Origin of the sequence: Sorangium sp. So ce176 (assembly GCF_051519835.1) — a bacterium.
GTDB lineage: Bacteria > Myxococcota_A > Polyangia > Polyangiales > Polyangiaceae > Sorangium > Sorangium cellulosum_G.
On record NZ_CP150371.1, the window covers coordinates 8,168,698 to 8,284,040 of the forward strand.

Genomic DNA, 115,343 nt, shown 5'->3' on the forward strand with positions numbered 1-115,343 from the left:
CCCGGAAAGATCGCTGGCGGGCGCGGCAAGGCCGCCGCTGCGTCCGGCAAGGCACCTGCCGCGCCGGTCAAGGCGACGGCCGCACCCCGCAAGGCACCGGCCGGATCGACCAGGGCGCCCACCGGGTCCCGGAAAGGCGGCAGCTCAGGCCCTGCCAAGGGGCGCGCTCCCGCCGAACAGGGCCGCTTCGACCGGGTGGAGGACAGAGACGATCTCCCGGCGGAGCTCGCCGAGGAGGCGCGCGCGGCGGCCGAGGAGGCCGCGGCCGACGCACCGCCGCCGATCCCGTCGGCCGGGATCGTGGCGCTGGTCGGGCGGCCCAACACAGGCAAGAGCACGCTGTTCAACCGGCTCGTCGGCAGGCGCGTCGCGATCGTCCACGACGAGCCCGGGGTGACGCGCGACCGCCACTACGGCGACGTCACGTCGCGGGGGCGGCGGTTCACGCTGGTCGACACCGGCGGGTTCGACCCCGAGAGCGACGATCCCATGCGCCAGGGGATCAAGCGGCAGATCGACCTCGCCATCGCCGAGGCCGACGTCATCGTGTGCGTGCTCGACGCCGTGACGCCGGTCACGCCCTCCGAGCACGCCGAGCTCGGCCTCCTGCGCCGCGCCGGCAAGCCCGTGATCTACGTCGCGAACAAGGCGGACTCGCCGCGCGCGGAGGCCGAGGCGGCGGAGCTGTACCGCCTCGGCATGGAGCGGCTCATCCTGATCAGCGCGCTCCACGGCCGCGGCATCTCCGATCTGGAGATGGCCATCGAGGCCGCGCTGCCCGCCGAGCCCGCGGCGACCGAGGTGTCGGCCGAGGGCGCGCTCCGTATCGCCATCGTCGGGCGGCCGAACGCCGGGAAATCGTCGCTCGTGAACCGCATCTCGGGCGAGGAGCGGATGCTTGTCGACGCGCAGCCGGGCACGACGCGCGATCCCATCGACACCCTGGTCGATCGCGACGGCAAGCGGCTCTTGCTCATCGACACCGCCGGCATCCGCCGCAAGGCGAAGGTGACCAAGGAGGACAGCGCCGTCGAGGCGGTCAGCGTGATGCACGCGATCCGCGCCATGGAGCGGGCCGACGTCGTGCTTCTGCTCTGCGACGCGGCCGAGGGCGTGGCCGAGCAGGACGCGAAGATCCTCGGGCTGGCGGTCGACCGGGGGTGCGGCATCGTGATCGGCCTCAACAAGCTCGATCTCCTCGACCGGAAGGCGCTCGCGAAGGCGGAGGCGGACGCCCGCGACAAGCTCGCGTTCGTGTCGTGGGCGCCGATCGTGCAGGTGAGCGCGCGCAGCGGGCGCGGCGTGGCGAAGCTCCTCGAGACAGTGGGCCAGGTGGCCGCCGCGTACCGGAAGCGCGTGCCCACCGGAGAGCTCAACCGCTTCTTCGAGCAGATCCTCCTCACCCACCCGCCGCCCACGCACGGCGGGCGCGCGCCCCGCCTGTTCTTCGTCACGCAGGCCGAGACCTCGCCGCCCCTGTTCGTCGTCGTCGCGAGCGATCCCGAGAAGCTCCACTTCAGCTACCGGCGCTACGTGGCGAACCAGCTCCGGCAGGCGTTCGGGCTCGAGGGCGTGCCGGTCCGGGTGAAGTACAAGGAGCGCCGCCGCCGCAGCTAGCCCGGCGCGCGGCCGCGCAGCGCGTCGGCCGCGCGCTCTACCCCGCCGCGCCGGGCAGCGGCGCCAGCACGTCGGCGATCCTCGCCAGGCCGGCCACGTCGTAGATGTCGTACGGGAAGGCCGGGACGTCGACGCGGACGCTGCCGCCGCTCTGCTCGTCCTCGAGCGCCGCCTCGAGGGCGATCAGGTTGAGCTGATCGAGCTTGCCCATGCGGCTCTCGTCCTGGGCGGCCTGGAGCAGGCGCGGCGCGGCGTCGGGGCCGAGCGCGAGGCCGCTCCCGCCGAGCGCGGCGGCGATCTCGGCGGCGGCGGGGAGCGCGCCGTACTCGGGGTGAACGCGGTTCACGACGAACGCGTCGCGGCGCATCGCCTGCTCGCGCAGGCGATCGGCGAAGTACAGCACCTCGCGCACGCAGAGCGGATCGGGCGTCGTGACGAGCACGTACGCCACGTCGGGGCCGCGGAGCGCCGAGGCCACCGCGTCCGCCCGCTGCTTCCAGCCGCCGAAGACGGCGTTCATCTCGCTGATGAACGCCGCGATCTGCTCGAGGAAGCCGCTGCCGGTCAGCTTGCCGATGCCCCGCAGCACCGCGGCTGTCGAGCGCGCCAGCAGGTTGAGCGACAGCCTGCCGGAGCTCTGGAAGGCCTGCACGAACCAGCGCGTCGCCGCGCTGTCGATGGCGCCGACGAGCCGCTCCGGCGCGTCGAGGAAATCGAGCGCGTTCGCCGTGGGCGGCGTGTCGAGCAGGACGAGGTCGTAGCTCGGGTCGTTCCTCACGGCGTAGAGCTTCTCCATCGCCATGTACTCCTGCGTGCCCGCGAGCGACGTGGAGATGTACTTGTAGAGGACGTTGCCCAGGATCCGGTCGCGCTGCTCGGGCGACGGGGCGAGCGACGCGACGAGGCCGTCGAAGGTCGACTTCGTGTCGAGCATCATGACGGTCATCGAGCCGGGCACGTCGACGCCGGCCCTGGTGAACCGGGCGGGCTCGATCGTCTGGGCCTCCGTCTTCATCTCCTCGAGCCCGAGGCTCTGGGAGAGGCGGCGCGCCGGGTCGATCGTCAGGCAGAGGACGCGCTTGCCGCGGCGGGCCGCGGCGAGGCCGAGCGCGGCGGTCGTGGTCGTCTTGCCGACGCCGCCGCAGCCGACGCAGAGGATCACCCTGCGGGAGGCGAGCAGCGGGGCGAGGCCGGTGTCGTCGGCCCGGAGGGACGCTGGGACGGCGGGTGCGTGATGTCGAGGGGGTGCGAGCGGGCCGGGCATGGCGCGCGACCTGAGGTCGCGGCCCCTTGTAGCACGAACCGGGGAGGCGCGAGCGCCCGGGCTGCGCCGCGGCGAGCGCTCAGGCGCGAGCGCTCACGCGGCGCGGAGGATGCGCAGGCAGCCCGCGGCGGCGCGGGCGATGGAGGCGCCGCGCTCCGCCGTGCCACCGCGGCCGCAGAGCAGCACCTCACCGCCCGCCACGGAGAGGCTCTGGACCTCGACCTCCGCGGTGAGCGCGGCGATGCGCGAGCCGACGGCCGCGTTCTGCACAGCGTCCGGGTTCGCGAGGAGCGGCGCATAGGCGGCGAGCTCCTCGCACGCCGGCCAGGCGCCCGCCCCCGCGACGAGGCAGCCGCTGTCGTCCACCAGGACCACGACGTCGAGGTTCGCCTCGGAGCGCGTCGTCGAGAGCTGGTAGTGCAGCGCGGTGATCGGATCGTCGCTGCGGCGGCGCCGCCTTTCGGAGGCGGGAGCCCCCTCCTCCCCCGTCGCGGCGGACGCCCCCCTCTCGGCCGCGCCCTCGGCCGAGAGCGCGCCCGGGTCGACAGCGCGCCGATCGTGGCCCTCCGGCCCGTCGCCGCGCTGGCCGCCCGCGCAGTCATCCGACCCGCGCCGAGGCGCAAGCTGCTGGTTCGATAACGACAACGACACGAACACCTCCTCGGCGCAAATCATGGTCGTAGCGCACGGGGGCGGCCAACTTTGCTAAGTTCGGTCGCGATGCGCGGCTTCATCGATCTCCACTGCCACTGGGTCGCCGGCATCGACGACGGCGCCCGCACCGTCGAGGAGAGCCTCGCCCTGCTCACCGCGCTCCGCGGCGCCGGGTTCGACACCGTCGTGGCCACGCCGCACATGCGCCCCGGCATGTTCGACAACACCCGGCAGAGCCTCCTCGCCGCCTACGACGCGACCTGCGCCGCCCTCGCCGGGGCGCCCGGCCTGCCCGCGCTCGACCTCTCCTCCGAGCATTTCTTCGACGATATCGTCTTTCAGCGCCTCCTCGACGGCGGCGCCCTCCCCTACCCCGGCGGCCGCGCGGTCCTCGTCGAGTTCCCGACCCGGAGCTTCCCCGTCCGGGTCGCGGACCGGATCTTCGACCTCAGCCGCCGCAGGCTCCGCCCCGTCATCGCCCACCCCGAGCGCTACGAGCCGGTCTTCGACGACAGCGCCCCGCTGGATCCGCTGCTCGACGCGGGCGCCGTGCTCCTCCTCGACGTCGCGGCGCTCACCGGCAAGTACGGGCGCACCCCCCGCCGGGTCGCAGAGCGGCTCCTCGAGGAGGGGTACTACTACGCCGCGTGCAGCGACGCCCACGCGGCCAGGGACGTCCCCGAGGTGCGCGACGGCATCAAGGCCCTCTTCGCCAGGGTCGGCGACGAGGAAGCGACGTTCCTGCTGACCGACGGCCCGCGCGCGATCCTCGAAGGACGCGTCGAGCCCTGACACCGCGCGGGGGCCGCTCCCTTGACGGGACGGCGCGCCCGGCTATAAGTGAACGCGTCGTTCACTATTCGCCATGGCGCAAGTCCTCAAAGACGATGTGCAGGAAAGCATCGCCGCTGCCGCGCTGACCGTGTTCGCGCGGAAGGGGTACGAGAGCGCCACAATGGCCGAGATCGCCCGGGTGGCCGGCGTCTCCACGGGCAACATCTACCGGTACTATGCGAACAAGGACGCGCTCTTCTACGCTGTCGTGGACGACGGCTTCGTCCGCGCCTTCGCGCTCCTCCTCCGCCGCCGGGTGAAGGCGCTCGACGGCGTGGACGACGTCCGGACGCTCCCGCCGACGGCCACGTACCACCTCGCGTCCGAGGAGCTCCTCCGCTTCTGCATCGAGAACAGGCTGCGCGTCGTGATCCTCCTTGGGCGCGCCGGGGGCTCCAGGTACGAGCGGTTCGCCGAGGAGACCGTGGGGCGCCTCGCCGAGCTGGCGATCGAGCACTTCCGCGCCCTGGACCCGTGCCTCCAGGTGACCGAGGCGACGCGGTTCAACCTGGACCAGATCTACCGGAGCCTCGTCGGCACGATGGTCAGCACCCTCGCGCGCTTCGACGACGGCGCCGCCATCCGCGAGGCGGTCGACGGCTACGCGAAGTACCACCTCGCGGGGCTCAAGAGCTTCTTCGGATGAGCTTCTCTTCGTCTCAAAAGTGAACGCATCGTTCATTCATCGCGAGCGCGCCCCCGCCGCGGCGGGGGCGCACGGAGGCCACCATGCTGGAAAGCAGGCTTGATCTGCCGGTCGAAGCGCGCGCCGTCCTCGAGGAAGAGGAGGCGCTCCTCGAGCGCGTGCGCGGCGCGCTGGACAGGGCGCGGCGCGGCCATCGCGGCGCGGCGCGCCCGGCCGCGCCGCGCGAGCTCAGGTCGATCGCGGCGCTCCGGGAGCTCCGCGACGAGGCGGCGGCGGCGTCCGCCGACGATCTGCCGGCGGTGCTCCTCGAGATGAGCGTGCGACAGCGCCTCATCGAGCAGGAGACCCGGGAAGTGCTGCCCGACCCGCTCTGCCCGTACCTCGCCCACCTCCGGGTCGACGAGGGCAAGGGGGCGAAGGACTACCTGCTCGGCCACGCGACGTTCCTGGATCCGTCGGCCGACGTGCGGATCCTCGACTGGCGCGTCGCGCCGGTGGCGCAGATCTTCTACCGGTACCGCGAGGGCGACGAGTACGAGGAGACCTTCCCGGGGCGCGTCGCCGAGGGCGTGGTGAAGGCGCGCCGCATCGTCGTCGTGGAGCGCGGCGCGCTCACCCGGATCGTCGGCGACGGCCTGGTCCTGACGCAGCGGGGCGACGGGCGGTGGGCGCTGGAGGAGCGCGCGTCGCTCGCCATGCAGCCGGGCGGCGCGGGGACGGCCGCGCGCCCCGGGAGCCTGGGCGTCGGCGCCGGCGCCCTGGACAGGGCGAGGACAGCGGACGTCACCGCCCTGCTCGACCCCGATCAGTACGCCGCTGTGTGCGCGCCCGCGCAGCAGCCGCTGCTCGTGCTCGGCAGCGCCGGGAGCGGCAAGACGACCGTGGCGCTGCACCGCCTCGCCAGGATCGCGGCGCTCGACCCGGCGCGGTGCCCGCTCTCGGCCATGAGCGTCGTCGTCCCCGAGGAGGGGCTCGCGCGGCTGTCGCGCCGCCTGCTCGCGCCGCTCGGCGCGGGCGAGGCCCAGGTGAAGACGCTCGACGCCTGGTCGGCCGCGACCGCGCGCGAGGTCTTCGGCCGGCCCATCGCCCTGTGCGCCGACCCGCCGGCGCTCGTCTCGAGCCTCAAGCGCCACCCGGCGCTCTACAGGGCCCTGTCGCGCGGCCGCTTCGCGAAGCTCGCCCCGGCGAGCACGACGCTCCCGCGGCTGCGCCGCCGCCTCGCCGACGTCTTCACGGATCGAGGGTTCCTCGAGGGCGTCGTCGCCGCCTCGGGCGGGGACCTGCCGCGGAGCGCCGTCGAGGAGACCGTCCGCCACACCGTGCTGCAGCTCGCCGAGCCGCTCGAGAAGGAGCTCGCCTCGATCATCGTGCCGGAGATGAAGCGGGCGCTCGACGGCCGCCCCATCGCGGAGGGGACGCCGGACGAGCTCGCCGGGACGGTCGACGTCGACGACCTGCCGATCCTGCTGTTCCTGCGCGCCGCGCGCCGCGGCCTCGACGGGGCGGGGTGGTCGCACCTCGTGCTCGACGAGGCCGAGGACATCTCGCTGTTCGAGCTGTTCGTGCTGGGCAAGCTCCTCGGCGAGGCGCGCAGCGTGACGCTCGCCGGCGACGAGGCGCAGCAGACCTCGTCGAGCTTCGCCGGGTGGGACGCGGCGCTCTCGACGCTCGGCGTGGGCGACGCGGCGACCTGCCGCCTCGCTGTGTCGTACAGGTGCCCGCGGCCGGTGGCGGAGCTCGCGCAGCGGCTCCTCGGCAAGCTCGCGCCCGAGGCGCCCGCGCGCGCGGCGCGGGACGGCGCGCCGGTCGGCCTCTTTCGCTTCCCGGGCGAGGCGCAGGCGCACCTGTTCCTCGCCGGCGCGCTCCGCGACCTCGCCTGCCGGGAGCCCCGCGCCTCGGTGGCCGTCATCGCGCGGGACGCCGAGGCCGCGAGGCAGCTCCACGCGCTCGTCGCGGACCTGCCGGAGGCGAGGCTCGTGCTCGAGGGGGAGTTCTCGTTCGAGCCGGGCATCGACGTCACCGACGTGGACAGCGCGAAGGGGCTCGAGTTCGACTACGTCGTCGTCCCCGACGCGACAGCGGCGGCGTACCCGATGACCGACGAGGCCCGCCGGCGGCTCCACGTCGCGGTGACGCGGGCGTCGCACCAGCTCTGGCTCATCGCCGGCGCGGCGTGGTCTCCGCTCCTGGCGGACGCGGCGGAGCGCTGACGACCTTCGCGGCGCCCGTCGCGCGCGGCCCGGCCGGGGCCGTGATCGCGGGCCGCGGGAGAGGGCTATCCCCCACCGCCGTGGTCCCGGCGAGCGCACAGCCGAGGACGGCGGCCGCGACGGCCCACGCCGCCTGCACCCAGCGCCGCGGCGCTGGCGGGAGCTCCGCCTCCACGGCCGAGTCGCCCCCCGGGTCGAGCGACTCGAGCGCGGCGCGGAGCTGCTGCGTCCGGAGGTGGGACGCGTCCCCGAGGAGCTGGCCGATCCAGCCCGCGACAAGCGCGTCGTTGCCCGGGTGCGCCGCGCCCGGGACCGCCTCCTCGAGCGCGCGCATGAGCTGCGCGGCCGTCGCCGTGCGCGCCGTGGGCGACTTGGCGAGCGCCTCGGAGACGAGCCGATCGAGCGCAGGCGGGATCGGCTCGGGCGGCGGCGGCGCGCTCAGCCGCTCCGCGAACCCGCGCCGGGACGGGGCGGCGCGCGACGACAGCGGCGCGGCGGGCCGCTCGCTCGCGATGTGGGTCATCGTGCTCTCGCTGTCGTCGGCCCGGAAAGGATGGGCGCCCGACAGCAGCTCGTAGAGCAGCACCCCCACCCCGAAGAGATCGGACCGCCGGTCGCACGGCTGCCCGCGGATGTGCTCAGGCGCCATGTACGGCGCGCTGCTCCTGAACAGGAGCGCGCCGGCCTCGCCGCCCGCGGCGCTGCGCGGCGCCCGGGGAACGCGCTCGGACAGGCGCTCTTCCTCGAACCTGGCGATGCCGAACTCGACCAGCCGGACGAGCCCCTCGGACGTGATGAGGACGTTGTCCGGCGACACGTCGTAGTGAAGGAGCTCGCGCGGGTTGCCGAGCTCGTCCCGCAGCTCGTGCGCGGCGTCGAGCGCCGCGCAGATCTGGTAGGCGAGCCGCGCCGCGGCGAGCACCGGCGCCGGGCGCCCGCGCGCGGCACGCAGCACCGACGAGAGCGGCTCGCCGCTCACCCACTCCATGACGTAGAAGAGCGTGCCTTCCTTCTCGCCCACGTCGACGACGGGCACCACGTTCGGGTGCCTGATGCGCGCCGCCAACGCGGCCTCGTCGAGGAACATCCGCACGGCGTCCGGGTCGGGCGACAGCTCGGGACGAAGCGCCTTGATGGCAAAGAGCTTCTGAAACCCGTGCTCCCGCCTGAGCCGCGCCGCCCAGACCTCCCCCATCTCGCCTGCGGCCACCCGCAGGACGAGCTCGTACCGACCCAGGGAAAACCCTGGGAAAAGACGCCCCCCTCCCCCCACCTGAGAGGTGTGGCCCACAGGTGAAGAGCTCGCCAGTGTTCCCGCCGGAGGACGATCACGATTGTTGTCTGGATTGTGAGACTCCCCAGCAGCCGGGAAACAACGGCTCCGCCCGCGACGTCATCAATGATCATCCGTCCTTGGCCCGCGCGCGTTCCGCGTGCATCCTGGGCCACGCGATCCAGAACGCGCGGCCGTGACCACGTGAACCCCAGAACCCACGCTCCAGGACGCACGGCCCAGGACGCCGTCGAGAAGACCGGCGCCGGCCGTGCTCGGCGAGGTCCCCGCGCACGCCGCGCGGACGTTGTCGGTCCTATCCGGGGTGCCGGGGTCTTGCTTCCTGAACAACTGGACAGTAAAGGTCTGGCGGAAACTGTCGCCCCGCACGACGGGATTCGCCTCCACGATCCCCGTCGGCCTCCCCTCCCCTTCGGCCCCCTCCCCCGAGGTACGCATGAGTGACGAGAAGAACACCAAGCAGAAGTCCGCCGCCCTGGAGCTCGCGATCGCCAGCGTCGAGAAGGAGTACGGCAAGGGCGCGATCATGCGCCTCAAGGACGGGCAGTCGCTGCACGACGAGGTCGCGGCCGTGCCGACCGGCTCGCTCGGCCTCGACATCGCCCTCGGCATCGGCGGCTACCCGCGCGGCCGCATCGTCGAGGTCTACGGGCCGGAGTCGAGCGGCAAGACGACCCTCACCCTCCACGCCATCGCGGCCGTCCAGCGGGCGGGCGGGACGGCGGCGTTCATCGACGCCGAGCACGCCCTCGACGTGAACTACGCGAAGAAGCTCGGCGTGAAGACCGAGGAGCTGCTGATCTCCCAGCCCGACTACGGCGAGCAGGCGCTCGAGATCGCCGACATGCTGGTCCGCTCGAACGCCGTCGACATCATCGTCGTCGACTCCGTGGCCGCGCTCGTCCCCAAGGCCGAGATCGAGGGCGACATGGGCGACAGCCACGTCGGCCTCCAGGCCCGTCTGATGAGCCAGGCGCTCCGCAAGCTGACCGGGACGACCTCGCGCTCGCAGTGCCTGCTGATGTTCATCAACCAGATCCGGATGAAGATCGGCGTCATGTTCGGCAGCCCCGAGACGACGAGCGGCGGCAACGCCCTCAAGTTCTACGCCTCCGTCCGGCTCGACATCCGCCGCATCGGCGCCATCAAGGAGGCCGCCGCGGGCGGCAAGGAGCCGGCGGTGGTCGGCAACCGGACCCGCGTCAAGGTCGTGAAGAACAAGATGGCTCCCCCCTTCCGCGAGGTGGAGTTCGACATCCTCTACGGCCATGGCATCAGCCACAGCGGCGACGTCATCGACCTCGCGACCGAGGCCAGCATCATCGAGAAGAGCGGGTCGTGGTTCTCGTTCCAGGGCGAGCGCATCGGCCAGGGCCGCGAGAACGCGCGCACCTACCTGGAGCAGCACCCGGCGGTGCTCGAGAAGATCGAGCAGATGGTCCTCGCGAAGCACGGCGTCTCGCGCGCCGGCAACGGCGCCGCGGCGAACGGCGCCGCGAACGCCGGCCCGAAGGGCGGGGCGGCCGAGGCCCCTGCGCCGGCGAAGGGGCGCGGCGAGCCGGCCCCGTCCGGTCAGGACGCCCGGCGCACCCCGGGCAAGACGAACTGACGCCGGCCGACGCACCGCCATGCACCTCTACGTCATGCGGCACGGCCCGGCGGAGGATCGGGCGCCGACCGGGCGCGATGCCGACCGGAGGCTCACCCCGGAGGGCCGCGAGCGCGTCCAGCGGGTCGCGAACGAGCTCCGCCGCGTCCGGGGGGGCGCCCCGCTCGCGCGGGTGCTCGCGAGCCCCCTCGCGCGCGCCCGCGAGACCGCCGAGATCGCGGCGCCGATCTGCGGCGCGCCGGAGGTCGAGCTCCAGGACGAGCTCGCGCTCGACGCCGGCCTGCCGCTGGCGCTCGTCGCCGCGCTCGCCCGAGGCGGCGCCGACGCGCTCCTTGTCGGGCACCAGCCGAACGTGGAGCACCTCGTCCGTACGCTCATCGATCCGCCCGGCCGGGGCGCGACAGGCCTGCTCCTCTCCAGCTTCACCACCGCCCTGATCGTCGCCCTCGAGCCCGAGCCGACATCGCAATCTCAGGGTCGATGGCGCGTGGAGCGGATCTTCGACCCCCGCGCGCTCGCCTAGCGAGGCGGGCGCGTGGCGGGGCGGGCGCGCCGTGGCATGAAGCAGCGGGCTCGCGTCCCAGGCGGAAGGTGGCTCGACCGGAGCCGTCCCCCGCAGCGGATCGCTGTGGCCGGGGCAAGTGCATGAATTTGCGGCGGAAATGCAGATCGCGAGCCGGCGACGGCCGAGACGTCCGCCGTACCCCTCCAGCGGTACCGATCCCCCGCTCACGGTTTCACAAAACCGAATGATTCCGATGATTTCGGTCGCTCGCTTGACAAGGATCCCACCCGAGAATACGCCCAAATAAGGAGGATTGAGATGGCGGGACAGATGGCCTTCCCCTTCGCTCAACCCCCTCCAGGCCGTCTGTCGCGCAGCGGTGGGAAGGGCGCAGCGTCCTCTTCCCTGTGGCCGCGCGTCTCCCGGGCCGTCGTGCGGGTGCCCGATCCGCGGCACCACCCGATCGACATCGACCTGCCCTCGGGTCAGCCGCAGATCTTCGTGCACGAGGGGGCGCGCCAGGCGCTCATCCGTCGCCTGGAGCTGGCCCAGAAGCGGCCTGTCCTTCTCTCGGTCACCGACAACTTCCGGCAGATGATCTCCTCGTCGCTGCGGGAGGGCATCCTGCAGGCGCGCGTCCATCACATGTTCCTGGATGCGCCCGCTGTCGTTCAGGATGCGCTCGTCCGGTACGTGGTGAACCAGGACCGGGCCGCGTCGCTCCTCGTCGGCCAGTACATCGACGAGAACGGCCATCGCATCCGGGCGAGCCGGCCGGTGAGCACGCCGCTCAGCACGCAGGGGCGGACGCACGACCTGCTGAGCCTGTTCCAGAAGGTCAACCACGGGTACTTCGGCGGCGCCGTCGACTCGCTGATCACCTGGGGCAAGCGGACCAGGGCGAAGAAGCCGCGGCGCACCATCAAGCTCGGGAGCTACTCCGCGATCGAGCGGCTGATCCGCATCCACCCGGTGCTCGACCGACCCTGGGTCCCCCGCTACTTCATCTCCTACGTCATCTACCACGAGATGCTCCACCACGTGATGCCGGCGAGCCACGGCAACGGGCGCCGGATGCTCCATCCGCCCCAGTTCCTCGCCCGCGAGCGGCTGTTCCGCGATTACGAGCGCGCCCTCGACTGGGAAAAGGACCACGTGGGCAGGCTCCTCCGCACCTGACGCGCCGCCGCACGGCGGAGCCGCGCCATCCGGCGGGCGCCGAGCGACGAACCATTGCGCGGCGTACCGGCTGGCTCTAAACCGGCGGACCCCCGTCGGGCCGGGTGAGCCGGCGCCGCACGGGCGAACCACCCCGTAACCTCGAAAGTGTGGAAGGCCAGCGTGCAGGAGATCCTCACCCAGGAAGCGAGCCCGAAGCGGGCCATGGAGGCGCTCGAGTGGGCCGCGGAGCGAGCAGAGAGGGCTGACGCGGCGCAGCCCGAGACGTCCGCCGAGCCACGCACCTCGCCACGGGTGATCTCCGGGCGCCCCGCCGACTTCAAGGCGGCGGCGGCGATCTACCTGCCGGATGTCCGCAAGATGCTCGACCGGATCATGATGAGCAAAGACGCCGAGGCGGGGCTCGACGCGCTGCTCGAGTCGGGCGCGCTCGCGGCGATGCTGCCCGAGGTCGAGGCGATGGTCGGGTTCGGCGATGGGGAGTGGCGCCACAAGGACGTCTGGAAGCACACGAAGCAGGTGGTGCGTCAGGCGGTCCCGAGGCTCGAGGTCCGGTGGGCGGCGCTGCTCCACGACATCGGCAAGACGAGGACGCGATCGATCTCGCCGACGGGCGAGGTCCACTTCTTCGGTCACGCGGAGGTCGGCGCGCGCATGTTCGACAAGATCGACCGGCGTCTGCCGCTCTTCACGAAGGAGGAGTCGCTGAAGGCGAGCATCCGCTTTCTGATCCTGCACCACCTCCGGGCGAGCCAGTACGAGCCGTCGTGGACCGACAGCGCTGTGCGCCGCTTCGCGAAGGAGATGGGCGGCTGCCTGAACGACGTGCTCGACCTGTCGCGGGCGGACATCACGACGAAGCGGCCCGAGAAGAAGCGGAAGGGGCTCAAGCAGATCAGCGATCTGGCCGAGCGGGTGCTGCAGGTTCAGGCCCAGGACGCGGTGGTGCCGCCGCTGCCGAGCGGGATCGGGGACGCCATCATGCAGTCGTTCGGGCTGCCGCCGTCGCGGAAGGTCGGCGAGATCAAGCGGGCGCTCGAGCAGGCTGTCGAGTCCGGGGAGGTGCCTTCCCACCAGGAGTCGGACGTCTACATCGCCTTCCTCCGGGAGAACGCGGAGCGCTTCGGGATCTGAGGGCGAACGCGGCGGCGGCGAGGGGCCCGCTCCGCAGCGGGCGCCCGCCGCTCAGCGGAGCGGAGCGTCGCAGGTGGCGCAGCGAGGGGGGACGCCGTCCTTGTGGTACAGCTCGCCGCAGCGGCCGCAGAGACGGGCGTCGGCCTCGAAGGCGATGAGCTTGTCGGTCACCTTGCAACGAAGGCCGGCCACCTGGGGAAGCTCGAGAGAGCGCACCTCGCCGGCGGCGTCGTCGGGCGGCGGCAATGCGCCTTCCTTGATCTCGGTCGCATGCGCGGGGACGCGCGACCTCGCCTCGGCCAGGGCGCGAGAGGCCGCCGGGAGGTGCGTCCGGAGCGGGATGGCGATCGCGGTGCCGCTGCCCTGGACCGTGAGCGCAGCCTCGGTGAGCAGCAGGCGGGTGACGTCGTTCCAGCCGATGCGCTCGACCTCGCCAGGCCCGTTCTCGATCGCCACGCCGGCATCGCCGACGCGGATGGGCTTCATCGACCAGTGGCCGAAGAGCGCCGACGCCGCGCCGAGGAGCGCCGCGAGGACGAGCAGGTACGGGGCATACGGGTGCGCGCCCGCCTCCTCACCACGGAACCACTGGCCGTAAACGCCCGCGCCCGCGAGGAGCGCCGCGACGGACATGCCCAGCCAGGTGAGGGCGTGCGCGACCGATGCCTTCGGCTCGAAACGTCGCTCGCTCCGCGGATCGGTCCGCTGCCGCAGGAAGGCGTCGCCGCCCTGCCCCGTGGACCCCGAGCCCCTGCGCTTGCGCTTCACCGGTCTGTCGGCTGCCATCGCCGGCTTCCTATCGGAGGAGACGCCAGGACGCAAAGGGCTCGGCGCGAGCAGGGCCGCACGGCCCAGCGCTCGGCGCGAGCAGCCAGCCTGGACGCACTGCTCGACCGCGCCCCCGGGGCGGAGCTGTATGCTGGACGGCGATGGCCTCGACGTTCGACGCGGCGACCTACGTCCTGCCAGCGCTCGGCATCGGGCTCGCAGCCTTCGTGCTCCTGGGGCCAGGCTCTCAGCGCATGACCACCGGCGTGAGGGTGTGGGGGGCGCCCGTCGCCGGAAGCGAGGCGCTGGCGCTCCGCATCGAAGGGGTGCGCCGGCTCTACGGGGCCGAGGACCCGGCGGCGATCCCGGAGATCGAGGTGAGCGCCGCGTCCGCAGGGGCGCCGCTCGAGCGATGGACCGGCCCGATCGACAAGGACGGCATCGGCGAGGCGCTGCTCCCGGCGCCGGGCGGGCTGGCGGAGCCGGTGGTGGTGCGGATCGCGCGGGGCGGCGAGGTGCTCCTGGAGGAGCAGGTGCCGCTCGCGCCGCCGCGCCCGGCGGAGATGAGCGCGCTGCCGGGCGCGGCGCATGCGAGCGCGCTGCCGGGCGCGGCGCGCGGGGAGCTCCGCCTCCGGGTCACGGCCGCGCGGGGAGCCATGGCCGCGCCGTTCCCGGAGCCGGTGCGCGTCGCGGTCGAGGGCGAGGACGGCGCGCCGATCGCGGGGGCGCGCGTCGAGGCGAGCGCCGTCGGGGCGGACCTCGAGGGGCAAGGGAACGGGCCGATCCTGGTCGTGGCCGACGCGCGCGGCGCCGCGGAGCTCTCGCTCAAGCCGCTGTCGCACGCCGTCGAGCTCACGTTGCGGGCGACGCGGCCGGGCGGGCCGCCGGGCGCGGGCGGCTCGTGGGAAGGGAGGCTGCCGGTGATCCCCGGCGCGATATGGCTCGATCCGGGCGGGCTCGCGGGCGAGCCGCCGGCGCTCCGGCTGGTCTCGCCGGCGCCGAGGCCGCGGGCGTACGTGTCGATCGGCGGCGCGCGCGGCCGCCTCCTCGGGGCGGTCGTGCCGCTCGCGCCGGACGGCGCGGGCTTCTTCGCGGGGACGCTGGCGCTCCCGGACGGACAGGCGCGCCCCGCGGCGGACTGGGCGGTGGTCGCGAGCGACCCGTACGAGCAGGGCGCGGGCACCGTGGCCTGGCCGCTCTCCGCGGCGACAGGCCCGGCCTCGCCGCGGCGCGTGACGCTGCTCGCGGACGGATTGCCGGCGGCCGAGGCGCGCGAGCGGGCCCGCGCTTCATGGGCGCGGCGCGCGGGGCTCGCGGTGCTCGGCGCGACAGCGGCGGCGGAGATGCTGCTGCTCGCGCTGCGATCCCGGACCGCGCGGCGCCGGCTGGAGGCGCACCTCGCCGCGGCGTCCGGAGGTGCAGGCGAGGACGGAGCCTCCGGGGCGCCGCTGTCCAGGGAAGATCGCGGTCGGCTGCTCGCCGCGGCGCGGGCGGAGCCGCTCCTTTCGGTGCTCGCGCTCGCGGCGCTCGTGGGGCTGTCGTTCGCGACGGTCGCGGCGCTCGCGACGTTCCGATGACGCGGGGCGCGCGAGCGGCGCCGCATGGATTTCATCCGCGGCGCGCCCCGAGCCGCTAGACTGGACAGACCCAACGGGACGGGGCGGGAGGACGACGAGCAGGGCATGTCCGAGCAGCAGCGGTACCGGGTCATCAAGCGCCTCGCCTCCGGCGGTATGGCGGAGGTCTTCGTCGCGGAGAGCGCGGGGATCGAGGGGTTCAAGAAGCAGGTCGCGATCAAGCGCGTCTTGCCGCAGCTCAGCAAGAAGGAGCAGTTCATCGCGATGTTCCTCGACGAGGCGCGCCTCTCGGCGCACCTCTCGCACTCGAACGTCGTGTCGGTGTTCGACATCGGGGTCGGCGACGGCACCTACTTCATCGTCATGGAGTACGTGGACGGCGCCGACCTGCGGGCCCTCCTCGAGCACCAGAAGAAGGTCGGCCGCCCGATGAGCGTCGAGGTCGCCGCGTTCATGGCCGCCAAGATGTGCCAGGGCCTCGCCTACGCGCACGATCTCGCGACCGCGGACGGCAAGCCGCTCCAGATCGTCCACCGCGACATCACCCCGGCGAACGTGCTCATCACCCGCTACGGCGAGGTGAAGATCGTGGATTTCGGGCTCGCGAAGGCGTCGAGCCAGCTCGCCGAGAGCGACGCGGGCATCATCAAGGGCAAGTTCGGCTACCTGGCGCCGGAGACGGTGCTCGAGCAGGGAGTCGACCAGCGCGTCGACATCTTCGCGCTCGGGATCATCCTCTGGGAGATGCTCGCCGGGCGCCGGCTCTTCCTCGGCGACTCGGACTACATCACGGTGCGGCTCGTGCGCGACGCGGTGATCCCGTCGCTCCAGCAGCTCAACAGCGAGGTGCCGCGCGACCTGGAGCAGATCATCCGCCGCTCGCTCGCCCGCGACCCGGCCGCCCGCTACCGCGCCGCGCGCGACCTCGGGCGCGACCTCACCCGCTTCCTCTACCGCTACGGCCGCCCGGTGAGCGAGGACGACGTCGCCGCGCTCGTGGAGCGCGCCAAGGGCGGGCCGGCCCGGGCGGTCGACGGGACGCAGAAGATCGCCGAGCTCATCGACATGATGCTCCTCGAGTTCAAGTCGCTCACGAAGGAGCCGACAGCGGGCGGCAGCGGGCTCAGCCTGCTTCCCACCCTGGACGGGGCCACGGGCCTGATGCACGGAGAGGAGCGCGAGGGCTCCTCGCCGCCGCGCAGCGAGGGGCCGCTCGGGGGGCTGGCCGATGAGCTGGAAGGGCCGGATTCGATGCACCAGGACGAGTCGTCCTCGTCGGTCGCGGCCTGGTTCCGGGGGCTCATCCCGCGCTGATCCTGCGCGGAGAGCGGCGCGAAGACAGCGCCGCTCGGCCGTCCCATCACCTGTCACCGGCCGGGAGGAGCCATCCTCCGGCCCACAGAAGAGGCAAAGAGAAGATGAGCATCGATATTGGAAAGCCGTTCCCGCGCTTCGCCCTGCCGAACCAGGACGGCAAGACCGTGAAGCTCGAGGACTTCGCGGGCAAATGGCTCGTCGTCTACTTCTATCCGAAGGACGACACGCCGGGGTGCACCATCCAGGGCAAGTCGTTCACCGCCTCCAAGGAGGACTTCGACAAGGCCAACATCGCCGTTGTCGGCGTCAGCGAGGACGACGTCGCGTCGCACAAGAGCTTCTGCGACAAGTTCTCGTTCACCATCGATCTGCTCGCCGACACGAACCACGAGCTGCTCAAGGCCGCGGGCGTCGGGCAGAGCGAGTGGAAAGGCACCATGTACTGGGACCGGACGACGTTCGTCATCGATCCGCAGGGCGTCCTGCGAAAGACGTACCTGAAGGTGAAGCCCGACGGGCACGAGCAGGCGCTCCTCAAGGACATCGCCGAGCTCGAGGCCCAGGCGTGAGCTGAAGACCGCCAGGGAAGCATGAGGGGATAGCCGGGATGGCCGGCGGGATGGGCCTGCACAAAGCCTGCTCTCGCTGGATTTGCCGGAGTTGCGCCCCTATCCTGCCGTCTTTGTGGTTGCACGCCCTCCCTTCGCGCCGGGTCGATTCCTCCCGCTCACGGCGCTCGCGGCGCTCTCCCTGGCAGCGCTCACGACCGCCGCCGCCATGGGGGCCTGCGACGGCGCGGGGGGCGGCGGGGCCGGCGGCGCGGGCGTGGGCGGCGCGGGCGGGTGCCCGGTGGGGCCGCGAGAGGCGATGTTCACGATCACCGTGCGCGCGCCGGGCGGCCCTGTTCCGCCGGACACAACGGTTCGCGTCGCCTGGAGCGCGGGAGAAGAGCCGGCCTTCGTCCTCGATGACCCGACCACCTGGAAGACGCTCGAGGAGGCCAACCTGGTGTGCGCCGTCGATCGCGCAAAGCCCCCTCCCGAGGCGCTCGAGACGCTCGTCTGCGAGCTGTGGACGGCGGGGGTGGCGCGGGTCGAGATCTCGGGGACTGGCTACGAGGATCTCGAGCAGACGCTCACGCCGGTCATGAGCGAGGCGTGCGAGGGCTTCATTCCGCAGAAGGTCGATATCGAGCTCGTCCCGGCGGTGGACGGGGGGGTCGAGGAATAAACAGACGGAGATCGTTCGATCGGGGTTGTCGGCCAGAACGCCCGGGGCGATCCGGCGACGCCTGCGCATCGCCGAGCGTCGGTCACCGGGGACGAGGCGTTCGTCGCCAAGCCAGGGCCTGCTCCGCCTGTCCAAGGCGACATGCGCTGTCGTTTGCTCTCCCCCCTGCTCCTGCTCCCATTCTTCCCCGCCTGCGGCCCGGCCCCCGAGGCGAAGACCCCGGCCTCCGGCGGGCAGACGTTCCCCGAGGCCGTCGCGATGATGTGCGATGTCGACAGGCTGGCCGGCCTCGATGCAGAGGCCGACCCGATCAGCGTCGGACAGGGGCGATCGGCGTGGCTCGCGGAGCACGTGGAGAGCCCCGACGGGATCGAGCTGCGCACGATGCTCAGCGTGAAAGGGGCCGCGGAGCAGGGCGGCATGCTGCGCGACGAGGCCAGGAAGGTGGGCCTTTCGAGGTGCGCGCTCGCGGACGCGCTCGAGAGGGACGGGACCGGCGGGCTATCGCCCTAGCCTGGTGCGCGCTGTACGGCGGTGATATGCGATTCCTCACCACACGAGGAAGCGAACGACCATGATGATCCTTCACGGCTCCGCCGGCTCTCCGTTCGTCTCGCGCGTCTGCATGCAGGCTCATGCCAAGGGCTTGAAGTTCGAGCTCAGCCGCGCGGCGCTCGGCACTCCCGAGTTCCAGCGGATGAACCCGCTCGGAAAGATCCCGGTGCTGGAGCACGACGGCTTCGTCCTGCCGGAGAGCCTCGTCATCTGCGAGTACCTCGAGGACGCCTTCCCCACACCATCGCTGCTCGGCGCCACGCCCGAGGCCCGCGCCCGGGTGCGCCTCGTCGTTCGCACCGTGGATCTCTACTGCGGCGGCGTCATGTCGCTGCTGCGGGCGACCAACGACCCGAGCTTCAAGATCGACGCCGCGGCGGAGCGCGCCGGCCTCGACAAGGGCCTCGACGCGCTCGAGGTCTTCCTGGCCGGGGACGGATTCGCCGCCTCGGAGGCGCTCTCGCTGGCAGACTGTGCGCTGGTTCCGTGGCTGTTCTACGCCACGATGCTGACAAAGCAGGGTGACGACGCGCTGACCCGCCGGCCCAAGCTCGCGCGCTACGTGGACTTCATCGAGGGTCAGGAGCTGACGCGCAGGATCTGGGGCGAGATGGATGAGGCGTACCGCGCCTTCAGGGCCAGGTGGAAGGCAGGGCAGGTCGCGGCGAACAACGGGTGAGGTGGCAAGGCCTGCGCCGGTAGCGAACGCGGCGGCCATCCGAGCCGTGCAGATCTCGCCGCGGCGCAAGGCCGCCGTCGCGCGGGCCCGGCCGTCGACGGCCGGGGGCCGCGCCCTTATCCTCTGCGTCCGCTACATACGCTGTCCTCCGCATCTGCATCACCCCTGCCGTACCACGGAGAGCCATCACGCCATGCCGACCGACGAGACCAGCAGCTCCCTCGATGAGCTCTTTCGCGCGCTCGACGCGAGCCCCCGCTCCGCCGGCGTCTTCTATCCCAGGCAGGTGAAGACGCCCCCGCCCGCCGGCGCGACGGACCACGATATTCCCGTCGCCCCCGGCGTGACGCTCGGCGCGCGCTGGCACCTGGCCGACCCGCGGAGCCCGACCGTGCTCGCCTTCCATGGCAATGGCGAGACCGTCCCCGATTACGACGACATCGCCGGGGCGTGGCAGCAGCTCGGCCTGAATTTCTTCATCGTCGATTACCGCGGCTACGGCTGGAGCGGCGGGCGGCCGACGCTGCGCTCGCTCCACGACGACCCCGCGCGCGTCGCCGCCTTCTTCGAGCGGGAGCTCGTCGAGAAGAGCCGAGAGGCCGGGCTCGACAGGCCGCCGAAGCCGCTGCTCTTCGGCCGCTCGCTCGGCAGCTCGCCCGCGTCGCGCATCGCCAGGGACCGCGGCGACGCGTACCGCGCGCTGCTCCTCGAGAGCGGCTTCAGCGACGTGCGCCACCTCCTCGCCCTCTTCCAGATCGACCTCGGCGAGCTGCGCGACGAGGCGCACCGCCGCCTCTCGAACTCGGAGCTCCTGAGCCACGTCGAGATCCCGGTCCTCTCCCTGCACGGCGCGCACGACAGCCTGCTCCCGCCGTTCCACGCCCGCGAGAACCACGCGGCCGTCCCGCACGAGAACAAGGAGCTGCGCCTGATCGACGGCGCCGGCCACAACGATATCCTCTCGTTCGCGCCGGCCTACTTCGGGGCGATACGCGACTTCCTGCAGAAGCACTGAGCCCGCGGCGCGCGCCGCCCCACAGCGCCTTCACCCCGAGCTCGACGATCTCGGCCGTCACCGCGGCGCCCCGCGCGACCGACAGGGGTCGATCGGGTCACACCTCGACCAGGAGGAACGACCTCCCGGTCAGCTTCCTGAGCAGCGGCATCGCCACGTTGTAGACCGGGGTCCCCTTCGGCGTCCGCCCCTCGAGCGCCCCGTGGTGCGCGTGGCCGTGGAAGACGACGTCCGCGCCGTACAGGTCGATCGGCGCGACCAGCCGGCTCGTCCCAAGAAAGGGCCTGATCTCCACGTTCTCTCCGACCGTCGTGTCGAGCACCGGCGTGTAATGCATGATCACGATCCGCTTGTCGGTGTCGAGCTGGGACAGCGCCGCTTCGAGCTTCAGCGCCTCGGTCACGGCCTCCTGGACGAACGCCTTGAGCGGCCCCTCGCCGAACGCCTGCAGCGTCGCGTTCCCGAAGCCGCCCATGAAGCCCTTCACGCCGGCCACCCCGATGTCGTCGCGCAGGATCAGGTGATCCCCGTCGAGCACCTCGACGCCCACGTCGCCGAGGAGCCTCGCGATCTCCGCGCTCGCCCCGCGATCGAGGTCGTGGTTGCCGAGCACGGCCGCGCACGGCACCGACAGCCCGGAGAGCGCGTCGGCCAGCACCTTCGCCTCCTCGGGGTGGCCGCGATCGGTGAGATCGCCGCAGAGCACGAGCACCTCCGCCTCCGCGTTCACCGCCCGCACGAGCTCGCGCATCCTGCCGCCGTGCTCCGGCCGGCAATGCAGGTCCGAGGCCGCCGCGACGCGGCGCTTGCCGCGGTCCCCGTTCTCCGCCGCGCCGGCGCTCATGACCCCGGCTTGCGAAGCCGCGACGCCTCGACCTCCACGGCCGGGCGCTCCGGGCCGCCAGGCTCCGCCTTGCCGAGGCGCTGCCGCGCCCCGAGCCGCCGGCCCTTCCGGCACAGCGGCGCCCGCGCCGCCCCGGGCGCGGGCGCCGGGGGCGCCGCCACGAGGCCGAGCTTCTCGTAATCGTGGAGGTACTGCCGGCGGCTGATCAGGTTCCCCCGGCAGACCCGGAGCGGCGCGTCGCCCGCCCGCGACTGCGCCAGCGTGCGCCGGCAGAGCTCCTCGATGAGCCACCCGGGCACCCGGCTCCGCGCGCCCGGATAGACGAAGCGGTACAGCGTGAGGTGCGCGAGCAGCACCTCCCAGTGCGGGCCGAAGCGCGCGAGGAGCCGCTCCCAGTCCATCTCGTCGCCGCACGCGTAGATGAGGTGGTTCACGTCCGCCCCGTCGTACCGCTCCCGCTCGTCCACGAACGCCTTCGTGAAGATGATCTCCTCGACAGGCGCGATCAGGCAGCGGTGCCCGAGGATCGTGGCCGGACGCGCGTGCTCGAACCAGCCGCCGTCCACCACCGCCAGGCCGTTGCTCGACGAGAAGATGAGGTCGATGAAGCGCTCGCCCGCGTGCGCCTTGCCGATCCACCGCGGATCGAGCAGCTCCGTCTCGAACCCGGCCCGCTCGAGCGCCATGAACGCCGCCGGCACGTCCCGCTCCTCCAGCATCACGTCGAGATCCTTCGTGTCCCGGAAGATGCCGGTGTACGCAAAGAAGGCATACGCGCCCGCCACCATGAACGGCACACCGGCGCACAGCAGCGACTCCAGCGCCCTTACCCGCACCTCCAGCTCGCCCGCACAGGAGAGCAGGCCGGCGGCATCATCGACCGGAGGCGACAGCGCCGCGCGCTCGCCCGCGCGGGACGCCCAGGCTGAAGCTGCGCGCTCCGCGTCGCTCGCGGCAGGGGATCCGCTGCGGACCATCCCCCTCTGCGTAATGAACAGGACGTGCGATGGCGACCCCCCTCCGCCCTCACGCGCCCGCCAGCCGCGCGCGGGCGGGCGGACGATAAACGACGAAGGCGGGAAGATGCGCCGGCCCGCCGTCGCTGACCATTGCAAGGAGAGGCGGGTCTGGACCAAGCTCGCCTGCCGGGATCGCTCGGCGCGCTCTGCGCAGGCAGGCGACGGGGCGCGGCCCCCGGCGCTCGAAGAGGAGGCACATCCGTGAACACCGCGATCGCGACGATCAACCCGGCGACAGGAGAGACGCTCGAGAGGTTCGAGCCGCTCTCGTCGGCGGCGCTGGAGCAGAAGGTGGCGCGCGCGCACGCCGCGTTCCGCAGCTTCCGACGGACCGAGGTCGCCGAGCGGGCCCAGAGGCTCCGCCGCGCCGCCGAGATCCTGGAGGCCGAGAAGGAGCAGCTCGGGCGGCTGATGACGATCGAGATGGGCAAGACCATCGGATCCGCCGTCGCGGAGGCCCAGAAGTGCGCGACCGTGTGCCGCTACTACGCCGACAACGCCGAGCGCCTGCTCGCCCCGGAGGAGGTCGCGACCGACGCCGACAAGAGCTACGTGGCGTTCCAGCCGATCGGCCCGGTGCTCGCGATCATGCCGTGGAACTTCCCGTTCTGGCAGGTCTTCCGCTTCGCCGCGCCCGCGCTCATCGCCGGCAACGTCGGCCTCCTCAAGCACGCCTCGAACGTCCCCCGCTGCGCGCTCGCGATCGAGGACATCCTCCGCCGCGCCGGCTTCCCGGAGGGGGTCTTCCAGGCGCTGCTCGTCGGGACCGAGGCGGTGCCGCGCCTCCTCGCCGACCCGCGCGTCGCGGCCGCGACGCTCACCGGCAGCGAGAACGCGGGGCGCAGCGTCGGCGCGCACGCGGGCAAGCACCTGAAGAAGGTTGTGCTCGAGCTCGGCGGCAGCGATCCGTTCGTCGTCCTGCCGAGCGCCGACCTCAACGCGGCGGTCGGGACCGCGATCAAGGCGCGCATCATCAACAACGGCCAGTCGTGCATCGCGGCGAAGCGCTTCATCGTCCACGAGTCGATCGTGCCGGAGTTCGAGCAGCGCTTCGTCGCCGCCATGCGGCGCCTCCGGGTCGGCGACCCGATGGACCCGTCCGTCGACGTCGGGCCGCTCGCCACGCCGCAGATCGCCGCGGAGCTCGAGGAGCAGGTGCGCGCGTCGGTGGCCGCGGGCGCGCTCCTCTTGACCGGGGGCAAGCGGCTGAAGGGGCCGGGCAACTACTTCCCGCCGACCGTGCTCACCGACGTGCGGAGCCCCTCCCCCGCCGCAGACGACGAGCTGTTCGGTCCGGTCGCCGCCGTCCTCCGCGTCGCCGACATCGACGAGGCCATCGCCATGGCGAACTCCACCCGCTTCGGGCTCGGGGCGAGCGTCTGGACCCGCGACCCCGCCGAGCGCGAGCGGCTCATCGACGAGATCGAGGCCGGCCAGGTGTTCGTCAACGGCATGGTCGTTTCCGATCCGCGGCTGCCGTTCGGCGGGGTCAAGATGTCCGGCCACGGCCGCGAGCTCTCGTCGTACGGCCTGCGCGAGTTCGTGAACATCAAGACCGTCTGGATCGCCAAGGACGAGCGGCCGAGAGGCCTTCCGGCGACCGAGTGAACCGAGTCACCCGAGCGACCGAGGTGCGCCGCGACGCCAGGGGTAACCCGGAGTGATCCGGCGTGATCCCGAGTCACCCTGAGTCACGTCGAGTCACCCTGAGTCATCCGGCGTGATCGCGCGTGACCGCTCACAGCCCGACCGGATTGAAAGCGCCCGAACCGGAACGGCGCATCGTGACGCGCAGCCGGTTGCGTCCTCGTGCACGGCGACCTACCGTCTTTCATTGTGTCGGACGATCCGGCCGTGGCCGCGCTGCTGAGCGAATACCCTCCCGAAGCGCAGCAGCTCACTTTGCGCGTGCGCAAGCTGCTCCTCCGCATCATCCCCGACGTGCACGAGCAGGTGTATCCGAACTGGCGGATCATCAGCTTCCGCATGGGCGATGAGCACAAACACCAGATCTGCTGGCTCGCCCCGCAGCGCCTCGGCGTGAACCTCGGGTTCGAGCAGGGCGCCGAGCTGCCCGATCCGAACGGCCTGCTCACCGGCGGCGCCAAGCAGGCAAGGAACGTCCACATCCGCTCCGCCAGGGACGTGGACGTCCCGAAGATCGCCTCGCTCGTCGCGGCCGCGATCGAGCTCCACCGGGGCCGCTGATCGGAGCACGGAGCGCCGCGGGCGCGAGGCCAACCGGGGCCGCCGCCCGGGGTCAGCCGCGCCGGTAGACGACGCGCCCGCCCATCTTGCCGAGCGCGTACGAGAACCCGAGCTCCAGCGTGGCGCGGGTGACGATGCCGTCGAGCTCGAGCCCCTGCTCGACCATGAGCCGCGCCGCCTCCGGCGCGATCCCGACGAGCACCACCTCGGACCCGAGCATCCCGGCGGCGCGCGCCGCCTGCGCGAGGTGGGTCGCCGCGCTCGCGTCGACGACCGCCATGCCGGTGACGTCGATGAGCACGACGCGGGCCTGGTGGTCGGTGATCTCCCGCAGCATCCCCTCGAGGAAGCGGCCGGACCGCTGCGCGTCCAGCGCGCCGACGATCGGCATGACCAGGACGCCCGGCGCGATCGGCACCACCGGGCCCGACATCCGGGCGATCGTGTCGAGCAGCGCCTCCTGGCGGCGGCTCAGCGACTCCAGCTCCCTCGTCCGCTCCTTGATCCGCGAGAGCAGCCGCGCGTTCTCGAGCACGACGGCCGCCACGGCGGCCACGCGCTCGATCAGCGCGAGGTCGGTCGGCGAGCACGCGTCGGGCTGCGGGCTGCAGAGCACGAGGACCCCGAGGACCGCGTCCCGCGACAGCAGCGGCACGCCGACCATCGTGCGCGCGCCGCTCCAGCGGGCCTCGGCGACGTCGCTGAAGCGCTGGTACTCGCTCGACGCGGTGTCGATGACGAGCGAGCAGCACGCGCTCATCACCCGGCCCACGAGGGAGTCGTCCGTGACCGGGGCGCGCTCGTCGTTGACGAGGCTCTCGCGCTCGGCCATCCCGATCACCAGGAACTCGAGCGCCCTGGCGCCCGTCGCCGCGCCCAGCTTGCGGTTCGCGATCCGGCGGGCGGAGCTGATGGCCAGGTGATCCGAGAGGGCGATCGAGGAGGGCGTCCGCTCGACGGTCACGAGGTCGACCCCCGTGTCGATGGAGCGCGACGCGGGCAGGTCCGCGAGCGCCGCCGCGACGCCGCGCGCGGCCATGTCCTGGAGCGCCTGCACGCAGCGGTACCCCATGTCGTACTCGCGCTGCACGACAGCGGCGTGGATCACGCCCTCCTGGAGCATCGCGACCGTGGCGGTGATGAGATCGAAGGCGATGAGCTTGATGTCCCCGGCCCGCCCGAGCGCCATCGACGCCATGCCGAAGCCCGGGCCGTTCTCGCTGCACACCCCGAAGGCGCCGGCGAGGTAGGGCTTCGACCGCACCACCTCCAGGGCGAGCTCGGTCGCGCGATCCGGGTCGAACAGGTTCTCCGAGAGCGAGTCCACGCGGACCGAGGAGCCGGCGATCGCCTCGCGGAAGCCCTCGATGCGGCCGCGGGCGTTGGCCACGGCGGCGGAGGCCGCCTGGACGGCGACCTCGCCCCCCTGCGGCAGGAGCCGCAGCATCGCCTCGCCCGCGATCCGCCCGGCGGCCCGGTTGTCGGTCCCGATGTAGAGCGAGCAGGCGCTGCCCTCGACGGGCGGCGAGTCGATGGCGACGACCGGGATGCCCGCCTCCGCCGCGCGGCGGATGGACGGCTCCAGCGCCACCGGGTCGATGGGCGCGATCGCGATCCCGCTGACCCGCCGGCGGATCCCCTCCTCGAGGAGCGCCTCCTGGGCCGCGGGCCCGGACGACATGCCGCTCCTGAACTCCACCGCGACCCGGAGGTCGCGCCCCGCCGCCAGCGCGCCGTCGCGCACGTTGTTCCAGTACGCCGTCAGGGGCCGGCGCGGCGCCCTGTAGAGGCGGATCGTCCGCCGGTCGTGCTGGCCTGGCGCGCCGTCGAGCCCGCCCCCGTCCGCGCGGCGCTCGCCCGCCTCGTCCTCCAGGATCGCGAGGTCGATGGAGCTCCAGCGCGGGCCCGTCTGCACGCTCCTGATCCCGTCCGCGAGCGTCTCGATGAGCTCCAGGAGATCGACCGACTCGGCGACAGCGCTCAGCACCTCCTCGAGCAGGCACAGCTCCTGCGCTACCTGGGCCTTCTCCTCGAACAGGCCGCGCCGCTCGAGCGCGGCGCCCGCGCTCTCCACGACGGACTCGAGCAGCGCGCGGTAGGGGCCCGAGAGCGGCGTCGCGCCCGGCTGCTCGAGCGCGAGGTAGGCGCCCGGCGCGCCGAACACCGGCACCGGCACGATCAGCACGTGCGCGCCCTCGGGCGGCCAGCCGGGCCGCTCCGCGACCTCGGGCAGGTGCGCCCGGTACCACGCGGCCGCGGGGACGAGGCACGGGCCGCGGGCCGCCTCGGGCGCCGCGGCCGGGCCGAACGGCGCCGACGCGCCGAGCAGCCCGCCGTCCGAGGGCATGTGCAGCCGGCCCGGGAGGACGCCGTCGAGCCCCACCGCCGCCCTGTACGCGAGCCGCCGGCCGGCGCGCACGAGCAGGCTTCCGCGCTGCGCGCCGGGGAGGCTGGATATGGCGCGCTGCACGAGGTGGCGGAGCGTCGAGAAGACATCCAGTCCGGTGTTCATGCGGATCCGTTCAGCCGGTCACTCGTTGCGCAGAGCACAAGGATCGCGCGCCCTAGCAGGCGTGACCCGGCTCGTGCTTGTCAAGCGGAGACGATGAGACCACCGTAACGCGACGAGGAGCTCGCACCCGCATGAAGCTCGCCTCTCTCCGCGGCCCCGGCCGCGACGGCACGCTCATCGTCGTCCGCCGGGACGGGCTCGCTTACGCGCCCGCAGGCGCGGACCTCCCCACGCTGCAGACCGCGCTCGACGACTGGGACCGCGCCGAGCCGGCGCTCCGCCGCATCGCCGACGCGATCGAGCGCGGCGACGCGGCTGTCTCGCCGCTCGTCGTGGAGGAGCTCGCCGCGCCGCTGCCGCGCGCGTACGAGTGGATCGACGGCTCCGCGTACATCCATCACATCGTGCTCGTGCGCAGGGCGCGCGGCGCGGAGCCGCCCGAGACGCTCACGACCGATCCGCTGGTGTACCAGGGCGGCTCCGGCGTCCTGCTCGGGCCGACCGACGACATCGTCCTGCGCGACGAGGCCTGGGGCCTCGACTTCGAGGCCGAGGTCTGCGCCGTCCTCGGCGACACCCCGCAGGGCACGCGCCGCGACGAGGCCCACCGGCACGTCCGCCTGTTCCTGCTGGCCAACGACGTGACGCTGCGCAATCTCGTTCCCGCGGAGCTCGCGAAGGGGTTCGGGTTCTTCTGCTCGAAGCCGGCCACGGCGTTCTCGCCGTTCGCGATCACGCCGGACGAGCTCGGCGACGCGCTCCGCGACGGGCGCGTCCACCTGCGGCTCCGCTCGACCTACAACGGCGCGCTCATCGGCGATCCCGAGGCCGGCCCGGAGATGCATTTCTCGTTCTTCGACCTCATCGCGCACATCGCGAGGACCCGCAGCTTCACGGCCGGCACGATCCTCGGCAGCGGCACCGTGTCGAACCAGGACCCGGCGCGCGGGGTGTCTTGCCTCGCCGAGAAGCGCATGCTCGAGATCCTCTCGGACGGGGCGGCCAGGACGCCGTTCATGAAGCCAGGAGACACGATCATGATCGAGATGATGAGTCGCTCGGGAGAGAGCCTGTTCGGTCGCATCGCGCAGCGGGTGGTGGCCGGATGAGCGCCGCGATCCAGGGGATCACGCTCTACGGCTACTGGCGCAGCTCGTGCAGCTGGCGCGTGCGCATCGCCCTCGCCCACAAGGGGATCGAGCACGCGTACCGGCCGGTGAACCTGGTGCGGGACGGCGGCGAGCAGCTCCGCGACGACTACCGGGCCAGGAACCCGATGGCGCAGGTGCCCCTGCTCGAGCTCGAGCAGGGCGGCGCCGTCCGGCGCGTGTCGCAGTCGGTGGCCATCATCGAGCTGCTCGAGGAGCTGTTCCCGTCGCCGGCGCTCCTGCCGGCGGATCCGTACCTGCGCGCGAGGGCGCGGCAGCTCGCGGAGATGATCAACTCCGGCACCCAGCCGATGCAGAACACCGCCACGCTGAAGTACGTGCAGAACGAGCTCGGCGGCGACCAGCGGGCCTTTGCCCGGCGCTTCATCGGGTCGGGCCTCGCCGCGTTCCAGGCCGCGGCGGGCGAGCACGCCGGGCGGTTCTGCGTCGGCGACGAGGTCACGGTGGCGGACGTGTTCCTCGTGCCCCAGCTTTACAATGCGCGGCGCTACGAGGTCGACCTCGCGCCGCTCTCGACGCTCACGCGGATCGAGGCGGCGTGCATGGCGCTGCCCGCCTTCCAGGCCGCCCACGCCGACCGCCAGGCCGACGCGGTGCCGGACGGCGCATAGCGCGACACAGCGCGGACCCCTCGCGACGGAGGACCCGGATGACCAAGGTGGAGTCGATAGGCATCAAGCGGGTGGAGGCGCTGCACTACTACGTGCGCGACCTGGAGCGGAGCCGCAGGTTCTACACGGAGAAGCTCGACTTCCAGGAGGTCGCCGCGAGCTCGCCCGAGCTCAACGCGGCCGCGGCGCAGCGGTCGGTCGTCTTCCAGGCCGGCGAGTGCGCCATCGTCTGCTCGCAGCCGACGGGCGAGGGCGGGCGGGCGTGGCGCTACCTGCGCAAGCACCCCGACGGGGTGGGCACGATCGTCTTCGAGGTCGAGGACATCGACCGCGCCTTCCGGCTGCTCGACGGCCGCGGGGGCACGCCGATCGACGAGATCCACCGGGTGACGGACGAGGGCGGCGGCACCTTCGCCTCGTTCTCGATCACCACGCCGTTCGGGGACACCACCTTCCGCTTCGTCGAGCGGCGCGGCTACCCTGCGCTGTTCCCCGGCTGCGTGGCCCACGGCGCGCCCCGCGGCGGCCAGAACCGCTTCGGGATCGCCCGGTTCGATCACATCACCTCGAACTTCCAGACCATGGCGCCCGCCCTGCTCTGGATGGAGCACGTGCTCGGGCTCGAGCCGTTCTGGAAGATCGCGTTCCACACGAACGACGTCGCCAGGGACGCCGACCACGGCTCGGGCCTGCGCTCCGCCGTGATGTGGGACCCGGGCTCGGGCGTGAAGTTCGCCAACAACGAGCCGTACAGGCCGCACTTCAAGAGCTCGCAGATCAACGTCTTCAACGAGGAGCACCGCGGCGACGGGGTGCAGCACGTGGCGCTCGCCGCCGACGACATCCTCACGGCCGTGCGCGGCATGCGCGCGCGGGGCGTGGAGTTCATGCCGACCCCGCCCGCCTACTACGACATGCTGCCCGAGCGCGTGCGGCAGCTCGGCATCGAGCAGATCGACGAGGACGTCGCGACGCTGCGGGAGCTCGAGGTGCTCGTCGACGGCGACGGCGCGCGGTCGTACCTGCTCCAGATCTTCCTCAAGGAGTCGGCCGGCACGCACCGCGATCCCGACGCCGGGCCGTTCTTCTTCGAGCTCATCCAGCGCAAGGGCGACCGCGGCTTCGGCGCCGGCAACTTCCGGGCGCTGTTCGAGAGCATCGAGCGGCAGCAGAGGGCCGAGGGCCACGGCTGATGCTCGACCGCGTCGTCGCGGGGACCGTCCCCCGCAAGCACCACATCGCCCTGCGGGGCGAGGCGGGGGACCTCCGCTACGAGGAGTGCCTGACGCGCGAGGGCTTCGACGGCCCCTACACGATCGCCTACCACGAGCGCCGGCCGCACGAGCACCGGCTCGCGCCGGCCGCGCACGGCTTCGCGCTGCCTGTCGCCGCGCCAGAGCGCCCGCTCGCGAAGCGGCACTACCGGTCGCAGGACCTGCCGCGGCGCGGCGGGCCCGCTGTCGACTGCCGCGTGCCGCTGCTCTTCAACGACGACGTGGTGATCGGGGTCGCCCAGCCCGACGCCGCCGATCCGGTGTACTTCGCGAACGCGGACGCCGACGAGCTGCTCTTCATCTTTCAGGGCGGCGGCGTCCTGCGCACCATGCTCGGCGATCTCCGCTTCGAGCAGGACGACTACGTCGTCATCCCCAAGGGGCTCTTCCACCGCTTCATCCCCGACGCGGCGCCCCAGCGCTGGCTCTCGATCGAGGCCGCGGACGTCCACCTCCCGCGGAAATGGCGCAACGAGGTCGGTCAGCTCCGGATGGACGCGCCGTACTCTCACCGCGACTTCCGGCGGCCCACGTTCGTCGGCCCGCTCGACGAGGGCATCCGCGCGCTGGTCGTGAAGCGCGGCGGCGCCTTCCACGGCTTCGCCTGCGAGCGCTCGCCGCTCGACGTCGTCGGCTGGGACGGGACTGTGTACCCGTTCGCGTTCCCGATCCTGAGCTTCCAGGCGCGCGTCGGGCTCGTGCACCTGCCGCCGGACTGGCACGGCACGTTCGCCGCGCGCGGCGCCCTCATCTGCAGCTTCGTGCCGCGCCCCGTCGACTTCCACCCGGAGGCGATCCCCTGCCCCTACCCCCACGCGTCCGTCGACTGCGACGAGCTGCTGTTCTACTGCCGCGGCAACTTCACATCACGCCGCGGCGTCGGCCCCGGCAGCGTCTCGCACCACCCGGCCGGCGTCCCGCACGGGCCGCACCCCGGCGCGTACGAGGCGAGCCTCGGCAGCCGCGAGACGAGCGAGCTCGCTGTCATGCTCGACACGATCCGCCCGCTCACGGCCACCCCGGCCGCGCTCGCTGTCGAGGACCCGGCCTACCAGGACAGCTTCATCGCGGGCGCCTGATCGCGCGAGGGCGAGCGCTCAGGGCATCTGGAAGAAGCAGAGGTTCGTGCACTCGCCGAAGCGCGCGTTCTCCTCGATATCGAACCCGTTCAGCCCCGCGCAGGACGTCGCGGCGATGCAGCGCGCGTTGCACGCAATCTGTCCGATGCACGACGCGGGGTCGGTCCCGAGGGGCGCGCCCTGTCCGCACTCCGTGAGACGATCGTTGGCCAGATCGCATGCGGTGCGGAAGACGGAGATCCCGCACTCGCCGAGGCGCGCCTCCTGGTCCTCGCAGCCGTCGAAGGTGAACACGTCGTCCTTGCACTCGATCTCTTCCTCGAGGCAGACGAGGAGCTCGTCCAAGGCGCCGACGCAGCTCGCCTCCACCGCGGCCTTCCGCGAGACCTCCGCCTCGTCGAGGCACTCGAGGTACCTCGCCTCGCTGCAGCCGGTGCAGTCGCAGACGGCGTCGCAGGCGCGCTCGTCCGTCGAGGGGCAGCCGGCGACCACGAGCGCGCCGCCGGCCAGGGCCGCGGAGAGGAGCGCCTGCAGGGGGCGCGACGGGCGGGGCATGGCGGCGCGCACGCGGGCCTGCTCCCTCACTTCGGCATCTTGCCGAGCCGCTCGAGCAGCGCGCGCACGAGCAGCGGCCACGCGACGGTGGCGTCCGCGTACACCTCGGCGAAGCGGCCGCCCTCGCCCGGCGCGGTGAACTTCCCCCAGCTCACGCCCTCGGAGTAGGTGCAGCCGGACAGGCCGCCCCAGTGCACGGGCTCGGGGCAGATACGGACGCCGTACTGGAACCGCGGGTGCTCGACCTCGATGTCGAGGCGGTCGCCGACGATGTCGTAGAACGGCGCGACCTGCTGGGCCCAGTTGCGCGGCACGCCGCCGCCGATGGTGAAGATGCCGAGCCGCTTCTTCGTGCGGACCAGGCGGGCGTAGCTCAGGAGGTCGATGAAGGGGTTGTACGGCGGCGGCACGGCCTCGCGCCACACGTCGAAGCCCGGCTTGTCGCCGTGCTGCGCCTTCACCTTGCGCAGCATCCACGTCGCGACGTCGAGGCCCATCTCGCTGTCGGTGAAGGCGGGCACGTAGACGGGCACGTTGCGGAGGTACGCGCTCCGGAGCACGCCGGGCGAGTCGCCCATGTCGGCCAGCGCCTTGCCGAGCTGGCGGCAGATGATCTCGCTCGACCAGGGCGACCCGGGGTCCAGCTTGTCGAGCTCCTTGCGGACGAAGACCTCGATGGCGTTGAGGTTCTTCTCCATCTCGAGCGTGTCGTAGACGCGGTTGTACCCCTTGTCGAAGTACGTCTCGTCGGAGATGGTCGGGTTCGCCTTGTAGTGGGTCAGGCCGACCGCCTCGCTCAGCCCGTGCGCCATGAGCGCCCCGGTGCTGATGATGCAGTCGATCATGCCCGCCTCGATCATCCGGACGATGACGACGCCCATCTTGGCGACGGTCATCGCGCCCGAGAAGGTCGCCACGACAAGGCAGTCCTCGTCGCGCACCATCGCCTCGAGCACGTCGGACGCCTCGCCGAGCGCGCGGCCGCTGAACGCTGTCTTGCTCATCGCGCGGAGCAGGTCGTCGAACGACCCGATCTTCAGCGGATCGAGCGCCTCGAGCGGGACGAGCTTGTCTTCAACCCCGTCGCCGAGATGGCGGTGCGAGGAGCGCGGATGCTTCGGAGAGGACATGGCGCGCGAACATATAGCCGCGGGGAGGGTAGGGCGTCGAGCCCGAAGCTCCTCGCGGCGCGCGCGAGCTCAGGGGCGGACAGGCAGGGAGCACGCGAGGCGGCGCGCTGCCGGAGGCGTCGTTGGTCGCGCGGTTCCTCCGGGTCTCCCGGCGCCTTCGCCGATCCCAAGCTCGCCGCCTTCGGCGCGCTGGGCCGCGAGATCGGCGCGCACGAACGCGGGCAGGCCCGCGCCCGGCCGGGCCTCGCCGCGGCGATCGGGATCGATCAGCGCGGCGATCTTCGCGACGCAGGCGTGACCGCCTGACACGCGGACGTCGTAGACGGCCGCGCTCGCGGGCGCGCCGTGGCCGTCTACGGTCGCGAAGGCGCTCGCGCGATCCAGCAGGAAGCGCGCGCCGCCCGGGCGCGCAGCGCACGCCGGCAGGCGGGTGAGCTCGGTGCGGACATTCGGGGCGATCTCCCAGCCGTCGAGCGGCAGGAGCGGCGGGGCCTTCGCGAGCGCGCCCGGCGGCGGCCCCTGCACCGGCGCCTCGCGCGCGCCCCTCTCCGCCGTGGTCTGCGCGGGCGCTCGCGGCGCGGCCCTCTCCGCGGGCGGTATCGGCACCGTGCGGGCGAGCGCCAGGTCGCGAAAGCTGAGCAGCAGCGGGACGCCGGCGCTCGTCGGCTGCCCGAGCGCGCGCGCGCCGCGGCCCGCGAGCGCGGCGATCGGCCGCGGCGCCTCGCCGGAGGACCACACGACGAGCCACGCGTCGCGGATCCACGCGACGGGCCCGTCCGGCGCCTCGCTGAAGGCGATCTCCGCCTCGGGCATCAGCTCCTGCGGCACCTCGGCGATCTCGGCGCCGCGGCCACGGCTCGCCCGGACCAGCAGGTCGCGGCCCGCGGCGCGCACCGCGAAGACGACCCTGTCGCCGGACGCCGCGAAGCGCGCGAGGGTCGCGTCGCGGCCGACGCCCTCGGGCGCGGGGCCCGTCCACGCGCGCACCCTGCCCTGGAGCTCCGTCGGGTCGAGCCAGCGCAGCGTCCACGTCGCCCGCCGCGCCGCGGCGCGCGCGGCAGGGGCGCCGCGCTGCCCGGCGCCCCCGGCGGCGCCGTCGGGCGCGCGCACCTCGAGCGTGGCGACCGTGGAGAGCAGGCCCCAGCGGCGGTCGCTCGCCGACGAGACGTGCCCCTGCCCCGGCGGTCCAGGCCGCGCGTCCCCCGCGAGCAGCGCGAGCGCCGCCTGCGCGCTGCCCGGCGGCGGCACCCCCGGCGGGCCCGGAGGCCCCGGCTGCGTCGAGCAGGCGAGCGCGCGCTCCGGGAGCGCGGGCGCCGGCGGCGGGCGGTGCGGCAGGAGCGGCGCGGCCCCGGGCGCCGGCCCGGCGGGGGGCGCGCTCCCGTTCGAGAGCAGCGCCGGCCCCCAGCCGACGCGGAGGTGGGCGTCGATCTTCAGGCCGACGTCGTTGACGGCCAGCACCCCGGGCTCGGCGAGCAGGTCGCCGAGCTCCGCGATCGCGCGCGCGGCGCTGGCCGGGACCTCGACCGGCGCCCACGAGCGGCCGGCGTCGGCCGACGCGAGCACCTTCCCCTCCCCGACGGCGACGCCGTGGCCGGCGTGGATCAGGGCGTGCGCGGCGCCGGCCAGGCGGGTCCGCGAGGCTTGCCCGCCGGGGGGCGCGACGACGGCGGTGAGCTCGCCGGCCTCGTCGGCCACCACGAACGACAGGGCGCCGTCCTGCCCCTCCTCGATGGCGCTGACAACGTGGACGTCGCCGCCCCCGTCGCGCAGCCAGCCGAGCGGGATCAGGGGCTGCTCCCTGCCGCGGGCGTCGATCACCGCGACGTGGGCGCCGGGCGCGGCGGTGGCGCCCGCGCCGCGCGGCGGCGGCGCGGGCGCCTCGCGGGGCGCGGGCGCCTCGCGGGCGACGTCGCTGTCCCAGAGGCCGCGCACGATCGCGAGCCGGCCGTCGGCGAGCGGGCCGGCGCCTCGCCAGTGGATGTCGGTGCCCGGGCGGACCGTGAGCCACTTCCCGCCCGGCTGGCGCACGCACGCGCTGCCCTCCTCGTCCGCGCCGCACGGCGCGAGCAGCATGGCGCCGCCGCTCGGCGACACGCGGAGCTCGGCCTCGCCGCTCCGCAGCACGACGGGCGGCCCGCCGCCCAGGCGGCCGCCGGCGAGCGGGACCTGGAGCACGCCGAAGGGGTCGTGGACGTCGCGCCGCGCGGGCGCCTCGTCGCCGAGCGCGCAGGCCACCCACGCCGACCGCCCGGCGCGCCCGGCGCCGCAGGCGTTCACCCAGGCGCCGCGGCCGAAGGGGGCGAGCTCCAGCAGCGCGCCGGAGGCGAGGTCCACCCGGGCGAGGAGGCCGTGGCTCGCCGCCACAGCGAACCCCGCCCCGCGGGCGCCGCTCGCGATCGCCGCCTCGAGCGGGTGCCGCCCGGTCGCCTGGATCCAGCGGAGCAGCGGCGCGCGGGGGTCGACCGAGCGGCCGTCGAGCGCAGGGGGCGCGGGCGGCGCGGGCGCGAGCCGCGCCTCGGCGACGTGGATCAGCGCCTCGCGCTGCTCGGCCGGCAGGGCCGACCCCCGCGCGAGCGCGACCAGATCGTCGCCGCGCAGGCGCAGGCCGTCGAAGCGGAGCAGGTCCGCGGGGTCGCCCGCCTGCCCGTCGCCGCCCGGCGCCGGCGCGACGGGGCGCCACGACGCGCCGCCGTCGGCCGTGACCGCGAGCCCCGCCGCCTCGAAGAGCCCGGCCCCCTGCTGGAGGTCCCGGAACGCAACAGCGCGGAGCGGCAGCGCGGGCAGGCCCGGCAGCGCGCGCGGCTGCCCCGTCTCGACATCGAGGAAGGTCGGGAGGTCGGAGGCGGCGTCCCACACCGCGACGACGCCGGGCCCGCCGCCGATGCGCAGCAGCTCGGTCTCGGACCGGGCGAGGCGCACCGGCGCGCCGAGCGGATCGTCGAAGCGGTAGACGCCGTGGACCCCGCGCCCCACGAGCCGCGCGCCGGCGGCGGACGGCACGAGCGTGAGCTCGACCAGCGGCTCGGGGCACGCCGCTGTCTCCGGGCGCGCGGCGCCGTCGCTCCCCACGAGGAAGCGCCTGCCGCCGAGCAGCGCGACAGTGCCGCCGGCGACCCGGGGGCCGATGGCGGTCGCGCCGCTCGCGTCGACCCAGCGGGCGCGCAGCGGCTCGGCCGACGCTGGCGGGGGCGCCGCTGCGGGCGCGCCGCTCTCCACCGCCGCGGGCCGGGGCGGCGCCCCCCCGCACCGGACGAGCGCGAGCGCCGCGAGGAGCACGGCGGCCCCCTCCGCCCGGCGCGGCGGCGCTGCGAGGCGGGGAGCGCCCGCCGCTCTGAGCTGCGTCATCGCCGCGGAGACTAGCCTGGATCCGGGCCTGGGGCGGCGACCGGGCCGCTCGCGGCGCCGATCCCTGCCCGGGCTCCGGACGCCAGCCGAACCAGGGTGTCCACGGACACCGCGGGTCGAGGGTGAGGCTCAGTGGACTGTCAGCGCGGCCGGGGCCGGCGGGTCGTCGCTCTCCGGTTCGGCGGCCCGGCGGCGGGCGAGGATCGTCATGAGCCCCTTGGCCCCGAGCACAGCATAGTTGGACACGCAGTTGTTGAAGATCGCGTGGACTCGCTCTGCCTGTCGGGCGAGCCGCTCGACGGTCTCCGCCCAGGGATCGAGCTCCGCGGGATCGTAAACGTACCTGAACTTCTCGCTCACGCCGACGGACGCATCCCAGGTCTCCGCGCGCCGGCCGTGGAAGCGCACAACGACGAGGCGCGGATCGGCGACGAGGGCCGTGGGAGGCATGCTGTTCGCCTTGCCCTGCGGCTCGTCGACGACGACGTAAAAGGCGCCGAGGTCTCGCAGGAAGTCCACGACGCGCTCGATCCGGTCGGGCTCGCCCCACGACGCGTGCCGGAGCTCGACCGCGAGCGGAACCCCGTCGAGGCGCGCGCGGCAATCCTCGATGATCCTCACGTTGCCGCGCGTCGCCGTGAACCACGGGGGGAACTGGAAGAGCGCATACCCGAGCTTGCGCGCCTCCTGCAGCGGCGAGAGCGCCTGCCTGAAGCGCTCCCAGAGGACGTCCCTGGCCTCGGCCGGCAGGTCGCCCGGGTAGAGGCGCGGCTTGTCGAGGAGCGCTCCCGGCAAGGCGCGCTGGAGGTCCGCGGGGAGGCGGGCGGGCTCCACCGGGTGCTGCGTGAGCGGCGCGAACGCCTTCATGTTGAACACGAAGTCGGGCGGTGTCCGCCTGACCCACTGCTCGACCATCGCCGGACCGGGCAGCGCGTAATAGCTCGAGTTGACCTCGACGACGGGGAACTGGGACGCATAGAACCGGAGCCGCTGCTCCGGGCTCGACGTGCCCTTCGGATAGAACCGCTGGCTCTTCACCAGGGTGGGGTCGGTCCACCCGGCGGTCCCGGCGAGGACGCGGCCCTGGCGGGCGGGCACGGGCGCGCAGGCAGCGAGCGCGGCGGCGCGCGCGAGCCGCTCCTCGTGCTGGTGCGGCGTCTCCTCTGACGGCGACAGCGGCGGGTCGCACAGGGCTGCTTCGCGCATATCGCGAACAACCTAAGGCCGTTTGCCGACGAAGGAAGCGCCCCACGGAGATGCGATGAGCGAGGATCGACATTTCTTCTCCCGGGCCCGCTCCGACCCCACGCTCGCTCGCCGCGATCACCACATTACGTTCAACACCCAGCAATTCTCATCCGACAGGCGTTCACGCCGGGTGTCGCGCATGTCGGTGTCCGCTGTGGCTCGCAGGCGCGCCGCGACGACGCGCCCGGCAGGCGACCCCTCCGGAGAGGGTCCCCACCGCCCCGCCCGACCGGACCGACCCGTCCGTCTCCCGGCCGCCGCCGACGACGCGAGGAGGCGGCGGCCGGCTCAGGTCGCCGCGCCTGTGCGCTCGTTCGCGGCGCCCCGCGCCGGCCGGCGCCTCCTCTGTTCGCTTCGATCCCCTTCGGCCGGGACTTCGCCTATGCTGCCTTGCTGACCGGAGCGGAGGGCGCCCGCGCCCTACCTCGCCGAGGTTCGCGGGTGAGGTGCTCCTCGCGGCGCGCAGCACGTCGAAAGGCCAAGTCGATGCACAAGAAGATTCTCTTGGAAAAGGTCACGGCGGCGAAGAAGGAGATCACCGATGCGGAGAGCAACCTCGAGCAGGCGCTCGGGGCGATACAGGTCGCGCCGCGCGCGGACAAGATGGCGGTCAGCGAGGTCGTCCAGGAGGCGTTCACGAAGCTGAGGGCCGCGAGGACGAACCTCACCGAGCTGGAGGGGCTCGTCCTCGCCGACGACGAGTGAGCGCGCCGGGACGGAGAAGAATCGCGGCGGCGCCGTTCTCCGGACCACGCGCTCGGAGCGGGCGGAACGGCACGGAGCGCAATCGATCGGAATGGCGTGAAATGGCTCAGCCTGCCTCGCGCGCTCCCGCGTTCCGCATTCACGTCGAGGTCCTCCGCACAGGGTCGCTCGCGCGCGCCGGCCAGCGCGGCGCGCCGCCGTGATTGGCTGTCCCGCGCGACGCCGGATCCGACGCAGGCGCTCTTCCGTTACACCAGCTCGTCGTCGATCGACGCCATCCTGGCGAGCCCAGATTGTGCATGCGCGGCCCCGTCACCTGCGCTATACTGATCAAGGGCAGGGGCTTGGTGCATTCCTGCGAGCGAGAGGTGGTCGATGTACTCAGCGAATCGTCGCAGGAATATCGAGCGGGAGGAGCGCATGCTCCTCCGCGGCAAGCGAGAGCAGGCGGCTGGCAAGCTCCTTCAGAAGGTCCCGGAGCTGGCGAGCTTGAACCTGGAGATCCGCGAGACCCGGTCCAATGGGCTCGCCAACGACACGCAATACATCCGCCGAGTCGTCGTCGAGCACGCGCACGCGCTGTTCGAGATGCCCTGCTCGTACTCCTCCTGCGACAACGGCGGCTACGACGTGACGCGGGAGATCCTGAACGCACTCCAGTCGGGCGCGGCGCGGTTCGAGGGTGAATGCGCCTGTCGCGGGAGCTGCGGTGGCGAGTTCTGCTCCAGGGTCCTCCGCTACGTCGCCACGGCCACGTACCGGGCCGGCGCCGACGCGTAGGACGGACAGGTCATCGCCCGAGGCGCGCCTCGGGCGATGAGGCGCTGTCGGGCGGACGTCACGAACGGCCGAGCTCATCCAGCCATCAGGCCAGCTCCTCCAGCCATCTGGCCAGCCCATCTAACCGCCAGGCCAGCCCATCTAACCGCCAGGCCGTCGAGCGCACCGGGAACGAGCGGGGATCCCGCATCACTCCGGGCGAGGTCGACCGGGCGGGCCACAGCAGATCGTGAGAAGGCGTCGTGGGAAGCAGCCTGGCCGCGGGGCCGGGCCTGAGGAGGCGCGCTCTCGTGCCGCCCGGCGGCTCAGCGCGCCGGGCGAGACGGCCGGATCACGGCGTCTCGGGCTCGAGGTGCCTGCGCCACTCGTTCCGGGCGCTTGCGTACGCGGTTCGGGCCGCGAGCTCCCGTTCAACGCCGGTGATGGCGGCCATCTTGCGATGGAGCATCTCGGTGGGGAGCGTGATCTCGACCTGAGTTCGCGCTTCACGCAGCGTTCCGGGCCATCCGCCGGCGGCGGGGCGGCCTTCGCGATGGAGGTCTTGCCGCCACCGCTTGGCCCATGCCTGGCCCAGCGTGGTCGCGCTCTGCTCGATGAACTGTTGCCGCGCGGTGGTCTGCGCCGAGCTGTCCTGATCGCTCGCTGGCTCGGACGGGGCGCTCCTGGCCCCATGGCTCGGCGCTACGGTCTTCACTCGACGACCGGAGGCTGAGGCCCGGGGATGATCCCTGCGATGTCCGGATCCTCTCCCGGTGAAGCGCTGTCGCCGGGGCCCTTTTCCCTGCGGCGCGCGACGCGATTCGCGTCCTTCTCGCGCTGCTTTTCCTGCCGTGCGCGTTCCTTCTGCCGCTTCAATGCTCCCTGCTTCTGCATGCGGAACCAGGCCTTTCGGCGCCCACTGGCGCGTTCATCAGCGCCCTGCGGCGCGTTCTGAAAGCGCAAACGCGGCGGTGCACGAGCACCGCCGCGCCGCGCTGGTGATCAGTACCGGTCGCGACCGCCGCCACCGCGGCCACCGCGGCCACCGCCGCCGCCGCCGTAACCACCGCCGCCGCCGCCGCCGTAACCACCGCCGCCGCCACCGCCGAAGCCGCCGCCACCACCACCGCCGCCGAAGCCGCGCGCCGGGCGCTCCTGCGCCTCGTTGACCTTGAGCGCGCGGCCGTCGAGGACGGCGCCGTTCAGCTGCGAGATGGCGCTGGTCGCGGCCTGGGCAGAGCCCATGGTCACGAACGCGAAGCCGCGGGGCTGCCCCGTCTCGCGGTCGGTCGGCATCGCGACCTCACGGACCTCGCCGGCTGCGGCGAACGCGGACTCGAGGGTCTCGCGGGTGGTGCTGAACGAAAGATTTCCGACGTAGAGACGATTTCCCATGCGATCCTGCTCTTTTTTTACGGCCTTCTGTTGCGCCATGAGGCGCTCTCGGTCTGCCATCCGACGAAGCCGTAACGGATCGAACGGAGACGTGCCGCGCGGAACCTCCGCGCAGTCACACGGTGCGTCGTCCAGTCGTCCGAGCGAGCTGCAGTCTCCCTCGTGCAGATGAGGGAAGAGGGAAAGCGTCGTGTCGAGGGCCAGGGACGTTCGTGAGGGAGAGCATCCTAGCCCGACCCGACGTTCTTAGCAAGTAACCGTTCCGTCTTCCGTCGCCGGGCCTGTCGTCGAGGACGTTGAGCGGGCGAGGGCATCGGCGTCGGCATCGAAGCCTGCTCGCGAGCGCGATGGCTTCGTCGAGGACGCTCCGAGCCAGAACCCTGCATCCAGGGCAAGATGGGGGCATGACCACGGCGATTCGCGATGAGGTCTTGAAGCGCTGGCGCGCGCGCGGCTTTCACGGTGGGCTCTGGACCGACCCGCCAGGCCGCGTCTGGAAGGACTATGTCCACGACGACGACGAGCTCTTGATGGTGCTCGAAGGCGAGCTCGAGCTGGAGCTCGGGGGACGCACGCTCGTCCCCGGCATCGGCGAGGAGATCGAGATCCGGGCCGGCGTGGTGCACACCGTGCGCAACCGAGGGGGGACGACGGCCCGCTGGCTGTACGCCTACGGACGGCTCGGGTGATCGCCGTGCGCGCTGCCGGCCTCGGCTGCGGCGACGTCGCTCGGCGCCCCGGGCTGCTCGGCCGCGGCGCCGGCCTCGACCGGGGCGGCGCGGCTGGCGAGCCAGAGCCAGAGGACGACGGCGCCGAGCGCGATGCGGTACCAGCCGAACGGCGCGAGGCCGTAGCGCTTGAGGTAGCGCAGGAAGACAGCGATCACGAGCAGGGCGACAGCGAACGAGACGGCGAGGCCGACGCCGAGGGCGGCCGGGCCGCCGGGCGCGTCGAGCAGGGCGCGGCCGTTCCTGGCGAGGTCGAAGATCGTCGCGGAGCCGAGGGTCGGGATGGCGAGGAGGAACGAGAACTCGGCGGCCGCGGCGGTGCTGAGGCCGGAGAGCTGCCCGCCGACGATGGTGGTCATCGAGCGCGACGCCCCAGGCCAGAGCGCGAAGCACTGGGCGAAGCCGATCGCGGCGGCGCGCTGGAGGGTGACGTCCTCGAGGCGGGGGGCGCCCGGGTCGGGCCGGCGCCGGCGCACGGCCTCGACGACGACCATCACGACGCCGCCGACGATGAGCGCGACAGCGACGGGCCCCGGGCCGAAGAGGTAGGCCTTGATGGCCTTGTGGAAGAGCAGGCCGACAAGGGCCGCGGGGAAGAAGGCGAACGCGAGGGCGAGCGCGAGCCGGAGGCTGTCCGGATCGCGCCGGACGATGCCGCGCACGGTGACGGCGAGGCGCTCGCGGAAATAGACGACGACGGCGAGGACGGCGCCGAGCTGGATCACGATATCGAGCGTCTTCGCCGCCTCGCTCTGGTGGCCGAGCCACGCGCCGAGCAGGATGAGATGACCGGTGGACGAGACGGGGAGGAACTCGGTCAGGCCCTCGAGGACCCCGAGCAGGACGGCATCGAACCAGAACATTGCGCGGAGTCTAGCCGCACCGGGGCCGCGGGGGATCGGGCGCGCGCGGGCTCGACCCGCGTGGCGGAACCGCGGGGGCGGCGAGGTGAGCCGCTTCACGCTTGACATTTTCGAGACGCCTTGGAATCACTTTCACCGACGCTCCGCGCCGATCGCGCTGGCGGGCACGTCTGACCGCGGCGCACACCTTGTGATGGCCCTGCTACGCAGACAGGAGCAGCCTTGCCAAAGAGGCTGCCGACCCGATGAAGATCACCTTCTCCAGTCCGGGAACGGTCAGGCGGACGACGCTGGATCTGGCGCCGCTCACGGTGATCATCGGGCACAACAACCCGGGAAAGACGTACGTGGCGTATGCGACGTACGGTCTGTTTCACGGCGGGGAAGGATCGTTCCTTGTGCCGCCCACTCCACGTGCCGTGTTCCGGGGGGACGCCGTGAAGATCCCCATCGACAGGCACCTTGAAGGCGTGGTTGCTCGCATGGCCCGCTCACCGTCCGAAGAGCTCGGCGGGCAGCTCGAGACGTCGGCCGGCTGAAGCTCGGCTGGGCCAGGCGGGTCGAGCTCACGACCTTCGCCGCAGCCTCGTCGCCGTGAGGATTCGAGGTCGTCGGGCGCGGACCGGCTTGCGCCGCTCGGCCGCGGATTCACCAGAGCCGCCGCGCGATCCGGCGGGCGAGCGCCTTTCTGGCGAGGTGCAGCCTGCGGGCGGTTGTGGACGGGCTCAGGCCGTGCGACCTGGCGTGGGCGGTGATCGGCCGGGGACCTGCGCGACGCTGCCCTCGTCGGTCAGCGCGCGCGACGCGTCGACAGGGAGTTCGCGGCGGACGTGAGCCCGCCCCAGGTGGTGGCCCGCCTGCCGCCAGTCGGCCACCGCCCGCCACGCCCGCCCTGGCCGGCGCAGGAACCCTCGAGGTCTGCGGAACGAGTCGATCACCCCTTCCGGGAAGCCCACCGGCCTTACCAGCAGGCCGGCGACCTCTGGAAAGAACCCGATCGGTCTGCGCCAGCACGAGGGCGACCCGTTCCAGGAAGCCCGGGGGCGTCTCCGGCCTGGTCGGTGAGCTGTCGGGGAACCCTCCGGGCATCGCCGGCAGGTCGCCGACCTATCGGGGAACCCTCCCGGCATCGCCGGCAGGTCGCCGACCCGTCCGGGAACCCTCCCGGCATCGACGCCAGGTACACGACCCGTCCTGCGAGCCCGCAACGCTCCCGGACAGGGCTCACCTCGCGCTGCCCTCCCCTGCCCGCGACCGCGGAAGCCCCCGTCGAACACGGAGCCAGCGGAGCGGGAGCGAAAAACTTCAATGCTTCTCCTCCCCTCACCCCTCCCGGGCGTGCCTCCAGCGCTCCACCGCTCGCGTCGTCATCGTGCTCTCGGCGCCACATCAGCGCTCGATAGCACGTTGACGACGACCCGAGCGCTGGACTCTGGATACCCGCGTTCATAGGGTCGCACGATGGACAAAACGTTCGATGCTTCGGTGTATGTTCGCGCTCCCATCATCAACATCGCCAATGGCGTGACCCTCGCCAACGCGCTTGTCGCCGCCTGTCCCGAGGCGGCGCCGGAGAACGTCGCCAAGGCGTGCACGAAGCTGAAGGCCGCCGCGGAGGCAGGCCAGAAGGCGCTCACCGCGCGCCGCCGCGAGAACGGCGCCCTGTCCGAGGACGACGTGCGGGTGCTCGACCGGGAGGCCGACGCGAGCTTCGGGGCGCTGCGCATGCGCCTCGTCGCGTACGCGATGCTCCCCGCAGAGCGATTCCCGAAGGCGCGGCGCGCGGGAGAGCTCGTCAAGGAGCTCTTCGGAGACGACGGCCTGTCGTTCCTCACCGCCGAGTACGCCGCGCAGAACACGGTCATGGCCTCCATCGTCGAGCACATCCAGGAAGCGGAGCTCCAGCCGGAGATCGACGCGCTCGTCGGGCCCGAGTTCCTCGAGCAGATCGGCAATGTCCTGCCACGCTACGACGTGATGGTGAGGGACAGGCTCCAGAAGGAGGCCGCGGCGACATCGAACCTCGCCACCGTGGTGCGCGCCATCCAGTCGGCCATCGTGAGCTATGCGACCAAGGTCGCCGGCATGGTCGACGAGGACGACCCCGCGACGCTCGAGGCCGTCCGGAGGGCCCTCCGCCCGCTCGACGCGCACCGCGAGACAGGCGCCCGGCGCGCGCAGGGCGCGCGGGGCGAGGCCGCGAGCGGCGCGCCGGCCGCGCCGACCTCCCCGGCCGCGCCGACCTCCCCGGCCGCGCCGGCCTCCCCGGCAGCGCCGGCCTCCCCCGCAGCACCGGCGACCGGGGCGGGCGCGGAGGGCGGCGGATCACTGAGCGCGCCGGCCTGAGATCCCGCGGAGCCACGCCTCTCTGCACACAGATCCGTAGGCGCCGCGCGGCGGACGCCTGCCAGGCTGCGGCATGCGGTCCGCCGGGCCAGCAGTCCGGCCAGGGATCTTGAGAGAGATTTCAACGCAAGGGCGCAGAGACGCAGAGGCGCAAGAAGGAACAACTTTCTTGCGTCCTTGCGCCCTGGCGTCTTTGCCTTGAAATCTCTCGCCGCTCGCGAGGTGGATCCCTGGCAGGATCGCTGACCCGCGGCACCAGAACGCCGACGCGCTCGAAAGGACAGGACATGCCGATCCAACCACCCCCTCCGATCCACGCCGAACGCCTCGACTACACAGAGGGAGAGACGATCTGCGAGGCGTACGTCGCCTACGACGCCTCCAGCGCCGGGAAGCGGCCCTGCGTCCTCATCGCCCACGCATGGGCAGGGCAGAACGAGGCCATGCACGAGAAGGCCGCGGAGCTGGCCAGCCTGGGCTATCTCGGCTTCGCCATCGACGTGTACGGCAAGGGCGTCCGCGGCGGCGAGATGGAGGACAACTCCCGGCTCATGGCGCCGTTCCTGGAGGACCGCGGCCTGCTCCGCAGGCGCCTCGAGGCGGGCCTCGCCGCGGCCCGACGGCACCCGCTCGCCGACCCGGACCGCATCGGGGCCATCGGATACTGCTTCGGAGGGCTGTGCGTCCTCGACCTGGCACGGAGCTCCCCGCCAGGCCTGAAGGGCGTTGTGAGCTTCCACGGCTTGCTCCACCCGCCGGACCTGGGACCGCAGGCGCCCATCAAGGCCAAGGTGCTCGTGCTCCACGGCTGGGAAGACCCGATGGCGCCGCCCGCCGACGTGCTCGCCCTCGCGCGCGAGCTCACCGAGGCCAAGGCCGACTGGCAAGTCCACGCCTACGGCCACGCGATGCACGCCTTCACCTACCCGGGCGCGAATATCCCGCAGGCGGGCATCCTGTACGACGCCGCTGCCGCCAGGCGATCGTGGGCCGCGATGCGGAGCTTCCTCGAGGAGGTCCTCGACCACCGCTCAGGCTGAAACGCCGCGCGGCGCGCCGAGCCACGACGCCCGCACACGAAACGCGCCGACGCCCGCACACGAAACGCGCGCGCGGGCGCCGGGCGCGCCGGGCGCGCCGGGGAAACCCCGCCGCCCGACGCCCGCGGCACGCGCGCCTGAGCCGAGCTGCGCGACGCGCCTCGGGATCAGCTCGCCACCATGTTCGCGTGGTCGCCGTTCGCACGGGCGATCACCGACGCCTTGATCCAGGTCCGCACCATCGTGAGGTGGCGCGCCTCGGCGGCGCGCGCGGCGATGAACTGATTCATGAGCGCCTGGTCGTTGAGGCCCTGGGAAATCTCGATGAGCACATCCCAGGCGTCGTTGTCCGTGAGCTCGGCGATCAGCATCGCCTCCAGCGCGTCGGCCAGGTTCGTCCTCGGATCGGTGACGACCTTGATCAGGCCGCACGAGGCGACCCCGTGGACGTCGGCCAGCGGCGTCTCCGCCGTGGGATCCGCGCCCAGCATCCGGATCACCGAGGCGATCAGGAGGAAGTGCTCCGACTCTTCGCTGTAGATCAGCTCGATCTCCTCGCGCGTCGGACCGCCCTCGAACGACCCGAGCGCGTCGAACTTCGCGAGCACGCCCTTCCATAGCCGGCTGCCCGCCCGCTCGAAAGCGAGGCGCTCGCCCAGCTTGTCGAGAAGGACCAGCGGCGCCTCGCCCTTCAGCGCCTGGAGGGCCGTCTTCACGGCGCCCTTCAGCGTGCCAGGAGGAGGCATCGTGCCGACCCGCTCCTCGCGACGCGCGTAATGGGCCATGACGCTGGCGATGGCCGAATCGTCGCCCGCGCTGCTCGGGGGCATGATCCGCGCGCCCACGACGAGCTCCTTCGAGTCCATCGGCGACATGTCCATTCCGGTGCGGTTCATCCCCGCTGTCGTCTCGGTCTTCATGCTGACCTCATCTTGTAAACCTTCGCGCCATTGCCGTTGGCCTGCTTGCCCTGCGCCGCCTGGACCGCGAGCTCCGTCCCGGGGACGTACACGTACCCCGCCGCCACCGTCTCCGACGGCGAGCCGGCCATGTTCAGCCGATCGCGGTAGGCGAGCGTCTGCGGCGTCTCCGGCACCTCGCGCGGATCCACGATGCTCTTCCCGACAGCGCGCAGGTGCACCTCGCCCTGCAGCACGCGGCGGACGAACTCGCGGTGGCTCCTGAACTCGATGGGATCCGGCAGCTCCGCCGGCAGGATCTCCGCGGCGTCGCGCCCCTCGATCTTCTCGAAGAGGCGGCGCACGTGCTGGAGCTGCCCGAGCTCGTAATCGACGAACCGCTCCCAGATGGCCTTGATCCGGGGGTTCGACTCGGACCGAGCACAGCCATAGTAGTTGTAGACCTCGGTCGCCTCGTGCAGGAGCCACTTCTCGAGCCAGGTCTCGCTTGGATCGATGATCGACTCGTACTGCGTGACGTGCTGCTCCTCGATGGAGGCGATCTCCGCGTAGAGCTGCCGCGCCATGGGGTCGGCGAACGTCGGCCCGACGTTCATGTAATAGTCGTGCGTCTGGTGCTCGGCCGCCATGATCGTGATCGCGTGCAGCTTGGTGAGCGGCGCCGCCGTCCTCCTATCGTAGGGGGCCCGCAGGTCGTCGTCGGGGTGACGGTGCTCGACGCTGGTGGGCCTGCCGGGGCAGACGTCCGTGTAGCACTGCAGGATGTTGTTCGAGTCCTTGCCGTGCACCCTGTCCATGAGCGCCGAGTAGCGGTACAGGTGGTCGAAGTCCTCGAGCATCCCGAACCGATAGACCTGCGCCATGTACTCGTCGGGCTCGCGCATCGCGACCGACGCGGTGACCTCGATCGCCACCTGCTCGAAGCCGATGGTGGTCTCGAGCACGGACAGATCGCCCGGCAGGAGCCAGTTCACCATCGTCTGCTGGTGGTGCTCGATCCGGCGCACGAGGGCGAGCTCCCGCTGGAGCGCGCCGTTCATGCGAGCACAGGCATGCGAGAAGCGCACGGCCTCCGACTCGATGCCGTTCATCAAGATGATCCGGACGCGGGTGAACGCGTCATCGTTCAGCTTGCTGGACGGGATGCTGACAAGCTCCCGCCAATCGAACTGCTGCTTGTCGAGCGGTGTGCCCCGCTCGTTCAACAAATCAAGTGCCACCTTGACCTCCAGTCTCCGGGGTGTGTGCAAGGGGCGCTCCACGTGGGAACGCCCACCCTGTTCGCGAGGGGCCAAGCGCCACGATGGGGCACTTGGCCACGTCTGTCGCAAATCGCCTGGGCGCTACTTTCCTCCGGCGCTCATGACGTGCGCGTAACACGTGTTGACGAAGTCCGAGATCGCCGCGGCGCCGAGCAGGAAAGAGGCTCCCCGCGTGACGCGCGGCGACACGAAATAACCGACGGTAAGCGCCAGCGAGGCCCACATCGCGGCGCACCGAGGACACGTGAGGAGCTCTCCGACGGCGCGCGTCATGCCCTCGCCGCGCGGCTCCTCGTGCGTCCCGCCCGCGGGGTCCTGCTCCACGTCGGTGAACGGCGCGCGCACAGCGCGGGCCACCTTGTCGCGCGTGATCAGCCGGCTCAGGCGGTTCGTGGCGAGCCCGAGGAGCGCCGCGTCGCGGAGGGGAATGCGCGAAGGCAACGGTCGCCCGGCACGTTCCATGAGCGCGAAGGCGCCAGCCGAGAGGGCCAGGTAAGTGCCCATCAGCTTGACGTAGTGGGCGAGGGGCTCGTCGTCGTGGCCCTGCCCCAGCAGCGCATCGAGAGTCAGCATGACCGCCGCCACACGCAACCAGCATGCCCTGCGGGCTCTCGCGAGGACCGGAGCGCGGATTGGCGGGCTCGACAGGCGTGGTGGCGGGCAAGACGGAATCCAGGGACGTCGCGGCGCGCCCTGAGCGGGCTCTGCGGCGATTTGTGGCGCGGGCGCGAGAGAGCGCCCGAGCGAGGTGAGCTGTGAATACGGCTGAGGTGGGCTGTCGAAGCGCCGAGGAAGGATCGGTGTCGGCGGGCTGCGGATCGGGTCTTGCTCGGGCCCGCCTCTTACAATCACCTGGCCATGCGCACCTGCATCTCCTCGACGGAGACGTCCTCGATGACGGCCGAGAGGACCCAGTGGTGGCCGAACGGGTCCTCGATCCTCCCCTCGCGACGGCCGTAGAACTGGTCGTTGATGGGATAGATGATCGTGGCACCGGACTCGACGGCGCGCGCGGCGACGGCGTCAGGGTCCTCGACGTTGAGCGTGAGGGCGATCGGCGTGCCGCCGAGCGCCCTCGGGCCGCGCGCGTTCCACTGGGGGGCCTCGTCCGAGACGCTGAAGAGGGAGTCGCCGATCACGAGCTCGGCGCAGACGATGGCGCCGCCGAGCTCGGGGTCGGCGAGGCGCAGCTTCTCGGTCGCGCCGAACGCCTTCTTGTAGAACGCGATGGCGTCCGACGCGCCGGCGACGACGAGGTGCGCCACGAGGGTGTGGTACGGGGGCGGGGCGATGGGGTGCTGTCGCTTGGTCATGGGCGGAGCATGTCCACGGGGGCAGAGCGGGTATTGTAAAAACGTGGCGGCCGGATCGGCCGCCGGCGCGGCGCTGCCGCCAGGGCTGGAGCAGCCGCGGGCGCCGGCCCGGGCAGAAGGGGCGGCTCAGCCGCCGATGGGGACGTGGTTCCGCTCGCGGCGCTTCGCGACGTACTCGGTCGGGGTCAGGCCCGCGAAGGCGCGGAAGTCGTGGATGAAGTGCGCCTGGTCGTAGTAGCCGCACGCGGACGCGACACGGGCCCACGAGACGCGCTCGCAGCGCTCGATCGCCGAGAGGGCCTGCTGGAAGCGCCGCACGCGGCAGTAGCGCTTCGGGGTGAGGCCTACCTGCTCGGTGAAGCTGCGGATGAACCGCCGCGAGCTCATCCCGAGCTGGCCGATCACGTCGGACACGGTGCAAGCGCGGGACGGGTCGGCAAAGGCGGCGAGCGCGAAGTCGACAGCGGGGTCGCGCGCGGGTGAGCGCGCGGAGAGGCGCGCGGGAGGGCGGAGGAGCCGCGCCGCGAGGGCGGACTCGAGGGCGCGGAGCCGGGCCTCGGGGGTGCTCGCCTCGAGGACGCGCTCGCGGACCAGGGCGGCCTCGCGGCCCCAGAGCGCGTCGAGCGAGACGTGGGTGCCGCCGAGGGCCTCGGCGTCCGGGCCGAAGAACGGGAACGCGCCGCCCGGGGTGAACTCGGCGCCCACGATCGCCCGCTGCTCGGCCGTGTCGATCGCGAAGTGCTCGGCGTGGGCGCCGCAGACGGCGATGCCGGAGAGGCGATGGCAGCGGGCGGAGGAGGAGGCGGGGGGCGGGGCGGAGGAGGAGGCGGGGTCGTACCAGCGAAGCTCGTCCTCGGCGAGGTTGATGAGGAGGCTCATGGAGCCGGTGGGGAGCACGCGCTCGAGCAGATCGGGGAGCTCGGGCGCGGCGTAGTACCAGAGCCGGCCGACGAAGCGGGCGAGAGGGGGAGACGGGGTGCGGGTGACGAAGTGCATGGGGCGGCCCGGGGGGAGGAGGCAGCATGCCATGGGCGGGGGCGGGCGGCGCGGGGTGCGCCGGGAGGATGTTCCGGGCGAGCGGCGGCGCGCTCCGCGATGGACCAGCGAGAAGCACGGCCGGTGCTCGGCGGCTGGACGGTGGGGAGGGCGATCTCTAGGATGCCGGCTCGTGACCGCGGCCGTGCGACAGGCGAAGACTGGGACGAGCCGGGGGAAGGCCGCCGGGGCGAAGCGCCAGGCCAAGGTGAAAGCTGCGGCAGCGGAGTCGCCGGAGGCGTTGCTCGACAGGATCTTCGCCGAGCTGCCGGATAACCCGCAGGCGAGCGACGGCCTGCCCGAGGTGGTCCGAAAGAACCGGCGCCAGCGGGCAAGGCGGCGGCTGCTCGATGCGCTCGCGGCGCGCGGGCCTTATCCGGTGCCGGAGGGGCTGCGCGGCGAGCTGCGCGCGCTCGTGGAGCGGTGGGGGCAGAAGGGCTTCGAGGATGCGTATCCGGAGGCGGATGCGTTCGAGATCCGGTGCGCGGAAGAGCGCGCCGTGCTCGACGCGGCAGCCCGGGGTGATGAGGAGGCGCGCTTCGCGGCGGCGGAGCGGGCCTACAGGCGCGAGGTCGAGGCGAGGTACGGGCAGATCGAGATCCGCGGGCTCCAGCTCAGCGCGCGCGTGCGGCAAGATCTCGAGATCGCCTATGTGCCGCTGCACGTCGAGGCGCCGTCCGGGGAGCTGCGCTCGGGGAAGCCCAGGAAAGCGGCTGGCAAGAGGCCAAAGGGCGAGGCGACGACAGTAGAAGCCGAGGCGGCCAGCGCGATGCTGCACGTGCTGGAGCGGCCGCGGGTGCTCGCGGCGGAGGCGCTGGTCAGCCATCCTCGGCTCCTGATCGTCGGCGAGCCGGGCAGCGGCAAATCGACGCTCCTCGCGTACCTCGCCACGCGCGCAGCCCGCGGCGAGCTGGCCACCTCCGCCCCAGGCCGCGATCCGGCGTCGATTCCCTTCCTCGTTCCGGTTCGAGCACTTCAACAAGCCACCGCGAGCCCGGAGGAGATCGCTCGCGCCGCCGGCGCGGAGGCCTGGTTCGTGGAAGCGGCGCTCCGGCGCGGTCGAGCGCTGCTCCTCGTCGATGGTCTGGACGAGGCCCGGACGCAGGTGGCGGGGAAGGTGCTCCCGGGCCTCACGGCGATGCTCGAGGACCATCCAGCGACCTCGGTGGTGGTCACGACCAGGCCCGCCGCCGCTCCTGACCAGGAAGAGACAGCGCCCAGGGGCTTTGCGCGCGCACGCCTCTTGCCGATGACGCGCGACGAGGTCGGCGTCTTCATCGACCGATGGTGCCTGGCCGCGGAGCTGAGCCTCAACAAGCCGCGCGGGCAGGCCGAGATCGACGCGCGCGCCGCCGCGGACGATCTGAAAGAGCGGGTGCGGGCGAGCCGGGCGATCGAGAAGCTCGCGCAGACTCCCCTCCTCTGCTCCGTCATCTGCGTCGTCCACCGCTTCATGGGGCAGCGGATCCCGGAGCGACGGGTCGCGCTGTACGAGGCGATCACCAACGTCCTGCTCTACGAGTGGGACCGCGCCAAGTTCGCGGAGGGCGCCGCCATCGGCAAGCTCGACGCCCACGCGAAGCGCGCGCTGCTCGCCCGGTTAGCGCTCTCGATGCACAGGGCGCGCGTGGCGGAGCTGCCCGCGGAGGACGTCATCGAGCGGCTCGCGGCGCACCTGCCGGATCTCGGCCGACCGGAGGAGGAGGCGGCCGCGATCGTGGCCGAGATCCGCGATCGAAACGGCGTGCTCGTGGAGCGGGCGCCAGGTTCGTTCGCGTTCTCACACCTGACGTTCCAGGAGTACCTGGCCGCGATGGAGCTGGTGAACGCGCACGCTTACGACGAGCTTCTGCGCAACCACAAGGACAAGTGGTGGCACGAGGTGATCGTCCTTTCCGCCGGGTTCCCGGGGGCGCACGCCGACCGGATCGTCCTCGGGTTGCTCGGCAAAGACGGCGAGGACGTCGCTGAAGGAACGATGCTCGCGGCGCAATGTGCCGAGACCGCCATCGAGGTCAGGCAGGCGCTGCGGAAGGAGATCGAGAAACGCGTGGCACGGCTGGTGCCGCCGGCGAGCCCGAGAGAGTTTCAGACGCTTTACAACCTCGGCGAAGTGGCTGGGCCGGTGCTCCTTCGCTCGCTCGACAAGGCGAGCACGGAAGGGAAGGCGTCGATCATCATGTTGCTGGCTCATCTTGAATATGAGCCAGCGACCAGGGCAATCCTGAAGTTTCTGAGAGACCCCAGCCGGACCGAGCGCCCGTTCGCCAGCTTCGTCAGGATGTTCAACAGGTCTCGCACTCTTGCCGAGTGCGCCGCCTTTTTCATGATCAACATCATCCAGGTCTCAGACACAGCGTTTTCCGTCTTCTTCGACGCCATTCCCTCGGCTGATCCGAGCGCCATCCGGTATCTGCGAGCCTTCATGGACATTGCGAGGAGCGACAAGCTCAGAGCGCTCATCGTGCGCGCCGAGGCCGCGCCCGCGAAGCCTTCTTCCGCTTCCGCCTCCCGCTCGCCCAGACGCGCCGCACGTTCTGGTTGATCGCCTCGGAGAACGCCACCGGCCGCGTCATCAGGACATCCTGAAGCTGAATGCCGGGATGGCCCATCAGCCTCCGCACGAAGTCGAGGTGGCACTGGATCGCCGTCCCCCGGTGCTGCGTGAGCCAGTAGCGCTTCAGGCCGAAGTCCTCGACCGTACACCTCGCCTGCTCATCGCCCTCACGAGCCTCGATCCCGCCGTCCTCCGCGAACACGAACCGGCGACCCGGCCTGCCCTCGTCGGGCCGAACATATCCTCCGGCTGGCCACCTGTCGTGCTTCGCGCCGTTGCACGCCATGCACGCCAGGAAGTAGTTTTTCCACTCGTAAGCCTGCGCGGGAAAGCGCGCCTTGGGCCGGAAGTGCTCGACCTGCCCCGGCGGCCTGTCCTCCCCGCTCGTCCCGGGGTGGTTCGAGCTGACAGGAGACTGGCAGTACGCGCAGAAGCCGTTCGACATCCCGGCGATCGCCTGTCGGACCCGCGCATCGGTGCGCCAGACGGGCGGGAGATCCGGCTTCCCCTTCTCGTCCGCCGGCAGCACCTCCGGCGCGTAGCTGGCGAACCCCTTCTTCCGCTTCGCCCCTTGCTCGGCAAGCTTCTCGAAGGCCCTCGCCTTCCTCCAGAACGCCGCCGCGTCCGGGAGCGCCGCGTCCACCGTGCCTTGCCAGTCAGCGGGCGGCATTACGCCTCTTCGCCGGAGCCGGATCACGCCGTCCCCCTCCTTTCGCGGAAAGCTGTGCATCCAGCCGCCTGAGCAGCGCGATCTGCGTCCGCGCTATCTCGGAGAGCAGCGGCCCCTTGCCCTCCCGCTCCTCCTCCCGCGCCAGAACGCCTTGAAGCTGGTCCAGCATCGCCAGCAACGCCTGCCGGTCGCGCGCCGTCGCCGTGCCGCCCTCGACCTTCCGCCGGAGCTCGGCGGCCTTCACCTCCAGCGCCTCGTACGTCGGCGAGAGGCGCGAGGGCACGTCGAAGACGGCGTCGTCCACCATGACCGAGTCGACCTCCGCGCCGTCGAGCCGCTCCAGATCGCCCTTCGTCAAGGGCCGCACCGTCGTGCCCTCGCCAGGCTTCTCGTCCAGCACGAGGACCTGGATCTCGCGCTCCCTGTCGTCGATCGCGGCCTGCACGACCGCCGGGGAGTGCGTTGTCAGCACGAAGCGCGTGCGCGGGAACAGGCGCGTGAGCTGCTCGATGATCCGCCGCTGCCAGCGAGGGTGGAGGTTCAGGTCCACCTCGTCGATGGCCACCATGGCCTCGCCCGCGAGCGGATCGTCGAGCGCGGAGAAGAGCTGCGCGTAGCGGATCGCGAGATCCAGCACGACGGAGAGCATCGCGCGGTACCCGTCGGAGAGCTCCGTGATCGAGAGCACCACGCCCGAGCGCCGGAACGCCGCCACGCGGCGGCCTTCCTGCTCGACGAGCTCCACGCTCTCGATTCGCTTGTCGAGCCCCACCAGCCAGGCGTGGAGCCGCTCCCAGACCGCCCGCGCGGCAGGGTCGTACTCGCCCCGCTCCTCCAGGAGCGCGACATAGGCCGCGAGATCCCGGAAGAGGTACTCGTCGAAGTCGACCAGCGTGCGCGTGGCCGGGCGGCGCAGCGCGTCCTCGAGGTGCGTCGGGAGCGCCCTCGCCAGCGCCTGCTCCCACTCCGGACCGAGGAGCGCAGGGCCGGTCGCCTGGCGCGGCCGCGCGGGCGGACGCAGGGCGCGGTACTGGCCATAGGCAAAGACATGATGTCCGCGCGGGAGCCGCGCGCGCTCGGGGCGCCCTTCGCCATCAGCCCAGCGCGCGAGCGGCTCGGCGCCCGTCCCGTGGAGCGCCATCGCGCCGCCGGACGCCCCGCGGCGGAGCGGGAAGCGGTCGAGCCCCTCGCCGTCGCCGGGCGCGAGCGAGGCGAGCGCCTCGATGATGCTCGTCTTGCCGGAGCCGTTCTGCCCGATGATGACGGTGACCTGCGCCCCGAGCGGCACCTCGCCGCGCGCGAAGCAGCGCACGTTCTCGAGGACGAGCCGGGAAACACCGGTTGTGCCTGGCCCCGGTGGGGGCACGGGCGGCGACTGGCTCTGCTTGCTGCGCGTCGTCACGCGCCGACTATAACCAGAAACGCCTCGAGGACGCTCTGGCGATCAGGACGGCCGGCGACCTCGGTGGAGCGCGTGATCACCACCTTCCCGCGCGCGCGCAGCGTCTCCACATAGGGGACCGCGTCCGGCACCCCGCTCAGGGGATAGCGCCAATCGATCACGGGCCTGACCCCGCCTCCTTCAATCAGCTCCTTCAGGGCGACGAGATCATCGGCGTTCGGACGCGCCGCGTGGAGCTTCATCGCTCTCGACCCGGACCATGGCCCCAGGAACGCGACCCGCAGAAAGGCCCCCGTGGTTCCTCCGATGAGCACGTACGTGCCGCCATCCGAGCACCCGCTGCCCGGCCCGGACCCGCCCGCAGTCGCGGAGCGCCTGGAGCGCCGTCACCGCCGCCATGGGGACCGCCGCCGCCTCCTCGAAGCTCACGTTCGACGGCTTCGGGGCCAGCGCCTCCTCCGACGTGGAGACGTATTCCGCGAAACCGCCCCACCCGTGAGAGGACAGATCCCCGAACACCTCGTCCCCCACCCGGAACCGGGTCACGCTCTTTCCCACCGCCTCCACCCGACCAGCGATGTCCGCGCCCGGCACCCGCGGTGCCTCGGCGCAATCGTGGCCGTCGCTGACCATGTCGACGCACCCACCATAAAGATGCAGCGCGATACGAACAGCGGGGCGGAGCCTTGTTCCACCCCTCGAACACGGCCGTTCCAGATCGCCGTCTGGCGTCGCTCCTGGCAACGCCGCATGCTCCGACCGTGAGCTTTTGAACGGTTGAGGGGATATGGAGACACAATGAAGAACAAAGAACCTGGTAACAAGCTTGGTCTCATGGTCTGCGCCGGCGCCGCGCTCGGCCTCTCCACGGGCTGCGCGATCGAAGGCGCGCCGGACGAGGCGCTCGAGGCGCAGCCGCCCGAGATCATCAGCGGCGAGAGCGCCGCGACGATCACCGGCGGCCCCGCCGACGAGGTGGTGCTCCACGATCTCTCGAGCTTCTCCGGCGTCTCGCAGGGCTTCGGGATCGGCCGCTACAACGTCGCGGACCTGACGATCATCGGCAACGACCGCGCGAGCGCGATCAGCGTCCCCGCCGGGCTGCGGGTCACGGTCTTCTTCAACCACAACTTCGAGGGCCAGGCGCACGTCCTCACCTCGGACACGGACCTCGTGGCCCTGGGCGCCGACGACATCATCTCGAGCCTCGTCGTCGCGCGCGCCTCGGACCCGCAGCTGGACGTTGTCACCTTCTACGAGCACGCCAACGCCTCGGGCGACTCGTTCGTCTACAGTGTCGGCGCCGCCCTCCTGTTCGCCGGCCCATGGACCGCATGGGACCGGCGGATCAGCTCCGTCCACCTCCCCCCGGGCTTCAAGGTGACGCTCTCCGAGGCGTGGATCGGGCTGGGGACGCAGGAGACGCTCGTCCTGACGGCGGACGCGAACCTCGCTCCCCATAACTTCGACGACAGGACCCGAAGCTTCCTGATCGAGCGCTTGTAGGAGCGCGCGCCGCCTCGCGCCCGCGCGCGTGAAAGAATGGCTCGCTGGCGCGATCCAATCGGGCGCGCACAGGGCCCCGCGCGTCGGTTCAACGAACCGGCCATACATCCAAGCTGACCCGAAACACGCTGGCAACCTTGCCCCGGCAAGCCCGGCAGCGCGGATCGCCGGGAGCAGGGACGCCGCACCGGCGCCGCCACGCTTAGGATCACGTCCAGACTGTGCGAAGATGCCCGCAGCGGCGCCAGGTGGCCTCCTGGAACGACCGCGTTCGAGGAGCGGCGCATTGAAGGAGCCCGATGATCTGTCCGGTCTGTCGATGTTCGTGCGCATCGTCGAGGAAGGCTCACTCAGCGCGGCCGGCCGGGCGCTCGGCCTGCCCAAGGCGACCATCAGCCGCAACCTCGCGCTGCTGGAGAAGCGGCTCGGCGCACCGCTGCTGATCCGCTCCACGCGCGCGCTCAGCCTGACGGATACGGGCAAGAGCTTCTTCGACAGGGTCCGGCCCATCGTCCGAGACGCGCAGCTGGCGACCGCCGAGGTCAAGAGCCACCAGGCGGCGCCCTCCGGGCTGCTGCGCATCACAGCGCCCGTCGCCTATGGCCAGGCGGCGATCGCGCCCCGCCTGCTCTCGTTCATGAACCGTTACCCGGCAGTGCGCGTCGACCTGCACCTCCATGACGGGCGCGTCAACCTGGTCAGCGACGGCTACGACCTGGCCATCCGCATGGGGGCGAACCAGTCCAGCGAGCTGATCAGCCACAAGCTGGCCGACATCACGATGGTCATCGTCGCCTCGCCGAGCTGGCTGGAGCAGCACGACACGCCCAGGATACCCGCCGACCTCGCCCGGCATCCAGCCGTCGTCAACCGGCCCGAGCTCAGCCAGTGGAAGGTCGGCGGGGAGACGGTGCGCGTGCCCTGGCGCATGAGCACCGGCAACATGATCGTCACGCGCGACGCCGCGAGGGCCGGGCTGGGCATCGCTTTCGTACCCGAGTTCCTCGCGTTGCGTGACCTGGAACGAGGAACGCTCGTACGCCTGCTCCCAGACCACGAGCTGCCGATGATTCAAGCGACCGCCCTGTATACCCGGGCCGCCAGCCAGTCGGTGGCGCTGCGCACCTTGCTGGACGACCTCCTGGCCAGCCGACCTATCGAGGCCGACGCCGTGCCGTCCCTCCCCTGAGACGGCCGTCGAGCAGCGCGCCGACCGCGGTGAGCGCCGCGAGGAGGACGGCCGCCCCCGCCCACAGCGGGCCCGCGGCGAGGCCCGGCGCCGCGCCGAGGAACGCGATCGCGCCGAGCAGCGCCGCCACGAAGAGCGCCCCCGCGAGCGCGCGGATCGGCCAGGGGCGCTCGACGTCGTGGAGGACATAGCCGGGGTCGGTGCGCAGAGGGCCCTCCTCGGACGGGGTCGCCTCGGACCGCCAGTCCGGCGGCCGCAGAAAGACGAGCAGCTTGCCCGAGAGGCGCGGCTCCGCCGCCGCCACGCGCGCGAGCCTGCGCCACGGGTCGAGGTTCGCGCGCAGCGCGCTGAAGCTCGCGAGCGGCTGGACCACGCCGTAGCGCGGGGGCGACGCCTCCGCGCAGAACGTGCCGAACAGCCGATCCCAGACGATGAGCACGCCGCCGTGGTTCCGGTCGAGGTACGGCGCGTCGACGCCGTGGTGCACCCGGTGGTGAGACGGCGTGTTGAGCACCCACTCCAGCGGACCGAGGCGGCCGACGAGCTGCGTGTGGATCCAGAACTGATACAGGATGTTCAGCGTGTAGGTCGTGACGAGCACCGCCGGCGGGAAGCCGAGCAGGGCGAGCGGCCAGAAGAACGGCCAGAAGAGCGCCCGCTGCATCCAGCTCTGACGCAGCGCCACCGAGAGATTGTAGTCCTCGCTCTGATGGTGGACCGCGTGCGCAGCCCACAGGAAGTTCACCCGATGACTCGCGCGGTGGGCCCAGTAGTAGCAGAAGTCGACCGCCACGAAGCAGGCGAGCCAGGTCGACACAGCGGCCGGCGACAGCCGGACCAGCGCGGCGCGCTCGAAGAGGAACAGATAGACGAGCACGCCGCCGCTCACGACCGACACGAGGACCTGCTGCCCGACCCCGCACGAGAGGTTGGCGAGCGCGTCGGAGAAGCGGTGATCGCGGCGCCCGCGGCGGCGACAGAGCCAGAGCTCGACGCCGATGAGCGCGAAGAAGGCCGGTACTGCAAGCAGGATCAGGCTCTGCGACATGCCCCACGCCTCCGCGGAGCCGTCGCGCCGCGCACCGGCTCACGCCCGCTCATCGTAGCCCGGATGTCCCCGGCACGCCGGACAACACGCCGAGACACGGCCACCGGCCGACCGCGACGCGCGGCGCACAGCGCACCCGACCCGCTCAGGCCCACGGCCGGACTCCCCGCGCGCGGCGCGCCCGCGCCCACGGGAAGGCCGGCTCACGTCGGGGGGAGAGCGCCGCGCGGGCAACACGGCAGCAGCCGCTCCGGCGCTCCATTCCCTGTTGACGCTGAACCGATTAAGTGGTCTGCCACGGGCCGCGACCGGCGGAAGCGACCACCCCGAGCGGAGAATTGTATGCGCGTGAAACTCGGGGGAGCTCGCGGGCATCGCCGGCGACACGACAACCACGACGGCGACGCCGCCGCTCGGCACACGGCCGCGAACCGGCCGGGCGTGTCGAGCGATGGAGCTCAGCCACGCTTGAGAAACGAACCTCAAACCAGGTAGGAACCCACCGATGAACAGAACCTTCTTGCTTGCTCTGGGTCTGCTCACCCTCGCCGCGTGCTCCTCGGAGGACCCGGGCAACCCGTCGCCCTCCGGCGGCACGGGCGGCTCCGGCAACACAGGCGGTGACGACAGCGGCGGCGGCGGCGGCACGGGCGGCGGCGGCGGGGACGCCGGCGGCAGCGCGACCGGGGGTGGCGGGGACGGAAACGGCGGGGGCGAGGCGATCGACTGCGCCCAGGATGCCGAAAAGTGCTACGTCCGCGTCGACGGGAGTAAGCTCACGCTCGACGGGAAACCGTACAAGTACATGGGCACGAACTTCTGGGCGGCTCCCTTCGTGAGCCTCGAGCGCCTGCGCACCGAGCTGGACATCCTCCAGGCGCACGGCGTGCTGAACCTCCGGATCATGGCGCTCGCCGAGGGCGACATCCCGGAGTCCCAGCAGAACGATGACGAGTTCGGCCCGCAGCGGATCTATCCGGCGTCGAACGACGCGCCGTGCGCCGATCGGGCGCTGGCTGTCTACGCGGCCCACCTGAAGAACGTGCTCGACGAGATGCACAGCCGCGGGATGAAGGCCGTGATGACCCTGAACGACTTCTGGCACTGGTCCGGCGGGATGCCCCAGTACATGAAGTGGGCGCACGACCAGCCGGAGACCGCCTGCGGTGAGGACTTCAGCGACTACCAGGTCGGCCTGACCCACCCCGAGACGGGCGCGGCGCTGCTCGCGGCGGACCACCACGTGCCGTTCGCCGACTCGATCCGGTTCCAGGAGGGCACCGGCGTGGACTGCCAGGCCGTGGCCATCGACGCGTGGGCCATCCCGCACTCGGGCGTCCTCGATCCGACAACGAACCCCTGGCCGGACCAGATGGACCTCTCGAGCCTGTTCTTTTGCAACAAGAAGGCGCAGGAGTTCTACTTCAGCCGGGCCAAGGTCCTGATCGAGAAGCTCAAGGATCATCCGGGGATCATGGCGTGGCAGCTCGGCAACGAGCCGCGCTCCTTCAAGGGCTGGGGCGGGGTCTTCAAGCTCTGGGTCGAGCGGAACGCGAAGTTCATCAAGGACATCGACCCGAACCACCTCGTCTCCATCGGCTCGGAGGGCGACCTGTCCTACAACTGGGGCGACTACGCCAACAGCGATTTCAGGGAGTTCCACGACGTCGCCGGCATCGACTACCTCACCTTCCACGTCTGGCCCGAGAACTGGGAGTGGTACGACCCGTCGCTGCCGATCGACAGCAACGATGCGAAGTCGCTGAGCGAGGCCATCACGAAGACCAACGAGTACGTCGATCTGCAGATCGAGCACGCGAGGGCGCTGAACAAACCGATCGTCGTCGAGGAGTTCGGGCTCGCGCGGGACGACAAGGCGGAGGCGGTCGAGTCGCCCGTCACCAAGCGGAACGAGTACTACGCCACCCTCTTCGACGCCGTCGTCGCCAACGAGGAGCTCGCCGGCGTCAACTTCTGGGCCTGGGCCGGGACTGGACGGCCGACGGACGACGGCAACGACTACTGGCACCTCGGGGAGGATTACATCGGCGATCCGCCCCACGAGCTCCAGGGTTGGTACTCGGTGTACGACGGCGACACCGAGACGCTGAACACCATCATGAGCTACGCCGACCAGATCAACACCATCGAATAACCACGGCGGGCTCCATCACAGCCCACATCCCTTCATCTGACGCGGAGGTCACCTTGATTCGTCGTTCTGCCTTTCTCATGGCGCTGCTCTCGCTCGCGTTCTCGACCGGCTGCTCCAAGCCGGAGCCGAGCAACGAGGTGGGCGCGGGCAAGACAGAGGAAAAAGCCGCGAAGGGCGCGGACACCAAGGGTACAGACAAGAAGAAGATCACGATCGGCTTCTCGATGGATACCCTCAAGGAGGAGCGGTGGCAGCGCGACCGCGACCTGTTCAAGGCGAAGGCCGAGTCGCTCGGGGCCCAGGTGCTCGTGCAGTCGGCGAACAGCGACGACGCCCTGCAGAACTCGCAGGCCGAGAACCTGCTCACGCAGGGCGTCGACGTCCTCGTCGTCGTGCCCCACAACGCCAAGACGACGGCCACCATCGTCGAGTCGGCGCACAAGCAGGGCGTGCCCGTCATGGCGTACGACCGGCTGATCCTCGACTCGGATCTCGACCTCTACGTGTCCTTCGACAACGTCCGCGTGGGCGAGCTCCAGGCCGAGTACCTCGTGAAGACGCACCCGAAGGGGAACTTCGTGCTCATCGGCGGCTCGCCGACCGACAACAACGCGAAGCTCTTCCGCGAAGGGCAGATGAACATCCTGAAGCCGCTCATCGACAAGGGCGACATCAAGGTCGTGGCGGACCAGTGGGCCAAGGACTGGCAGCCGGTCGAGGGGCTCAAGATCACCGAGAACGCCCTCACGAAGAACAACAACAACGTCACGGCGGTCGTGGCCTCGAACGACGGGCTCGCGGGCGCGGCGGTCCAGGCCCTCGGCGAGCAGAAGCTCGCCGGCAAGGTCGTCGTCTCGGGGCAGGACGCCGAGCTCGCCGCCTGCCAGCGCATCGCGGCCGGCACCCAGAGCATGACCGTCTACAAGCCGCTCAAGCTGCTCGCCGAGAAGGCCGCCGAGCTCGCCATCAAGATGGCGAAGAAGGAGGACCTCGGCGAGAAGACGCAGACGGTCAACAACGGGAAGAAGGACGTGCCGAGCGTGCTCATCGCGCCGGTCGCCGTGGACAAGGACAACCTCGCCTCCACGGTGATCGCCGACGGGTTCCACAAGGTCGAGGACGTCTACAAGGACGTGCCGAAGGACCAGTGGCCCGCGGCCAAGTAGGCTGACGTCCCACGGGCCCAGCGAGCGCCCCCGCCACGGGGTCGCCGCGCGCTGGGCCACGCTCCTCGCAGCTCCCCCCGATCAGGCACAACGAGCTCTGCCGGCGCGGCGCACGTCCCGCGCGAACGGCGCAATTCGTGCGGATCCTGCGGCGGATCGCCGCGCGCCGTGCGCCGCCCGCCCGCGACGGCCTGCGCGGCGCGCCGCGTCGAGCGGCGCCCGCGCCCTGCCTGCGTGCGGCCTGCTTCTTGCGAGCCGTCCGGGCTCCCGAGGAGACCCATGTCCGTTTCGGTTCACTCCACGTTCGCGGAGCCGGATCCGCTCGGCTCGGTCCGTCAGCTCATCGAGGCGGTGTTGCCCGACGCGCGGGTGGTCGACGTCACCCCCATGGGGCCGGACGGGGGCTCGATCCGCGATGGGACCGAGAAGGCCGCCGGGTACGGCGCCCCGCAGCGGATCACGGTGGAGCGGCGCGACGGTTCGACGCAGCGGCTGGTCCTGCACACCTTGACCGCGGACGCGTTCGGACACGACAGGCGATCGGATCGCGCGGCGGAGGTGCTGCTCGCCGTCGACACGTTCGGGTCGATCCCGGCGCACGTCCAGGTGGTGGACATCGGCACGCTGACCCACGATCGCCGGTTCCTGTCGCTCGTCGACGCGGGCGAGTTCTACCTGCTCACCACGTACGCGGAGGGGCGGATCTACGCCGAGGATCTGCGCCGGATCGCGGCGGAGGGCCGCGCGACGCCGCGGGATCTCGCGCGCTGCGAGGCGCTCGCCAGGTACCTCGTCGCGCTCCACGAGGCGCCCGGCGCGCAGCCGGGCAGCTACCGCCGCGCGGTGCGCGATCTCGTGGGCCACGGAGAGGGCATCTTCGGGATCATCGACGGCTACCCGGGCGACGCGCCCGGGGCGCCGCCGGAGCGGCTCCAGGCCATCGAGCGGCGCTGCGTGGCGTGGCGATGGAAGCTGCGCGGCCGCGATCGGCGGCTCGCGCGCACGCACGGGGACTTCCACCCGTTCAACATCGTGTTCAACGAGCAGTCGCAGCTCACGCTGCTCGACACGAGCCGCGGATCCCAGGGCGACCCCGCGGATGACGTCACGTGCCTCGCCATCAACTACGTCTTCTTCGCGCTGGACGCGCCCGGCGCGTGGCAGGGCGCCTTCCGCGCGCTGTGGCAGCGGTTCTGGCGGGTGTACCTCGACGAGAGCGGCGCCGCGGGCGTGCTCGAGGTGGCGGCGCCGTTCCTCGCGTGGCGCGCGCTCGTGCTGGCCAACCCGGCCTGGTATCCCGCGGTGACGCCGCGCGCGAGGGACGCCCTGCTCGGCTTCGCGGAGCGCGCCCTCGACGCCGAGCGCTTCGATCCGGACGACGCGGAGCGGGTGTTCGCGTGAGCGGCGGGGTCGTCTGGATCACGGGGCTGCCCGCGTCGGGCAAATCGACGCTCGCCGCGCGGGTGCGCCGCGCGCTGCTCGACGAGGGCCGGGCGAGCTGCCTGCTCGACGGCGACGAGGTGCGCGGCGCGCTCGCGCCGCCGCCGGGCTACGATCCGCGCGGCCGCGACGATTTCTACGAGACCCTCGCGCGCCTCTCGGCGCTGATCGCGCGCCAGGGGCTCATCGTCGTCGTGGCGGCGACGGCGCACCGCCGCGCCTACAGGGAGCGCGCCCGCGCGCTCGCGCCGCGGCTGCTCGAGGTGTACATGGAGGTCTCTCCCCAGGTCTGCCAGGCGCGCGATCCGAAGGGGCTCTACAGGTCGGCGGGCGCCGGTGAGATCGGCGAGCTCCCCGGCGCGGGCGTCGACTACGAGCCGCCGCGCTCGCCGGAGCTCGTCGCGCGCGGCGGCGAGGACGACGCGGCGCTCGGGGCCATCGTGGAGCGCGCGAGGGCCTGGTCCGCCGCCGCGGACGTGCGCTCGTGGTAGGCTCCGACGCCGTGCCCGCGGTGGAGACGCTCTTCGACGAGATCAAGCGATACGTTCGCTTCAGCGACGAGGACGCGGGCCGGCTCGCCGCGTTCCACGCGTACGCGGAGCCCCACTTCCGCCGCATCGCCGACGAGTTCTACGACCGCATCCGCGAGCACGAGGGCGCCCACGAGATCGTCACCGGGGAAGCGCAGGTGGAGCGGCTCAAGGGATCGCTCGTCCACTGGATGACGCGCATCTGCACCGGGCCCTACGACGACGCCTATTTCGAGGAGACAGCGAAGATCGGGCGGGTGCACGTCCGGGCCGGCCTGCCCCAGCACTACATGTTCACGGCGATGAACCTCATCCGGCTCGCGTTCGAGGAGATCGCCTGGAACGCCCTCGGCGGCGACATGATCCCGGTCCGGGCGGCGGTGAGCAAGGTGCTCGATCTCGAGCTCGCCATCATGCTGGAGACGTACCGGGACGACTTCGTCGCGCGCGCGCAGCGCGCCGGGCGGCTGGACCGGGAAGAGGTCGGCCGCACGCTCGCGCGCACGGAGCACCGGTACAAGAGCGCCGTCGAGCTCGCCCGCGTCCTCGTTGTAGGCCTCGACGCGCACGCTGTCGTGCGGCTTTTCAACCGGGAGGCCGAGCGGATGACGGGGCTCGGGCGCGAGGAGATCCTCGGGATGCCGTTCGTCGAGACGCTCCTGCCCGAGGAGCTGCACGCCGATCACGGCGCGCTCGTGAAGGAGATCGCGGCGGGCCGCCGCGCCGACGCCGATCTCCTGGAGAGCAGCCTGCGCACGCGCGCCGGCAAGATCCGCGACGTGCGGTGGCAGCTCGCCTACGCGCCCTCCGCGGCGGACGACGAGGTGGTCCTGTTCGCGATCGGGCAGGACACGACCGACGAGAACGCGCTCGCCGCGCGGGTGCGCCAGAGCGAGAAGCTCGCCGCGGTGGGCACGCTCGCGGCCGGCCTCGCGCACGAGATCCGCAACCCCCTCAACGGCGCGCAGCTCCACGTGACCTTCCTCGAGCGGGGGCTCGCGCGCGCCGGCATGAGGGACCCGGACACGGTGGAGGCGATCAAGGTCGTCCGCGACGAGATCCGCCGGCTGTCGGTGCTGGTGAGCGAGTTCCTGGACTTCGCCCGGCCGAAGCCGCTGGTCTTGACGCCGACGTCGGTCGCCTCGCTCTGCGAGCGGGCGGTCCGCCTCGCCCTCGCGTGCGACGGCGCCAGCGCGCAGGCCGAGGTGAAGGTCGATCTGCCGTCGACCGACATCGTGCTCGAGCTCGATCCCGCCAAGATCGAGCAGGTCCTCCTGAACCTCCTCCACAACGCGATCGAGGCGGTGGCGCCGTCCAGGGACGGGACTGTCGTGCTCCGCGCGCGGCGCCAGCCGCGCCACGCCGTCATCGAGGTGGAGGACGACGGCGCCGGCGTCCCGAACCCCGACGCGCCGATCTTCGACCCTTTCTACTCGACCAAGCCGAACGGCACCGGGCTGGGGCTGGCGATCGCGCACCGCATCATCACCGATCACGAGGGGACCATCGAGTTCCAGAGCCGCCCGGGGAAGACGCTGTTCCGCGTCACGCTCCCGATCCGGCTCTCCGGCTGAGATCCCGCGCCCCTCGCGGCCGCGGGGGCGGCCGCGCCCCGCGATGGCACGCAACTTGGAAGATCGCCCGGCGTGGAATCCCTCAGCATCGAACAGCCGCTGATTTTGCTCGTCGACGATGACGTCCGCACGGTCCGCCTGCTCGCGCGCCTTCTCGAGGACGACGGCTTCCGGGTGGAGCTCACCACCGACGGCGCCCTCGCGATGGCGCGGCTCGCCCGGACGCCGTTCCCGGATATCCTGGTGACGGACTTCCGGATGCCCCACGCCGACGGCGTCGCCGTCGCGCGCTTCGCGAGGTCGCTGAGGCCCGATCTCCCGCTCTTCGTGCTCACCGGGTATCCCGAGCTCGTGGCGCGGCTCGGGCGGGGGTTCAAGCCCGCGGCGATGGTGCACACAAAGCCGGTCGACTACGTCGCCCTCACCGCCGAGCTCCGCTGCAGCGTGGAGGCGGTGTTCTCGGCGCACGCACAGCCGCCCCTCTCCTCGTCCCCTCCCCTCGCCTGAGCCGGCCGCGGGCGCGCCGAACCCCGGCGAACCGCTTGCACCGGCGCGCAACCGCTGCGACGCGCTGCCCCCGCCGGCCCCGGCCGATCCGCCGCCGCGCAGACGTTCTCTCCTTGATCTCCGCGTTGAATCCCGGCCTCCGCCGCCGGCGCGGGCGCCGCGCGCGCGGCGCCGCGCAGCGCCGCGCGGAGCCGCCGGGCCGCCTCGCGTGGCGCGGGCCGTGCACTGGATGAGGGCATGCCCCTCAGCCGATTCGAACATGGCGCCGTGAGCGCCGATCTCACCGAAACCGCCACCGCCGTCGCGCGCCGGATGCGCGAGTTCCGCGTCGGGTGCGTCGTCGTCACGCAGGGCGCGCGCGCCATTGGCATCCTCACCGATCGCGATCTCGTGCTGCGGGTGATGGCCGACGCGCTCGAGCCCGAGAAGACGCTCGTCTCCGAGATCGTGACGTACGATCCGACGACGCTCCAGCAGAGCGACAGCATCGAGACGGCGCTCCGCCTGATGCGCGAGCGCGGCGTCCGGCGGCTGCCTATCGTCCGTTACGACGGCAAGGTGACCGGCATCGTCACCGCGGACGATCTCACGGTCTTGCTCGCCGAGGAGCTGGCCGACCTGGGCGCCGGCATCCACAACAACGTCGAGAGCACCGAGAGCCGCTGACGGCGCGCCGTCGTCCCCGATACCGTACCCGACGCGCGCGCCGCGCGCCGGCGCGAGGATCTTGCGTCGCCCTCGAGGCGGTGCTTGCCTGACGCGCCGCGGTCAAAGGAGGGTCGCGACGCCGCGCAGGCGCTGTATCCTCCGGCCGTCTTCGGAAGGGACGACATGAACGCCGAGAAGAGACAGAGCGCGAAGGTGCTCGTCGTGGACGACGAGGCGAGCGCGCGCTCGGGGCTGGAGAAGCTCTTGCGACAGGAGGGCTATGCCGTCGACGCGGCGGCCGACGGCGCCGAGGCGCTCGAGGTCGCGGCGGAGCGGCCGCCGGACGTCGTCGTCACCGACCTGAAGATGCCGAAGATGGACGGGATGGCGCTGCTCGGGAAGCTGCGCGAGCAGGATCCGTCGCTGCCGGTGATCGTCGTCACGGCGTTCGGGGACGTGACCTCGGCGGTGCAGGCGATGCGGGCCGGGGCCGAGGACTACCTGACGAAGCCCGTCGATTTCGACGCGCTGCTGCTCTCGATCGAGCGGGCGCTGGAGCGGAGCGCGCTCCGGGTCGAGGCGGAGAACCTGCGCCGGCAGCTCCGGGAGCGCGAGGGCGAGGGCGTGGAGGGGCTCATCGGGGCGAGCCCGGCGATGCAGAAGGTCTACCGGATGGCCCGGCAGGTGGCGGGCGCGCGGGCGACGGTGCTCATCACCGGCGAGAGCGGCACCGGCAAGGGCGAGCTCGCGCGCGCCATCCACGCGAAGGGGCCGCGCGCGAAGGCGCCGTTCGTGACGCTGCACTGCGCGGCGCTCGCGGAGTCGCTCCTGGAGAGCGAGCTGTTCGGCCACGAGCGCGGGGCGTTCACCGGCGCGGACAGGCGGCGCATCGGGCGGTTCGAGCAGGCGCACGGGGGGACGCTGTTCCTCGACGAGGTGGGCGAGATCGCGCCCGCGACGCAGGTGAAGCTGCTCCGGGTGCTCCAGGAGAGGGCGTTCGAGCGCGTCGGCGGGAACGAGACGGTGACGGTCGACGTGCGGCTCATCGCGGCGACGAACCGCGATCTGGCGGCGGCGGTGCAGGAGGGGCAGTTCCGGGAGGACCTCTACTACCGGCTCAACGTCGTCCACATCGACATGCCGCCGCTGCGCGTGCGGGACACGGACGTGCTGCTCCTGGCGAACCATTTCCTGCGGCGGTTCGCCGCCGAAAACCATCGTAAAATCGAGGGGTTCACCGATCAGGCGCGGTCGAAGCTGGTGGCGCACCGGTGGCCCGGGAACGTGCGCGAGCTCGAGAACGCGATCGAGCGGGCCGTCGTGCTGTGCGACGACACGCGGATCGACGCGGATCACCTCCCGATCGACGCGGCGCCGGTCGCCAAGGGGGCGCTGCGGATCCCGGGAGCGACAATGGCGGAGATCGAGCGGTACGCGATCCTGTCGACGCTCGAGGCGACGAACGGGTCGACGACGCGCGCGGCCGAGCTCCTGGACATCAGCATACGGACCATCCAGTACCGGCTGCACGAATACGGGATGTCGGCGAAGCCGAAGAAGGCGTCGACAGCGGAGTGAGGCGCTCGCCGAGCGGCCCGGCCCCCCGGGCGCTCGTCAGAGCACGTCGTGCATCCAGCCGTGCGTGTCGGGGGCGAGGCCGTGCTGGATGTTGAGCAGCGCCTCGCGGAAGCGCGCGGCCACGGGGCCGGTCTCGTTGTTGTGAATGGCGAAGGTGCCCTCCCGGGACTTCACCGCGCCGATGGGCGTGATCACCGCGGCCGTGCCGCACGCGAAGGCCTCGGTCATGCGGCCGTCGCGCACAGCAGAGCGCCACTCGTCGAAGGTGACCTTGCGCTCCTCCGCGGCATAGCCGAAATCACGGGCGAGCTGGATGATGCTGTCGCGGGTGATGCCAGGGAGGAGCGTGCCTGTCAGCTCGGGCGTCACCATCACGGTGCGGCCCCCCTCCTGGTAGACGAAGAAGATGTTCATTCCGCCCATCTCCTCGACATACCGGCGGTGGACGGCGTCGAGCCAGACCACCTGCGCGCAGCCCTCCGCCGCGGCGTTCATCTGCGCGAGCAGGCTCGCCGCGTAGTTGCCGGCGAACTTGGCCGCGCCCGTGCCGCCAGGCGCCGCCCTGACGAAATCCTCGGAGATCCAGACCGTCACGGGCTTCACGCCCTGGGGGAAATACGCGCCCGCAGGAGACGCGATCACAAGGAAATCGTAGTCGCGTGACGACCGCACGCCGAGCGCCGCCTCGGTCGCGAACATCAGCGGTCGAATATACAGGCTCTCGCCCACCGCCGCGGGCACCCACCCGCGATCCTGGCGGATCAGGGCGTCGACACAGCCAACGAAGAGCCCGACCGGCATCTCGGGCATCGCCAGCCGGCGGGCAGAGCTGTTGAAGCGGTGCGCGTTCGCCTCCGGCCGGAACGTCTTGATGCGCCCGTCCGGCTGGCGGTAGGCCTTGAACCCCTCGAAGATCGCCTGACCGTAGTGCAGCACCATCGCCGCCGGATCCAGCGTGATCGGCGCGTACGGCTTGAGCTGGCCCCTGAGCCAGCCGCCCCTGTCCGCGGAGTACGAGATCGCCACCATGTGCTCGGTGAACACGCGCCCGAAGCCAGGGCTCTGCATGCGCTGCGCGCGCTCCGCGTCGCCGAGAGGGTGCTGCGTGGGGAGGATCTCCAGATCGACCTTCGTGGCGGGCGCGCTATCGGTGCTCATCGTGCTCGACTTCCGCGACGGACAGCGGGCTACCGGCGCAGGGGCGCCGACGCTGCGCTCGTCGTGCGGCATTTTTCGGAAGAATCCTGGCGGGATGCAAGCACTTTCTCGCAGAAGAGGCGCGCCGGCGCGCGGGCTGTTCCACCCGGAGCGCGTTCGCGCAAATTATGCAATCTACGCGATCGAAGCGCTCGTGGCGATCGAAGCGACTGCGGACGACGGCTCCGCCCGAGCTCGCCTCGCCGGCAGCTCACCGCACGAGAGCGGGCGGGCGTCACCCCCGCAGATAAGGGTTTCTGTCGCGCTCCTCACCGATCGTCGTGGAAGGGCCGTGTCCTGTCACGACCCGGGTCGACGGGTCGAGCGTGAGCAGCTTGCCGCGGATCGAGGAGAAGATCGCCTGCGAGTCGCCTCCCCACAGGTCGGTCCTGCCGATGCTGCGCCGGAACAGGGTGTCCCCCGTGAACGCCACCGCGCCCGCCTGCGCCTCGACCAGGAACGACACGCTGCCGGGCGTGTGCCCCGGCGTGTGGAGCACGTGGAGATCGAGCCCGCCCGCCTTCACCACCACGCCGTCGTTCAGGTCGCCGTCGATCTCGCACCGCTCCGGCGCCGCGATGCCGAGGAACGCCGCCTGCTCCGAGAGCATGTCGTACAGGAAGCGATCGGCCTCGTGGATGCGCGCGGCGGCGCCCGACCAGCGCTGGAGCGGCGCCGTGGCGCCGACGTGATCGATATGGGTGTGCGTGTGGACGATGGCCGCGACCTTCGCCCCGGCCCGCTCGAGGCGGGCGCGTATCGCGTCGAAGTCGCCCCCGGGATCGATGACCACCGCGCCCTTGGTGGCAGGGTCGACGAGGATCGAGCAGTTGCACCCCAGCGGACCGACGGGAAACGTCTCGAGCAGCACGGGGCGAGCTTGTAGCACGCCCCGGCCCGGGGCCGCATTCGGCGGGCTCGCCTATTTCGGGGCGCTCTCGATGGTGCCGTTCGAGCCGAGCCCGTTCGTCCAGTAGACGCGCTCCGCGTCGAGCGCGATGCCGTAAGGCGACGCCTCCCGCGCGACGAACGCCCCGATGATGCCGTTCGGCCATATCTTGATGATGTTCACCGACTCGGGGTCGGTGACGTAAACGCCGGTCCTGTCGGCGGCGATGCCCCGCGGGTTCGGCAGCTCGGACAGGAGCGCCGTGACCTCCCCCTGCCTGCCGACCTTGGGCGCGCGCATCACGGTGCCCGTCCTGCTCGTCGTCCAGTAGACATGGCTCCCGTCGAGCGCGATCTCGCGCACCGTGCCCTGCATTGTCGCGATCGTGGTGAACGGCCCCTCGCCCGTGGAGTCCTTGCGCGCGGCCATGACGCGGCCGTCGGTCTCGTCCTCGTTCTGGGGGAGGACGGTCCAGTAAACATGGGTGTCGTCGACGACGACCCCGTGGGGCGCCCCGTTGCCGCTCCAGATCTTGACGAACGGGCCGTTGCCGTCGCCGTCCTTTCGAGCGCGGACCACGGCGCCGCCGCCCTCGCGGTTCGTCCAGTAGACGAACTCGTCGTCGAGCGCGACGCCGAAGGGCGCGGTCTGCGCCGCGGCGAGGGTGGCCGGCGCCTCGTCGCCCCCGCGCCGCCACCGCTTCACCGTGCCGGTGTACGGGTCGCGCCGCCCCTGGCTGACCCAGAAGACGTACGTCTCGTCGGCCTTGATGCCCGCCGGGTCGACCTCATCGGACGCGATGACGCTCACCTCGTCGGTCTCGTGCGACCACTGCATGACCATGCCTTCATCACCGTTGGTCCAGAACAGGTCGCCGCCGGCAACGGCGATGTACACCGGATCCCGCTGGCCCGTGGCGTGGGTCCTCGTGGAGACGCAGGTCCCCTCCTGGCAGCTCCCGCGGCACGCGACGGGACAGGTGCCGCAGTGCAGGGCGTCGCCCATCACGTTGACCTCGCAGCCGTTCGCGGCGTCCGCGTCGCAGTCGACGTAGGTGTCGCCGCAGACAGGAGGATCCACGATGACGGGGCCCTCGCCTCCCGCGCCGCCTGCGCCCACGCCGCCCCCGCCGCCCTCGCCCCCGCCGCCGCCCTCGCCCGGCGCGCCGCCCTCGCCCCCGCCTGACGATGTCGCGCTGCCGGGCCCGGCCCCGCCGCTGGCAAAGAGGCTCGACGCATCGGGGGCGGAGCAAGCAGCCACGGCAAGTCCGGAGAAGAGCGCGAGGAGAACGGTGCGACGCATTGTGCTCTGCATGGAAACCTCCACCGATACAGGCTACACGAGCCCGTCGAGAAAACGCATCTGCGAACTTGACGGGTCGCGCGGGCGCCGTTCGTCCGCGCACGACAGGCGCAGATGTGGGGTGTTCATGGCAGATCGGCGGGACAGATCAGCGCGCGTCCGCCGGCGCCGGATCGAGGCGACGTCGCGGGATCTGCCGAGAGGTGGTCGCGCGCGCCGGAGGCGGGCGGCGGGCGACGCTCGGATCGGGGCGAAGGCGCGACTCCGCATCTCGGGGGCGCGACTCTGCACCTCGCCGGACAGCGCCTCTCGGTCACGCCGCCGCGCGCGCGGCGCGGCTCACGCGCGCTCCGAGAGCTCCAGCCTTTGCGCTCGCGGACGCTCGCTCGCGCTGCGCACGAGCTCGCATCCGTCCCGGGGCCCAACGGTGGCGATGGCGCTGGACCCGGAGGGGCGCTACCCTCGGGCGCCGGGTGTCTGAGCGCACGTCGTCAGCCAGGGTGGAATCGCCGCTCCGCCGCGAGGCGGCTCGCGGGCACGGCGTGGTGCTGCGCGCCCTGCGCCGCGCTGGTGCGCCCGGCGCGCGCGCGCGCCGGCCTGGAGGCGTCACCGCATGAGCGGGTCCATGTTCATCGCGGGGGGCCAGGCGAGCGACGCGGCGCGGGAGCGGGCGCTGGCGCTCGTCGGGCGCACGCTCTTGCACCGGTACCGCATCGAGGAGCTCGTGGCGATGGGCGGCATCGCCGCCGTCTTCAGGGCCAAGAAGCTCGCGACAGGCGAGGACGTGGCCGTGAAGGTGCTCCACCCGGACGCCGAGGAGCTGCCGGAGCTCATCGAGCGCTTCGAGCGCGAGGCCATCGCGGGCCGTCACATCTTCCACCCCAACGTCGCGGCGGTCTACGAGATCAACCAGCTCGACGACGGCGCGTGGTTCATGGTGATGGAGTTCATCCGCGGCACCACGCTGCGCAAGCTCATCGACAAGGGGCCCGTCCCGCCCGTCCGCGCCGCGAGCATCGCGCGACAGCTCGCGACAGCGCTGAACGCGGCGCACGATTTCGGGATCATCCACCGGGACGTGAAGCCGCTCAACATCATGGTGCTCGACGGGCCGGAGGAGCGCGTCCAGCTCATCGATTTCGGCCTCGCCAAGGTGCCGGTCGAGCAGTTCGCGTTCACCACCGACGACGGCTCGCGCCGCTCGCTGACGAACGCCGGGGTGCTGCTCGGCACGGTGGCGTACATGGCGCCCGAGGCGGCGCTCGGCATGCGCTCGGTCGACAGGCGCGCCGACCTCTACGCGCTCGGCGTGATCCTCTACGAGATGCTCGCGGGCAAGCACCCGTTCACGGCGGTCGAGCCCTCGGCGCTGTTCGCGCAGCACCGGTCGGCCGCGCCGCCGCCGATCGCCGAGCGCACGCCCGGCGTCGTCGTCCCGCCCGCGCTCGAGGCGGTCGTGATGCGCCTGCTCGCGAAGGATCCGGACGACCGCTTCCCCCACGCGCGCGCCGTTGTCGTGGCGCTCGACGCCGCGCTCCAGAAGATGAGCGGGCCGGACCGGCTGAGCATCGCCGCGCCGTCCAGCCTCAAGGCCGCGGCCAGCTTCCTCGAGCGGCGGACGTCGCGCGCCGTGCTCGCCGGCGCGGGCATCCTGTTCTTCACGCTGGGGAGCGTGATCGCCTGGCTGCTCGTGTCGCGGTGAGCGCGGGGCGAGGCGCCGCGCGCCGCGCCCGGCTCGACCTACTCGCACACGCCCACGGGGAGCCCCGCGAACGCCGAGCGGTCGACGCACTTCCGGCCGCCCGAGCACGCCGCGGCGCGCTCGCCGCGCGGATCGCAGAGGTCCTTGCAGGTGCCCGCTTCGTGGTCGCACACGCTGCCGGGCGCGCAGGCGAAGAGGGCGTCGCACGGCTGCCCGCCCGAGCCCGCGCCCGCGTACCAGCACGACGTCGCGCCGTTGCCCAGGAACACGCACGCGGCGCCGTTCTCGCATGCCTGCGCGAAGAGATCGCAGCCGTCGCCCGGCACGCAGGAGCCCCCGGTGGGCGAGCCGCCGTCGAAGAGGCACGCGCTCCCCGGCCCGCAGGTCGACGGGCCGTCGCAGGTCGCGGCGCAGCGCTGATCCGGGCTGCACGACAGCGCGTCGCCGCACTCGGGCGCGGCGAGGCACGTCTCGCCGGGGCCGGCGCCGGTCCGCGGCTGCCGCGCGAGGCTCGTCCCGCGGGGCAGCGCGAGCGCGTCGCGATCGAGGAGGACGCCCGATTTGTAGACGCGCGAGACCCGCTCGAGCGCGCGGACGTCGGCGAGCGGATCGCCGTCGACCACGAGCACGTCCGCGAGCGCCCCTTCCTCGAGGCGCCCGAGATCGGCCCGCCCGAGCACGTCCGCGGCCGTGCGCGTCGCGGCGGCGAGCGCGTCGATCGGCGGCATCCCTGCCTCGACGAGGAGCGCGACCTCGCGGTGCATGGCGCGCCCGTGGAAGACGCCCGGGTTGCCGGCGTCGGTGCCGGCGGCGATGGTGACCCCTGCCTGATACAGGGTGAGCAGGTTCGCGATCGCGTGCCCGCGCCACCCCTTCACGAGCTCCCGATACCGGGCTGTCGTGGTCTCCGCGAGCAGCGACGGGTCGCGCAGGGCGGCGATCACGTCGGCCGGCACGTCGTCGCGGAGCGCCGGGTCGTCGAGCTCATCGAGCGCGCCGTGAGCGACGCGGTACAGGCCGTCCATCACGGAGAGCGCCGGCACCACGATGGCCCCCGCGGCGGCCATCCGGCGCGCGAGCTCGCGCGAGATGAGATCCTGGTCCGGGATGTGCGCGAAGCGCGTCACGCCGGCGTCGAGCGCGATCTCGACGTCGGCGGCCTCCGCCACGTGAGCGATGACGCGGACGCCCGCGGCGCTGGCGGCCTCCTCGATGGCTGCGATCGACGCGTCCGAGATCTGCAGGCGCGGCCGGGCTCCGTCCGAGTCGATCACGATCTTGATGACGTCGGGCTCGCTGGGGAGGAGCGCCGCGAACGCGTCGCCCACGTCGGCGGGCGAGTCGATGAACACGCAGAAATCGCCGGGCGGGGAGCCCTGGAGGCAGGGGTGCCCCCCGGTCGGCGTGAGCAGCGGCCCGGCCGCGAAGATCTGCGGCGCGAGGATCTCGCCGGCGCGGACGCGCGCTCGCTGCTCGAAGATGACGCGCTGGGATGAGCCAAGATCCAGGTACGAGGTGACGCCCGCCCGGAGCATCGCCTTCGTGTGGTCCTCGAGGTGGAGGTCGCTGTCGTAATACGCATAGGGACCGGCGGCGCTCAGCGAGTGAACGTGGAGATCGATCAGCCCGGGGAGGATCGTCTTTCCGGCGACGTCCACGACCTCGCCGCCCGCGATCTCGACGCCGCGCTCGTCGAAGATGATCTGCTCCACCCTGTCGCCCGCGAGCACCACGGTCGCCTTGGCCGCGCGCGAGCCGTCGAACACCATACCGCCCTTCAACACGGTGCAGCCCGCACAATCCACCTTGGTGTTCTCGAGCGGCGAAGGGCTCTCGGTGACGCTGCAGCCCGCGAGCCACGTTGACGAAGCAAGAACGACAGCGTGAGCGAGACAACGAATTCCAAGCTCGAGCGAAGTAGTACGCATGACACTCCTTTTTACCGGCTGGCGCCGCGCGCCAGAGAGCGAGTCGCCCCGGGTACAGGAGGGTGCGCAGAAAGGCAATGAAACGAGGCGCATCCGCGGCGCGACGGGTGCGCGCCACGCAACGCGCCGTTTATCCAGGTTTCCTCGTCTCGCGCGGAGCAGCGCGAGGAAGGCACTTCATCGACGGCGGCGGCGATGGGCAGCGGTGGAGTCGGACGAGGACCGTGAACAAGGCGGAAGCGACGCGCCAACCCGAAGAACGAGCGCACAGCGGAGATCGCATCGGCGCATTACGCCCATCATACAGGAAGCATCGATTGACGAACACCCTTTGCGTGCCCCACCTACTCGTGGGAGGCTCTGCCATGAGTGATTCGAACAACCCGAATGACAAACCCAAGGATCTGGATGTTGCGGTAACGGAGATCCGTGACGCCATCAATGAACTGAGCGAGAGATTGGAGGAGATGGAAACAACGGCCCCGGCCAGCTTCAATTGTAGCTGTAGTTGTAACTGTAGCTGTAGCTGCTCCTGCCGTTGTAGCTGTTCCTGTAGCTGTTCCTGTAGCTGTAGCTGTTCCTGTAGCTGCCGTTGCCGCTGCCGCTGCCGCTGCGGCTGCGCCTGAGCCCAGGCACGATCGCGGGCAGCGCGAGCCCAGAGCGAGCGCGCGAGGAATATCGCAACTCTCCGAGCGCGCTCGCCCCCCCAGGCCGCCTCGCCGACTTCTCCTCGCCTTCGCTTGTCGCCACGTCGCTTCTCAACAGGTTCAACACTCTTTGCCGAAGGAGAGCGCGGCGCAGGTCGAAGCCTGGCCGCGCTCATCCTTCCTGGAGAGCTCGCGTGTCCACGCAACTGCCCAGCTCATCGACCGCCGCTTCACCGCTCGACAGGACCGCGCCGCCCGCGCCGGAACCGGACGAGGCGCGCGAGGCGCTCGCGCGGTCGCGCGTCCTCGTGGTCGGGCTCGAGCCGTGGGGGGCCGTCGCGGCCGCGCAGCTCGCGTCGGCGGGCGTCGGCGCGCTGCGCGCGGTCGACGACCGGCAGGTCACGGCGGACGATCTCGGCCCTTTCGCCGAGGCGGATCTCGGCGAGGAGCGCGCCGGCGCCCTGTCCGCCGCGATCTCGCGGATCGCGCCCGGGTGCGCGGTCACGTCGGGGACGCTGCGCGCCGCCGCGGGTCGCCCCCTCGTCGAGGAGGACACGGCCTGGGACCTGATCCTCGCCTGCGTGCCGGGCGACGATCTCCTCGTCCTCCAGGGCGTCGCCCGCTTCGCCCACGCGCGCTCCACCCTCTCGCTGAGCGCCCACCTCGACGGGATCGAGGCGGTGATCGGCCCGGCCGTCGTGCCCGGCGAGACCGCGTGCTGGAACTGCTACCGTCTCCGGAGGCTCGCGACCAGCCGGCGCGCGGAGGCCGACCACGCCGTCCAGGCCGCGCTCCTCGCCGAACGCCCGGGGCGCCGCGCGCGCACCTACCTCGCACCGGTGCCGGCGTTCCTGGGCCACGCCGTCGCCCTCGCCGCCGTCGATCTGCTCGTGCGCCGGCGCGCGGCGCGCCTCGCGGGGCGGTTCCTGGTGCAGAACCTCGTCGACCCGGAGGTCTCTTCCCACGCCGTCCTGCAGATGCCCTGGTGCCCGGTCTGCGGCGGCGCCGCCGAGGCCCTGCGCCGCGGGACAGCGCCGGCGTGCCCGCCCGCGCGCCTGCGCGACGCGGGCGATCCCGCGGAGCTCCGCCGGCTCCTGGCCGGCATCGTCGACGCGCGCGCGGGCATCGTCCAGCACCTCCGGCTCGACGCGGCCAGCCCGGCGCTCGCCCCCGAGGCGCCGCGCACCGCGACCGCGCTGCTCAGCAAGTACACCGAGGGCGCGGAGCACGCTCACCACTGCGACGAGCCCCAGCTCGGCACCGGCAAGGGCATCACGGCCGTCGAGGCGCTCGTCAGGGCGGTGGGCGAGGCGGTCGAGCGCTACTCCTCCGGGCTCTTCCGGAAAGCGGAGCTCCTCCGCTCCTCGGTCGCCGAGATGAAGGGCGACTTCATCGCTCCGGAGCAGCTCTGTCTCTACAGCGAGGAGCAGTACGCCCGCCCCGGGTTCCCGTACCCGCGGCTCGACCCGAGCACGCCGATCGAGTGGGCTCTCGGGCGCTGGATGGACACCCGCGCGCCCGTGTACGTCCCGGCGCTTCCGACCTACTTCAACTACTGCGCGCCGAGAGGGGCCGATTTCTGCCAGGTGACCTCGAACGGCCTCGCCGCCGGCGCGACGATCGCCGGCGCGTCGCTCGGGGCCGCGCTCGAGCTCATCGAGCGCGACGCCTTCACGATCTCCTGGCTCGCCCGCCGTCCCGGCCGACGTATCCTGCCCGACGACTCGGTCGATGCCGAGGTGCGCGAGATCGCCCGGCAGCTCGAGGGGCGCGGCGCCCGGATCGAGCTGTATCTCCTCGACGCCGGCGTCGCGATCCCCACCGTGATGTGCGTGGGCTACGGCGACGGCAAGCGCTGGCCCGGCGCCGTGGTGTCGCTCGCCGCTCACCTGAGCCCCCACATGGCCATCAGGAAAGCCATCCTGGAACAGGGCCAGATAGGCACTTATGTCTTCCGCCTCATGACCGGCGAGGCGCTCGGCATCCCCGAGCGCCCGGAGGATGTTCGCTCGCTCGAGGATCACGCGGTCTACTACGTCCCCCCGAGCCGCGCCGGCGCGTTCGCGTTCCTCGGCGAGGGCGGCACGGTCACCGCCTCGCAGCTCGAGGAGCCCGAGCATATCTCGCTCTCCGCGCTCACGCGCCGCATGAGCGCCGCGGGGCTCCGCATCGCGATCGTCGATGTGACGTCCCCCGATCTCGCGGCGACCCCCTTCCGTGTCGTCCGGGCCATCGGGCCCGACTTCCAGCAGATCCATTTCGGCCACGAGGTCGCGCGGCTCGGCAACCCGCGCCTCCGCGCGATGGCGCCCTACGGGATCAACCCTGACCCCCATCCGATGGCCTGAGAGAGGACACCATGGCAAGGAGCAAAGAGGCGGACATCGCGCGGCTCTATCACCTCCAGTCCGCTCACGTGAGATCGCGGCCGTTGGAACCGGCGTTCGACGCGGACACCCAGCCGCTCCAGTTCCGCACCTACGTCGGGGCGGAGCGCACGGCGCTGCCGGGGCGCGATTTCGCGATCGACGCCCCGCTCGGCGCGGTGCTGGAGCGACGCCGGTCGATCCGCGAGTTCGCCCTCCGGCCGATGCCCCTGGAGGCGCTCGGGCGGCTCCTCCACGCGAGCTACGGCGTCCGGGGTGCGCGCACGATCGATGGAGAGTGGACCTGCGATCGCCCCACCCCCTCGGCCGGGGGACGGTACCCGCTCGAGGTCTACGTGGCGACGCAGGCCGTCGAGGACCTCCCGGACGGCCTCTACCACTACGACGCGCGCGCGCACGAGCTCGAGCTCCGCCGGGAGGGCCTCGCGCACGCCGCGCTCGCGGATCTGACGCTGGCTCAGGCCATGGTCCTGAACACCAACGTCGTGGTCATCATCACGGCGGTCCCGTTCCGCACCATGTGGAAGTACGGCCAGCGCGGCTATCGCTTCCTGTGGCTCGACGCGGGGCACGTCGGCCAGAACCTCTACCTCGTCGCGACGGCCATGGGCCTCGGCCCGGTGGCGATCGGCGGCTTCTACGACGACGAGCTCAAGGCCTTCCTGGCGCTCCCGCCCGAGGAGGACCCCATGTACGTCGTCTGCATCGGTCAGCACGGGCCGGCAGAGGGCCCGGCAGGCGCCCAGCGCGGTTGAACACGGAGCGTCGGAGAGCACCATGTCCAGAATTCGACTCAGCCGCTCGGCCAGCATCACGCCCACGGACGCGGGGGTCATCCTCCGATCCGATCTGGGCACCTTCCAGCTCACCGGCGCGGACGTGAGCGCGTTCCTCGAGCGGATGGCGCCGCTGCTCGACGGGTCGCGCGACCGCGAGGCGATCGTCGAGGCGCTCGCCGACTACTCGAGAGAGAGCGTGACCGCGTTCCTCGATCTGCTCGAGGCGCGCGGCCTCGTCGAGCCGGCGCCCGACGCGGCGGAGCCCGCGGATCTCGAGCGCCTCCGCGGGCAGGCCGAGTTCCTCCGCAGGTGGTCGTCGGCCCCGCAGCAGGCGGCGCAGCGGCTGGCGAGCGCGCGCGTGCTCGTCGTGGGCCTCGAGCCCTGGGGCGCCGCGGCGGCCCTCGCGCTCGCCGCAGCGGGGATCGCCGCGCTGCGCCTGATCGACGACGGCGCGGTCGGCCCGCGCGACGCGGCGGTGCTCCGGGAGCGCGGCCAGGCGGCGCTCGGCGCGCCCCGCCGCGGCGCCGTGGCGGCGCTGATCCGCGAGCGCGCGCCGCGGTGCCGCGTGGACGAGAGCCCCGCCGCGGCGCTCGACGCGGGGGACCTCCTCTCGCCGGAGGGGCGCCCTCACCTGGTCGTCGCGGCGGCGCGCGGCGACGACGCGGTGCTCCTCACGCGCGTGGCGCGGTTCGGCCACCGCGCGCAGGTCGCCTCGCTCTTCGCGCACCTCGCGGGGACGACGGCCGTCCTCGGCCCCCTCGTGATCCCGGGGAAGACGGCGTGCCGGGTCTGCGCGGCGGCCGAGGCGCTCAACCCGCCGCTCGCGGCGCGCGCCCCGGCCATCGAGCGCGGGTCGCCGCCGCACGCGGGCGCGATGGCGCAGATGCTCGGCCACCTCGCGGCGATGGAGGCGCTCAAGGTGCTCTCGGAGTACACGCCGTCGAGGCTCGGGGGTCGGGTGCTGATCCAGGACCTCTCGACGCTCGAGACGTCGCACAACACGCTGGTGAAGCTGCCCTGGTGCGGCGTGTGCGGCGAGGGGTGACGCGGGCGCCGAGGTGCTCTACCTGCGGCCGTGAAGCGGGCTCGCCCCACGCCGCCGCCGGCCTGACACGCCATGATCGGCCGGCCCCTCGACGACCGCTGCGCGATCCCCGGGCTGGTCTGACGGGCGGCCGCCGCGCGCTCAGGCGGAGAAGGTCACCGGGAGCGCGCGGAGGCCGCGGATGAGCAAGCTCGGGATCCACTCCAGGCGGGGCTCGGCGACCGCGAGGTTTGGCAGCCGCTGGACGATCGTGTTGAGCACGACCTGCGCCTGGACGCGCGCCATCTGGGCGCCCAGACAGAAGTGCGTCCCGCCGCCGAACCCGACGTGCCGGGTGTCCTTGCGCAGGATGTCCATCCGGTCCGGGTCCGGAAAGCGGGCCGGGTCGCGGTTCGCCGCGTGGAGGAAGCCGAAGGCGATCTTCCCCGCCTCGATGCGCACGCCGCCGATCTCGACGTCCTCGCGGGCGCGGCGCGAGGACTGGTACCCGGCGCCGTCGTAGCGCAGGATCTCCTCCACCGCCTTGTCGATGAGCTGCGGATCCTCCCGGAGCTTCTGCAGCTGGTCAGGGTTGTTGATCAGGGCCAGCGCGCCGTTGCCGATGAGGTGCGTCGTCGTCTCGTGACCGCTGGCGAGCAGCAGCGCGCACGTCGATATCAGCTCGGCGTCGCTGAGCATGCTGCCCTGCTCCTCCGCGACCAGGAGCCGGCTGAGGACGTCGTCGCCGGGGTGCGCCCGCCGCTCGTTGATCAGGTCGCGAAGGAACCCCTCGAACCCGACGACCCCCTGATGGCCGAGCTCGATGGTCGCCTCGTCGGGCATCGGCGCCCCGAGCAGCCGGAAGAGGGCGTCGGACCACCCCTTGAGCCGCTCGGTGTCCGCCGGCGCGATCCGGAGCAGCCTCCCGATGACGACGCCGGGCAGCGGATACGCGAGGTCGCCGATGAGGTCCATGCGCCCGCTGGCCGACGCCGCGTCGATCATCTCGTCCGCGATCCGCTGGACCAGCGGGCGCAGCCCCTCGACCACCTGCGGCGTGAACGCCCTGGCCACGAGGCTGCGCAGCCGCGTGTGCCTGGGAGGGTCGGCGAGCACCATCCAGTGAGAGATGAACTCATCGTACCGCTTCAGCTTCTGCCGCAAGAGCGCAGGGACGCCGCTGGTGTAGTAATCGACGCGCTCCGCCGAGAAGCGCGGATCCCGCAGGATGAGCTGCACGTCCTCGTAGCGGGTCAGACAGTAGACGTCGAGCCGAGGGTCCCAGTAGACGGGGTCCTCGGTCCGCATGCGCTGGAGCGTCGGGTGTGGATTGGCGGAGAACTCAGGACCGAGAAGATCGTATCTTGGCGCAGCGCCATGGACTCCCATCGTGGACCGACTCCTGGTGAATGCGGGGGTACCATGTATCGTAGCACCGCTGCGGACAAACGGCCCCATGAGCGAACACCTGGACGAACGGAATCAGAAAAACTGAGGTGCCAGGATGGAACGGAGGGTTCGGCCAGGCGATCCTGCGCGCTGGCCGCTGTAAATGTAGGGCAGCACGCCCGAGGTGTGATGACGTGCACAGCCGTCATCGCACGCTTCGACACGACGCCAGACATGCGGCCCACGGCTCGCAGGCGAGTCTGGAAAGTCCATACGTCACCGCACGTCGCGTGCGAAGCCCCACAGGCGTGTCACAGCCCACGCCGCGCTCATCGACCGCTGGGCCCGCCATCACCCCTGCCCGAGCGCTTGAGCTCCCGCACGACGATCGCCCCGTGGTTGCGGCTCGGGATGTCAGGGTAGAAGTCGCTGACGATGTGATCCCTGTCGGGTACGGTGAACCCGTAGCCCCTGTACACCTCGAGGAACGGATCGAGGAGGCAGCCGTTCAGCTCCATGAACGCGTAGTCGCGCGCGTCCACCTCGCCGTGCCGCCGGCAGTAGGCGTCATAACCGGGGATCTTCGCCCCGGCGACGACGTAATCGAGGCCGAGCTCCTCGGCCAGCCTGACCGGCGTCTCGATGAGGAGCGCATAGCCCCGGGCCCCGCGCGCCTCCCGCCGGATCGTGCCCGACACGAGGTAGAGGGCGTTCGCGGTGGCCATGTCGATGTCCGGCAGGTTGCCGTTGTTGGTCACCTCATCCCAGCTCCTGAAGCCCTTGCGCCCGCTGCGCTCGTACCTCGTCGGGCAGCTCGTGAGCGTGCCGATGATCTCGCCGTCCTGCTCGAAGACCCAGAACCCCTGGGGGAATTTCGCGAGCCGGACGAGCATCGTCTCCCGGGTCGCCCGCTGGTACTCGGGCCAGTCCTCCTCGACCCGCATGATCGCATCGATGTCCGCGACGCTGGCTTGACGCGCCTTCACCATGGCTGACCTCCCCGTCGCGACCCCGGCCGCCCCGGCGTCGCGCGATCCATCCTCACAGCTTGCCGCTCCTCGTCGCCGCGACGAGCGCCAGCCCGTCGTGCCCCGGGTCGGACGCCACCTGGCGCGCGATGGCGTCCGCCGCGGCCTGCGCCTCCTCGAGCACCGCGCGCTCGTCCATCGTGAGCACCTGGCCGTCGCGCATCACCGTCCGCCCCGCGACAATCACCCGCTTCACCTCGGTGCCGCGCGCGTTGTACACGAGGTTCGGCACGATGTTCCGCACCGGGGAGTCGAGCAGCGGGGCGAGGCTCGGCTCGCGGAGATCGATGAGGATCAGGTCGGCCTGCTTGCCCACGTCCAGCGACCCGATCTGATCCCCGAGGCCGATCGCCCGCGCGCTGTCGATGGTCGCCATGCGCAGCACCTCCCAGGGCGGCATCACCTTCGGGTCGCGCCGCGCGATCTTGTTGAACAGCGCGGTGAGCCGCATCTCGTTGAACATCGAGCACGCGCTGTTGTCCGAGCCGAGGGCCACCATGCCGCCCGCCTGCTTGAAGGCGAGCGCCGGCGGCACGATGCCGTCGATGAGGCCGATGGCGCTGGAGCAGAGCATCATGCGGACGCCGCGGCGGGCCATGAGCTGCACCTCGTCCGGCGTCGCCTCGGTGAGGTGGACGGCCATGAGCTGATCGTCCAGGTAGCCGAGCTCGTCGAGGTACGCCGGGGTCCGCTGGCCGTGGCGCGCGAGCACCTGCGCGATCTCCCGATCTCCCTGGGCCACGTGCATGTGGATCATGAGGCCTTCGCGATCGGCGGCGCGCTTGATCTTCTGCAGGTGTTCCCGGAGAACGACGTCCGCCGCGACCGGCCCGAGCAGCACGGTGATGCGCCCCTCCGCCGCGCCGTTCCACTCGCGCGCGAACGCGACGGCCGCGTCGATGTCGTCGCCGACCTCCGGATCGAGCGGATAGAGCCCGTCGAGCTTCGCGTCCATGCCGAGCGCGCTGATCGAGGCGGCGAGGCGACCCCGGACGCCCGCGGCCGCGTACGCCTGCGGCCAGCCGGGGAAAGGGGCGATGTGGTCGAGGAAGGTGGTTATCCCCGACTTGATCCCCTCGAGGAGGGTGAAGCGCGAGCGCGCGAGCGCGTCCGCGTCGTTCACGTACTTGTAGTAGATCCAGTAGGCCTTCTCGAGCCAGTGGTCCACGTCCTGCGCCACGCCGCGGATCACGTTGACCGGCGAGTGCAGGTGCGCGTTGATGAACCCCGGGAGCATGGCGTGGCCGGTCGCGTCGATCCGCTCCTCGGCGGTGAACCGCGCCGAGAGCTCCGCGGTCGTGCCGACCGCCGCGATGCGCCCGCCCTCGATCGCGACCGCCCCGTCGCCGACGTATCCCACGCCGTCTCCGCGCATGGTCAAGGCGTGTGCGTGCACAACGAGCGTGTCGGCATGTTCCATCTGAGAGCTCCTTATTCGGTTGCGACGGCGCGCCGGCGCCGAGTCCATGAAGCAGGCAAAGGAAGAGGGATGACGGAGATGGCGTGATCGACGCTCAGGACTGTCCCAGCACCCTCCCTACCTTGCGCCACGACGGGCGCGATGTGACGCGCTCCCACCAGGCCGCCACGCCGGGCCGGCTCGACACGAAATCGCCGCCGCCGGAGGCGATCAGGTAATTGATGTACGGCATGTGCGTGATGTCCGCGAGCGAGAAGCTCCCGCCGGCGAGGTACGGCTGGGTCGAGAGCGTCCTGTCCATGACGTCGAACGCCAGGGCCACGTCCTTCCTGGCCTTCTTCAGCATCGGCTCGTCGGGCGGCGGGGGGAAGTACACAGCGCCAGGGCTGCTCCAGACGAGGTTGTAGACAGGCCCGCTCCGGATCACGTCATAGGCCGGCCCGCTGAGATACGATTGCTCGGAGCTGATCCATTGCTCCATCCGCGCCCACTCCCGGATGTCGCGCGGCGTGAGCGAGGTGCCGGGGAGGCGCTGATCGAGGTAACGGATGATCGCCCGCGACTCGTAGAGAAGAAACCCGTCGTCCTCGAGCACGGGGATCTCCCCGAACGGGTGCCGCGCCAGGTGCTCGGGGAGCGTCTTGTCCTCGCCCTTCAGCACGTTCACCTCGACGAGCTCGGCCTCGTGCTCCTTCTCGGCGAGGACGGTCAAGACCTTCTGGGTACACGTGCTCTCCGGCATGCCATAGACCTTCATGGAAACCTCCTTCTTGCCTTCGCCGTTCACGTCTTCAATCGGCGCCACCCCCGACGTGGCCGCGGGCTCCGCGCCCGCGCGCCCGCGCGCCTGTCACCGACGTCCGTCGACACCGCGCTCCGCCGGCGGCAGGTGCTCGAGCAGGTAGCGCGTGAGGAGCTGGACCGTCGGATACTCGTACGCGAGCGTCGACGGCACCGGCTGGCCGGTGCGCGCGGACAGCTCGTGGCGCAGATCCACCGCCATGAGCGAGTCCATCCCGAGCTCGCGCAGCGGGAGATCCGTCGGGATGTCGCGCGCGTCCGGCAGCAGCAGGACCGCCGCCACGTCGGCCCGCACGGCGGCCTCGACCTCCTCCGTCCGCGCCTCGGCGGGGAGCGCCAGCAGCCGCTCGACCCAGGGCGTCGGCGTCCCGGGCGCGCGCGCCGCCGGGGCGGCGCCGTCCAGCGCCGCGTCCGCGCCGTCCAGCGCCGCGCCCGCGCCGTCCAGCGCCGCGCCGTCGCCCGCCGCCGCGATGAGGCTGGCCGTGGCGGCGATGACGCTGGCCGCCGCGGCGACGCCGTCGCGCGCCATCGGGACGCCGTCGAGGAGCAGCGCGCCCGGGCGCGGAGCGGCCGGCGCGGCCTCGCGGCGCGGCGCCCGCGGCTCGGGCGACGCGTTGAGCCAGTACCGCTGCCGCTGCCAGGGGTACGTCGGCAGCGCGACGAAGCGCCCCTCGGGGTAGAGCCGCCGGAAATCCACGGCGGCGCCGCAGGCGTACAGCGCCCCGACCGACTGCATCAGGCACCGGAGCTCGTCCTTCCCCCGGCGCAGCGTGGGGATCGCGTGCCCCTCGGCCGACGACGCGGCGAGGCACCGCTCCAGGTAGCCGGCGAGCGCCGGCTGCGGCGCCACCTCCAGGAAGGCGCGGTGCTGGTCGGCGATCGCCGCCTCGACGGCGCGGGCGAGCTGCACCGGCTCCCGCATGTTCCGCGCCCAGTACACAGCGTCGAGCTCCGCGCCGGACACCCGCGCCCCGGTCACGGTGCTGTACATCGGCAGCGACGCGCGCCGCCGCGCGATCGGGCCGAGCGCCGCGATGAGCTCGCCCGCGAGCGGCGTCATCTGCGGCGAGTGGAACGCGTAATCGACGTTCAGCGAGCGGCACGCCACGCCCCGCTGCCCGAGGCGCTCCACGAGTTCCGCGAGCGCGGCCGCCTCGCCCGACAGCACCACCGAGCCGGGATCGTTGATCGCGGCGACGCAGAGCCGGTCCTCGACCCCCTCGAGCGCGCGGGCCGCGTCCGCGGCGCTCAGCGAGACGGAGGCCATCTTCCCGCCGCCCGTCGCGCGCTGCATGATTCGCCCGCGGATCACCGCGAGCCGGACCGCCTCCTCCAGGCTGAGCACGCCGGCCACGTACGCGGCGGCGATCTCGCCCACGCTGTGCCCGATCACCGCGTCGGGCGCGACGCCCCACGCGCCGAGGAGCGCCGACAGCGCGATCTGGATGCCCAGGATCGCCGGCTGGGCCACCTCGGTCTCGTCGAGGCGCGCGCTCGCCTCCGGCGCGGCGAGCTCGCTTGCGAGCGAGAACGGGGCGTGCTGCTTCACGACAGCGTCGACCGCCTCGAGCGCCGCCCGGAAGACGGGCTCGGTCGCGAGGAGCGCGCGCCCCATGCCCACCCACTGCGATCCCTGCCCCGAGAACACGAACGCGAGGCGGGTCCGCGACGCCGGGTTGGCCCGGCCCCTCGCGATCCCCGGGCGCGACGCGCCGGAGGCGAGCGCCGCGAGCGCGTCGGCCAGCTCGTCCGTGGAGCGGGCCACGATCGCCGCGCGGTGCTCGTGGTGGCTCCGCCGGACGGCCGCCGTGGCGGCGATGTCGTGCACGCTCGCGGCGCCGTCGCGCGGCGCCTCGGTCAGGTGGCGGTGGTACGCCTGCGCCAGCGCGACGAGCGCGCCCGGGCTGCGGGCCGAGAGCGGCACCACGACGGCGGATCGAAGCGCGCCCGCGACGGCGGCCGCGGCGGGCGCGGGCGCCTCCTGCAGCACGATGTGCGCGTTGGTGCCGCTCAGCCCGAACGAGCTCACGCCGGCGATGCGGGGCTTGCCCCCCGCCGCCCAGGGCAGGTTCTGCGTGGGGAGGACGAACGGGGTCCCGGCGAGATCGATCCTCGGGTTCAGCGTCCTGTAGTGCTGGTTGGCCGGGATGACCCCGTGCTGCATCGCGAGCACCGCCTTGATCAGCCCCGCCACCCCGGCCGCGGCCTCCAGGTGCCCGATGTTCGACTTGACCGCGCCGAGCGCGCACACCGAGCCGTCGTCGCGGGGCTGCCCGAGCACGCCGGCGAGCGCCTCCACCTCGATGGGATCGCCCAGCGAGGTCCCGGTCCCGTGGGTCTCGACATACCCCACGTCCGAGGGCGAGACGCGGGCGCTCTGCAGCGCCTGCCGGAGCATCGCCTGCTGCGCGAGGAGGTTCGGCGCGGTGAGGCCGGAGGAGCGGCCGTCCTGGTTGACCGCCGATCCGCGGATCAGCGCGAGGACGCGGTCGCCGTCCGCCAGCGCGTCGGACAGGCGCTTGAGCACGACGACCCCGCACCCCTCGCCGCGGACGAAGCCGTTCGCGCGCGCGTCGAACGTCTTGCAGCGCCCGTCGGGCGAGAGCGCCTGGAGCTGCGCGATGAGCCGCGTGATGAGCTGCGACAGGATGAGGTTGACCCCGCCGGCCAGCGCGAGCGTGCTCTCGCCGGCGCGCAGGCTCTGGCAGGCGAGGTGGACGGCGACGAGCGACGACGAGCACGCCGTGTCCACCGCGAGGCTCGGCCCCTCCAGGCCGAGCGCGTAGGACAGCCGCCCGGCCGGGAAGCAGTGGCCGTTGCCCGTCGCGGCGTACGCGTCCTGCTCCTCCGGCGCCCCCGCGGCGCTGAGGAGCTGGTAGTCGTTCGTGGTGATGCCGACGAAGACGCCGGTGCGCGTCCCCGCCAGCCGATCGGCGGCGATGCCGGCGTGCTCCAGCGCCTCCCAGGCCACCTCGAGGAGCAGGCGCTGCTGCGGGTCCATCTTCACGGCCTCGCGCGGCGAGATCCCGAAGAACTGCGCGTCGAACCTGTCGACTTCCTTCAGGAAAGCGCCCCAGGGCAGGGCGTCGTACCCGGGCGGATCGAGCGCGAAGCGCCCCGCAGGCGCCTCGGACACGGCGTCGACGCCCGCCTCGAGCAGGCGGAAGTAGCGCTCCGGATCGTCCGCCCCGCCGGGGAAGCGGCAGCCCATGCCGATGATCGCGATCGGCTCGGTCTTCTCGCGCTCGACCGCGCGGAGCCTGGCCTCGAGCTCCTTGATGACGGTCGCCGCCTTGAGAAGGCGTGAGAGGTAATCGTCTTCGGATATGGCGGAGGTGCTCATCGTCTCTCGCTCCCCAGGATCTCGTCCTGGCCGTTGTTCACGCGGTTCAGGGATTCATCGATGAACGCGAGGATCTCGTCCCGGCTGAGCTGCGCCGGAGGCGCGGCGCGCGGTGGTTCGCCGAGCGCCGCGCTCGCCGTCGTCGGCGGCGCGGGCGGCGCGTCCGGCGCCGGCAGGTCCATCCTGTCGATCAGGTGCTGCGCCAGCGACGCCACCGTCGGGTAGGTGAACAGCAGCGCGACCGAGAGCCTGATCCCGAGGCTCGCCTCGAGGCGGTTGCGCAGCTCGAGGCCCATGAGCGAGTCGACGCCCAGGCTGCGGAACGTCGCCGTCGCGTCAACCATGGCCGCGCCGAGGTGGATGACCCGCCCGAGCTGCTCCCTGAGGTGCTCCTCGAGGAGCCGCGCGCGCTCGGCGGGCTCCGCCTCGATCAGCGCCTCGCGGAGGCGCGGCGCGCGGGCCGCGTCGGGCGTCTCGCGCGCCTCGCGCGCCCTGCTCCGCTCCGCCTGCCGCAGCTCCGACAGGAAGGGGGCGCCCGCCGCGCTCGGGTAGAACTCGAGCCACTGGCGCAGATCCAGCCGGAGCACCGCGATCTGCGCCGGCGCGCCCTCGAGCAGCCGCCCCAGGACCTCGAGCCCCTGCGCCGGCGTGAAGCCGCCGACGCCGCGGTGCGTAAGGCGGTCCCCGAGCCCCCGCGCCGCGACGCCGCCCGCCTCCGAGAACATGCCCCAGTCGATGGACAGCGCCGGGAGGCCGAGCGCGCGGCGGTGGTGCGCGAGCGCGTCGAGGAACGCGTTGGCCGCGGCGTAGCTGCCCTGCCCCGAGGGCCCGAGCAGCGAGGCCGCGGACGAGTACATCACGAAGAGGTCCAGCCCGCGGTCGCGCGTCGCCTCGTGCAGGTTCCACGCGCCCTGCACCTTGGGCGCCATCACCCGTCCGAAGCGCTCCGCGTCGAGCGAGAGCGCCGTCGCGTCCTCGAGCACCATGGCCGCGTGCACGACCCCGCAGAGCGGCGGCATCTGCGCGTCGATCTCGGAGAGCACCCGGGCCACGTCGTCCGGCCGCGACACGTCGCCGCGGAGCGCCAGCACCCGGGCCCCCTGCGCCTGCATGGCGTCGATCGCCGCCCGCGCCGCCTCCGTCGGGCCGCTCCGGCCGACGAGCGCGACGTGGCGGGCGCCCTGCGCGATCAGCCACCCGGCCAGGCCGAGCCCGAGGCCCCCGAGCCCGCCGGCGATCATGTACGTGCCGTCCGCGCGCACGCCCGGCCGGGCCGGCGCCCCGCCGGCCCCGCGCCGCGCCGCGGCCGCGCACGCGGCGAAGGAGCTCCTCGCGAGGCGCGCCACGTACCGCCCGTCCGCGCGCAGCGCGATCTGGTCCTCCCCGTCGCTCGCCGAGATCGCGCCGAGCAGGGCGCGCGCTGCCTCGTCGGCGGCCCAGACCGGGTCGAGGTCCACGCGCGCGCAGCCGATCTCCGGGTGCTCCATGGCGAGGGTGCGCCCGAGCCCCCAGAGCGGCGCCTGCGCCACGGACAGCGGCGAAGCCCCCGCCCCCGCGGGCTGCGCCCCGCGCGTGACGAGCCACGCCGGCGGCGGGTCGCGCCACCTGCGCTGGAGGACGGCCTGCGCCAGGTAGAGCGCGCTCAGGCTCCCGAGGCGCTGATCCGCCTCGAGCGTCGCCGCTGTCGTGGCGTCCGCCGCGGCCGCGTCCAGGCTGAAGAGGTGCACCACCCCGCGGCACGCCGCGTCGCCGCCGAGCGCGTCGTGGAGCAGCGCGCGGTAGCCCTCGGGATCGGCCGGATCCACCTCGAAGAGCGCCGGCTCGACGCGGCGGTAGCGCGCGCCCGCGGCGACCCGCACGCACGCCTCCCCTCGCCCCTCGAGCAGCGACGCCAGGGCCGCCCCCGTGCCGCCGCGGTCCATGAAGATCACCCAGACGCCCGCGGACGGCGCGGCGGCCTTCGCCGGCGCTTCCTGGAGATCGCCGGCCCAGCGCCAGTCGAGCGCGATCAGCCACTCCTCCGCGGGATGGCGCCCGGCGAGCGCGCCGGCAGCGAGCCGCTGCGCGCGCATCCCCCGGACCTCGGCCACGACCTGCCCGTCGTCCTGGAGGATCCGCAGATCCCCCGCGGGCGGCCCGACCTCCCCGGCCTCGCGCGGGCGCAGGCGCGCGTGCACCCACGCCGTCCGGGCCGGGCGCCCGTGGACCCGCACGAGCTCGACCCCGACCGGGACCAGCGCGCCGTCGCCCGCGCGCAGCGCGTCGTCGGCGAGGAGCAGCCTCGCCAGCACCTGGAAGCAGGCGTCCAGGAGGGCGGGGTGGAGCCGGTACGCCGCCGCCGACGACGCCACGCCGTCCGGCGCGCGCACCCGGCCGAGCGCCTCGCGCTCGCCGAGCCATAGCTGCTCCAGGCCCTGGAAGCTCGCGCCGTACTGGATCGAGATCGCGCGCATCCGCTCGTTGTGCTCCGCGGCCGAGACGGCCGCCGGGCAGCGCGCCCGGATGTCGCCGATGCCGCCGATGTCGCCCACCGCCTCGGCGCCGCCGGGCGGCTGCGCGAGCACGCCGCCGGCGGCGTGGCGCGTCCAGCCGCCGCCCTCGTCGTCCCGCGTGAACACCTGGAACGAGGCGCGCCCAGCGCCGTCGTCGACGAGCGCGACGTGGACCGGCCGCGCGCCCGCCTCCGGGAGCGCCAGCATGCGCTCGAACGTCACGTCCTCGACAGCGTGCGCCCCCTCGCCGTGGACCTCCGCCGCCGCGGCGAGCGCCATCTCGATGTAGGCCGCGCCCGGCAGGACGATCTCGCCCTCGACCCGGTGGTCCGCCAGGTAGGCCAGCGCCCCGTCGGGGCTCAGGTCCCGCTCCCAGAAGCGCGCGCCGGGCTGGGTGGCGACCGAGAACGACGCGCCGAGGAGCGGGTGCGCCGACGCCTCGCCACGCGCGTGCCGCGGCCGCCGGGGCGCGCCGGGCGGCCGCGCGCCCGTGTCGATCCAGTGCCGCTCGCGCTCGAACGGGTAGGTCGGCAGCGGGACGCAGCGCCCCCGCGCGGGGAACAGGCGCGCCCACGCCACCGGGTAGCCGCGCGCGTAGAGCGTCGCGAGCGACTCCAGCAGCACGCGCCGCGCCCCCTGGTCCCGGCGCAGCGACGGCACCGCCGCCCCGCCGTTGTCGCCGTGGCGCAGCGCCTCCTCGACGGCGGGGAGCAGCACCGGGTGCGGGCTCATCTCCACGAAGATCGCGTGGCCGCCCTCGAGCAGCTCCTCCACCGCCTGGCAGAACAGCACCGGCTCCCGCAGGTTCCGCGCCCAGTAGCCGGCGTCGAGCGCCTCGTCGTCGCACCAGCCGCCCGTCACCGTCGACCGCATCGCCACGCGGGGCGGCCCCGGCGCGAGCTCGCGGAGCGCCTCGAGGAGCTCGCCGCGGAGCGGATCCACCTGCGGGCTGTGCGACGCCACGTCCACCTTGATCTGCCGGCAGAAGACGCCCTGCCTCGACAGCGCCGCGAGCACCTCCTCCAGCGCCTCCGGCGCGCCGGCCACCACCGTCGACCGCGGGCTGTTGCTCGCCGCCACCGACAGCCTGTCCCGGTGGCCGGCGATCGCCGCCTCGGCCTCCTCCAGCGGCAGCTCCACGACCGCCATCGCCCCGCGCCCGCTCAGCCGGCGCAGCAGCCTGCTCCGGCGGCAGATGACCCGCGCCGCGTCGTCCAGGCTCAGCGCCCCGGCGACGTGCGCGGCCGCCGCCTCGCCCATGCTGTGGCCGACCACCGCGTCGGGCTCCACGCCCCACGACCGCCACAGCGCCGCGAGCGCGACCTCCATCGCGAACAGCGCCGGCTGGACGACGTCGATCTGCCCGAGCCGCGAGCGGCCCTCGTCCGCGCCCAGCTCGTCGAGGAGCGACCACCCGGTCTCCCGCCGGATCGCCGCGTCGCACGCCTCGATCGCCTCGCGGAACACAGGCTCGCTCGCGAGCAGATCGCGCCCCATGCCCGGCCACTGCGACCCCTGGCCCGGGAACACGAACACCACCTTCGGCCGCTGCTCCGCGCTCGCCTGGCCGCGCGCGAGCCCCTGGCGCTCCGCGCCGCCCGCGGCCGCGTCGAGCAGCGCGCAGAGCTCCTCGCGCGAGCGCGCCACCGCCGCGAGGCGGTGCTCGTGGTGCCCGCGCCGGACCGCCGCGGTGTAGGCGACGTCCCGGAGCGACGGCGCCCCCGCGCGGTCCCCGCCGGCCAGGAAGTCCCTGTACGACCGCGCCAGCGAGAGGAGCGCCCCCGGGCTGCGCGCGGACAGCGGGACGACGACAGCGACATCGTCGACCGCGGCGTCGTCGCCCGCGGCCGCCGGCGGGCGCGGCGCCTCCTCCAGCACGGCGTGGGCGTTGGTCCCGCTCATCCCGAACGAGCTCACCCCCGCCAGCCGGCGCCGCGCCCCCGGCCGCCATGGGACGGGCTCTGTCGGGATGACGAACGGCGTTTTCTCCAGCGATATCCGCGGGTTGAGCGCCTTGAAGTGCAGGTTCGCCGGGATCTCCCCGCGCTGCAGCGCGAGCACCGCCTTGATGACGCCCGCGACCCCGGCGGCCGCCTCGAGGTGCCCGATGTTCGTCTTCAACGCCCCGAGGACGCAGGTGGAGCCGTCCTCGCGCGGCGCGCCGATCACGTCGGACAGCGCCTCCATCTCGACCGGATCGCCGAGCGGCGTCCCGGTCCCGTGCGCCTCGATGTACCCGAGGTCCGCGGCGGAGACGCCGGCGCTCTCGAGCGCCTGCCGCAGGAGGGCCTTCTGCGCGAGGACGCTCGGCGCCGTCAGGCCCGTGGAGCGGCCGTCCTGGTTCACGGCCGAGCCGCGGATCACCGCGAGCACCGGGTCGCCGTCGGCGAGGGCGTCCGAGAGCCGCTTCAGCACGATCATCCCGCAGCCCTCGCCGCGCACGAAGCCGTTCGCCTGGGCGTCGAACGTCTTGCAGCGCCCGTCGACGGAGAGCGCCTGCGACGCGGCGAGCGCCTGCGTCAGCCACGGCGCGAGCATGAGGTTGACGCCGCCCGCCACGGCGAGCGAGCTCTCCCCGGCGCGCAGGCTCTGGCAGGCGAGGTGGATCGCGACGAGCGACGACGAGCACGCCGTGTCCACGGCCATGCTCGGGCCCTGCAGCCCGAGGACGTAGGACAGCCGCCCGGCCGGGAAGCAGTGCCCGGTGCCGGTGATGGCGTACATGTCCAGCGCCGCTTCCTCGGCCGCGCAGACCCTATCGTAGTCCGTCATCACGACGCCCACGAACACCCCGGCCCGCGTCCCCGCGAGCCGCTCCGGCGGCTGCCCCGCGCGCTCCAGCGCCTCCCAGGTCACCTCGAGCAGCAGGCGCTGCTGCGGGTCCATGCTCTTCGCCTCGCGCGGCGTGATCCCGAAGAAGCGCGCGTCGAAGAGGTCCACGTCCTTCACGAACGCGCCCCAGCGCGCGGCGCGCTGCTCGGCCCCGCCGGGCTCCGGCGCGTCGACGGGCCACCGCGCCGCCGGGACCTCGGTCACCGCGTCCCGCTTCTGCTCGAGCAGCTCCCAGAGCGCCTCCGGGGTCGCGGCGCCGGGGAAGCGGCACGCCATCCCGACGATCGCGATGGGCTCGGTCCTCGCGCGCGCCTCGGCGTCGAGCTTCGCCTGCAGCTTCTTGATGGTGAGGAGCGCTTGCTTGACGACAGGCAGAGGTTCGCTGCTCATCCGACCGGCCCTCCCGCGACGGACAGGATGCTCTGGAGCAGCAGCTCCTCGGCCCTGTCGTCCGACATGCCCGCGATCTCTTCCTCGAGGCCCGACAGCGGATCGGGCGGCGCGGCGGCGCCTCCGCTCCCGGGTGCGCGCTGCGCCGCCTCTGCCGGCCCCGGCGCGGGCCCGAGCTCGCGCAGCAGGTGGTCGCTGAGGGACGCCACGTCGCCGTAGGTGAACAGCAGCGCGGCCGACAGCTTGAGCCCTGTTGTCGACTCCAGCCGGTTCCGGAGCTCGATGGCCATCAGCGAGTCGAGGCCGAGGCTCCTGAACGGCGCGAGCCGCGGGATGCGGGACGCGTCCTGGCGCAGGCTCTTGCCGAGCTCCTCGCGCACGTGCTGCTCCACGACGGCCGCGCGGCGCTCGGGCCGCGCGCCCTCCAGCGCCGCCTTCAGGCGCGACGCCGCCGGCGGCGCCGCCGCCTCGGGGCCGCGCTCGTCGCGCAGGAGCTCCGACAGGAGCGGCGCGCCCGCCGCGCTCGGATAGAACTCGACCCACTGGCGCAGGTTCAGGTCGATCGCCCCGATCTCGGGCAGATCGGCGGCGAGCACCCGCGCCAGCACCTCCGCGCCCTGCGCGGGCGTGAAGCTGCCGATCCCCCTGTGCGACGGCCGCGCCGCCGGGCGCTGCGGCCCCGCCTCCGGGCCGCGCGCCGCGAGGTCGCCCCAGTGGACGCTCAGCGCCGGGAGCCCGCTCGCGCGCCGGTGCTGGGCGAGCGCGCCGAGGAGCGCGCTCGCCGCCGCGTCGGCGGCCTGCCGGGGAGCGCCGATCAGCGACGCGCCGGACGCGTACAGGACGAAGAGGTCGAGCCCCCGCGCGCGGGTTGTCGCGTGCAGGTTCCAAGCGCCGAGCGCCCTCCGGACCAGCCCGTCGCGGAGGCGCGCCGCGTCGAGCTCCAGCGCGGCCCCGTCCTCGAGCGCCTCGGGCACGAGGAAGATCCCCCGGAGCGGCGGCGCGCCCCGATCGAGCTCCGCCAGCACCCTGGCCACGTCGTCGGGCCGCGCCACGTCGGCGCAGAGGACCTGCACCGCGGCGCCCGCCCCCTCGAGCGCCTCCCTGGCGCTGGCCCAGGCCGGCGTGAGCGTGTCGTCCTCGGCGACGAGCGCGAGGTGGCGGGCCCCCTGCGCGACCATCCAGGCGGCCACCGACATCGCGACGTCCCCGAGGCCTCCGGCGATCATGTACGAGCCCTCGCCGTCGAGGCGCGCGCCCCCGCCCGCGAGCAGCTCCGGCGCGGCGCGCGAGAGGCGCGCCACGTGGCGGCCGCTCGAGCGGAGCGCGACGTCGCCCTCGCCGTCCGTCGCCTCGAGCTCTCGCAGCAGCGCCAGCGCGTCCTCCCTCGCGGCCGCGCCCCCGCCGTCCGGGCTCAGATCGACGCGCGCGCACCCGAGCTCCGGCAGCTCGACGGCCAGCGTCCTGCCGAGCCCCCACAGCGGCGCCTGCGCCACCGACACGGCCGCGGAGCCCGCGCCCACGGCCTGGGCGCCGCGCGTCACCAGCCAGAGCTTCGGCGTGTCGCGCCACCCCATGCGCACGAGCGCCTGCGCGAGGCGCAGCGCGCTCGGCGCGCCGAGCGCCTGATCCGCGGCGATCGCCTCCGCCGTCGCCTCCTGCGCCGCGGCGTCGAGGCTCCACAGGTGCAGCGCGCCGCGCGGCGCGGGCTGGCCGGCGAAGGCGTCGCGGAGCGCCGCGTGGATCGCGCCGGGGTCCGACGGGTCGGCGGCGTAGAGATCCGGCCCGAGGCGCGCGTACCGCTCGCCCGCCGCGATCCGCACGCACCGCTGGCCTCGCTCGCGCAGCAGGGACGCGAGCGCGTCGGCCGTCCCCCCGCTGTCGCCGAGCAGCACCCAGGCGCCGGGCGGCATCGCGCGCGGCGCGCGCTGCGTCTCGGTCGCGTGGTCCTTCCGCCGCCACGCGACGCCGTAGAGCCACGCGTCGGCGGCGTGACGCTGCGCCGGCGCGCGCGGGGCGAGCCGCCGGAGGCGCAGCCCCTCGGCGTCCGCCACTGTCTGCCCCGCGTCGTCGAGCAGGCGCAGATCCAGGGTGACCTCGCCGGCCTCGCCGCCCTCCCCGGAGCGCAGCCGGCCGTGCGCCCAGAGCGCCGCTCCCGGCTCCTGCCGGCGGAGCACGCGCAGGCGCTCCAGCGCGACAAGCACCGTCATCGCGCCGCCGCCCGGCGCCGCGGCGAGGTCGAGCAGCCCTGCCGCGACCTGGAAGCACGCGTCGAGCAGCGCGGGGTGCACGCGGTAGGCGACCGCCTCCTCGGCCAGCGCTCCCTGCATGCGCGCGCGCCCGAGGGCCTCCCCCTCGCCGATCCAGAGCCGCTCCACGCCCCGGAAGCTCTCGCCGAACGACAGCCCCGCCGCGCCGAGGCGCTCGTAGTGCTCCGCCCCGCTGATCTCGCGCGGGCACCGCGCCTGGATCGCCCGCGGCGCCTCGCCGCCCGGCGCCGCGCCCGCGGCCCCTTCGCGCCACCGCAGCCTCCCGGCCGCGTGCCGGACCCAGGCCCCGCCGTCGAGGCTCGACACGGCGAACGCCGCCTCCCGGGCGCCGTCCTCCGTGACGACGAGCTGGGCTCTCCGCCCGCCCTCCGGCGGGAGCACGAGCATCCGCTCGAAAACGACCGCCTCGATCGCCACCTCGGCGGCGCCGCGCAGCTCGGCCGCCGCCGACAGGGCCATCTCCACGAAGGCGGCCCCCGGCAGCACAGCGTTCTGCTGGACGCGGTGATCCGCCAGGTACGGCAGCCGGTCGACGCCGATCTCCTGCTCCCAGAAATGGGTCTCCGGCTGCATCGACGACGTGAGGCGGCGGCCGAGGAGCGGGTGCCCGGGCTCCGCGCCGCGCGCCGCCGCGGCGCGGGCCGGGGCGCGGGGCGCGCCGTCGTCGATCCAGTACCGCTCGCGCTGCCACGGGTAGCTCGGCAGCCGGACCGCGCGGCCGCCCTCGGGGAACAGCCGCCTGAAGTCCACCGGGTGGCCGTGCGCGTACACGGCCCCGAGCGCCGCGAGGATCGTCCGCCGCTCGTCGTGGCCGCGGCGCAGCGAGCCGAGGGCCACGCCCTCGTGCCCCCCGTCGCGCAGCCCTTCCTCGATCGCCGGCACGAGGATCGGGTGCGGGCTCATCTCCAGGAACAGCGCGTGGCCGTCCCCGGCGAGGCGCGCCACCGCCGGCGAGAACAGCACCGGATCCCGCAGGTTGCGGACCCAGTAGGCCGCGGTGAGCTCGGGGCCCTGGCCGATCTCCCCCGTCACCGTCGACACGATCGGCACCAGCGCGGCGGCCGGCGCCACCTCCGCCAGCGCCTCCCGGAGCTCGTCGAGCAAGGGATCGACGTGCTGGCTGTGCGACGCCACGTCCACCTTGATCCAGCGCCAGAAGACGCCGCGCCGCTCGATCCCGGCCAGGATGTCCTCCAGCGCGCGCCTGTCTCCGGACAGCACCGTGGACCTCGGGCTGTTGCTCGCCGCCACCGAGGCGCGATCCTCGTGGCCGCGGAGGGCGCGGGACGCCTCGGCGAGCGGCAGCTCGACGAGCGCCATGGCGCCGCCCGCGCGGAGCCGCCCGAGCAGCCGGCTGCGGCGGCAGATGACGCGCGCCGCGTCCTCCAGCGAGAGCGCCCCCGCGACGTGCGCCGCCGCGACCTCGCCCATGCTGTGGCCCACCACCGCGTCGGGCTCGACCCCCCACGAGCGCCACAGCGCCGCGAGGGCCACCTCCACCGCGACGAGCGCGGGCTGCACGACGTCGATCCGGTCGAGCCGCGAGCGGCCCTCGTCGGCGCCGAGCTCCTCGAGGAGCGACCAGCCGAGCTCGCGCCCGATCGCCTCGTCCCACGCCTCGAGCGTCGCCCGGAAGACCGGCTCGGCCTCCGCGAGCGCGCGCCCCATCCCGACCCACTGCGAGCCCTGGCCCGGGAAGACGAAGGCGATCTTCGGCCGCCTCCCCGGGCTCCGCTCGCCGCGGGCGACGCCCTCGCGCGGCTCGCCCCGCACGAGGGCGTCGAGCAGCTCGGCGAGCTCCTCGCGCGATCGCGCCACGATCGACGCGCGGCAGTCGTGGTGGCTGCGCCGGACGCCCGCTGTGTAGGCGAGATCGCGCAGGCTCGACCCCTCCTCCCCCGGCGCCTGGCGGACGAGGTCCCGGTACGCCTCCGCCAGCGCCGCGAGCGCCTCGGGCCGGTGCGCGGACAGCGGCACGAGCTGCGGCGGCTCCTCGCCGGCCGGATGGAGCGCCTCCCAGCGCACCGGCTGGCCGGCGGCGTGGAGGGCCCCGAGCGACTCGAGCAGCACGGCGCGCTCGTCCCCGCCCCGGCGGAGGGACGGCAGGACGAGCGCCTGTCGCCCCGCGTGCTCGGCGCACGCCTGGATCGCGCGGCTCGCCATCGGGGTGGGGCTGACCTCGAGGAAGGTCGCGTACCCCTCGCGCACGAGCTGCGACGCCGCGTCGGCGAAGAGCACCGGATCGGCGAGGTTCCGCACCCAGTGCTCGGCGTCGAACCGCGCGCCGTCGAGGAGCGAGCCGGTCACGCCGGAGGCGATCGGCACCGACGCCGGGCCGGGCCTCACCCCGCGCAGGCATTGGAAGAGCTCCTCCCGAAGGGCGTCGATCTGGGCCGTGTGCGGCGCGGCGTCGATGTGCACGCGGCGGCAGAAGACGCCCTGTCCGGAGAGCGCCGCGAGCAGCTCGGAGAGCGCCTCCGGGTCTCCCGCCAGGACCGTCGACGCCGGGCTCTCGCGCACCGCGCGGCACAGGCGCCCCTCGTACCCGGAGAGCGCCCGCCCGGCGTCCTCCCATGAAAGCGCCACGAGCCCCATCGCGCCGCGGCCGCGGAGCCGCGCGATCAGCCGGCCCTGCTCGCAGGCCACCAGGATGGCGTCCTCCAGGCTCAGCACGCCGGCGACGTGCGCCGCCGCGCACTCCCCGACGCTGTGCCCCACCACGGCGGCGGGCTCGACGCCCCACGAGCGCCACAGCGCCGCGAGCGCGACCTCGACGGAGACGATGGCTGGCACGGACACGTCGAGCGCGTCGAGCCACGGCCCGCCCTGGCCCGCCGCGAGGAGCGCGAGCAGCGACCAGCCCAGGTGCTCCTGGATGATCGCGTCGCACCGCTCGACGACCGCCCGGAACACGGGCTCTCGGTGGAGGAGCGATCGCCCCATGCCGGCCCACTGCGATCCCTGGCCGGGGAACACGAAGACGGGCCTCGGGCGCTGATCCGACGGCGCATGGCCCACGGACAGCCCGGGCCTCGCCTCGCCCGCGAGGTACCCTTCGAGCAGCCCCCGGAGCTCTCCAGGAGAGCGCGCCGCCGCCGCGAGGCGGTGCGGCGCGTCGCTCGAGCGCGCCGCCGCCCCGCGGCACATCCTCGAGAGGGGCGCGAGGTCTCCGGACGCCGCGAGCTCGTCGAGGACCTCCCGGGCGAGCGCGCGCAGGGCGCCTGGGCTCCCGGCGGACAGCGGGAGCAGCTCCGCCTGGGAGGGCCACGGCGCCTCGAGCACGATATGGCAGTTCGTCCCGCCGATGCCGAACGAGCTGACCCCCGCGAGGGCGGGCCTCTCCGGCTCGGGCCAGGCGCCGAGCGCGCGCTGCACGGCGAGGCGCAGATCGTCGAAGGGGATATGAGGGTTCGGCGTCTCGAAATGGAGGCTCGGCGGCAGCTCCCGGTGCTTCAGGCAGAGCGCCACCTTGATGAGCCCGGCCGCGCCCGCCGCGGACTCGAGGTGACCGATGTTGGTCTTCACCGATCCAACGAGGAGCGGCCTCTCGGCCGGGCGGCCCGCGCCGAGCGCCGCGCCGAGCGCCCTGGCCTCGATCGGATCGCCGAGCAGGGTCCCTGTTCCGTGCGCCTCCACGTAATGGACAGCGGCGGGCTCGACGCCGGCCCGCGCGTAGGCCGCCCGGAGCAGCGCCTCCTGGGCGGCGGGGCTCGGCGCGGTCAGGCCGTTGCTGGCGCCGTCGTTGTTGACCGCGCTGCCGCGGATCACGCAGTAGATGGGGTCTCCGTCGCGGATGGCTTGCGCGAGGGGCTTGAGCGCGACAACGCCGCCTCCCTCCCCCCGGACGTACCCGCTCGCGCGCGCGTCGAAGGTGAAGCACCGCTCGCCGGGCGACAGCGCGCCGAACTTGGCCACGCCGATCGTGCTCTCCGGGATGAGGTTCAGGTTCACGCCGCCGGCGAGGGCGAGCGTCGATTCGCCCCGGCGGAGGCTCTCGCACGCGAGGTGCACCGCCACGAGCGAGGCCGAGCACGCCGTGTCCACGGAGAGGCTCGGCCCCTCCAGGCCGAGCGCGTACGAGACGCGGTTGGCCACGATGCTGTGGTGGAATCCGATCGCCGAATGCTGGGTCAGGGCCTCGGGCCCGGCGCGGTGGACCAGCATTCCGTAGTCCATCCAGGCCACCCCGAAGAACACGCCGCTCCGGCTCCCCTTGAGCTCCCCGGCGGCGATCCCCGCGTCCTCCAGCGCCTCCCAGGACAGCTCGAGCATGAGCCTTTGCTGGGGGTCCATGTGGACTGCCTCTCTCGGGGAGATGCCGAAGAACGACGGATCGAACCGGTCGATGGCGTCCAGGAACCCGCCAGAGCGGGTATTCATCTTGCCTGGCGCGGAGATGTCGGCGTCGAAGAGCGCGTCCGGATCCCACCGCGACAGCGGCGCCTCCGTGATCGCGTCCACCCCCTCGCGGAGCAGCCGCCAGAAGGCGCCGGGGCTCGGGGCCCCGGGGAAGCGACAGGCGACGCCGATGATCGCGATCGGCTCTGCCTCGCTTGCCGCGGTGATCGCCGCGGGCCGGCGCGGGGCCGCGGGCGATGCGCCCGCTGGCGCGGCGAGGTGGCGCGCCAGGGCGTCCGGGGTCGAGTGCTCCCAGATCAGGAGGGGTGATAGAGGGCGGCCGAGCACCCGCGAGAGCTCGTCGATAAGGACAGCGGCGCCCTGCGAGTCGATTCCATAACGACTGAATTGTTCTCGAGCATTGACGCTCCGCGGGTCGACGCCCCGCGTCGTCGCAATGCGATCGACGAGCCAATCCCGGATGAACTCCGTTGTGCGGGCCACACTTTGTACTTGCACGTGGATGCCTCGGGTTCGGGCAGCAAGTGGATGAATGTTCGGCGCAAGACGCTCGGAACGAGCTGCAAAGCCAGGCGTGAGCAACGCAGACACTACCCCACGGACGACGCCATCCCCTCAGCGCCGCCCCATGGCCGCCCCCGCCCGCTTCACGAAGGAGCTTGTCTCGCGATCCAGGACTCGGCCACTCACTATCGAACAAAGCAGTGCAATAGCGTACAGAGTAAAGACGTTTTATCTAACGGAGTCGACGTGTAGGAGAAATGCGCCGAACCGAAGCGACCATGGGAGTCGCTCGACTGACGGGCCGTTGCTCTCGGTCTCTCTGGACGCGGGGCTCCACGACGCGCGCCCCCTTTCGCTCGACGGCGCAGCGCTGGAGGGCGCACGGTTTCGACGTCGGAACGCGTGAATTTTCGCGGCGCTGGCGCAACAGGGGGGATCGGGCGCGTGCGGCGATGCGCCGGTCGGGCGGCGCAGAAGGAGGAAGAGGTCGAGCTACCGCGGAGCCAGCGGCGCAGCGCCGGTGGTCGGGTTCGCCTGGACAACGCCGTTGCCGCTCTCGGGGCTGCCCGGGCGTGCTGGCAGCTTGTTCTTGCTGTCGCCGGCCCTCATCGCATAACTGATGCCGCTCGCCAGCGTGCCCAGGGTCACAATACCGTCCAGGCTGGATTCCAGGCTCACAAATGTTCGCGCCACGGCCGGGGTGATGCCGGTGAGCACCACGCGCGCCCCGAGCAGCCGCGCCGCTCGAGCGGCGCTCACGAGCGCGTTGGCAACCTGGGTGTCCACGAAGCGAACGCCGGTGATGTCGAGGATGGCGGTGTGGGCGCTCTGCTGGGAGATCCCATCGAGCAGCGTCTCGAGGATCTCGCGGGCCCGCATGCTATCGATGGTCCCCACGAGCGGCATCGCGAGCACCCCCGGCCCGAGCGGCACGAGCGGCGTCGAGAGCTCGCGGATCGCTGCCTGCTGCGCCCTGATCACCTGCTCCTTCATCGAGAGGCGATCGAGCTCCGAACGTTTGAGGTCGGTGAGGTCCGTGACGAAGGCGCCCACCCCGAGCGGCGCGCCCTTCGTGTCGTAAATGGGAAACTTGATCGTGTAGAAGTAGCGGGTCCCGTCCAGGTTCGGCAGCTCCTGCTCGTATTCGAGGGGCTTGCCGCCGGCGAGGACCTCCACCTCTTCCGCGATCATCCTCTCGGCGATCTCCGGGGGGAAGATGTCGCGCTCGCTGCGGCCGAGGATCTGCTCGGGCGTCGTCTGCTGAGTCTGCGCCGCGAGCCTGCTGATCGCCACGTAGCGATGCTCGAGGTCCTTGATGAAGAAGATGTTGGGGGCGTGATTGACGAGGGCGACGAGGTAGTCATAGCCGTGCTGCCCGATGCTCGGGGAGACGACGCGCTCCTCGACGCCAGCCGTCGAGTCGCCGCGCGGCGCCGACTCCAGCGCAGCGAGGCGGCCGCGGAGGCGCGCGATCTCGGCCTTGAGCTCGTCCACGCTCGCCTCCGCCGCGATCGCCTCCTCGCCGGAGGGAGCCGGGGTTCCCTCTGCTGACTCCGCACGCTGCCCCAACGGCTCTTCTGTCATCGGCGAGCTCTCCCGTCCGTCCATGCGTAGAGGTAGCGCGGAGTGCTGTCGGTGAGCAAGGCCTCTCCCTGCGTCCGAGGGCGCTTACCTCGGCGCAGCACCTGGCACACTCGTTCCTGGCTCGCAGGCGGAGCTCGCCCGGGGACGCGGCAGGCGCAGCGGCCCAGGCGATCTCGTCAACGGCGCTGCCGCAGCGTGAATCCGCAAGCAGCTTGGTGCTGGTCTGGCGCGCGTCGCGCTCGTGGCGGGATGGGATGGATTCAGCGGCGCGCCCTCCGGGGCGGGCGCGTCACTCGTCGATCACGAACTCCACGCGCCGGTTCTTCGCCAGGCTCGCCGGGTCGTCGCCGTCGGAGAGCGGCCTGTCCGGACCGAAGCCCTCCGCCGTGAGCCGGCCGGGGCTGACGCCCTTCTGGATGAGGTACTTCCGGACCGTGTCCGCGCGCTCCTGGCTGAGCTGCAGGTTCAGCTCGCGCGTGCCGGTCTCGTCGGTGTGCCCCTCGACCCGCACCCGCTCGAGCTCGGGGTTGGCCTTCATCACGAGCGCCACCTGGTCGAGCGTCCTGTACGACTCCGGCTCGAGCTCGGCCGACCCGCTCCGGAAGCGGATCGTGTCGCGCATCACGAACTCGCCCTCTTCGTACGAGACCCGCGGATCGCCCTTGTCCGGGCAACCGTCGTCGTCCTCGACGCCGTTGATCGTCTCCTTCTCGTCCGGGCACTCGTCGTCCGAGTTCGGCACGCCGTCCTTGTCGTCGTCGGCGTCCTCCTCGGGGCAGCCGTCGCTGTCGTAGTCGCCGTCGCGATCCTCGGCGACGTCGGGGCACTGGTCGCGCTCGTCGTCGACGCCGTCGTGGTCGCGGTCGTGCGAGGTCGGCGTGTACTTCACCCCCGCGAACACGCGGAAGATCGGCACGCCGTAGCCGGCCAGCGCGCCGACGCCCGGGCCCGCGGTGATCTCCCACTCCTCGTTCGGGTTGATCTTCACGTACCCGAGCGCCTCGAGCGGCGTCTCCTCCTCGTTCAGGCTGTCCGCGGCGATGCCGATGCCGCCGTTGGCCTCCGCGCCGATCTCGACCTTGCCGGTGATGCCGCCGAAGCGGTAGCCGAGCGCCGCGGCGTACGTCAGCTCGCTCGCCGCCTCCACGTTCGCGTACGTCGTCCCCTCGCGGATCGCGACGCCCGCGTTGACGCCGAACCGCAGGCCGGGCGCGAAGCGGTGATCGAGCACGATGCGCGGCCAGAACACGACGTTGCGCGCGCCGCCCGAGAAGTCGCCTGTGTGCGTGGGCACGCGCAGCTCGGCCACGAGGGCGAGGCCGATCGAATCGCGGTCGTCGAGCAGGCGCAGCTTCGGCACGAGCCGGATGTCGCCGAGCCCCGCGAACGACGGCGAGCCCTCCCCCGACTGCGCGAGGAAGAACGGCACGTCGAGGCCGAGCGCGAACGGCTCCGCGATCGTGACCGAGGCCATGAGGTCGGCGCCCAGGCGGCCGCTCACGATCTGGCGCCGCAGGTCGCCGGCGCCCGTCGCGACGATGAGCGGGTTGCGCGCGTAGTTGAGGAACAGCCCGAACGCCCACGGGTCCGCGGGCTCGCGGACGCCGGAGCCCTCGGTGACGACGAAGGCGTCGTGCGTGACGGCGGGCTTGAAGCGCTCGACGTCGATGTCCGTCTCCTGCGCCGACGCGCTCGTCGCGGCGGCGAGGACGGTGCAGGCGGTGGCAGCGATGATCCGTGCGCGCATGGGTCTCCTCTTCATCGGTCCCCCCCGGCCCCGCGGCGCGGGCGCCTCCGCCAGGCGAGCGCGAGCCCGCCGACGGCGAGCAGCGACAGCGCGCCCCCGCCGATCGGCGCGGGCCCCGCCGTGCAGGCGCAGGCGCCGCCCTGGACCGCGTCGCCCTCGAGCAGGTCCGGCTCCCCGGGCCCGCCCGGGCCGCCCGTCCCGCCCGCGCCGCTCGACGCGGCGCCCTCGACGCAGCGCCCCGTCGGCGCGCAGCGCGCGCTCGCGCCGCACTGGGCGCCGCCCAGCGAGCACGGGCCGCACTGCCCGTCCACGCACACGAGGTCGCCGCACTCGGCGTTCGACGTGCAGGTGCCCGACGGCACGGGGATGCACCGGTGATCGGGCGAGCAGACCTCGTCCGGGTCGCAGTCGGGCGCGTCGACGCACGACACGGGCAGCACGCAGTCCCCGGCGACGCACACGCCCGCGCCCGCGCAGTCCGCGTCGCGCGTGCAGCCCCTGGGCGGGTTGATCACGTCGGGCACGCGGTCGTCGTCGCCGTCGTCGGCCACGCACGGCGCGGAGAGGCCGATGTCGAGATCGCCCGGCCCCCCCGACGCCGCGTCGTTCACCGAGCGGAAGTAGAGGTTCGCCTCGCACGCCGCGCTCACGCCCACGACGTTGAGGTCGATCGAGCCCTGCGCGTAGCCGTGCGTCACCTCGTTGATCAGCAGGGGGTCGGCGTCGGTCCCTACCTCGGTCGTGACCTGCATCTCGGTGACCGTGACGGGCTCGTACCTCCCGGCGGCGCCGAACGTCCAGACGCCCGAGAGCGTGCCGTCGCCCTTCACGCCGAGCACGAACTCGTAGCCGCCCATCGACTCGTCGGCCGTGAACCGCGGGTCGATCTCCGTCGCCTCGGCCGTGCCGCCGGTCCCCCGGTTCCTGTCCGCGTCGATGAACACGAACAGCGTGGCCTGAGCGCCGATCGCGGCCGTCCCCGACACGTACGCGCGCGCCCACAGCCGCCCGGCGTCGGCGACCGCGTAGGCGGTGCGGAAGTCGATGGACTGCTCCGGCGCCGCGAAGGTCGCCGCGCCGTCCCCGGCGACGTCCTCGTCGCTGTAGGGCCATTGCGGCTCCCCTGTCTTGTCGATCGCGACGATCTCGTCGAGCACCGGCGTCGTCCGCCCGCCGGTCCACGTCTGAGCGGCCGAGCTCGTCGGCCCGAGCGCGACAGCGAGCGCCGCTCCCACAGCCAGCGGCGCGACGCATGAGCGCCCCCGTACGCACCTAGTTCTGTGATGTGCCATGGCGGGGAGCATCCTCGCACAGGTCCGCGCAACCCTTGCAAATGAAAGGCGTTTTGCGCCTGGAGTGCGCAGGGGTCGCAAGGACACGCACCCGTCGCAGCGCGCGTCTCCTCGCGCGCAACACAAGCGACCGGGCGCGCTCTCGCTCCTGAGCCGCGCCTCCCGCCGCTGTCTCCGGCGCGCGCACCGCGCTTGGCCGCGCGCCCGGTTTCTGTAACTGTCCCGCGGTCACTTACGCCTCGCGGCGAGGCGCGGCGCGGCGCTCGGGCGCACCGATCGTCGTCCCCTGGCCGCGCGAGAGGATGTCTTCTTCGACTGACTCGACCGAGGAGACCGGATGCACTGCACTGTCCAGAAACACCGCCCCGGAGCGTTCCGGTGGGCCTGCCTGCTGCTTGGATCGCTCGTCGCGGCGTGCTCGGGGGAAGACCCGGCGCCGCTGGAGGGGAGCGCGTTCGACGTCGAGCGCTACGACCTGCGGGGCGAGTTCGACTGGGAGCGGAGCCGCCTCGTCGCGACGCTCGGCCTCACGCTGTCGTTCACCGGCGAGGGCCCGCGGAGCGTCGTGCTCGACAGCGCCGTGACCGACGTGAAGGACGTGCGGCAGAGGGGCGGCGGCGCGCTCCCGCACGCGGTCGACGTCGCGCGCGGCGCGCTCGCCGTCGACCTCTCGAGCGTTCCCGAGGCGACGGCCGGCGGGCCCATCGAGATCGAGATCGACTACGAGGCGCTCTCCGGCGACGCGCTCCGCGCCGTGCCGGCGCGCCTGGGCGATCCCGTCGCCGTGCGCGCCGTCTACACGGTCTCGGAGCCGCTCGGGGCGTCGCGGTGGATGCCCTGCCACAACGCGCCCTCGGATCGCGCCGTGTTCTCTGTCGCCCTGCGCGTCGACGGCGGCGAGTCGCTGATCGCGAACGGCGATCTCGTGGGCGACGAGGATCTCGGCGCCGCCGGCCGCCTCGTCCGTTACGAGACAGCCTACCCGCTGCCGACGTACCTCATGGCGTTCGCTGTCGGCGACTTCGAGGTCGAGCGCGGCGCGCGGGGCGACCTCCCCATCGCGGTCTGGCGCCGCCGCGGGCTCCCCGGCGATCACGGCGCGATGCTGGACGAGCTCTCGCGCGCGATCGGCCGCTTCGAGGAGCTGCTCGTGCCGTACCCCTTCGAGAAGTACGCGCTCGTGCTCCTGCCGGACTTCTCCGCGGGGGGCGTCGAGCACGCGGGGATCAGCTTCCAGCGCGAGGAGCGGAGCACGCAGCCCGCGCTCGCCTCCGACCTCCTGCTCACGACGCACGAGCTCGCGCACCAGTGGTTCGGCGATCTCGTCACGGTGGCGACGTGGGACGACCTCTGGATCAAGGAGGGCATGGCGACGCTGCTCGAGCAGGAGGCCGTCCGCGCCCGCACGGACGAGAGCGGCGCGGGGACGCTGAACGGCGACGAGATCGGCCTCCGGGACGGCGACGCGGTGCGCGACCCGTCGCTCGCGCCGGGCGAGAAGTACACGAGCGGCCCGTATGGCCGCGCGGCCTGGCTGCTCACCCAGATCCGCAGCCTCACCGGCGAGGACGCCTTCTGGTCGGCGCTCCGCGGCGTCCTCGAGGCGCGCCGCTTCGGCAGCATCGGCACGGACGAGTTCCTCGACGCCTTTGCGCCCGCGCTCGGCCCGGAGGCGACGGCCCGCGCGCGCCGCGCTGTCGCGGCCAGGGCGCTCCCGTCGCTCGAGGTCGAGGCCGCGCCCCCCGGCGGCGCGTTCGTGACGCTGCGCGACCCCGACGGCGCGCTCGTCGCGCCCCTGGAGCTCGCCTGGGTGGCCCCGGACGGCCTCACCCGCGCGCAGCCGCTCCTGCCCGGCGAGCGCGTCGAGGTCGCGCCCCGGCACCCGTCCGAGCTCCTCCTCGTCGACCCGCAGGATCGCCACCCCGAGTGGGCCTTCCTGGGCGCCGAGCGCGATCTCGAGGCCTACGCCGCGGCCGTCGCCCCGCTCCGCGTCCCGTCGGATCCCGGGGGCGTCGAGCGCTTCCTCGACGTCGGCGGCGCGCACCAGCTCGCCGCGCTGCAGGGCGGCCTGCCCGAGGGGCTCGCCCCCGAGCAGTTCGAGCCCTTCGTGGACGCCCTCGACGCCGACGCGGCCCGGGCCGTGGCGATCGCGGCCGCCTGCGACGCCGCCTGCGCCCCGGGCCTGGACGCCAAGGTCCGCGACGCGTGGACGAGCGTGCTCACCGGCGTGCTCGCCGCGGCGCCTCCCAGTTACGGGCTCGACTACGTCGACAGCTACGCCGCGTGCGGCGCTGTCGTCTCGCCCGAGGCGCTGTTCGCCGACGACTGGACCGCGCTCGAGGCCGGGCTCGTGTCGGGCGAGGTCTCGGACGCGCGGCTCCTGTTCCTGTCCAAGTTCCGGCTGCCGCCCGACAGGGCGCTCCGCGCGTGGGGGCAGGTCGCGCTCGCCGCGGGCTCGGTGCGCGCGCGCGTGCTCGCGATCCGGCACCTCACGGCCTACCTGGAGGGCCTCGACCCCGCCGCCCTCCCCGCGTGGCGCGCCCTCTTCGTCCGCGTGCTCGGCGAGAGCGACGTCGCCGACGTCCTCGGCGCCGACCTCCGCGCCGTGCTGTCCTCTGCGGCGCCCGCGGCCGCTGGCAACGAGGCGGCGATCGAGGGCCTGACCCGGGTGCTCCGCTCGCGCGCCGCCCGCTCCGTCCATCCGTCCGCCGTCTGCGCCGCGTTCGCGTTGGCCGCCGGTGACGAGCGCGCGTTCGACCGCTTCGCCGCGGCCGTCGAGGGCGCCGACCTGACCGACCTCACCCTCTCGCTGCTGCGCTCTCCCGCCGGCTGCCGCTGAAGCGCGCGCGACAGCCCACCTCACCGGGCCCTTCGCGGCGCGTCTGGCCACCTGCGCCGGAACCAGGCGCTGCTATGCTCGCCTTCCCATGTCGGAGCTCATCCACCTTCTTCACCAGGGCGCCCCCATCGCTCGTCTCGCCGAGATCCTTGACGGGTTGACGCACGACGAGCGCCTCCATGCCCTGTCGGCCACCAGCCGCGCCGATCAGCGCGCGCTCTACGTCGCCGCGGGCCAGGCCCCCTCGCTCACGCTCGACTTCTTCGTCCCGGACGGCACCCCGCGCCGCGTGGCCGTGCATCACAAGGGCCGGAACAGCCTTCCTCTGCCCTCGCCCTTCCGTTTCTTCGAGAAGCGTTTTGCTCTCCCCGAGGACGGCAGCGCGCGTCTCTTTGGTTACAACGAGGGTCTCACGCGTTCCTGGGTTGGCCCTGGATTCTTCGTCGCGCTCCCGACCGCCGGCAACCCTGCGTGGCAGGAGCGCGGCGCGATCGTGATCGACTACTTCCAGGTCCCGGACGGCCCCGTACCTGACGGCTGGCCTCCGGTCGTCCCGAACAGCAAGGGCCTCCAATCCTTCGTTTACGACGGAACGCGCGACTTCATGCGCCGCGTCTCGAATCACGTCTCGATCGGCGCCGCGTACAAGGGAGAGAAGTCCCTCGATCATTACTTCACCCTCTGCCGCGCCCCGTCCGGCGGATAGCCCCCTTCAGCCGCCCTCGGCCCATCACGAAGCCACGGTAGGCCCCCGGAGAGGGGCCGGGCTGTCCCCGCCCCGTGAGCTCCCTACGACACCGAACAGGTCAAAACCCGAGAGAACGAACCCCGGAGGCACAGAGCTTTTGTTGTTCCTCTGTGCCCTCTGTGCCTCTGGGGTTCAAATCTCTTCGTCCCTGGGTGTTTCAAGCCGATCGGCGCTCTAGTTGTCCCCCGTCCCCACGGACAGCCGCGCGATCATCCCCTTTCGCAGGAGCCCCACCTTGTTCCGCATCGCGGTCACCTGCTGCCGCATCCCGTCCGCCTGCTCTGCCAGATCCGCGATCCCCGCCGCCGTGGCCGCCTGAGCCAACTCGCGCGCCTCGTCCGCGAGCCGCCCCATGCGCCCTTCCACCTCGTCCATGGCCGTCACCACCTCGCCGATCTGCTCCGGCGTCGCCGCGTCGCGCTGGAGCGTCGCGGTCTCCTGCACCAGCAGGTTGATCCCCCGCCCCTCCTCGGCGAGCCCCGCGAACCGCTGGAACAGCTCCCCGAGCTGCTCTGCGCGGCGCTTGATCTCCTCGCCGCGCGCCGCCAGCGCCGTCGCCGTCGCCTCGTGGCGATCCCGGGCCGCCGCGATCGCCGCGATCAGCGACCCGAGCGCCACGCTCACGCGCTGCTGCGCCTCCGCGGCCTCCGTCGTCGACCTCGCCGCGCGCTCGATCCCCTTGCGCGTGTCGAGCGACATCCTCCGCGCCGACTCTGCGAGCTCCTCGAAGCGGAGGAGCTCGCGCTCGAGCGCGCGCGCCGCCTCCGCGAGCTCGCCCCCGCCCTTGCCGTGATCGTCCTTCCCGCCCACGCTGCGGCCGTTCTTTTCGCGCTTGGTCACCGTGCACACTCTCGACCGCCTCTCGCGTCCCTCCGCGTGAGGCGCCCTGCATCCTGCACGATCCCCGGCCCGCGCGGCAGCCCTCGCGCTCCGCCGCCGCGATCCCGGCCGTGCGCGCAGCGGCCGAGCCCGCGTCGCGCACGTCGCCCACGTGGACGGAGCCCCTGCGCCGCCGCGCGCAGCGTGGTATCGGATGGCTCCGTACGCGCGCGTCCGATATTCTCTCGACCCCTCCGCCCGCGCCCTGTTGTCCATGAGAACGAAGAACAGCAGCCGCGCCAGGCGGCCCTCCAGCAGGAAGAAGAAACCGGCGACTGCGCAGGTCGCGCCGAATCTGGAGGCCCGCTCGCCCGTCCCCGCCGCAGAGGGCGCCGGCGCGCCTGCTCCCCGCGCGCCTGTCGCCTCGGCGCCCCCCTCGTATGTGGTCGGGCTCGGCTCGTCCGCGGGCGGCCTCGAGGCGCTCCGGATCCTGATCGGCGGCCTGAAGAGCGCCGACCGGATGAGTATCGTCATCGTCCAGCACCTCGCCCCGCAGCACCGCAGCCGCCTGGTCGAGATCATCAGCCACTCCACGTCGTTGAACGTCAAAGAGGTCTCCGAGGGCGAGGACCTCTGCGCGAACACCGTCTACGTGACCCCGCCCAACGCCGATGTCGTCACCGACGGCCGCGCCCTCCTCCTGCGGCAGCCCCAGGCCAAGGTCGGCCCGAAGCCCTCGGTCGACCTGTTCTTCAAGTCGATCGCCGAGCACTACGGCGAGAACGCCATCGGCGTCATCCTCTCCGGCACCGGGTCGGACGGCGCGCAGGGCATCCGCGCCATCAAGGCCGCGGGCGGGGTCACCATCTGCCAGACCCCCGAGTCGGCCAAGTACGACGGCATGCCGCGCGCCGCCAAGCAGACAGGCGCCGTCGATCTCGAGCTCGGCCTGGAGGAGATGGCCAATCAGCTCAGCAAGTTCAACGAGCTCGCCAAGCGCCACGACCAGCCGGACGCCTCGCTCCGGCAGCTCGGCCTGAGCCACCAGGACCCGTACCACAGCATCCTCGCCTTCCTGGAGAAGGCGAGCCGGGTCAACTTCGCCAAGTACAAGCAGTCCACCGTCCGCCGGCGCATCGAGCGGCGCGTCATCGCCACGCGCTGCGAGTCGATCGAGGCCTACGCCGACTACCTCCGCCTGCGCCCCGAGGAGGGCAGGCTCCTCTTCCAGGACATCCTGATCTCGGTCACGTCCTTCTTCCGCGACGAGCCGTCGTTCAAGGCCCTGGCGACCGCCGTCGCGGAGCGCATCGACAAGAAGCGGACAGGCGACAGCTTCCGCGCCTGGGTCGTCGGCTGCGCCACGGGCGAGGAGGCCTACTCGATCGCCATCCTCGTCTTCGAGGCGCTCGCGAAGGCAAACAAACAGCTCAACGTCCAGATCTTCGCGACGGACATCGACGAGCAGGCCATGTCCGTCGCGCGCAAGGGGCTCTACCAGCAGGCCTCGGTCGCCGACATCCCCCCGCGGCTCCGGTCCAGGTACTTCGACGAGCAGAACCAGTCGTTCAGGGTGAAGGACTACGTCCGCGACGCGATCGTCTTCGCGCGCCACGACGTCGCCCAGGATCCGCCGTTCCTCAAGCTGGATCTCGTCTCGTGCCGCAACGTCCTCATCTACTTCAACTCCCACCTTCAGGAGCACACGCTCAGGACGTTCCACTTCGCGATGGACACCCAGGGTGTCCTGTTCCTCGGCAAGTCCGAGTCGGCGACGACGGTGAGCGACCTGTTCGAGCTCACGGACAAGAACGCGAAGATCTTCGTCCGGTCCGCGAAGAAGGGCGATCTCCCGCGCTCGTACTCGAGACAGGAGTTCAACCGCGAGAGCGCGCTCATCACGAAGGATCGCCAGTCCACAACGGCCCTGGATCTCTTCACCTCCATGGTGAACGGCTTCGCCCCGGACTCGATCCTGATCGGCGACGATCACCGGGTGCGGCACGTCTTCGGGGGCGCCAACCGGTACCTGCACTTCCCGAAGGGCGAGCCCACCGTCACGATCCAGAAGCTGCTCCCGGCCGACGTGGCGCACGATCTCGGCGCGCTGCTGCACCGGGCCCAGCGGTCGGGTCACGCCGCGCGGGGGGACCAGCGGCACGCGTTCGTCATCGAGCGCGAGGAGCGGAAGATCCAGCTCACTGTCGTCCCGCTCTCCTCCGACGGCCGGACCGAGTTCATCGTCTGCTTCAGCCACGCGCCGTACGACGTGCCCCGCCGCCCCGTCAAGTCGCCCGCGGGCGGCTCCCGCCTCGCGCCGGAAGAGCAGCTCTGGCGGCTCGAGCAGGAGCTCGCGGCGACGCGCGAGCACCTCCAGACCGTCATCGAGGAGCACGACACGGCGAGCGAGGAGCTCCAGGCCCTCAACGAGGAGCTCCAGTCGTCCAACGAGGAGCTCCAGTCCACGAACGAGGAGCTGGAGACCACGAACGAGGAGCTCCAGTCGGCGAACGAGGAGCTCACGACGCTGAACCAGGAGATCAACGTCAAATCCTCCGAGCTCTTGACGCTCAACCAGCGGCTCGTCGCGATCCAGAACGCGATCGCCTATCCCCTCCTCGTCGTCGACAAGAACCTCCGCCTGACCGACTACAACCCCGCCTCCCGCCACCTCTTCCGCCTCTCGGAGGTCGACCGCGGCCAGCACATCCGCGCCGCCCTCGCGCACCTCAGCGTCGAGCCCGTCCTCGACATGGTCGGCGCGAGCTTCCAGGAGCGGCGGCCGATGCGGCACCAGATCGAGGTCCTCGACCGGCACTTCGAGGCGAGCATCCAGCTCATCGAGGGGTCGAAGGGCGAGGTGGACGGGGCCGTGCTCAGCTTCGTCGACAACACCGAGCTCGTGCACGCGCTCACCCAGAGCAGGGTCAGCAGGGAGCGGCTCTCCGCCATCCTCGACAACACCCCGGCACTCGTCACCATGAAGGACTCGATCGGCGCCTACGTCTACGTCAACCAGCGCTTCTGCGGCGTCCTCGGGCGCTCCGAGAAAGAGGTGCTGGGGAGGACGGACGAGGAGCTGTTCGGCCCGAAGGCCGGCAGCGCCATGCGAGAGCGCGACTTCGAGGTGCTGAAGGCCCGGTCGCCCATGTGGATCGAGGAGAGCCTGCACGTGGGCGGGAAGCCCCGGTACTGGCTCTCGTCGAAGTTCCCCCTGCTCGACGACCGGCGCAACGCCCAGTCCGTCTGCACGATCGCGCTCGACATCACCGAGCGGGTGCTCCAGGAGCAGCACCTCAAGGTCTTCAAGAAGGTCGTCTCCGCCTCGAACGCGGGGCTCGCGATCCTCGAGTCGGACCAGGGGCAGCACCGGGTGACCTTCGCCTCGAACGAGTTCGCCGACAAGATCGGCAGGAACGCGCCCGAGCTCCACGGCCTGCCGCTCGACGAGCTGCTCGAGATCGTCCTGAGCGGCGCGGAGTCGCCGCGCATCGCCGAGCTCTCGGAGGCGGCCCGCCAGAGCCCGCTCGCGTCGTTCACCATCAACCTGGCGGAGAAGGCGGGCGGCGAGCTCTGGATCGAGCTCAGGACAGCCACCATCAGCTTCGGCGACGAGGAGCCGAGCTACCTCATCCTCCTCATCTTCGACGTCACCCAGAGGGTCCAGGCGCAGCGGCTCATCCTCTCTCAGCAGGAGGAGCTCTCGCGGTTCAGCAAGCTCGCCTCGCTCGGCGAGATCGCGGCCGGGATCTCGCACGAGATCAACACGCCCCTCAACGTGATCACGACGAAGACCGATCTGCTGAAGCGGCTCGCGGAGCGCGGGCAGCTCGAGAAGGAGCGCCTGGCCCGGATCGCCGTCGAGGTCGACGGGATGGTCGAGAACATCACCAACGTGATCTCGGGCCTCAAGTCCATCACCAGGATGGAGTCCGAGAAGCTCCGCCCTCACAACGTCCAGGAGCTGGTCCGCGAGGCCGTCCGCGTCAGCGGCTTCCGTCTCCAGCAGGCGAGCGTCCACCTGAGCTTCGACCTGCCGCGGGAAGACCTCATCATCGACTGCTATCCCGTCCAGATCGTGCAGATCCTCATCAACCTGCTCAACAACGCGGTGGACGCCATCTCGTCCCTCCGGGAGCGGTGGATCCGGATCGAGGCGCGATCGTCGGACGAGCTGGTCTACGTGCGCGTGATCGACAGCGGCAAGGGGATCGACCCCGCGCTCGCGGAGAAGATCATGACGCCGTTCTTCACGACGAAGAAGGAGGAGCACGGCACCGGGCTCGGCCTCAGCCTCTCGCGGAACATCGCGCAGCACCACGACGGCGATCTGCGCCTCGTGATGGAGCACAAGAACACGTGCTTCGAGCTGGAGCTGCCCCGGAAGCAAATTTAACGCCGCGAGGCCGCTGGATCGCGGGCGCCGACCGCCGCGGGCGTCGCATCCGGCCGGCAGCCATCGAGGGATCGGCGGGTCGAGGAGCGGCGCCCGGCCTGCGCTGCTCGCCCCATGTGGCAATTTGCATCACAGTTCACATGGACCGCGGGCCCTGACCGCGCTCTGCCCTGCGCGGCGCCTCCCGCGCGGCACCTCGGCGCCCCTGGGCGCCTGAGCACGGCGGGCCGCGAGGAGTGGAGCCCTCGACGCCCGTCGCGCGAGCTGCTAGTCCGTCAAGAATGCTCGGCGTGCAGGTCAACACGCAGGTTCACGCGGTGGTGGCGGCATGCTGCTGAACATCATCATCGTCGAGGACAGCGAGGAGCTGTGCGAGGGGTGGGAGGACATCCTGTCGCTCGACGGGCATCACGTGAACTGCTTCTTCAATGGCAGGTCTGCCCTGGAGGAGCGCGCGCTCATCATGCAGGCCGACGTGCTCGTCACGGACTATTACTTGCCGGACATCAATGGATTGACGCTCGTCTCCAGGGTCCGGAAGATCCGCGCCGACCTCCCGATCATCCTGCTCACCGGGACGCGCGATCCCGCCATCCGGGAGAGCCTCCGTCAGGTGGAGAACGCGATGTTCCTGAGCAAGCCGATCCGGATAGAGCAGCTCGAGCGGAGCATCCGGGAGCTCATCGCCGCCTCGTCGAAGTCCCCGGCGGCGGACGCCGACACGGCGGACCAGGTGGACCTGCCGCCCTCCTCACCGTACTGAGCCGCGCATTCCGGGGCGGCCTCGCAGGGTCGCCGTCCCCTGCCCCGCGTGTCCCACCTTCCTGAAGGATTCCACCGGTTTCGCCTGCAGCCGTTGTCCGGACCGGTGTACTGTATCAAATCGGCGGACCGTACGTCGGACCCACGTCGGAGGAACCGATGCGAAGCGCGTTGCTCGTCCTCGTCGGAGTTCATGCCTTGCTGGGGCTCGCCCTGCCCTCGCCCGAGGCGTTCGCGCTGCCCGCGCCCGACGAGCTCGCCCTGCCCTCGCCCGAGGAGAAGGAGCGGGCCGCGCTGCGCTCGCCCGGAAGCCGGCTCGCCCGCGACGGCGCGCCCGAGCCCTCGAAGGCGCGCGCGCCGGCCCCCGTCGCCTCGAAGGAGCGCGCCCCTGCCGCCTCGCCCGAGAAGAAGCGCGGCGGGAGCTCGACGGAGGCCGATTGCAAGGCGCTCGGGCCCGAGGTGCAGAAGGCCTCGCGGATGATCGAGGTGCTCCGGGAGTCCGACCTGAGCACGCCGCCCGAGGTGCTGCTGCGGATCGCGGATCGGCTCGACCTCTGGGCCCGCGCGGCCGCCATCCGCCCCGCCGATCCCGACCTCGCCCGCGAGGCCAGGCACATCCGGGAGAGCTTCTCCCGGACGAGCACCGCGGTCCGCAAGCTGCGGGCGTCGCTCATCCTCAACAAGCCCAACCTGAAGAAGGCGGGCTCCGCGCGCGCCGGGCTGGAGCGGGAGCTCGACAAGGACGCGAAGGTGGTGCGGAGCGTCGTCGGCCGCTGCAAGAGCAACCCGTATGAGCCGATCAAGGGCAAAGCCCACATCCCGCCCCACGTCGTGCGGCGCGTCGTCCACGAGAACTTCGGCCCCATGCGCGCCTGCTACGAAAAGGGCCTTCGCAAGAATCCCAAGCTCGAAGGGCGCATACCCGTGCACCTCGTCGTCGACGGCCAAGGCAAGGTGACGTACGCGGGGGACGCCGACCGCCCGCCCGCGGACGCGCCCCTGCTGATCGCGCTCCCCTCGCCCGGCGCGGCCGCGCCGTCCTCGCCCGCCCCGCCGCTC

General features: G+C 72.5%; 88 protein-coding genes (1 of these 88 running past the window's edge). 47 read left to right on the forward strand and 41 right to left on the reverse strand.

Features of this window, described 5'->3' with window-relative positions:
- Positions 1 to 195 precede the first annotated feature (195 nt).
- Complete coding sequence (gene der / locus WMF42_RS30685; protein WP_233561445.1) at positions 196 to 1,617, forward strand: ribosome biogenesis GTPase Der; 1,422 nt, start codon at positions 196 to 198, stop codon at positions 1,615 to 1,617.
- Positions 1,618 to 1,654: 37 nt separating this feature from the next.
- Here the strand turns inward: der and WMF42_RS30690 are convergent, their stop codons facing one another.
- A complete protein-coding gene (locus WMF42_RS30690) occupies positions 1,655 to 2,881 on the reverse strand; it encodes an ArsA family ATPase (protein ID WP_233561446.1) in 1,227 nt (408 codons plus the stop codon).
- A gap of 93 nt (positions 2,882 to 2,974) precedes the next feature.
- Positions 2,975 to 3,532, reverse strand: a complete 558-nt coding sequence (locus WMF42_RS30695) for a hypothetical protein (protein WP_434042108.1) — start codon at positions 3,530 to 3,532, stop codon at positions 2,975 to 2,977.
- A 69-nt stretch (positions 3,533 to 3,601) separates the two neighbouring features.
- Between WMF42_RS30695 and WMF42_RS30700 the strand changes: the two genes are divergently transcribed.
- From WMF42_RS30700 to WMF42_RS30710, 3 genes are all read left to right on the forward strand, one after another.
- Positions 3,602 to 4,327: a tyrosine-protein phosphatase gene (locus WMF42_RS30700; RefSeq protein WP_061608097.1), complete on the forward strand. Its 726-nt coding sequence runs from the start codon at positions 3,602 to 3,604 to the stop codon at positions 4,325 to 4,327.
- Positions 4,328 to 4,400: 73 nt separating this feature from the next.
- Positions 4,401 to 5,015: a TetR/AcrR family transcriptional regulator gene (locus WMF42_RS30705; RefSeq protein WP_061608098.1), complete on the forward strand. Its 615-nt coding sequence runs from the start codon at positions 4,401 to 4,403 to the stop codon at positions 5,013 to 5,015.
- An 83-nt stretch (positions 5,016 to 5,098) separates the two neighbouring features.
- Positions 5,099 to 7,225 carry an ATP-binding domain-containing protein gene (locus WMF42_RS30710; protein ID WP_437686339.1) on the forward strand — a complete coding sequence of 709 codons (2,127 nt, stop codon included), beginning with the start codon at positions 5,099 to 5,101 and terminating at the stop codon, positions 7,223 to 7,225.
- On the opposite strand, the gene WMF42_RS30715 is transcribed toward WMF42_RS30710, so the two are convergent.
- Positions 7,173 to 8,435, reverse strand: a complete 1,263-nt coding sequence (locus tag WMF42_RS30715; RefSeq protein WP_155798364.1) for a serine/threonine-protein kinase — start codon at positions 8,433 to 8,435, stop codon at positions 7,173 to 7,175. The genes WMF42_RS30710 and WMF42_RS30715 overlap by 53 nt on opposite strands.
- A gap of 520 nt (positions 8,436 to 8,955) precedes the next feature.
- On the opposite strand from WMF42_RS30715, the gene recA reads away from it, so the two are divergent.
- The 4 genes from recA (at position 8,956) to WMF42_RS30735 (ending at position 12,946) form a co-directional block, all read left to right on the forward strand.
- On the forward strand, positions 8,956 to 10,128 hold the full coding sequence (gene recA, locus WMF42_RS30720; protein WP_061608101.1) for a recombinase RecA: 1,173 nt from the start codon (positions 8,956 to 8,958) through the stop codon (positions 10,126 to 10,128).
- A 19-nt stretch (positions 10,129 to 10,147) separates the two neighbouring features.
- On the forward strand, positions 10,148 to 10,651 hold the full coding sequence (gene sixA / locus WMF42_RS30725; protein WP_437686340.1) for a phosphohistidine phosphatase SixA: 504 nt from the start codon (positions 10,148 to 10,150) through the stop codon (positions 10,649 to 10,651).
- 300 nt (positions 10,652 to 10,951) lie between these two features.
- Positions 10,952 to 11,812, forward strand: coding sequence for a hypothetical protein (locus tag WMF42_RS30730; RefSeq protein WP_233561448.1), 861 nt, complete (start codon positions 10,952 to 10,954; stop codon positions 11,810 to 11,812).
- Between the two features lie 147 nt (positions 11,813 to 11,959).
- Complete coding sequence (locus WMF42_RS30735) at positions 11,960 to 12,946, forward strand: HDIG domain-containing metalloprotein (protein ID WP_061608103.1); 987 nt, start codon at positions 11,960 to 11,962, stop codon at positions 12,944 to 12,946.
- A 51-nt stretch (positions 12,947 to 12,997) separates the two neighbouring features.
- Here the strand turns inward: WMF42_RS30735 and WMF42_RS30740 are convergent, their stop codons facing one another.
- Complete coding sequence (locus tag WMF42_RS30740; RefSeq protein WP_061608104.1) at positions 12,998 to 13,732, reverse strand: hypothetical protein; 735 nt, start codon at positions 13,730 to 13,732, stop codon at positions 12,998 to 13,000.
- A gap of 143 nt (positions 13,733 to 13,875) precedes the next feature.
- Here WMF42_RS30740 and WMF42_RS30745 point away from each other — a divergent pair, with 143 nt between their 5' ends.
- The 7 genes from WMF42_RS30745 (at position 13,876) to WMF42_RS30775 (ending at position 20,087) form a co-directional block, all read left to right on the forward strand.
- The gene (locus WMF42_RS30745) at positions 13,876 to 15,291 is read left to right on the forward strand and encodes a hypothetical protein (protein WP_437686341.1); all 1,416 of its coding nucleotides are present in this window, start codon (positions 13,876 to 13,878) and stop codon (positions 15,289 to 15,291) included.
- 105 nt (positions 15,292 to 15,396) lie between these two features.
- Entirely contained in the window at positions 15,397 to 16,605 is a 1,209-nt protein-coding gene (locus tag WMF42_RS30750) for a serine/threonine-protein kinase (protein WP_061608106.1), read from the forward strand.
- Between the two features lie 104 nt (positions 16,606 to 16,709).
- Positions 16,710 to 17,177 (forward strand): peroxiredoxin, encoded by a 468-nt coding sequence (locus WMF42_RS30755; RefSeq protein WP_061608107.1) that lies wholly within the window; start codon positions 16,710 to 16,712, stop codon positions 17,175 to 17,177.
- Between the two features lie 115 nt (positions 17,178 to 17,292).
- Complete coding sequence (locus WMF42_RS30760; RefSeq protein WP_061608108.1) at positions 17,293 to 17,838, forward strand: hypothetical protein; 546 nt, start codon at positions 17,293 to 17,295, stop codon at positions 17,836 to 17,838.
- A 141-nt stretch (positions 17,839 to 17,979) separates the two neighbouring features.
- A complete protein-coding gene (locus tag WMF42_RS30765; protein ID WP_155798365.1) occupies positions 17,980 to 18,351 on the forward strand; it encodes a hypothetical protein in 372 nt (123 codons plus the stop codon).
- Positions 18,352 to 18,412: 61 nt separating this feature from the next.
- On the forward strand, positions 18,413 to 19,072 hold the full coding sequence (locus WMF42_RS30770; RefSeq protein ID WP_437686342.1) for a glutathione S-transferase family protein: 660 nt from the start codon (positions 18,413 to 18,415) through the stop codon (positions 19,070 to 19,072).
- A gap of 193 nt (positions 19,073 to 19,265) precedes the next feature.
- Positions 19,266 to 20,087, forward strand: a complete 822-nt coding sequence (locus WMF42_RS30775) for an alpha/beta hydrolase (protein WP_061608111.1) — start codon at positions 19,266 to 19,268, stop codon at positions 20,085 to 20,087.
- A gap of 97 nt (positions 20,088 to 20,184) precedes the next feature.
- On the opposite strand, the gene WMF42_RS30780 is transcribed toward WMF42_RS30775, so the two are convergent.
- Together WMF42_RS30780 and WMF42_RS30785 are read right to left on the reverse strand one after the other, a co-directional pair.
- Positions 20,185 to 20,931, reverse strand: coding sequence for a metallophosphoesterase family protein (locus WMF42_RS30780; protein ID WP_061608112.1), 747 nt, complete (start codon positions 20,929 to 20,931; stop codon positions 20,185 to 20,187).
- Positions 20,928 to 21,908 (reverse strand): hypothetical protein, encoded by a 981-nt coding sequence (locus WMF42_RS30785; protein WP_061608113.1) that lies wholly within the window; start codon positions 21,906 to 21,908, stop codon positions 20,928 to 20,930. The genes WMF42_RS30780 and WMF42_RS30785 overlap by 4 nt, the downstream gene beginning before the upstream one ends.
- Positions 21,909 to 22,151: 243 nt before the next feature.
- Here WMF42_RS30785 and WMF42_RS30790 point away from each other — a divergent pair, with 243 nt between their 5' ends.
- The gene (locus tag WMF42_RS30790; RefSeq protein WP_437686343.1) at positions 22,152 to 23,558 is read left to right on the forward strand and encodes an NAD-dependent succinate-semialdehyde dehydrogenase; all 1,407 of its coding nucleotides are present in this window, start codon (positions 22,152 to 22,154) and stop codon (positions 23,556 to 23,558) included.
- Between the two features lie 228 nt (positions 23,559 to 23,786).
- Positions 23,787 to 24,158 (forward strand): DUF1801 domain-containing protein, encoded by a 372-nt coding sequence (locus WMF42_RS30795; protein ID WP_081426456.1) that lies wholly within the window; start codon positions 23,787 to 23,789, stop codon positions 24,156 to 24,158.
- A gap of 52 nt (positions 24,159 to 24,210) precedes the next feature.
- On the opposite strand, the gene WMF42_RS30800 is transcribed toward WMF42_RS30795, so the two are convergent.
- Positions 24,211 to 26,670 (reverse strand): substrate-binding domain-containing protein, encoded by a 2,460-nt coding sequence (locus WMF42_RS30800; RefSeq protein WP_437686344.1) that lies wholly within the window; start codon positions 26,668 to 26,670, stop codon positions 24,211 to 24,213.
- Between the two features lie 131 nt (positions 26,671 to 26,801).
- On the opposite strand from WMF42_RS30800, the gene WMF42_RS30805 reads away from it, so the two are divergent.
- From WMF42_RS30805 to WMF42_RS30820, 4 genes are read left to right on the forward strand one after another with little or no spacing between them, the layout of a single operon-like run.
- The gene (locus tag WMF42_RS30805; protein ID WP_437686345.1) at positions 26,802 to 27,779 is read left to right on the forward strand and encodes a fumarylacetoacetate hydrolase family protein; all 978 of its coding nucleotides are present in this window, start codon (positions 26,802 to 26,804) and stop codon (positions 27,777 to 27,779) included.
- Positions 27,776 to 28,450, forward strand: a complete 675-nt coding sequence (maiA, locus tag WMF42_RS30810) for a maleylacetoacetate isomerase (protein WP_434042124.1) — start codon at positions 27,776 to 27,778, stop codon at positions 28,448 to 28,450. The genes WMF42_RS30805 and maiA overlap by 4 nt, the downstream gene beginning before the upstream one ends.
- Positions 28,451 to 28,488: 38 nt before the next feature.
- Positions 28,489 to 29,643 carry a 4-hydroxyphenylpyruvate dioxygenase family protein gene (locus WMF42_RS30815; RefSeq protein WP_437686346.1) on the forward strand — a complete coding sequence of 385 codons (1,155 nt, stop codon included), beginning with the start codon at positions 28,489 to 28,491 and terminating at the stop codon, positions 29,641 to 29,643.
- Positions 29,643 to 30,803 (forward strand): homogentisate 1,2-dioxygenase, encoded by a 1,161-nt coding sequence (locus WMF42_RS30820; RefSeq protein ID WP_437686347.1) that lies wholly within the window; start codon positions 29,643 to 29,645, stop codon positions 30,801 to 30,803. Before WMF42_RS30815 ends, WMF42_RS30820 begins: the two co-directional genes overlap by 1 nt.
- Positions 30,804 to 30,821: 18 nt before the next feature.
- Here WMF42_RS30820 and WMF42_RS30825 read toward each other — a convergent pair whose 3' ends face one another.
- The 4 genes from WMF42_RS30825 to WMF42_RS30840 all read right to left on the reverse strand — a co-directional run bounded on the left by WMF42_RS30825 (position 30,822) and on the right by WMF42_RS30840 (position 37,039).
- Positions 30,822 to 31,388, reverse strand: a complete 567-nt coding sequence (locus tag WMF42_RS30825) for a hypothetical protein (protein WP_081426969.1) — start codon at positions 31,386 to 31,388, stop codon at positions 30,822 to 30,824.
- Positions 31,385 to 32,488, reverse strand: coding sequence for a deoxyhypusine synthase family protein (locus WMF42_RS30830; protein ID WP_061612145.1), 1,104 nt, complete (start codon positions 32,486 to 32,488; stop codon positions 31,385 to 31,387). Before WMF42_RS30830 ends, WMF42_RS30825 begins: the two co-directional genes overlap by 4 nt.
- A 69-nt stretch (positions 32,489 to 32,557) precedes the next feature.
- Entirely contained in the window at positions 32,558 to 35,833 is a 3,276-nt protein-coding gene (locus WMF42_RS30835) for a hypothetical protein (protein ID WP_437686348.1), read from the reverse strand.
- 129 nt (positions 35,834 to 35,962) lie between these two features.
- On the reverse strand, positions 35,963 to 37,039 hold the full coding sequence (locus tag WMF42_RS30840) for a DUF72 domain-containing protein (protein ID WP_437686349.1): 1,077 nt from the start codon (positions 37,037 to 37,039) through the stop codon (positions 35,963 to 35,965).
- A 528-nt stretch (positions 37,040 to 37,567) separates the two neighbouring features.
- On the opposite strand from WMF42_RS30840, the gene WMF42_RS30845 reads away from it, so the two are divergent.
- Positions 37,568 to 37,786, forward strand: coding sequence for a hypothetical protein (locus WMF42_RS30845; RefSeq protein ID WP_061608398.1), 219 nt, complete (start codon positions 37,568 to 37,570; stop codon positions 37,784 to 37,786).
- 375 nt (positions 37,787 to 38,161) lie between these two features.
- A complete protein-coding gene (locus WMF42_RS30850; protein WP_061608397.1) occupies positions 38,162 to 38,566 on the forward strand; it encodes a hypothetical protein in 405 nt (134 codons plus the stop codon).
- 331 nt (positions 38,567 to 38,897) lie between these two features.
- On the opposite strand, the gene WMF42_RS30855 is transcribed toward WMF42_RS30850, so the two are convergent.
- The 3 genes from WMF42_RS30855 to WMF42_RS30865 all read right to left on the reverse strand — a co-directional run bounded on the left by WMF42_RS30855 (position 38,898) and on the right by WMF42_RS30865 (position 39,940).
- The gene (locus WMF42_RS30855; protein ID WP_061608396.1) at positions 38,898 to 39,260 is read right to left on the reverse strand and encodes a hypothetical protein; all 363 of its coding nucleotides are present in this window, start codon (positions 39,258 to 39,260) and stop codon (positions 38,898 to 38,900) included.
- A complete protein-coding gene (locus WMF42_RS30860; RefSeq protein WP_081426496.1) occupies positions 39,257 to 39,439 on the reverse strand; it encodes a hypothetical protein in 183 nt (60 codons plus the stop codon). Before WMF42_RS30860 ends, WMF42_RS30855 begins: the two co-directional genes overlap by 4 nt.
- Positions 39,440 to 39,547: 108 nt before the next feature.
- The gene (locus WMF42_RS30865) at positions 39,548 to 39,940 is read right to left on the reverse strand and encodes an RNA recognition motif domain-containing protein (RefSeq protein ID WP_434042131.1); all 393 of its coding nucleotides are present in this window, start codon (positions 39,938 to 39,940) and stop codon (positions 39,548 to 39,550) included.
- A 404-nt stretch (positions 39,941 to 40,344) separates the two neighbouring features.
- On the opposite strand from WMF42_RS30865, the gene WMF42_RS30870 reads away from it, so the two are divergent.
- Positions 40,345 to 40,629, forward strand: coding sequence for a cupin domain-containing protein (locus WMF42_RS30870; RefSeq protein WP_061608394.1), 285 nt, complete (start codon positions 40,345 to 40,347; stop codon positions 40,627 to 40,629).
- Here the strand turns inward: WMF42_RS30870 and WMF42_RS30875 are convergent.
- Positions 40,611 to 41,531, reverse strand: coding sequence for an undecaprenyl-diphosphate phosphatase (locus tag WMF42_RS30875; protein WP_437686350.1), 921 nt, complete (start codon positions 41,529 to 41,531; stop codon positions 40,611 to 40,613). The genes WMF42_RS30870 and WMF42_RS30875 overlap by 19 nt on opposite strands.
- A 245-nt stretch (positions 41,532 to 41,776) precedes the next feature.
- Between WMF42_RS30875 and WMF42_RS30880 the strand changes: the two genes are divergently transcribed.
- From WMF42_RS30880 to WMF42_RS30890, 3 genes are all read left to right on the forward strand, one after another.
- Positions 41,777 to 42,070: a hypothetical protein gene (locus WMF42_RS30880; RefSeq protein WP_437686351.1), complete on the forward strand. Its 294-nt coding sequence runs from the start codon at positions 41,777 to 41,779 to the stop codon at positions 42,068 to 42,070.
- A 922-nt stretch (positions 42,071 to 42,992) separates the two neighbouring features.
- Positions 42,993 to 43,877: a hypothetical protein gene (locus WMF42_RS30885; RefSeq protein WP_437686352.1), complete on the forward strand. Its 885-nt coding sequence runs from the start codon at positions 42,993 to 42,995 to the stop codon at positions 43,875 to 43,877.
- Positions 43,878 to 44,164: 287 nt separating this feature from the next.
- Positions 44,165 to 44,917 carry a dienelactone hydrolase family protein gene (locus WMF42_RS30890; RefSeq protein WP_061613076.1) on the forward strand — a complete coding sequence of 251 codons (753 nt, stop codon included), beginning with the start codon at positions 44,165 to 44,167 and terminating at the stop codon, positions 44,915 to 44,917.
- Between the two features lie 167 nt (positions 44,918 to 45,084).
- Here the strand turns inward: WMF42_RS30890 and WMF42_RS30895 are convergent, their stop codons facing one another.
- From WMF42_RS30895 to WMF42_RS30915, 5 genes are all read right to left on the reverse strand, one after another.
- Positions 45,085 to 45,837 (reverse strand): ferritin-like domain-containing protein, encoded by a 753-nt coding sequence (locus WMF42_RS30895; RefSeq protein ID WP_061613077.1) that lies wholly within the window; start codon positions 45,835 to 45,837, stop codon positions 45,085 to 45,087.
- Positions 45,834 to 47,057, reverse strand: coding sequence for a hypothetical protein (locus WMF42_RS30900; protein ID WP_061613078.1), 1,224 nt, complete (start codon positions 47,055 to 47,057; stop codon positions 45,834 to 45,836). The genes WMF42_RS30895 and WMF42_RS30900 overlap by 4 nt, the downstream gene beginning before the upstream one ends.
- Before the next feature lie 123 nt (positions 47,058 to 47,180).
- On the reverse strand, positions 47,181 to 47,672 hold the full coding sequence (locus WMF42_RS30905) for a DUF1360 domain-containing protein (RefSeq protein WP_063816002.1): 492 nt from the start codon (positions 47,670 to 47,672) through the stop codon (positions 47,181 to 47,183).
- A gap of 275 nt (positions 47,673 to 47,947) precedes the next feature.
- Positions 47,948 to 48,412: a VOC family protein gene (locus WMF42_RS30910; protein ID WP_061613080.1), complete on the reverse strand. Its 465-nt coding sequence runs from the start codon at positions 48,410 to 48,412 to the stop codon at positions 47,948 to 47,950.
- A 126-nt stretch (positions 48,413 to 48,538) separates the two neighbouring features.
- Complete coding sequence (locus WMF42_RS30915; RefSeq protein ID WP_437686353.1) at positions 48,539 to 49,408, reverse strand: helix-turn-helix domain-containing protein; 870 nt, start codon at positions 49,406 to 49,408, stop codon at positions 48,539 to 48,541.
- A gap of 172 nt (positions 49,409 to 49,580) precedes the next feature.
- Here WMF42_RS30915 and WMF42_RS30920 point away from each other — a divergent pair, with 172 nt between their 5' ends.
- Entirely contained in the window at positions 49,581 to 51,992 is a 2,412-nt protein-coding gene (locus WMF42_RS30920) for an NACHT domain-containing protein (protein ID WP_061613082.1), read from the forward strand.
- Here WMF42_RS30920 and WMF42_RS30925 read toward each other — a convergent pair.
- Genes WMF42_RS30925 through WMF42_RS30940 form a run of 4 tightly spaced genes read right to left on the reverse strand, consistent with a single transcriptional unit; the run spans position 51,907 to position 54,709 of the window.
- On the reverse strand, positions 51,907 to 52,674 hold the full coding sequence (locus WMF42_RS30925) for an HNH endonuclease (RefSeq protein ID WP_437686354.1): 768 nt from the start codon (positions 52,672 to 52,674) through the stop codon (positions 51,907 to 51,909). The genes WMF42_RS30920 and WMF42_RS30925 overlap by 86 nt on opposite strands.
- A complete protein-coding gene (locus tag WMF42_RS30930) occupies positions 52,661 to 54,076 on the reverse strand; it encodes an AAA family ATPase (protein ID WP_437686355.1) in 1,416 nt (471 codons plus the stop codon). The genes WMF42_RS30925 and WMF42_RS30930 overlap by 14 nt, the downstream gene beginning before the upstream one ends.
- Entirely contained in the window at positions 54,073 to 54,390 is a 318-nt protein-coding gene (locus WMF42_RS30935; protein WP_437686356.1) for a zinc-binding dehydrogenase, read from the reverse strand. Before WMF42_RS30935 ends, WMF42_RS30930 begins: the two co-directional genes overlap by 4 nt.
- Entirely contained in the window at positions 54,284 to 54,709 is a 426-nt protein-coding gene (locus WMF42_RS30940) for an alcohol dehydrogenase catalytic domain-containing protein (protein ID WP_437686357.1), read from the reverse strand. Before WMF42_RS30940 ends, WMF42_RS30935 begins: the two co-directional genes overlap by 107 nt.
- Positions 54,710 to 54,874: 165 nt before the next feature.
- Between WMF42_RS30940 and WMF42_RS30945 the strand changes: the two genes are divergently transcribed.
- Together WMF42_RS30945 and WMF42_RS30950 are read left to right on the forward strand one after the other, a co-directional pair.
- Entirely contained in the window at positions 54,875 to 55,582 is a 708-nt protein-coding gene (locus tag WMF42_RS30945) for a hypothetical protein (protein WP_437686358.1), read from the forward strand.
- Between the two features lie 286 nt (positions 55,583 to 55,868).
- Complete coding sequence (locus WMF42_RS30950) at positions 55,869 to 56,771, forward strand: LysR family transcriptional regulator (RefSeq protein WP_233562717.1); 903 nt, start codon at positions 55,869 to 55,871, stop codon at positions 56,769 to 56,771.
- On the opposite strand, the gene WMF42_RS30955 is transcribed toward WMF42_RS30950, so the two are convergent.
- Positions 56,737 to 57,819 (reverse strand): sterol desaturase family protein, encoded by a 1,083-nt coding sequence (locus tag WMF42_RS30955; protein WP_437686359.1) that lies wholly within the window; start codon positions 57,817 to 57,819, stop codon positions 56,737 to 56,739. The genes WMF42_RS30950 and WMF42_RS30955 overlap by 35 nt on opposite strands.
- A gap of 505 nt (positions 57,820 to 58,324) precedes the next feature.
- Here WMF42_RS30955 and WMF42_RS30960 point away from each other — a divergent pair.
- From WMF42_RS30960 to WMF42_RS30995, 8 genes are all read left to right on the forward strand, one after another.
- Positions 58,325 to 59,974, forward strand: a complete 1,650-nt coding sequence (locus WMF42_RS30960; RefSeq protein ID WP_061613368.1) for a glycoside hydrolase 5 family protein — start codon at positions 58,325 to 58,327, stop codon at positions 59,972 to 59,974.
- A gap of 77 nt (positions 59,975 to 60,051) precedes the next feature.
- On the forward strand, positions 60,052 to 61,140 hold the full coding sequence (gene xylF, locus WMF42_RS30965) for a D-xylose ABC transporter substrate-binding protein (protein WP_437694376.1): 1,089 nt from the start codon (positions 60,052 to 60,054) through the stop codon (positions 61,138 to 61,140).
- Between the two features lie 279 nt (positions 61,141 to 61,419).
- A complete protein-coding gene (locus WMF42_RS30970) occupies positions 61,420 to 62,541 on the forward strand; it encodes a phosphotransferase family protein (protein WP_437686360.1) in 1,122 nt (373 codons plus the stop codon).
- A complete protein-coding gene (locus tag WMF42_RS30975; protein WP_434042160.1) occupies positions 62,538 to 63,071 on the forward strand; it encodes an adenylyl-sulfate kinase in 534 nt (177 codons plus the stop codon). The genes WMF42_RS30970 and WMF42_RS30975 overlap by 4 nt, the downstream gene beginning before the upstream one ends.
- Positions 63,065 to 64,684 (forward strand): protoglobin domain-containing protein, encoded by a 1,620-nt coding sequence (locus WMF42_RS30980; protein WP_437686361.1) that lies wholly within the window; start codon positions 63,065 to 63,067, stop codon positions 64,682 to 64,684. Before WMF42_RS30975 ends, WMF42_RS30980 begins: the two co-directional genes overlap by 7 nt.
- 72 nt (positions 64,685 to 64,756) lie before the next feature.
- On the forward strand, positions 64,757 to 65,191 hold the full coding sequence (locus WMF42_RS30985; protein WP_061613373.1) for a response regulator: 435 nt from the start codon (positions 64,757 to 64,759) through the stop codon (positions 65,189 to 65,191).
- Positions 65,192 to 65,428: 237 nt separating this feature from the next.
- On the forward strand, positions 65,429 to 65,857 hold the full coding sequence (locus WMF42_RS30990) for a CBS domain-containing protein (RefSeq protein WP_434042163.1): 429 nt from the start codon (positions 65,429 to 65,431) through the stop codon (positions 65,855 to 65,857).
- Between the two features lie 165 nt (positions 65,858 to 66,022).
- Positions 66,023 to 67,417 carry a sigma-54-dependent transcriptional regulator gene (locus WMF42_RS30995; protein ID WP_437686362.1) on the forward strand — a complete coding sequence of 465 codons (1,395 nt, stop codon included), beginning with the start codon at positions 66,023 to 66,025 and terminating at the stop codon, positions 67,415 to 67,417.
- 36 nt (positions 67,418 to 67,453) lie between these two features.
- Here WMF42_RS30995 and WMF42_RS31000 read toward each other — a convergent pair whose 3' ends face one another.
- The 3 genes from WMF42_RS31000 to WMF42_RS31010 form a co-directional block, all read right to left on the reverse strand.
- Positions 67,454 to 68,575: a branched-chain amino acid aminotransferase gene (locus tag WMF42_RS31000; RefSeq protein ID WP_061609907.1), complete on the reverse strand. Its 1,122-nt coding sequence runs from the start codon at positions 68,573 to 68,575 to the stop codon at positions 67,454 to 67,456.
- A gap of 274 nt (positions 68,576 to 68,849) precedes the next feature.
- Positions 68,850 to 69,485: an MBL fold metallo-hydrolase gene (locus WMF42_RS31005; RefSeq protein ID WP_061609906.1), complete on the reverse strand. Its 636-nt coding sequence runs from the start codon at positions 69,483 to 69,485 to the stop codon at positions 68,850 to 68,852.
- A 51-nt stretch (positions 69,486 to 69,536) separates the two neighbouring features.
- Positions 69,537 to 70,805 carry a hypothetical protein gene (locus tag WMF42_RS31010; protein ID WP_437686363.1) on the reverse strand — a complete coding sequence of 423 codons (1,269 nt, stop codon included), beginning with the start codon at positions 70,803 to 70,805 and terminating at the stop codon, positions 69,537 to 69,539.
- A gap of 613 nt (positions 70,806 to 71,418) precedes the next feature.
- Here WMF42_RS31010 and WMF42_RS31015 point away from each other — a divergent pair.
- Positions 71,419 to 72,507: a serine/threonine-protein kinase gene (locus WMF42_RS31015; protein WP_437686364.1), complete on the forward strand. Its 1,089-nt coding sequence runs from the start codon at positions 71,419 to 71,421 to the stop codon at positions 72,505 to 72,507.
- Between the two features lie 38 nt (positions 72,508 to 72,545).
- Here the strand turns inward: WMF42_RS31015 and WMF42_RS31020 are convergent, their stop codons facing one another.
- Entirely contained in the window at positions 72,546 to 74,435 is a 1,890-nt protein-coding gene (locus tag WMF42_RS31020) for an amidohydrolase family protein (protein WP_437686365.1), read from the reverse strand.
- Between the two features lie 492 nt (positions 74,436 to 74,927).
- On the reverse strand, positions 74,928 to 75,071 hold the full coding sequence (locus WMF42_RS31025; RefSeq protein ID WP_437686366.1) for a hypothetical protein: 144 nt from the start codon (positions 75,069 to 75,071) through the stop codon (positions 74,928 to 74,930).
- A 205-nt stretch (positions 75,072 to 75,276) separates the two neighbouring features.
- Between WMF42_RS31025 and WMF42_RS31030 the strand changes: the two genes are divergently transcribed.
- The 3 genes from WMF42_RS31030 to WMF42_RS31040 are packed head-to-tail and all read left to right on the forward strand — an operon-like array spanning position 75,277 to position 79,293.
- Positions 75,277 to 77,430, forward strand: a complete 2,154-nt coding sequence (locus WMF42_RS31030; protein WP_437686367.1) for a TOMM precursor leader peptide-binding protein — start codon at positions 75,277 to 75,279, stop codon at positions 77,428 to 77,430.
- An 11-nt stretch (positions 77,431 to 77,441) separates the two neighbouring features.
- On the forward strand, positions 77,442 to 78,224 hold the full coding sequence (locus WMF42_RS31035; RefSeq protein WP_437686368.1) for a SagB/ThcOx family dehydrogenase: 783 nt from the start codon (positions 77,442 to 77,444) through the stop codon (positions 78,222 to 78,224).
- Positions 78,225 to 78,246: 22 nt separating this feature from the next.
- Positions 78,247 to 79,293 carry a TOMM precursor leader peptide-binding protein gene (locus tag WMF42_RS31040; RefSeq protein WP_437686369.1) on the forward strand — a complete coding sequence of 349 codons (1,047 nt, stop codon included), beginning with the start codon at positions 78,247 to 78,249 and terminating at the stop codon, positions 79,291 to 79,293.
- Positions 79,294 to 79,434: 141 nt separating this feature from the next.
- On the opposite strand, the gene WMF42_RS31045 is transcribed toward WMF42_RS31040, so the two are convergent.
- From WMF42_RS31045 to WMF42_RS31090, 10 genes are all read right to left on the reverse strand, one after another.
- The gene (locus WMF42_RS31045) at positions 79,435 to 80,580 is read right to left on the reverse strand and encodes a cytochrome P450 (protein WP_061613163.1); all 1,146 of its coding nucleotides are present in this window, start codon (positions 80,578 to 80,580) and stop codon (positions 79,435 to 79,437) included.
- A 410-nt stretch (positions 80,581 to 80,990) separates the two neighbouring features.
- The gene (locus WMF42_RS31050) at positions 80,991 to 81,650 is read right to left on the reverse strand and encodes a hypothetical protein (protein ID WP_061613162.1); all 660 of its coding nucleotides are present in this window, start codon (positions 81,648 to 81,650) and stop codon (positions 80,991 to 80,993) included.
- 52 nt (positions 81,651 to 81,702) lie between these two features.
- Positions 81,703 to 83,109 (reverse strand): amidohydrolase family protein, encoded by a 1,407-nt coding sequence (locus tag WMF42_RS31055; protein ID WP_061613161.1) that lies wholly within the window; start codon positions 83,107 to 83,109, stop codon positions 81,703 to 81,705.
- 94 nt (positions 83,110 to 83,203) lie between these two features.
- Positions 83,204 to 83,866 (reverse strand): glutathione S-transferase family protein, encoded by a 663-nt coding sequence (locus WMF42_RS31060; protein ID WP_061613164.1) that lies wholly within the window; start codon positions 83,864 to 83,866, stop codon positions 83,204 to 83,206.
- A gap of 93 nt (positions 83,867 to 83,959) precedes the next feature.
- Entirely contained in the window at positions 83,960 to 87,253 is a 3,294-nt protein-coding gene (locus WMF42_RS31065; protein WP_437686370.1) for a type I polyketide synthase, read from the reverse strand.
- Positions 87,250 to 92,967 carry a type I polyketide synthase gene (locus tag WMF42_RS31070; protein ID WP_437686371.1) on the reverse strand — a complete coding sequence of 1,906 codons (5,718 nt, stop codon included), beginning with the start codon at positions 92,965 to 92,967 and terminating at the stop codon, positions 87,250 to 87,252. The genes WMF42_RS31065 and WMF42_RS31070 overlap by 4 nt, the downstream gene beginning before the upstream one ends.
- A complete protein-coding gene (locus WMF42_RS31075) occupies positions 92,964 to 100,091 on the reverse strand; it encodes an acyltransferase domain-containing protein (protein WP_437686372.1) in 7,128 nt (2,375 codons plus the stop codon). The genes WMF42_RS31070 and WMF42_RS31075 overlap by 4 nt, the downstream gene beginning before the upstream one ends.
- Positions 100,092 to 100,589: 498 nt before the next feature.
- Complete coding sequence (locus tag WMF42_RS31080; protein WP_437686373.1) at positions 100,590 to 101,591, reverse strand: PAS domain-containing protein; 1,002 nt, start codon at positions 101,589 to 101,591, stop codon at positions 100,590 to 100,592.
- Positions 101,592 to 101,970: 379 nt separating this feature from the next.
- On the reverse strand, positions 101,971 to 103,428 hold the full coding sequence (locus tag WMF42_RS31085) for an OmpA family protein (RefSeq protein ID WP_061609535.1): 1,458 nt from the start codon (positions 103,426 to 103,428) through the stop codon (positions 101,971 to 101,973).
- Positions 103,429 to 103,439: 11 nt separating this feature from the next.
- Positions 103,440 to 104,663, reverse strand: a complete 1,224-nt coding sequence (locus tag WMF42_RS31090) for a hypothetical protein (protein WP_437686374.1) — start codon at positions 104,661 to 104,663, stop codon at positions 103,440 to 103,442.
- A 394-nt stretch (positions 104,664 to 105,057) separates the two neighbouring features.
- Between WMF42_RS31090 and WMF42_RS31095 the strand changes: the two genes are divergently transcribed.
- Positions 105,058 to 107,559 carry a M1 family metallopeptidase gene (locus tag WMF42_RS31095; protein ID WP_437686375.1) on the forward strand — a complete coding sequence of 834 codons (2,502 nt, stop codon included), beginning with the start codon at positions 105,058 to 105,060 and terminating at the stop codon, positions 107,557 to 107,559.
- 88 nt (positions 107,560 to 107,647) lie between these two features.
- Positions 107,648 to 108,265, forward strand: coding sequence for a hypothetical protein (locus WMF42_RS31100; protein WP_437686376.1), 618 nt, complete (start codon positions 107,648 to 107,650; stop codon positions 108,263 to 108,265).
- 216 nt (positions 108,266 to 108,481) lie between these two features.
- Here WMF42_RS31100 and WMF42_RS31105 read toward each other — a convergent pair whose 3' ends face one another.
- The gene (locus WMF42_RS31105) at positions 108,482 to 109,147 is read right to left on the reverse strand and encodes a hypothetical protein (protein WP_434042185.1); all 666 of its coding nucleotides are present in this window, start codon (positions 109,145 to 109,147) and stop codon (positions 108,482 to 108,484) included.
- A 253-nt stretch (positions 109,148 to 109,400) separates the two neighbouring features.
- Between WMF42_RS31105 and WMF42_RS31110 the strand changes: the two genes are divergently transcribed.
- The 3 genes from WMF42_RS31110 to WMF42_RS31120 all read left to right on the forward strand — a co-directional run.
- Positions 109,401 to 113,522: a chemotaxis protein CheB gene (locus WMF42_RS31110; RefSeq protein ID WP_437686377.1), complete on the forward strand. Its 4,122-nt coding sequence runs from the start codon at positions 109,401 to 109,403 to the stop codon at positions 113,520 to 113,522.
- 328 nt (positions 113,523 to 113,850) lie between these two features.
- Positions 113,851 to 114,285, forward strand: coding sequence for a response regulator (locus tag WMF42_RS31115; protein WP_437686378.1), 435 nt, complete (start codon positions 113,851 to 113,853; stop codon positions 114,283 to 114,285).
- Positions 114,286 to 114,443: 158 nt separating this feature from the next.
- Positions 114,444 to 115,343: the 5' portion of a hypothetical protein gene (locus WMF42_RS31120; RefSeq protein ID WP_437686379.1), read on the forward strand. The gene runs 150 nt beyond the window's last position; 900 of the gene's 1,050 nt are visible here — the first part of the coding sequence; its start codon is at positions 114,444 to 114,446; its stop codon lies off the right edge, out of view.

What these genes read in the sequence shown, in the direction of transcription:
- WMF42_RS30690 (WP_233561446.1), bottom strand. Translation starts at nt 2,881, where the DNA reads ATGCCCGGCCCGCTCGCACCCCCTCGACATCACGCACCCGCCGTCCCA.
- WMF42_RS30700 (WP_061608097.1), top strand. Translation starts at nt 3,602, where the DNA reads ATGCGCGGCTTCATCGATCTCCACTGCCACTGGGTCGCCGGCATCGAC.
- WMF42_RS30705 (WP_061608098.1), top strand. Translation starts at nt 4,401, where the DNA reads ATGGCGCAAGTCCTCAAAGACGATGTGCAGGAAAGCATCGCCGCTGCC.
- WMF42_RS30710 (WP_437686339.1), top strand. Translation starts at nt 5,099, where the DNA reads ATGCTGGAAAGCAGGCTTGATCTGCCGGTCGAAGCGCGCGCCGTCCTC.
- recA (WP_061608101.1), top strand. Translation starts at nt 8,956, where the DNA reads ATGAGTGACGAGAAGAACACCAAGCAGAAGTCCGCCGCCCTGGAGCTC.
- sixA (WP_437686340.1), top strand. Translation starts at nt 10,148, where the DNA reads ATGCACCTCTACGTCATGCGGCACGGCCCGGCGGAGGATCGGGCGCCG.
- WMF42_RS30730 (WP_233561448.1), top strand. Translation starts at nt 10,952, where the DNA reads ATGGCGGGACAGATGGCCTTCCCCTTCGCTCAACCCCCTCCAGGCCGT.
- WMF42_RS30740 (WP_061608104.1), bottom strand. Translation starts at nt 13,732, where the DNA reads ATGGCAGCCGACAGACCGGTGAAGCGCAAGCGCAGGGGCTCGGGGTCC.
- WMF42_RS30745 (WP_437686341.1), top strand. Translation starts at nt 13,876, where the DNA reads ATGGCCTCGACGTTCGACGCGGCGACCTACGTCCTGCCAGCGCTCGGC.
- WMF42_RS30750 (WP_061608106.1), top strand. Translation starts at nt 15,397, where the DNA reads ATGTCCGAGCAGCAGCGGTACCGGGTCATCAAGCGCCTCGCCTCCGGC.
- WMF42_RS30755 (WP_061608107.1), top strand. Translation starts at nt 16,710, where the DNA reads ATGAGCATCGATATTGGAAAGCCGTTCCCGCGCTTCGCCCTGCCGAAC.
- WMF42_RS30765 (WP_155798365.1), top strand. Translation starts at nt 17,980, where the DNA reads ATGCGCTGTCGTTTGCTCTCCCCCCTGCTCCTGCTCCCATTCTTCCCC.
- WMF42_RS30770 (WP_437686342.1), top strand. Translation starts at nt 18,413, where the DNA reads ATGATGATCCTTCACGGCTCCGCCGGCTCTCCGTTCGTCTCGCGCGTC.
- WMF42_RS30775 (WP_061608111.1), top strand. Translation starts at nt 19,266, where the DNA reads ATGCCGACCGACGAGACCAGCAGCTCCCTCGATGAGCTCTTTCGCGCG.
- WMF42_RS30780 (WP_061608112.1), bottom strand. Translation starts at nt 20,931, where the DNA reads ATGAGCGCCGGCGCGGCGGAGAACGGGGACCGCGGCAAGCGCCGCGTC.
- WMF42_RS30785 (WP_061608113.1), bottom strand. Translation starts at nt 21,908, where the DNA reads ATGGTCCGCAGCGGATCCCCTGCCGCGAGCGACGCGGAGCGCGCAGCT.
- WMF42_RS30800 (WP_437686344.1), bottom strand. Translation starts at nt 26,670, where the DNA reads ATGAACACCGGACTGGATGTCTTCTCGACGCTCCGCCACCTCGTGCAG.
- WMF42_RS30805 (WP_437686345.1), top strand. Translation starts at nt 26,802, where the DNA reads ATGAAGCTCGCCTCTCTCCGCGGCCCCGGCCGCGACGGCACGCTCATC.
- maiA (WP_434042124.1), top strand. Translation starts at nt 27,776, where the DNA reads ATGAGCGCCGCGATCCAGGGGATCACGCTCTACGGCTACTGGCGCAGC.
- WMF42_RS30815 (WP_437686346.1), top strand. Translation starts at nt 28,489, where the DNA reads ATGACCAAGGTGGAGTCGATAGGCATCAAGCGGGTGGAGGCGCTGCAC.
- WMF42_RS30820 (WP_437686347.1), top strand. Translation starts at nt 29,643, where the DNA reads ATGCTCGACCGCGTCGTCGCGGGGACCGTCCCCCGCAAGCACCACATC.
- WMF42_RS30830 (WP_061612145.1), bottom strand. Translation starts at nt 32,488, where the DNA reads ATGTCCTCTCCGAAGCATCCGCGCTCCTCGCACCGCCATCTCGGCGAC.
- WMF42_RS30835 (WP_437686348.1), bottom strand. Translation starts at nt 35,833, where the DNA reads ATGACGCAGCTCAGAGCGGCGGGCGCTCCCCGCCTCGCAGCGCCGCCG.
- WMF42_RS30840 (WP_437686349.1), bottom strand. Translation starts at nt 37,039, where the DNA reads ATGCGCGAAGCAGCCCTGTGCGACCCGCCGCTGTCGCCGTCAGAGGAG.
- WMF42_RS30845 (WP_061608398.1), top strand. Translation starts at nt 37,568, where the DNA reads ATGCACAAGAAGATTCTCTTGGAAAAGGTCACGGCGGCGAAGAAGGAG.
- WMF42_RS30850 (WP_061608397.1), top strand. Translation starts at nt 38,162, where the DNA reads ATGTACTCAGCGAATCGTCGCAGGAATATCGAGCGGGAGGAGCGCATG.
- WMF42_RS30860 (WP_081426496.1), bottom strand. Translation starts at nt 39,439, where the DNA reads ATGCAGAAGCAGGGAGCATTGAAGCGGCAGAAGGAACGCGCACGGCAG.
- WMF42_RS30865 (WP_434042131.1), bottom strand. Translation starts at nt 39,940, where the DNA reads ATGGGAAATCGTCTCTACGTCGGAAATCTTTCGTTCAGCACCACCCGC.
- WMF42_RS30870 (WP_061608394.1), top strand. Translation starts at nt 40,345, where the DNA reads ATGACCACGGCGATTCGCGATGAGGTCTTGAAGCGCTGGCGCGCGCGC.
- WMF42_RS30875 (WP_437686350.1), bottom strand. Translation starts at nt 41,531, where the DNA reads ATGTTCTGGTTCGATGCCGTCCTGCTCGGGGTCCTCGAGGGCCTGACC.
- WMF42_RS30880 (WP_437686351.1), top strand. Translation starts at nt 41,777, where the DNA reads ATGAAGATCACCTTCTCCAGTCCGGGAACGGTCAGGCGGACGACGCTG.
- WMF42_RS30885 (WP_437686352.1), top strand. Translation starts at nt 42,993, where the DNA reads ATGGACAAAACGTTCGATGCTTCGGTGTATGTTCGCGCTCCCATCATC.
- WMF42_RS30890 (WP_061613076.1), top strand. Translation starts at nt 44,165, where the DNA reads ATGCCGATCCAACCACCCCCTCCGATCCACGCCGAACGCCTCGACTAC.
- WMF42_RS30895 (WP_061613077.1), bottom strand. Translation starts at nt 45,837, where the DNA reads ATGAAGACCGAGACGACAGCGGGGATGAACCGCACCGGAATGGACATG.
- WMF42_RS30905 (WP_063816002.1), bottom strand. Translation starts at nt 47,672, where the DNA reads ATGCTGACTCTCGATGCGCTGCTGGGGCAGGGCCACGACGACGAGCCC.
- WMF42_RS30910 (WP_061613080.1), bottom strand. Translation starts at nt 48,412, where the DNA reads ATGACCAAGCGACAGCACCCCATCGCCCCGCCCCCGTACCACACCCTC.
- WMF42_RS30915 (WP_437686353.1), bottom strand. Translation starts at nt 49,408, where the DNA reads ATGCACTTCGTCACCCGCACCCCGTCTCCCCCTCTCGCCCGCTTCGTC.
- WMF42_RS30925 (WP_437686354.1), bottom strand. Translation starts at nt 52,674, where the DNA reads ATGCCGCCCGCTGACTGGCAAGGCACGGTGGACGCGGCGCTCCCGGAC.
- WMF42_RS30940 (WP_437686357.1), bottom strand. Translation starts at nt 54,709, where the DNA reads ATGGTCAGCGACGGCCACGATTGCGCCGAGGCACCGCGGGTGCCGGGC.
- WMF42_RS30945 (WP_437686358.1), top strand. Translation starts at nt 54,875, where the DNA reads ATGAAGAACAAAGAACCTGGTAACAAGCTTGGTCTCATGGTCTGCGCC.
- WMF42_RS30955 (WP_437686359.1), bottom strand. Translation starts at nt 57,819, where the DNA reads ATGTCGCAGAGCCTGATCCTGCTTGCAGTACCGGCCTTCTTCGCGCTC.
- WMF42_RS30960 (WP_061613368.1), top strand. Translation starts at nt 58,325, where the DNA reads ATGAACAGAACCTTCTTGCTTGCTCTGGGTCTGCTCACCCTCGCCGCG.
- xylF (WP_437694376.1), top strand. Translation starts at nt 60,052, where the DNA reads ATGGCGCTGCTCTCGCTCGCGTTCTCGACCGGCTGCTCCAAGCCGGAG.
- WMF42_RS30970 (WP_437686360.1), top strand. Translation starts at nt 61,420, where the DNA reads ATGTCCGTTTCGGTTCACTCCACGTTCGCGGAGCCGGATCCGCTCGGC.
- WMF42_RS30990 (WP_434042163.1), top strand. Translation starts at nt 65,429, where the DNA reads ATGCCCCTCAGCCGATTCGAACATGGCGCCGTGAGCGCCGATCTCACC.
- WMF42_RS30995 (WP_437686362.1), top strand. Translation starts at nt 66,023, where the DNA reads ATGAACGCCGAGAAGAGACAGAGCGCGAAGGTGCTCGTCGTGGACGAC.
- WMF42_RS31000 (WP_061609907.1), bottom strand. Translation starts at nt 68,575, where the DNA reads ATGAGCACCGATAGCGCGCCCGCCACGAAGGTCGATCTGGAGATCCTC.
- WMF42_RS31010 (WP_437686363.1), bottom strand. Translation starts at nt 70,805, where the DNA reads ATGCGTCGCACCGTTCTCCTCGCGCTCTTCTCCGGACTTGCCGTGGCT.
- WMF42_RS31015 (WP_437686364.1), top strand. Translation starts at nt 71,419, where the DNA reads ATGAGCGGGTCCATGTTCATCGCGGGGGGCCAGGCGAGCGACGCGGCG.
- WMF42_RS31020 (WP_437686365.1), bottom strand. Translation starts at nt 74,435, where the DNA reads ATGCGTACTACTTCGCTCGAGCTTGGAATTCGTTGTCTCGCTCACGCT.
- WMF42_RS31035 (WP_437686368.1), top strand. Translation starts at nt 77,442, where the DNA reads ATGGCAAGGAGCAAAGAGGCGGACATCGCGCGGCTCTATCACCTCCAG.
- WMF42_RS31040 (WP_437686369.1), top strand. Translation starts at nt 78,247, where the DNA reads ATGTCCAGAATTCGACTCAGCCGCTCGGCCAGCATCACGCCCACGGAC.
- WMF42_RS31045 (WP_061613163.1), bottom strand. Translation starts at nt 80,580, where the DNA reads ATGCGGACCGAGGACCCCGTCTACTGGGACCCTCGGCTCGACGTCTAC.
- WMF42_RS31050 (WP_061613162.1), bottom strand. Translation starts at nt 81,650, where the DNA reads ATGGTGAAGGCGCGTCAAGCCAGCGTCGCGGACATCGATGCGATCATG.
- WMF42_RS31055 (WP_061613161.1), bottom strand. Translation starts at nt 83,109, where the DNA reads ATGGAACATGCCGACACGCTCGTTGTGCACGCACACGCCTTGACCATG.
- WMF42_RS31060 (WP_061613164.1), bottom strand. Translation starts at nt 83,866, where the DNA reads ATGAAGGTCTATGGCATGCCGGAGAGCACGTGTACCCAGAAGGTCTTG.
- WMF42_RS31065 (WP_437686370.1), bottom strand. Translation starts at nt 87,253, where the DNA reads ATGAGCACCTCCGCCATATCCGAAGACGATTACCTCTCACGCCTTCTC.
- WMF42_RS31070 (WP_437686371.1), bottom strand. Translation starts at nt 92,967, where the DNA reads ATGAGCAGCGAACCTCTGCCTGTCGTCAAGCAAGCGCTCCTCACCATC.
- WMF42_RS31085 (WP_061609535.1), bottom strand. Translation starts at nt 103,428, where the DNA reads ATGCGCGCACGGATCATCGCTGCCACCGCCTGCACCGTCCTCGCCGCC.
- WMF42_RS31095 (WP_437686375.1), top strand. Translation starts at nt 105,058, where the DNA reads ATGCACTGCACTGTCCAGAAACACCGCCCCGGAGCGTTCCGGTGGGCC.
- WMF42_RS31100 (WP_437686376.1), top strand. Translation starts at nt 107,648, where the DNA reads ATGTCGGAGCTCATCCACCTTCTTCACCAGGGCGCCCCCATCGCTCGT.
- WMF42_RS31110 (WP_437686377.1), top strand. Translation starts at nt 109,401, where the DNA reads ATGAGAACGAAGAACAGCAGCCGCGCCAGGCGGCCCTCCAGCAGGAAG.
- WMF42_RS31115 (WP_437686378.1), top strand. Translation starts at nt 113,851, where the DNA reads ATGCTGCTGAACATCATCATCGTCGAGGACAGCGAGGAGCTGTGCGAG.